We start from the raw sequence: 115,343 nt of genomic DNA on the forward strand, positions 1-115,343 counted from the left end.
AAAGGCTTTATTATGAACTGAATCGGCCTGGGCTTCCAGTTTTTTAATATTGCTGCAAAGCTCAAAGATCTCGGTCGATTTGCTCAGGTTATTCATCGCATTTACCGCTTTTTCAAGCTCGGTGCTGGTTTTAAGGATCAGCGAGGCCAAATCTATCATCGGCTGTGTAATAACAGGCACGTTGTAAAGGTTTATCCTGCGGGCAGCCATGGTAATGCTATCGGCAACATCATCAATTGCCGACGCCAGGTCGCACATATCCTTACGGTTAAACGGCGATATCAGCATCCGGCCCGATTCTGAAAATACCCGATGTGTAATTTCGTAACTTTTAAATTTAAGCTTGTCAATATGGGCAAAATTAAACTTCTGCTCGTATGAGGTAGGGGCATTAACGGCTTCGTCAAGCAGCCTGGCCATTTCGGTAACGTTGGCTACAGCATTATTGAACAAATCGTAAAAAACCTGGTTTGAGTTTGGGAATATCGATTTTGAGTTAGTGCTCTTCATTGATCTGTTTTATCAGTCGTGAATTTACAGTAGTTATATTAAGCGGATTTTAAAATATGTCACTATAAATTATTCAGCGGATAAAAGTAACCATTAATACAATGCCAAATGTTAAGTTAATGTTAAGAATAGTTAAGCCAATGTAATAAAACGAAATTGAAGTTGTTGTAACTTGTTGATTTAAAGTATGAAGAAACCCGCTGATTGAATAAAGAAAATTGTGTAACATTTAAGTTTAATTAAAACAATCCTGCCATCTGTTGTATTGTATTTATAATTAGTTAATCCAGTTATGAAAGCCGGGGAAAAGCATTATAAATGCGTAAACAGCAAAACAGGTTACGTCATTTATTACCATTCGCTGAGCAGCGGGCTCAGCAAGGACGAAGTGAAGGCCGAATTAGAAAAAATACGTACACGTGTAGCTATTCAAAACGGCATTTACCTTGAAACACTTTATTGGGATGAAATGAGGCAGGATGCGGAACTGACGCAATAGGCTGCAAGGTTATAGGCTGGAAATATAACTGTTTTTAAATAAGCGTTTTATTTAGAAATAATACTTACATTTATTTACCTTTATATAAACCAGTTTAAACCTATCATTATCCTTGTTATGAAAAAAATAATACTACCGCTATTAACGGCATTGTGTTGTTCTGCGCCTGTTTTTTCGCAAAATAATCAGGCTGTTATTCCATTAGATACCGTTGTGTCGCGCCTGCAAACTTTATCGGCCGGCAAAGCAATTGAAAAAGCTTACCTGCATTTTGATAAGCCTTATTATAACGCCGGCGATACACTTTATTTTAAAGCGTACGTTACCCTTGGTGAACAGCATGAGTTATCGAAATTAAGCGGTGTACTACATGTTGACCTCATCAGCCCCGCCGGTTCTCTCCTGAAATCCATCTCGCTACAATTGGTTAACGGTTTAGCGGCCGGCGATTTTAGTCTCCCCAATACATCATCCGGAGGGACCTATCGCGTAAGGGCATACACTAAATGGATGCTGAATAACGGACAGCTTAATTTCTTTGATAAGGGGATAAAAGTTAATGACAGAACATCGCCCGTCAATAAAGCTTTAGCTACAAAAGCCGGAGTCCAATTTTTTCCGGAAGGTGGAAGTTTTGTAAACGGTATACCCGCCAAACTGGCCTTTAAGGCGGTGAGCACAAATGGGCTTGGTCTTAATGTTAAAGGTGTTGTGGTTGATAATACCAATGCGGAAGTAACCAAATTTGAATCGACCCACCTGGGCATGGGGCTTATATTTATTACTCCCGAAGCCGGCAAAACCTATAAAGCTAACTTAACCTATGCCGATGGTACCAAAGCTACTGTTGAGTTGCCGAAAGCAGATAACGAGGGGATTACCTTAATGGTTAACAACGATAGCGCTGATAAGCTCGGTATTGAAATAAATGCCAATAAAGCTTATTACCTTAAAAATAAGAACAAAGAGATAGGGGTGATCATATATTCGGGCGGTGTTGTCAGATCGGTAAAGGCGGTGCTTGATAACCAGGTGCTTGATTTAAATCTCAATAAAAAAGATTTTAAAACAGGAGTGGTGCAGGTAACGCTTTTTTCGGCACAGGGTGAACCGATTAATGAGCGCCTGGCATTTATTCAAAATGCCGACTTATTAACGATTACATCCGCCAGCGATAAACCTTTATACCCGGTAAAAGGAAAAGTGCATATTACCCTTAATACTAAAAACAAAAATGGGGAGGCGGTAAAAAGCTTTTTATCCGCGACGGTTGTTGATGCAGGCAAAGTGCCCATTGTTGAGGATGATGAAAATACATTATTATCCACCCTGTTACTTACCTCCAATTTGAAAGGTACAATTGAGCAACCCAATTACTACTTTGTTAATATTAACAACGATACACGGGCTAATTTAGATATCCTGATGCTTACCCGCGACTTTGGCAGGTTTGAATGGAAGCAATTGCTGAGCAATGAGAAATCGGCCATAGCATACAATGCCGAAAATGGTTTTGATATCTCGGGGGCGGTGAAATCAATGGACAGGAAACCGGTTGATGGCGCTACGGTTACATTAATGCCCCGGGCCGGCGGAGCTTTACTGTCGCAAATTACCGATCATGAAGGTAATTTTGTTTTCAAAAACCTGGTGTATAACGATGAAACCTCGTTCGTGATTCAGGCTAAAACAGCTACAGGGGGTGATAATATCCATATAGCCGTTTATCCGGCGCCGGCGATACCAAATATTAATACAGAAGATTTTATTAGCCCGGTAAAAGGTTCAATTACTGCAGGAAATGATCAAACAATGCAGCAACCGGTTTATTTAGCTGATGCAAATAAGAGAGGATTTAATGCTGTTGTAGTTAGTAATAAAAAAGTTAACCTCCGGAAACCTGCTACGGAAACATTGGGCAACGAAAACCTGAAAGATCAGAGTTTGTTGACTACCGGTTTGGAAGGGCGTTTAACCGGAGTTATACTAAGAGATGGGGTGCCTTTTTTGGCAGATAAGGCAAATGCTGCTATGCAAAACGGACCAATGCTTATTATTGCTGACGATACCGCATTGCCGGCAGGAACGAGTGTTAATAATTACAACGCAGTTGATGTTGAAAGTGTAACAGTGTTAAAAAATGCTGATGCAGCCATATATGGCATAAGGGGCGCTAACGGTGTATTGATATTAAAAATGAGAAAGGCAGCATCTTCAGGAAAAGTTAAGAACATTGCTTTGCCGGGCTTGTTGTATTATACAGCGGAGGGTTTTTACAAGGCAAATACTTTTCATTCGCCTGTTTATGAAGGTTCGGAGCAAATAGCTAATAAGCCCGATACCCGGAGCACTATATACTGGAACCCCAATATAGTAACAGATAAAGATGGCAATGCATCGTTTGATTTTTTTAATGCAGACGGCAAAGGTACTTATCGTTTGGTAATTGAAGGTATTGATGAAGCCGGTAATATAGGGCGCAGTGTGGTCACGTACAAGGTGCAGTAATATGGGCGCATAAAAAACCCTGCCTTACGGCAGGGTAAAAAAACCACAACAATTGTTTAACCTTCGGGCTATGAATCCCTCCGGTCTATTCCTAACTGCAATATGATCTTTCAATTAATTAAACAATATAAAATGCAAATGGTTTAATCATCAGGTGTTTATTTTCAGTGTTTTATGTGTTAAAATCACCTGTCGCAGGTATTTAAACGAATAGTTGTTTTTAAACCAAATTTCAATCTATATTTACTTAAATAAATTATGAGAAATCTTATGAAAAAATCATTTCAGCTTAAGGCAGCATTCCTGTTTGCTTTTGCCTTATTGGTATCAGTAGTAACTTTTGCCCAGGACAAACCAGCAAGTCCGCGCGATAGCGTTAGCGGTAAAGTTGCCGGTTCAACCATTACCATTAACTATGGCAGCCCTGCGGTTAAAGGCCGTAAAATTTGGGGCGGACTTGAAGCTTATGGTAAAGTATGGCGTGCAGGTGCTAACGAAGCCACCACATTTACAACAACAAAAGATATTAAAGTTGAAGGTAAAACATTGGCAGCAGGTACTTATGGATTTTTCCTGATCCCTAATGAAAACGGTACCTGGACAGCTATTTTTAATAAAGTAGCTAAACAATGGGGCGCGTTTAAATACGATGAGTCAAAAGACGCCCTGCGTGTAGATGTTAAAACCAAAGCAGCGCCACTGCACGAAAGATTAGTTTATACAGTTGATGCAAAAAGCTTTTGCCTGTTCTGGGACAAGATCGTGGTGCCGGTTTCTGTAAAATAAACGATATTATACAGCCTTATTTTTCACAATTTTAAAGGCCCCCTGCCCGGGGGCCTTTTGCATAAACAGGTTTTTAGCGTGCTAAAGCATTCTTTTTTTAACCTGCCTCTAAAGCGCTATATTTACCCTACATAATGCGCTACCCAACCAATAAAAAACCTCTACTGAAAAGGATCATCGCAATCATATTATTGGCATTGGCTATTTTTTTGCTGATGCTGTTTGCTGATCGTCCCGCCGCCGTTGAACGTTACTATTCCAATGGTTTTTATATCATTATTTGCCGGGTTTTTCATTCTATTTTAAACATATTCCCATTTAGTGTTGGTGATATTGTATATATAGCCGTTGTTATTTATTTAATCTATGCGGTGGTCAGGTTAATTGTCCTGTTGTTTAAAAAATATTTTCAAATAGCTGGCAGACTCTTTTTAGGGCTGATTATAGGCATACAGGCAGGGATACTTGCTTTTTATCTTTTTTGGGGGATGAATTATTTCAGGCTGCCGGCTTCTGTGCGGCTTGGGCTTAGGGACACATCTTTTACCACTGCCGATCTTAAGGCCGTAACCCGGATTCTGATTGACAGCGCCAACATTACCCGTGCAAGACTTACACCCGTAGACTGGGCCCAAAGCAATACCCATATTTATAATACAGCCCGCCATGCTATTTATACGCTCAGTAAAGATTCTGCTAACTTCAAAGCTTACAGCCCCGATATAAAGCCCTCAATACTTACGCCGCTGTTAAATTATATCGGCACATCGGGCTATTACAACCCCTTTACTTCCGAAGCCCAGATAAATTACCAGATGCCTGTTTTTAACCGTCCTTTTGTGGTTTGTCATGAAATGTCGCACCAGATGGGTTACGGTGCCGAAGATGAAGCCGATTTTGCGGGCTTTGTCATCGCCGTAAAATCGCATGACAGGCTTTTGCGTTATTCGGCCTATCACCTCGCTGTGCAGGAGTTCATGCATTCGCTTGGAGCCCGTGATACTGTTGCGCACAAAGAACTTAAAGCGCTCATCAGTAAAGATGTTCGCAGTGATTACATCACCGAACGCAACTACTGGCTGGCCTATGAAAACAAGCTGGGTGCCATCAGCAGTATTTTTTACGATAATTTCCTGAAAGCGAACAATCAACCCCAGGGCCTCGAAACCTACAACCGCATGGTATTATTAGCTATGGCATGGTACAGGGATAAGTGGGTTCATTAGTTCATTTGTTCACTGGTTCATTAATGAATAGTTTGTGAGTTACGGTAACTGCCAATAAAATGGATAGCCTCTGTGCTAAGACTAATGAACAACTGAACTAATGAACCAGTGAACTATCAAAAAAAAATGCGTTCCGTATCTCACCCCGGAACGCACACAATATCACGTCTCAAATGATATTGAATCAACTAAATCTCAGATATCATATTAAATGTATACCCAAGCTCTTTATATTCGGATACCGGGTGGGAACCGGTACGGAAAAGTCATCAACAACTCGCTATACTTTTTTAGCGGTATAGTAATAATTACCTTCAAAAAAGCCGATTGTAAATATGTGAATAGGAACGGCGGTACGATGTAATTATTATGAATTAATCTTCAAATTTACCTCAAAATCTTTAAAAAGCTTCGTTTTTCTTACTTTTAAATAGATAATTTGTTGGGTAAAATTACTGTTACTATGAAAATTAATTTAGTTATCACTTTAGTGTTTCTTCCTGTTTTTGTTTTTGCTCAAAAAATTAATCAAAAGGAAATAAAACGGTCACAAATATTGGCAAAGGCAGTAACTATTATTCGTGATAATTGGGGAGTTCCGCACATTTATGGTAAAACTGATGCTGCAGTTGTTTTTGGGCTGATGTATACTCAGTGCGAGGATAATTTTAAGGGTATCGAACGCAATTATCTTTACCAGTTAGGTAAGCAAGCCGCGGTTGATGGCGAAACTAATTTATATACCGATGTACAGCTGCAGCTCATTGCCGACAGTACCGATGCTATTAAGGATTATAAGGAAAGCGCCCCCTGGTTCCGGAAACTGATGGATGCCTTTGCCGATGGCATTAATTACTACCTGTATAAACATCCCGAAGTAAAGCCAAAAGTATTTAAACATTTTGAACCCTGGTATGCATTAATGTTTACCGATGGCAGCGTTGCCGCTACTGAAACCGGCGGACTTAAACTAAGTGAAACAAAGGATTTTTATAGCATCGGCCCTGAAAAGCTGGGCGCTGTAACCGGCCAACCAACAAAAAACATTTATGATATGGTGAATGAGCGCGAAACCGGCTCAAATGGTTTCGCTATAGCACCTTCAAAATCAGCATCAGGGCATGCCTTGTTGTACATCAATCCGCATGTACCATTTTACTTCCGTAGTGAGGTTGAGCTGGTAAGCAACGAGGGGCTTAATGCTTATGGCGCGGTTACCTGGGGACAGTTTTTTATTTACCAGGGTTTTAACCAGCATTGCGGATGGATGCATACCAGCGCCTATGCCGATGTTGCCGATCTGTATGCCGAAAAGGTGAGTAAAAAAGATGGCAAATGGTATTATGAATATGACGGTAAATTAAAGCCGGTCATTACACGCGATCTATCCTTCAAAGTAAAAAAAGGCGATCAGGTTGAACAGCATTCCATTACCGGCTATTATACCCATCATGGCCCGGTATTGGGCGCAAGGGATGGCAGGTGGCTCAGTCTTAAAGCCAACAACCGTTCATACAATGCCCTGGTTGAGTCCTGGCTGATAACCAAGGCCAATAATCTGGCGGAATATAAAAAGGCTATGAACATGGTGTCAAACGCTACAAACAGCACTGTTTATGCCGATGATAAAGGGAATACCATTTTTTGGTACGGAAACTATATCCCTAAACGCAACCCCAAATACGACTGGAGCTTGCCTGTTGATGGCAGTACATCGGCCACCGAATGGCAGGGGGTACATAAGCTCGGTGAGATCATCACCAACACAAACCCGGCTACCGGCTGGATCCAGAACTGTAACTCAACGCCCTATACCGCCTCGGGGATATCAAGTCCGGATAAGCATAAATATCCTGTTTATATGGCTCCCGATGGTGAAAACTACCGGGCCATAACTGCAATTAAAATATTAAAAGACGCGAAGAACATCACGCTTGATGACCTGATAGCTAAAGGATATGATCATTACCTCGCAGCTTTTGATGACCTGTTGCCTTCGCTTTTTAAAGCTTATGATGCCGCCCCCGATTCGGTTAAACAATCATTGACCGAACCAATAAAGCTCTTGCAGCAATGGGACAGGAATACGGCTATCCACTCCGTAGCCAGTTCGCTTGCTATTGAATGGGGAACGCTCATGACCAAAGCCCTGCCGCCACCTCAAACCGACCAGGAAAGCACCTTTATTACCCGGCGCTTTCAAACACTGGTTAAAACCGTAAGCCCGGCGCAGCAATTGGCCTGGTTAAATGATGTGATCAGGAATTTGCAAAGTCGCTTCGGTACCTGGAAAATAGAGTGGGGAGATCTGAACCGCTACCAGCGTCCCGATGATGGCATTACCTTTGATGATAACAAACCCAGTATTCCCGTTGGTTTAACCGGATCGGGCTTCGGACAGCTGCCATCGTTCCAAAGCCGTACTATGAACACCAATAAGCGCTATGGATATTCGGGCAATAGTTTTATCGCTGCTGTGGAATTTGGTACACGGTTAAAGGCAAAGAGCATCATTAACGGAGGCAGCTCCTTTGATCCGGCATCAAAAAATTTCACCGATCAGGAGCAGGGGATTATTGATGGTAAATTTAAAGATGTGCTGTTTTATAAAAAGGATGTTTTAAAGCATGCACAACGCACTTATCATCCCGGCGATTATTTTAAATAGTAAAAAGTATATTTGGTAACTTAAAAAATGAAGAGAACCCTGTTAATTGCCTTATTGTTGTTTTGCTGTGCAGCTGTGTTTGCCCAAAGCGTGACCATTAACGATCTGGCAAATATCTCCAACCTTTCAAACGCCGAAGCTCATAACTATCTTACCCTTGGCAAAAAATTCAAGCGCCAGTATATCCAGGATGTCGACGGAAACAGCATTGAGCACCTTAACCGGGTAGGCCAGGATAATAAGGAGGAAACCGTTGTAATAGGCGTAGGCAGTAAGTTGAGCAGCGGGGCTGTATTACGTACCGTTACTTATGCCACCTCCACATCGCAGCACATCATTAACTTAATAGGCCAGGCAAAACACATGGGCCTGATTATGAAACTCCACGGCTCTGATGCTAAGAATGATATCTATCTCTTTGATAATGACTTTTTCCATATCGTTATATTCCTTAACCATGATAATATTTCCGGCTCTGTGGAAGTGCATCAAAAGGAATATTTAGGGTTTGATTGAGATGCCATAGACTTCTTAATACTCTTGTCATGCTGAGGGACGAAGCATCTTCTTCGCCCTGTATAGCCGCTTTGCGAGTCGAAGAAGATCCTTCACTATCGTTCAGGATGACAAGTTAAACCCTTTGTCATGCTGAGTGTATAAATCCGATAGAATCTGAAGGAGAAATGACATTTGCCCCTTTGTCATGCTGAGGCACGAAGCATCTTCTTCGTTCTGTATAGCGGTCATGCTTGTCGAAGAAGATCCTTCGTACCTCAGATGACAAGCGCTTTTTAAATTATGTCATGGGTAGGGACGAAGCATCTTCTTCGCCCTGTATAGTGGTTATGCTTATTGAAGAAGATCCTTCACTATCGTTCCGGATGATACGTTAACCCTTTTGTCATGCTGAGGAACGGAGCATCTTCTCCGCCCAGTATAGCGGCTTTGCATGTCGAAGAAGATCCTTCACTATCGTTCAGGATGACAAGGCTTTTTTGTTTACCCTGTAAATTCTGGCGGCCATTCCATTATATCTTTATTTAGAAAGCGCCAATCAGGGTTCTCCTGTTCTATCAATGCTATTTTCTTTGCTCTAATCCACCCTTTTATTTCTTTTTCGCGTTCAATTGCATGATTAACGTATTGATGCCTTTCAAACCAAACTAAATAATAGCATTTATACTTAGCTGTAAAACTATTTTCCTGATCAATTCCATAATAGTGCTCATAAAGGCGACGGTCAAGGTCGTTAGTAACACCTGTATACAATACTTTTTTAGTATAGTTGGTTACGATATAAGTATAAAAATTGTACTGTCGCATCCTACTCCTTCCCCCTCAACATCTTCAGCGAATAAAAACTTTCCCTCCAGTAAATGCCTCCCCGTACAACCGTTGTTACAGAAGCCTTTAAATAATGCCAGGCCAAAAAGAAAGCCGAAAAAGGGATCATAAATGCATACCACCATTTATTTGGGGGTACTATCTCCATATAAATTATATGAAATATCAGCATAACAGCGGCCATGATCCGAATAGTCGGCGTGCCGAAAATGAACATCAAAGGCATAGGTAAAGCCACGGTTAAAAGCATATTGAGCACGTTGAAAATGGCTTTCGCAAGACTAAAGTTAGCCACCGCAAATGAGTTTTTTTGCACTCCGCGACCCAGTTGGCCCAGGTTTTTGTACCACTCCAGGCAAACGTAACCCTTCCCGGCCAAAACATCCTGCCTTAAGCCTTCTTTTTTCATTATTTGGCCAAGTTGCAGGTCGTCATCAGGGCGGAGTTTAATGCGCACGTGTGTACCCATCTTTTCGTAGGCCGTACGCCTGACCAAATTGAACGCCCCGATGCCCGACGATGCTTTTGAATTGGGGTTTTTAGCCTCCCATGGTTTCATGGCAGTCATGAGCATAATACTCAAGGTTGCAAATACACTGTTTAAAATAGCCGACCGGGATATCAGCTCGGGCAGCATGGTTAAATGATCAAGCTGTTGCTTAACCGCGTAGCCAACAGCCTTATTGATAGCATCCGGATGAAAAACGATATCGGCATCGGCAAAAAGCATCCATTCTTCTGTGCTGCTGAGGTAGCCCTGGTACAGGGCATTGTTTTTACCCAGCCACCCATCGGGTAAAGTATCGATGGTGGTTACCCGGAGCTGCGGATACTGTAAGCTGAAACCCTGTAATATTTCGGCGGTGCGGTCGGTTGAGCGGTCGTTCACTACAATAACCCGGTGATTAGTGTAGTTGATATGACAAACGCTTTGCAATGCTTTTTCAAGATCTTCTTCCTCGTTGCGTACCGCTATAATAATGGCAAGGGGTGGGGGATTATCCATTATAGGTTGCCGGCTTACCTGCTTAATTTGTTTGAAACCGATAAGCAGGTAAAAGTTGAGTGCCAGGGTTGCTACAAATAGTATAACGCTGTACCAGAATAGTATCATGATAAATAGGTTTGGATAAAGGTGAGTAAAAATCAGGAAATAATAACAGCGAAAAATGGCATATTGCATTACCAATTTTAATGCCTTATGGAAAATATCAGCCGCAAAAAATTTATTGCCTCGGCCGCATTGGCTGCCGCCGGTTTGCCTTTAGGTTTGGGCGCTTTGGCCAAGCAGCAGATGCCTTATTCTGATGTTATTAATAACAACCCGCTTGCCGATGGTAAAATAAAAGTGAGCATATTTTCAAAACATATGCACTGGCTTAATTATGCCGATATGGCCAGTTTAACCGCACAGCTTGGTTTCGATGGTATTGATCTCACTGTGCGCCCTGATGGCCACGTACTGCCCGAACGTGTTGCCGACGACCTGCCCAAAGCTGTTGAAGCTATTGAAAAAGCCGGGCTCAAGGTTTATACCATAGTAACTAACATCAAAACCGCCGATGAAAAGGATGCTGAACCCATTCTGAAAACAGCATCGGCACTCGGCATAAAATATTACCGCACGGCCTGGTTTAATTATGACAAGGCTCTCAGTGTACAGGCCAATATCAGGGCTATCAATAAACAGTTGGGCAGTCTTGCTGCTCTCAATAAAAAATATGGGATGCATGGCGGCTATCAAAACCATTCCGGCGATCTGTTCGGCGCATCGCAATGGGACCTGTGGCTTGGTCTTGAAGGGCTTGATCCCAATTATATCGGCTGCCAGTACGATGTGAGGCATGCTACTACCGAAGGTGCCGATACCTGGCCTGTTACGCTCGATCTGTTAAAAATTTATTCTAAAACGATCAACGTAAAAGATTTTTACTGGGAAAAGAAGGGCGACAAGTGGCAGGTGAAAAGTGTTCCGTTAGGCGAGGGGATGGTTGATTTTAAAAAATACTTCGGCCTGCTAAAGCAATACCATATCAACGGCCCTATGAGCCTGCATTGCGAATACCCTTTAGGCGGAGCGGAAGACGGAGCACGGAAGCTGACTATCAGTAAAGATGAATTTTCGACTGCCTTAAAAAAGGATCTGACCAGGCTGCGGGGATGGCTGGCGGAGTATGATTTGTAAGGCCTAACTTCCCACTCTTCACCCGTCATTGCTTCGTACCTTGCAATGACGGGAGTGATTTTTTCTCTTCCCCTAAAACTTGTTTTATAACAAACTTGTTACTAAATTTAATAATAGCATCCCGGCAGTTCAATCTCTCAGATTTTACCCCGGGTAACTGATAACCAATTATTAAACTAAAAGGAGGGCTTTATGAATCTGGTTCATAAGATTGAACACTGGGGCGACACTCATCACCCTAAAGTTTTAGATATTGTGCGTATTGTTCTTGGGGTGTTTTTATTGGTAAAAGGCATAACCTTTATGGAAAACACATCATACCTGCGCGGTATCATTACCGATCAGGATGTTGTTGATGTATCGCCCGATATGCTGATGATCCTGGTTTATTATGTGGCTTTTGCCCACATGGTTGGGGGTATATTGATAGCTATGGGCATCTTAACCCGCCTGGGCTGTATAATCCAGATCCCAATTCTGGTAGGGGCAGTATTCCTGATTGGTATTTTTCAGGAACCCATCAACGCTATATTATGGCCAACTATTACAGCTTTGGCATTGCTGATACTATTTACCATTTTGGGCTCCGGCCCATGGTCGTTAGATAAAGTCTTGTCCTTTAAGGGGTAGGTAGTTGGAGAGATTAGAAAAAGCCGGAAGCCTCACGTTTGGGTCTTGTAACTTCAAACTTAAGACTTCCGGCTTCTAATCAATATCCTTTAACAGCTTCATCCACGTAGCACCATAGCCAACGTTCGCCGGGCTCGGCAGATATAACCACTGGGTGACCTGTGGCATGAAAATGTTTGGTCATATGTGTATTAGGCGAGCTATCACAGCAAAGCGTAACGCCGCATGTTTGGCAGGTACGCAGGTGCATCCATGAGCTATGAGTTTTTATGCATTCTTCACAAACATAATCCTTCGGTTCGGTTATGTTTTCAATAGCTTCGATGTGGGCGCAGGTTTCTTCCATAGGTATAGGTATTTACTGATTTAAACTTCGGCCAGGTATTTATGTACAAAACTGATCGCCATTGAGCCCTCGCCTACGGCAGATGCCACACGGTTCATAGCTCCGGCGCGTACATCACCTGCGGCAAATATGCCTGGACAGCTGGTTTCTAACAGAAATGGATCACGTTTAAGCTTCCATACTTTGCCGAAATTTTCATAACTGCGCAGCTCGCGGCCTGTTTCAATAAAGTCTTTATTGTTTTTAATGATATCCAACTTTATCCAATCGGTATAAGGTTTGGCCCCGATGAATATATACAAGGCATTAGCTGTTTTAACCTCACTTTCTTTGGTTTTACAGTTTTGTATGGTAAGCTTTTCGAGGCAGTTGGTGCCTTCGGCTTCAATTACCTCGGTATTTGGCATTACCTTGATGTTAGGTGTATCGCCTATTTGAGTAATAAGATAAGCCGACATGGTAGCCGTCAGGTCATCCCTGCGGATAATGATATGAACGTTTTTTGCGAATTTAGAAAGGTACATTGCCGCCTGTCCGGCCGAGTTGCCCCCGCCAATCACAAACACTTCTTTTCCGGTACACGCCGAAGCTTCGGTAGTGGCAGCACCATAGTAAATGCCGGCACCTGTAAAGTTATCAACGCCTTTAACTTCCAGCTTACGATAATCAACACCGGTAGTAATTACCACGGTGCGGCTGATAATCTCAGGGCCATCATCCAAAATAATGGTTTTGTACCCATCTTTTTGTTTGATATCACTAACCGACTGCGGCGATAAAAACTCGGCGCCTAAACGCATAGCCTGGCTTATGGCACGGCGGGTAAGGTCGGCGCCGCTTAAGCCTGCCGGGAAGCCCAGGTAATTTTCAATACGCGAGCTGGTACCAGCCTGTCCGCCCGGTGCCTTGCGCTCGATCAGTAAAGTTTTTAATCCTTCGGATGAACCATACACAGCCGCCGCTAATCCCGCGGGACCTGCGCCTATGATCACCACATCGTAAACGTCGGTTAGTTCAGTTGGGTTTCTGCCCATTTTATCGGCAATATCCCTTATGGTTGGTTTTGTTAAACAACTGCCATCCTCAAATATCACCATTGGCAAATCTTCGGTTGTACGGTTGTTGATGGTAAGCAAATTAGCCGAATCGATATTTTTTTCGATGTCAAACCAGCGGTAAGGGATCAGGTTACCTGCTAAAAAATCTTTTATTACGTGCGATTGCGGCGAAAACTGGTAACCCACCAGCTTCATACCTACAAACTCGGGGATGTAGTGGCTGTGCCAGTCGCCAAGCAAATCATTTATTACCGGGTAAAGCTTTTCCTCGGGTGGGTTCCATGGCTTCATCAGGTAATAATCAAGCTGCACATCGTTAATGGCTTTAATGGCGGCATCAGTATCAGAGTAAGCAGTAAGCAACACCCGTTTGGCTTCGGGGAATACTTTTTTCGCTTTCTCCAAAAATTTAACACCTTCCATTTCGGGCATACGCTGATCGCACAAAAATAAGGCAACCACTTCCGAACTGTTTTTGAGTTCAACAAGCGTATCATATGCCTCATTTGCCGATGTTGTGCTTAGTATTTTATATTCTTTGCCATACTGCGACTTTAAATCGCGGCTTATTGACCGCAAAACCTGCGGATCATCATCTATGGAAAATATTATCGGACGGCTCATAGGGGTAAATATGCAGGCAAATTAACTAATATTTTTGGTAAAATCAGTTTTTGCTAACCATTTATCGGAAAGCAAATAATGAATTCGGTATGCCCGGGCTTTGATTTTACTTTTATGGAACCACGATGCTGTTTCACTATACGCTGCACCACTTCAAGGCCCATACCGGTACCTTTGCCCATTTCTTTAGTGGTAAAGAATGGGTCGTAGATCTGGCTGATGTTATCTTCTGGTATACCTGGCCCATCATCAATAATGGTTACTTCAACAAAGTCGTTATCTTTTTTGGTTCGGATGATCAATGTTCCTTTTTCATTTATTTCCATGGCATCAAGCGCATTATCAACCAAATTTGTCCATACCTGGTTAAGTTCGCCGATCAGCGCTTTAACCTCAGGCAGGGTATCATCAAATTCTTCAATTACAGTAATATTTTCCTTCCTGATCTTGTAGCCCAGCATAGTAATAGTATTGCGGATGCCTATGTGGATATCGGCATATTGCTTATCCTGTGCACGGTCCATATGGGTAAAAGTTTTAACAGAGCTTACCAGCTCGGCAATGCGGCGTGCGGATTCCTGGATATCCTCGATCATCTTTTCGCCCATAAGCTTGGCACTAAGCCAGCCCATAATGATGGGTACAGCGTGTTCGGGAATGTGCGATTTAAGCGCATCAAGATTTTCGGTAGTAAAGCTAAAATCAACAAAACTTTCCGCTATATCATAGGCATCCTCTACGTCATTCTCTTCCAGCCATTCAGATATTTCATCTTCAAGCTGGGTGCGCTGCTTAAGCGTAAGGCGGGTATAACACTCTTTTTTATTCAGAATCCTGAAAAGTTCGTCTGTTAGTCCGTCAACTTGTTCGTCGCTCGCCCTTATTGCAAACATATTTTTCAGATGGGCGGGCACCATGCGCAGGTGTTTCCTTAACGACAACGAATCGCGCACAATGGCCGAGGCCGGGTTATTAAGCTCATGCGCCAAACCGGCAGATAACTTACCTAAAGCCATCATTTTATCGTTTTGCTGCTGCATAGCCGTAAAATCCCGTACACGGGTGGTCATGATATGAACCAATGCCTGAGTAAGCTCAAAATGGTTTTGGATCATCTCCATGATCTCATTTGTAGGGTAGCTTAGTATGGTTAACTCGCCCACAGCCTGGGCATAACCTTTGGCTATAAGGCCGCGCGAATAGGGCATATAACCGGTAATGCTGCCTTTTTCAACCAGCGTGTAATCACGACGCGAGCCTTGTTGCATCATGAAGAAGCGCATATTGCCTTCCAATATAAAATGAGGGCCTGATAAATCCTGGCCAGGCTCCATCAGGTATTCACCATCTTCAAATGTTAAAATTTCGCTTTTATCAATCAGCCATTGTAGCTGATCGTCGGGTATATTGGCCAAAGCTTCAAAAGCTTTTAAGTCTGATACGCTTACCTGTAGTTCACTTACCTTTTGCATAATTTAAAAGTAGCGAATATTATTTAATGATGTAAAAATGAGGTGAAAAATTGCAATGCGGTGAACCTGAGCGCTGATTTTTTTGATTGCGCTGATTTTGTTTTTTGGGATTATACCGATTGATTTTTGATTCCAGCGATTTTTGTCTGAACCGGGATTTAGATAGATTTTTGGATAAGCAGGATTCTGTTTATCACATTAATTACAATTCTCCTTGATAATTTCTTCTGCACGCTTGTTGCCCATATCTAAAGCCTTTTTAAAATCGATACAGGCACCATTATGATCATTCATATCCAGCTTTAAAGCGCCTAAGCTTAAATAGGTTTCGCTGTTATTTGGGTTTAATTTCAAAGATGTATTTAAATCTTCGGTCGCGCCTTCGTAATCTTTCAAAAAAGTTTTTGATACTCCGCGATACAAGTAAGCTTTATCAAAATTGGGCTTCTGCTTTATTGCTTCTGTATAAGCAGCTATGGCACCGGTAAAATCTTCCAGCACCGCTTTGGTTACACCGATATTAAAATATATATCAGGATTATCCGGATTCAATTCAAGCGCTGTGTTAAAATCCCTTAAAGCATCATCATAACGCTGTAAACGGTTTTCGGCTCCGCCTCTGTTAAGATATGCTTTAACTACTTTGGGGTTCAATGCTATCGATTTATTATAGTCGGCCAGAGCACCTTCATTATCACCCAATATGAATTTTGAATATCCCCTGTTGTCATAAGCATTTGCCGCATTGGGGTAACCTTCAAGGTATGTGCTGTAATCGTTAATTGAGCCTTTTATATCATTGAGGTAATAACTGGTGAGGCCACGGAAAAAGTATGGCCTGTAGTATTTGGGATTAACTATAATAGCCGAGTCGTAAGCAAGGCGAGCACCGGCATAATCATGGGCGATCTGTTTTTTGAACCCTTTTTGATAGTAGCTGTATGCTTTAAGGGTATCGGTTTGACCAAACGCTACAGAAGATATCAGCGTTGCAAATATGACTAAGGTATGAGGTTTAAACATGGCATAAATATAAACCTAAAGCAACATAACACAAGAAAAAGTCAGACAAGCGGCAGAGAAGTTTTATCATCGAAAAAACAAAAAACTCCCCTCGATTTTTAAATCCAAAAACTTTGGGTTCCAAAAAAAGGTGGATAGTTAAAAACTATCAGTGTAATCTCGTCAAGACAAAATCAACGAAATCAAAAAGAATCAACGGTCAGTTCCACTTGCTCAAAAACACTCCGAAAGCTTCCTTATACTGATCGCCAACGGTAATGTTTACTTTGCCTATCTGCAAAGCATTGCGGGTTATAGAATTGATTTTATTGAGCGACACGATAAATGAGCGATGTACGCGCATAAACCGTTTGGATGGTAGTTTTTCTTCCAGCGCCTTTAAGCTGGTGAGGGACAGCAGCGGCTTTTCTTTATCCTGGAGATAGATCTTCACATAATCTTTCAAACCTTCAATGTACAGGATGTCATTCAGGGCTATCCGTACCAGCTGGTACTCGATCTTCAAAAACAGGTATTCCTCTTCTTCGGCAGGTTCAGCGGCGGTTGTGGTAGCAGCGTTGTTTGAGCGGTTTACCAGTTCAAAATAACCTAAGGCTTTGTTTGAGGCATGCAGAAATTCTTCGTAATTAAATGGCTTGAGCAGGTAATCAAGGGCGTCCACCCGGTATCCTTCAATAGCAAACTGGTTGTAGGCGGTGGTGAAAATAATACGGGGTTTGTTTGCCCCACGACTGTCAAGCACCCGGGCCAGTTCCATTCCATTAAGGTTAGGCATCTGGATATCGAGGAAAATAAGGTCAACCTTTTGATCCTGTAAACCAACCAATGCTTCAACCGCACTGCTGTAACGGCCTGTCAAATTAAGAAAGGGGGTTTGCTCAATAAAAGCACAAACCAGCCCCAGCGCCAGCGGCTCATCATCAACGGCTATGCAGTTAATTATCATGACAGGTTAAGGGTTAAATGAACAATATAGGTATTGGCGGCAGTATCTTCATTAATATCCAGCGTATACTTGCCGGCATAAAGCAGGTCAAGCCGGCGAATGGTATTGGTTAGGCCGATCCCTTTATTTTCACCAATGTTTGGATTATGGTCTTTATAAATGCCGTTTTCAACTCTTAGTTCCAGCACATCTTCATGCTGATCGATAATGATCTTGATAGAACTTGGTTCTGTTGCGCTGATACCATGTTTAAAAGCGTTTTCAACAAAGGGTAAAAAGAGCATCGGAGCAACGGTTACATCATTTGCCTGTGCTGGCGGAGTAAACGTTACCGTTACTTTTTCGGTAAGGCGCAGTTCCATAAGGCTGATATAATCTTTGATAAAAGCTATCTCCTGGCTTAATAATGCAGTGCCATGCTGCGTATCATACAACACATACCGCATCATACGCGAGAGCTGGTGCAGTGCTTTGCGCGATGTTTCGGCATTAACATGGGTAAGCGCGTAAATATTATTAAGCGTATTGAAAAAGAAATGCGGGTTAATCTGGGCTTTCAGGAATGATAGTTCGGAGCTGATCTTGTCCTGTTCCAGGGCCTGGCGCAGGCGGATATCCATCTGCCATTTCTGAATAGCGGTAATACTGGTGCTGATCCCTAAAACCAGCGCTACTATAACGGTACCGAAAATATCCCAGCCGCCGCGGTCTTTTGGTTTAGGCGGACGGTGCTGCCGGTGAAAAATGGCTTCCATATGCTCATGCATGTGCAGCGCTTTATCAGCCCAGCTGTTGAGCAGTAAAAAAACTATTACAACACCTACAACCGCTATAAAGTACATGCCGGTGCGGTCATGTAACAGGAAGCGTGATACAAGTAACTTGCTGTTAAAATAATAGGCTGCTACAAGCATAAAAAAGGTAACCGCCTGTTTAACCCAAAACTGGTACGGAAATTCAACATTCCAGGTAAGGGGCTGATAGAAGAACAACAGCAGGCCAAAAACTACCCATATTAAAATATGGATGAGGATGGTGATGGTGTTGCTTTTTGATTTAAGGCTCATTGAAAGAGTTTACTGTACACTAAAAATAAATTTACATATATAATTCAGCAATATTACAAATCAATAAGCCTTTAGGACAATCATAATCGCCCGGGAGGCAAAAAATACCGATGAGCGCTTTGATCTGATCTTTAAAGGCTTTCGTTAGTCTTTCATGGGGTAACTAACCGTTTTTATAGGTGAAAAGCGGTGTCCCGTCTATACATAAGAAGTGCCCGTCTATTGTGTTTTTTACAGTAAAAATAATGCTATTGTTTTGTTGCTGTTAATCAGCATAAAATGAAAATCCTATACTCCTTAGCCGCAATAATTGTCTTAGCGTTTTCAATATCATTTAACGCTAAGGCCGAGCCCGGTCGTACGGTTAAAGGTATCGTAAAAGATTCTACCGGTTACCTGGTTGCCGGTACCAGCGTAAAAATGCTTACCGGTACCGATAGTACTACCGTTATTACCGCTGCCGACGGCACTTTTACCTTTAACAATGTAACAGTAAGCCAGTTTAGTTTAGTTTTTAGCTCGATTGGTTATCAGCCGCTCAGGCGCAGGTTTGTACTGGCTAATGATAACAAACCGGCCAATTTGCCTGTGGTTATCCTGAAAATAGAAACTACGATGCTTAACACCGTTGTTATTTCGGATGTGAACCCGGTAAAACTTAAAGAGGATACTATTGAATTTAACGCCGATGCCTACAAGGTGCGCGATAATGCCCCTGTTGAAGATGTGATCAAAAAACTGCCCGGTATGGATGTTGATAAAGACGGCAACATCACCGCCCAGGGGAAAAGTGTTACTAAGGTGCGTGTTAATGGGAAAGATTTTTTTGGAGGCGATGTTAAAACAGCCACTAAAAACCTGCCGGCAGATATTGTGCAAAACATTCAGATCATTGACGACTATGGTGATCAGGCCAATATTACCGGTATAAAAACGGGAGAACCAGATAAGGTATTGAATATCACCATTAAGCAAAATAAAAACAATGGATACTTTGGGCAGGCCAGCTTAGGTGGCGGGCGTGATGCTATTCCGGGCGTGTCAAGTGATAAGGAGAGTAACAGGTATGTAGCTTCGGCCAACGTGTTTAGCTTTAGCGGCGACAGGCAGCTGGCATTTTTGGGTAACCTGAATAACACCAATACAAACCTGTTTACCTTTGGCGGCGGTGGCCCAAGAGGTGGCGGTCCGGGCGGCCCTCCGGGATCAAACAGCAGCTCATCAAACGGGATCACTACAGCACGGTCGTTCGGTTTCAATTATCGCGATAGCTGGGGCAAAAAAATTACCGCTTATGGTAGTTATAGCTTTGCCGACAATTCGGTGAACACCATCAGCAGTACCATTCAGAATAACCTTTCATCAACCAACCCAAGCACCAATAACCAGACTAACAACCAGCAGGACGAAAAGCTGAATCACCGGGTTAACTTTAATATTGAGTATAAACCCGATACCATGAATTATGTAAAGATCACCCCAACATATGCTTACGCCAGCACCAACACCACATCTGATGCTACGAGCTTACTGCTCCGGAATTCAGAAACGGTATCAAACTATAGCCTCGCAAACCTCATTAAATCAACCGAACCCAACTATGGTGTTAATGTGTTGCTTAACCACAAGTTTAACAGTCACGGGCGCAACTTCAGCGTGAATGTTGATGCGGGCAGTTACACTATTAATAAATATCAAAACCCGGTTTACACTTATATTGACGGGGCCCGCAACGCACCTTTAAACCAATTCATCAATACCGATAGCCGTACCGACAGTGTAGGGACTACCTTATCATACATGGAACCCATCAGCAAAAAAGGTTACCTGGAGCTTAACTATGCTTACCACTACGCCTACACCACTGCCGACAGGGCAACTGATACGCTAGCCGATAATGGCGCTATAAACAGGTACGACCTGCTGAGCAATAACTATAACTCAACTTTTGTTACCAACAGGTTCGGGCTTAACTATCGCTTTATCGACAAAAAATACAACTATACCCTGGGCGTGGTAGCCCAGCCAACGTTGTTAAAAGGATCGTCGATAGTTGATGGTACTCCGTTTACAACCAATAACAACACATTTAACTGGGCACCTACTGCCAGGTTTATATATAACTTTTCGCGCAGCCAATCGCTTAGCTTAAATTATAATGGCAGCAGCAACCAGCCTACTTATACCGAGTTGCAACCGGTTACCGATTTCAGTAATGCATCATACCCGGTTCAAGGTAACCCTGATCTGAAGCCCGAGTTTAATAACACGCTATCGTTAAAATACAATAAGTTCAATTTTGAAAGCGGTAATGTGTTCTTCAGTAACCTGTCGTTCATTAAAACGGATAATAAAATAGTAGCCAATACCATTACCTATCCTAAAACTTATGCGCCTAACAGCAAACTGGCCGGGAGTATTTTAACCCAGTATTTAAATGCCGATGGGTACTACTCGGCACAGGGATTTTATGTGTTTGCCAAGCCATGGGAAAAAAGAAAATATAATTTGTTCATGATTGGTAACATTTCGTACAATAACAACGTCTCATATATAAGTAATGTCGACTCCGCTACCTATAACATGACAACCGAGAAAAATATTGCCAAAAATTTGGTGTTATCTCAAGGCGCGCGCTTTAGGGTGAGCATTACCGATGTTATTGATGCCGAAGCAAGCACTACCTATAGTGTTAATACATCAAGCAATTCCATCAAACAGGCAAACGTTAACAGTAACTTCCAAACCCTTAACCTGGGTGTTAACGGCAAAAGTTATTTTAAAGACTGGACTTTGAGCTACGATTATTCAAAAATGATCTATTATGGCTATACCGGTGCTACCAATCCTAATATATTGAATACTTATGTGGAGCGCCGCTTTTTAAAAGGCAATGCCGGTACCCTGCGTTTTTCGGTAATGGATGTTTTTAACGAAAATACCGGGTATACCACAACTCAAAACGGTAGCTATATAACCCAAACCAACAGTAATCGTTTGGGCCGTTACTACCTGTTAACCTTTACGCTTAAGCTACAGAAATTTGCCGGCAAGCGGCCAACCCAGGAGCGCGGCGGACCGGGTGGTCCACCTCCGGGCGGCGGCCCCGGCGGACCGCCACCGTTTTAAAGAACGGGCAAGGTTCATAAAATATTAAAAACCTTCCCATCCCTGAGAAAGATGGTGAGTCAGATCAAAACATGATGATCTGAGATTTAGTTGATGTTATCATCTGATAACTGCAGGGCGTTCCGGGGTGAGATACGGAGCGCCCCTTTTTTTATTAATTATACGTTAATACGACTGCGTAGGTTTTATGATTTTAAGCTTTTTTATATAAATCGACTTAGTTGATTTATTTATTTGTTTATCAGTTTATTATGATTGGATATTATTGTTTTATCTTGTTATTATAAATCAGATAACTTAAACTTAAGGTTGAATTTTATATAAGTTGCATTTGATTTGTTACTCGTGACATCATCATTACCTTAAATGTTGGTTAAATTACATCCTGTCTGAAAAAATTAAGCAATATTTACACTTTTTAACTACATTTAGCCCGTTGTTTGTAAATAAAACTGAATGAAGCCGCTTTTACTCAAAGTTTCTGCCGATCCGGCGCACTCCTTTAGCGTAAGGCATGACGTATTACCGGATATCAATAATCGCTGGCATTGCCATCCCGAACTGGAGCTCATTTATTTTATAAAAGGGGGCGGGACGCAGTTTATAGGCGATAGCATTAAACAGTTTGAAGATGGCGATATGGTATTGGTTGGATCAAACCTACCGCACTACTGGCGCTTTGATGATATGTACTTTAATAATGGCAGCGAGCAGGTGCCGGTTGATACCATCGTGGTGCACTTTTGTGAAAACTTTTGGGGCGACCAATTTCTTCAGCTCCCGGAAAATAAGCTGATAAAGGTGCTGCTTGAGCGTTCAAAACGCGGTTTGCAGATAAACGGTGAAACAAAAAAGCAGGTGGCCGGCATTTTAGCTGCTATGCTCAATACCGATGGTGCCGACAGGATCATCATGTTGCTAAAAGCGCTGAATACCATAGCAGGCAGCTCGCCGCTTAATTATTTAACTTCCATAGGTTTTAAGTACGATCATAATGAATCAGAAAGCGACAGGCTCAATAATATTTACGAATACTCGGTACGTAACTTCCGCAAAAAGATCTACCTGGAAGAGATAGCCGATATAGCCGGAGTAAGCGCAAATTCCTTTTGCCGTTACTTTAAATCAAAAACCCGCAAAACCTACTCACAGTTTGTGATCGAAATAAAAGTAGGCTACGCCTGCAAATTGCTCATCGAAAACAAGCTCAACATCAAACAGCTTTGTTACGACAGCGGGTTCAATAATTTCTCCACTTTTCATAAACATTTTAAGCAGGTAACCGGCAAAAGTCCGCTGATGTATCAAAAGGAGTTTACGAAGAAGGGGTAGCTTCATTATATGGATGAAGCAATCCGCTAAATACAGAGCGGCTATGCAAGTTTCCCTGTATAGTTCGCGATTGCTTCGTACCTCGCAATGACGATAGTTTTAAAGTTATCGTGAGATATTCTGAAAATTCTTTAATTCTGAAAATTCTGATCCCTATATTGTAAACCTCAACTCCTTACAATATGATCCGCAACATCCTGCTTGTTACCTGGCGAAACCTTGTCAAAAACAAAACCTACACGTTTATTAATATTATCGGGCTTGCTTTAGGGATGGCAGCGTTCATATTAATATTCGCTTATGTGAATTTTGAGAAGAGTTTTGACCGGATGCATCCCGATGCTACCAATATTTACCGGGTTGAGAGCCAGTTTTACCGTGGCGATAACCTCAGCGACAGCTGGCCAACCAGCACCAACGGTTATGCTACCGCCATGAAAGCCAACTTTCCCGAAATTGAATCATACGCCCGTATCGACTGGCACAATGCCGAAAGGGTAGTAAAGTACAATAACATCAAATTTCGTGAGGAGCACGTTTGCTTTGCCGATAGCAACTTCTTTAACTTTTTTGCTTACCCCATGCTTAAGGGTGATAAGCTCACTGCCCTTAACGAGGTTAATTCGATAGTGATTTCTCAATCGGCTGCTAAAAAATATTTTGGTAACGATGAGCCGTTGGGCAAGTTTTTAGATATTACTACATTGAGTGATAGTTACCATTGTATGGTTACCGGGGTGTTTAAAGATCTGCCGGCTAATTCAACTATGCAGTTTAATTTCCTGGTATCGTGGGCTACCATACCTAAATTTGAAAAGGATTTCTGGTACCTGCATGAAAGCTACACGTTTGTAAAATTGAAGCCTCATGCAAGTCCGGCCGCGGTTGAAGCCAAATTTCCGACACTGGCCGAGCGCTATAAAACAGGCCTTTCTTTAAAAGACCTTAAATGGACGATAAAGCTGGTTCCGCTTGCAGACATCCATCTTAACCCTGCTAAACCCAACGAAATTGAGGTAAAAGGCAATCGTTTTGCGGTAGAATTTCTGAGTATCATAGCCTATATTATCCTGTTGATTGCTTGCATCAATTACATCAACCTGGCTACTACAAAATCGGTTGACAGGGCAAGAGAGGTTGGCATCCGCAAGGTGAGCGGCGCACATGCACCGCAATTGATCATGCAGTTCCTTGCCGAATCGGTTATTATTAACCTGGCTGCACTTGCGGTAGCCTTTGTACTGGTATTGGCCGGTCGCTATGGCGTCATGAACTATTTATATGGCGAAGGTTCGTATGGCTTATTGTTCGACAGTGCTTTATATTTAAAACTGGCTGCTGTTTTTGTTGGAAGTATCCTGCTATCCGGTATTTACCCGGCTACCGTGCTGGCACGTATGAAACCTATAGCAGTGCTGAAAGGACGGTTCGCTTTTTCAAAAAGTGGTGTGCTTTTGCGCCGCGGAATGGTGGCTTTCCAATTCATGGCTTCGGTATTGCTCATTGCAGGTACGTTTGCGGTTTACAGGCAGATAGTTTACATGAACAGCCAAAACACCGGGGTGAATATCGATCAAACCATTGTGGTGAAAATGCCGGTTAATACGCCAAATTACAATCAAAAAACAGCCAGTTTTAAAACTACATTGCAAGCCTTTGCAGGTGTTAAAGCTGTTACGCTTTCGGGCGCAGTGCCTGGTAAGGAGGTAGGCAAATTTTTGGCCGACAGGCGTTTCGGCGCTCCTAAATCGGAAGAACGCACTTATGAAATGCTCCGTGCCGATCATGATTTTATTAAGACTTATGGCTTGCAGATAATAGCCGGCAGGGCCTTTGATAAAAGTCGCCCGGCGGATTCTGTTGGTTTGGTGATGAATGAAGCAGCTGTAAAACAGTTCGGTTTTGAATCGCCGCAGGATGCCGTGGGCAAAAAGGTTTGGATTGAAACGCTTGATAAAGAACCCAATGAGATCATCGGTGTGGTAAAAGACTATCACCAGCAATCGCTTCAAAAAAATTATACCCCGGTTGTCATGTTTATGGACCCTAAACTGCCATGGATCCCGGCCGATTATATTTCAGTAAAAGTAAATGGAGGCAATATGCGCCAGATGGTCGATAATATCAAGGCTACCTGGAATAATACCTTCCCCGAATCATCCTTTGATTTCTTTTTCCTTGACGATTTCTACAACCGTCAGTACGCGCAGGATACCCAGTTTGGTCACGTATTTACGCTGTTTGCTTCACTGGCTATTTTTATTGCCTGCATTGGTCTGTTCGGATTAACTGCTTATTCGGCTGCCCGCCGTACCAAAGAGATCGGCGTACGTAAAGTGCTTGGCGCATCGGTGCAAAATATCATCTCCCTGCTTACCTGGGATGTGGTAAAACTCATTTTTATATCAAGCCTTGTGGCTATCCCGCTGGCATATATTTTCATTAACCAATGGCTTAACCGCTATGCCTTCAGGGTGCAGTTAACATGGTGGCAATTTGTTGTGCCGGTTTTCGCGCTGGTGGCAATTGCGGTGGCAACTACGTTTTATTTAACCTTCAGGGCGGCATTGGCTAACCCGACGAATTCGTTGAGGAATGATGGATAGTTAACCATGATTTTTAGGATTTTGGGATTGTTAGGATGATGTCTGAACTCGAATTTATTGAATTAAGGAATTAACAGAATGCTAAGCAAATTCAATAAATTCTTTAATTCAATAAATTCGAGTTCAGACAAAGCTCCGGTAAAATCCGGTTCATCCGATCAATCCTCCAAATCCCGGTTCAGACAATATCACGGTAATCCTTTAATCCCAAAAATCATGGTTCAGATCTATGCCAAAATAGTTGAACGTTTTGTTTAATTTCCGATAATTATTTAGCCTCAAACCTTATTTCTTTGTATTACCGATATAAACTTTTTTGAGAGCTATTCTATGAGCCAACGATACTGTTTAACCCTCGATCTGAAAGACGACGCGGCACTCATTGCCGAGTATGAAAAACACCACGAAGCCATCTGGCCCGAAATTCATGACAGCATTATTGCCAAGGGAATCACCAATATGGAGATCTACCGTTTTGATACGCGAATGTTCATGATCATGGAAGTGGATGATACTTTCAGCTTTGAGAAATCGGCAGCTATTGACGCTGCAAACCCCAAAGTACAGGAGTGGGAAGATTTGATGTGGGGCTACCAGTCGCCGGTAAAAAATGCACCTGTGGGTGCCAAATGGGTTTTAATGGATAAAGTTTTCTCCTTATAAATAGAATAGCGATGCTAAAAAAACTACAATTACTGCTGATGTTTACGTTGCTGATGGCCCCATCGGTATTTGCGCAAAAAATGATAGGCACCGAAACCGATGCCCAAAAAGATAAACGCATGGAATGGTGGAAGGACGACCGCTTTGGTATGTTCATTCACTGGGGACTGTACTCGCAGGCTGCCCGCCACGAATGGGTGAAGCACAACGAAAAAATTGACAATGCCGGTTATCAGAAATATTTCGATCAGTTTAACCCCGATCTGTTCGATCCGCAAAAATGGGCTAAGCAAGCCAAAGCAGCCGGTATGAAATATGCCGTACTTACCACCAAGCATCACGAAGGTTTTTGCCTGTTCGATTCAAAATTTACCGATTACAAAGCGCCAAATACCAAGGCTAAACGCGACCTGGTGCGCGAGTATGTGAACGCTTTCCGCGCACAGGGTTTAAAAGTGGGCTTTTATTATTCGCTGTTAGACTGGCACCACCCGCAATATACTATTGATGAGATCCACCCTCAGTCTCCTGCTGATAAAAGTGATGCGTCATACGCTAAGCTGAACAAAGGACGTGATATGGCCAAATACCGCCAATACATGCGCGATCAGATCACCGAGTTGTTAACCAAATATGGCAAGATTGATATCCTTTGGCTTGATTTCTCGTTCCCTCGTAAAGATGGACATGGTAAAGGCAAAGACGAGTGGGGTTCAGTTGAATTGCTTAAACTGATCAGGAAATTACAACCGGGCATTATTGTAGATAACCGCCTGAACCTGGAAGAATATAAAGATGGTGCCGATTTTGAAACCCCTGAACAGGTAAGTACTGCCGAGTTGGCCAAATACCGCGGCAAAACCTGGGAAACCTGCCAAACATTTTCAGGCTCATGGGGGTACTACCGTGATGAAAATACCTGGAAAACCCACCGTCAATTGCTTGATTTGTTAATTACTTCGGTAAGCAATGGCGGCAACCTGATCCTGAACGTTGGGCCAACCGCGCGTGGCGAGTTTGATTACCGCGCTAACAATGCGCTGGATAGTTTGGCTTACTGGATGCATGCCAACAGCAAATCTATTTACAATTGTACGTATGCTCTCGATACCTATAAAATACCTGAAGGAACCAAACTTACTTATAACAAAGCCGCCGGTAAATTGTATGTACAATTGTTCAGCTATCCGCAGGGAAAATTGATACTGCCCGGATATAAAGGAAAGATCAAATACGCGCAGTTTTTGAATGATAGCTCGGAGCTTTTATATAAAGAAACTAATGGCGATGATCTGGAAGTAACTTTACCGGCAAAGAAACCGAACTATGAAATACCGGTAATTGAACTTACGCTTCAGCAATAAGCAAAAAAATATTGTCCTTGCTAAAAAAGGACCGATCATATACAATAATGTCAACACAAAGAGAAACATATTTAAGGATCCATCCGCATGATAACGTACTGGTAGCCCTTCAGGACCTGCCGCAGGGTACCGTTATCGCGTTTGACGGACAAACTTTTACACTGGTAGATAAAGTGGCAGCCAAGCATAAATTTGCGATCAATGAACTGCCCGAGGGGAAGGAAATTTACATGTACGGCGTACTGGTTGGCAAAGCATCGTCAACTATACCGCAGGGGGGCTTGTTAACCACCGAAAACGTACACCATGCCGCCGAGGGGTTTCATTTGGGCGAGCGCAAGCTACAATGGCATCAGCCGGACACAGAGAATTTTGAAGGTAAAAGCTTTATGGGCTATCATCGTGCCGATGGTTCAGTAGGTACCGGAAATTACTGGATAGTAGTACCACTTGTTTTTTGCGAAAACAGGAATATCAACGTGCTTAAAGAAGCTTTGGTTGATAAACTGGGTTATAAAAAGGCTAAAAGCTATGAGGGCGATGTAGAACAACTGATGGAACTTTACCAGGCCGGTAAATCGGTTGAGGAAATTCTGAATGCTGATATCCAGGCTACCGAAGATAAGCCAAACGCCAAACGTTTATTTAAAAATATCGACGGGATCAAATTCCTGAGCCATAGCCTGGGCTGCGGCGGTACACGTGAAGACTCTGATGCGCTTTGCGGATTAATAGCTGGTTACATCACGCATCCTAACGTGGCAGGTGCAACCATATTAAGCTTAGGTTGCCAACATGCCCAGGTAAGCATTTTACAAAATGAAATTGCCAAACGCGACGCAAACTTCAATAAACCGCTGGTTGTGCTGGAGCAGCAAAAAGTAGGCACAGAAAGCGAACTGTTGAAACAGGCTTTAAAACAAACTTTTGCCGGTTTGGTGAAAGCCAATGAAACTACACGTCAACCTGCGCCGTTGTCAAAACTATGCGTTGGTTTGGAGTGTGGCGGTTCAGATGGCTTTTCGGGCATTTCGGCAAACCCGGCATTGGGCTATTTGTCCGATCTGCTGGTTACTATGGGCGGCTCGGTGATCCTTGCAGAGTTTCCTGAGCTTTGTGGGGTAGAGCAGGAGCTGAGCGATCGTTGTATCGATGTGGAAACGGCCAATCGCTTCATGCACCTCATGACCACTTACAACGCCCGTGCCGAAGCCGATGGTTCTGGTTTCTACGCCAACCCATCACCGGGCAATATCCGTGATGGATTGATCACCGATGCTATTAAATCGGCAGGGGCAGCAAAAAAAGGTGGTACATCACCTGTGACCGCCGTTTTGGATTATCCTGAAAAAGTAACCAAACCTGGTCTGAATTTATTATGTACTCCGGGCAGCGACGTGGAAAGCACCACTGCCGAAGTAGGTGCAGGTGCCAATATTGTATTGTTTACCACGGGCTTGGGTACACCAACAGGTAATCCCGTTACTCCGGTAATCAAGTTATCAACCAATACGGCCATGTATCAGCGCATGCCCGATATTATTGATATCAACTGCGGTACCATCATTGAGGGCTCCGAAACCATCCAGCAGGCCGGCGAGCGGATCCTGGATTACGTAATAAAAGTAGCCAGCGGCGAAGCAGAACCAAAATCGGTAAAACTTGGCCAGGATGATTTTATTCCGTGGAAGAGAGGGGTGTCGTTATAGGCTCGGCGAGTTGTTGGTGACAACACCAACAACGGCGCGAGTTAATCATGAAAAACATGTCATTGCGAGGAACGAAGCAATCGCACGGGAGCAAATCCGCCGTGTATAGCATGCGATTGCTTCGTGCCTCGCAATGACATAGTTTTTGTTTGTTAATAAACAGCTTTCATCCTTCGGGCACTTATGGTAACAACTGTGCTCAGAATGACGAAACAAAAGTTAAAAGATACTTATGTTCAAACTAACCAATAAATCAGTAATTGTAACAGGCGGCGGTAGCGGCATAGGCAAGGCTATGGCTGTATTATTTGCACAGCAAGGTGCCGAAGTTCATATCATCGAATTAAATGACCAGGCTGCGGCCGATACGGTAACCGAAATAACTGCCGCAGGTGGCAAAGCAACCGGATATGCCTGCGACGTAAGCAATCAGCAGCAGGTGGTAGATACTTTTACCAAAATAGGTAAGATTGATATCCTGATCAATAACGCAGGCATAGCGCATATTGGTCGCGCAGATAATACCAGCACTGAGGATTTTGAGCGGGTATTTAATGTGAATGTTAAAGGTGCTTATAACTGTCTTTACGCTGCTCTTCCTGTATTGAAAAATAACGGCGGTGGTGTGATCCTGAACACTGCTTCAATAGCGGCAAGCGTTGGTATTACCGATAGGTTTGCTTATTCTATGAGCAAGGGGGCTATCCATGCCATGACTTTATCTGTAGCACGCGATTTTTTACATGATAACATCCGTTGTAACTGCATTTCGCCGGCAAGGGTACACACACCTTTTGTGGATGGCTTTATTGCTAAAAACTACGCGGGCCGCGAGGAAGAGATTTTTGAAAAGCTATCCAAAAGCCAGCCGATAGGCAGGATGGGTAAACCGGAGGAAGTAGCAGCTTTGGCGCTTTACCTGTGCTCGGACGAGGCTGGTTTCATCACTGGTACCGATTATCCTATCGACGGCGGGTTTATCACCCTGAACAATTAAAACCTAATTTGAATATGATCAAAAAGCTATTATTAATGGGGATGCTGCTCGGCGCTGTACGCGCTGGCGCTCAAACCTACACGCCAACTGCCGATAACCTTGCTGCAAGGCAAAACTTCCAGGATATGAAGTTCGGCTTGTTCATTCACTGGGGTATTTACAGTGAGCTTGGCGCGGGCGAGTGGGTAATGAACGAAAAACATATCCCTTATGATAGCTATAAACGTTTGGCCGATTTTTTTAATCCGCAGGCTTTTAACGCCCACGAATGGGTAATGTTTGCCAAAAAAGCGGGCATGAAGTATATCACCATTACTTCACGTCACCATGATGGGTTCAGCATGTTCGGTACCAAGGCATCGCCATATAATATTGTTGATGCTACTCCTTACCATAAAGACCCCTTGATGGAACTGGCACAGGAATGCGTTAAAGAAGGCATCGAACTGCATTTTTATTATTCGCTGCTGGATTGGGGTCGCAAGGATTATGCCTTCGGTAGCCCGATAGTTGACGGTAAACCTATAAATGGCGACTGGGACAGCTACATCAATTTCATGAAAGCCCAGCTTACCGAATTGATCACCAAATATCCCGGTGTAAAAGGCATTTGGTTTGATGGCCATTGGGAACGCGATGTTAACTGGCACTATGATGAGATCTACGGGTTGATCCATAAATTGAACCCTGCAATATTGGTCGGCAACAACCATCACCTAGAACCAAAAGAGGGCGAAGATTTCCAGATGTTTGAAAAAGACTTGCCCGGGGCAAATACCACCGGTTTCAGCGCAAAATCAAAAATAGGTGCCCTGCCTCTGGAAACCTGCGAAACCATCAACAACAGCTGGGGTTTTAACATTACCGACAGAAGCTTTAAATCATCCAAACGTATTATTCATTACCTGGTAAATGCGGCGGGTTTAAACGCCAACTTTTTATTAAATATTGGCCCAATGCCTAACGGCAAAATTCAGTCTGAATTTACCGATACGCTGGCTATTGTTGGCGCATGGGTACAAAAAAACGGCGAGGCCATTTATGGTACCCGCGGCAGCGGTATTCCGGCACAGCCATGGGGCGTTATCACTCAGAAAGATAAAAACCTGTATGTACATGTGATGACACCACCGCAGCAACCGTACGTTTTTATTCCGCAATTAAAAGGTAAAGTGACAAAAGCAGCATTACTGGCCGATGGCAGCGCGGTGAAATTTAAACAACAAACCGAGGGTGTGTTTGTATATCTTAACGGCATAACAACCGACCCTAACGATACTATTATTAAACTGACAACTAATTAAAAACATACAATGAAGCTTATACGATTTGGCGAAAGCGGTAAAGAGAAACCAGGAGTTATCCTGAATGATAAAAAATACGATGTATCGGCCTTTGGCGAGGATTATACCGAACAGTTTTTTGAAACCGATGGACTTAGCCGTCTTGCTGACTTTATAAAAGATAACTTACTGCCCGAAGTTGCGGATGATGCACGCTTAGGCAGCCCGATCGCACGCCCTTCAAAGCTGGTTTGCATTGGTCTTAACTATGCCGATCACGCTAAAGAAACCAATGCACCGCTGCCACCCGAGCCGGTTATCTTCATGAAATCAACTACCGCTATTGTTGGTCCGTTTGATGATATCATGATCCCTAAAAACTCGGTTAAAACCGATTGGGAAGTTGAACTGGCCGTAGTTATTGGCAAAAAAGCATCATATGTGGAAGAAGCTGAGGCAATTGACTACGTTGCCGGTTATGTACTGCACAATGACGTAAGCGAGCGCGAGTTTCAGCTGGAGCGTAATGGTACCTGGGATAAAGGTAAAGGCTGCGATACCTTTGCACCGCTTGGGCCGTTTTTGGCTACGCCTGATGAAATTTCCGATCCGCATAACCTGCGCCTTTGGTTAAAAGTAAATGGCGAAACCATGCAGGATGGCACCACCTCAAACTTTATATTTAACCTGCCGCACCTAATCTCATACACCAGCCAGTTTATGACTTTGCTGCCAGGAGATATTATCTCGACAGGTACGCCAGCCGGTGTAGGCTTGGGCATGAAGCCGCCAATTTATTTAAAAGCCGGCGACGTGGTTGAATTAGGTATTGAAGGTTTGGGCGAATCGAAACAAAACCTGGTAGCATATGCTAAAAATTGATGCACATCAGCATTTCTGGCAATATAACCCGGTAAGGGACAGCTGGATCACTGAAGATATGCAGGTAATAGGCCGGGATTTTTATCCCGAAGACCTGTTACCTGTATTGCAAAAACATGGCGTAGATGGCTGTGTTGCTGTTCAGGCCGATCAGTCGGAAAAAGAAACTGAGTTTCTGTTAGACCTGGCTTCTGTTCATCCTTTTATCAAAGGTGTGGTAGGCTGGGTTGACCTGAAAGCTGGTGACCTGGAAGACAGGCTGCATCATTTAAAAAAATATGAAAAGCTCAAAGGCTTCCGGCACATCTTACAGTCGGAGCCCGATGAGCAATATATGCTCGATCCCCAGTTTAAAAAAGGTATAGCTGCTTTAGGTCAGTACGGATATACATACGATATCCTGATCTTCCCCAACCATCTGCCTTATGCCGCGCAACTGGTAGCCGAGTTTCCGGATCAAAAGTTTGTGCTCGACCACATGGCCAAGCCCTACATTAAAGCCGGCAAAATTGATGGCTGGAAACAGGATATCGAAAAGCTGGCAAGCTATCAAAATGTGTATTGCAAAGTATCCGCCCTGCTCACCGAAGCTGACTGGCATAACACTCCTGCTGCTGATTTTATCCCTTACATTGATGTTGTATTTAATGCTTTTGGTATTAATCGCGTAATGTTCGGTTCAGATTGGCCGGTATGCCTGCTGGCCGGTGGCTATGAAAAAACAATGGAGGTGATGAACCTCTATGCCGAAGGGCTTTCCGGTACGGAGCGGCAGCTGTTTTTCGGCGGGAATGCCATAGCGTTTTACGGCTTATAAATTGACGATGCGATCCGTGGGGACACGGATCGGAGGAATAGAAATTAGTTAATCCAACCAGCGTCCGTGTCCTCACGGACGCTTCCCATTCCCATCAAATTCCGCCTTTTAACGATACTTCGCCACTGTACTAAAATCACTAAACTGTACTGTATATTATTTATTTCAAAACGATAGGCACTATTATCAATATGATAGTGTAGTGTTTGGTTCATTTCATTATAAATCAATTAAATATCAACTTAAGTGTAATATTAAGGTAACATACAACGTCAGATATAAGTATGGCACACATTTAGCTGTATGACACATGATTGGTATAAAATATCGCTAAAAAGGTGAACCATTTCGCTCCGGATAACGTTATATGGGTACCAATCAGACTTAAATTTTATGTTAGACGTTATGTACACAACCCTGTTACAAGTTGTAGTCCTGCTTGCGGTTTTCATTTTGCCGATGTTCATATTTGGTAAAAGGATCAGGAACAAAAAAGTAAAGACCGTTCATTACAAAATAGATACCGATACCTCTGAGGCCCGATATGCTATTAACGAAAATGGCTTCCTTGAAGAAATTAACACAGGCAAGCTATCAAAGCACCGTAGTTGAGTGCAAAAGAAATTACAAAAGTAAAGCGCGCCTTTGCCCGCTTTGCTTTTGTATTGTAAACTGATCTTATTACTCCCGATTTTTAGAAGCCCTGCTCATCTGCACTCGGACCATAACTGCCCGGGATTGGAATATCAAGCAAACGTAAATAAACACCTAACTGTGCCCTGTGGTGCACTATCTGGCAATAGGTCATCCTGATTACTTCTGCCTTTGTGCGTTGGTTAAGAATTTGTTCGCCGTTACGCAATGTCCAGGTTTTATCAAACGTGTTGATATCAGCTTTTTGCAGGCTTGAATAGCCATTGGCCAATGAATCTTCAAATAGCTTCAGCAAATCAGCCGTGCCGCTTACCTTTTTAGGTTCATAAGGTACGGTGGCAAAGTCCAGTTCGTCGCTGTTCAGGGTGATAGTAACCCAGGTAGGCAGTTCGGCAATATGGGTAGAGAGTTGTTCAATGGTCATGCTTTTTGCATGCGGTTTCCATTGGTATTTATCGTCGGGGATGCGGCTCAGCATTTTTTCGGTGGTTTGAGCTTCCTGCTCCATCTCTTCCAATAACGATTTCAAAGTGTCCATAAGTGTTGTGTTTTTGTTTTCTGATGTAAAGTAACGGCGGGGTAATGACAGCCCTATGTCAACAGGGACCGCTGATTTTTTTGATTTCGTTGATTTTTTTCTGAACCGTGATTTTTAGGATTTAAGGATTGGCAGGATGGTTATTGAGATAATGTTTATTAAAAGCTTTTTTCCGTCAGCAGAAAAGTTTCGGGCGAAGACAGGCAGAACAATGGTGGGTTTGTGCGGCTGCAAAGGCATTAGCGAATTTTGCAGGGGAGGAACCGGGTAAGGCCAGGCAAAATTTAGCAGCCGTGGTTCTGCCTGTTTTGCAGGGCAAAGGCATGGCGAGGGTATAGAGGGCAGACTGCGGGCAAAGAAACCTCTCTGCTGACTTGATTTTTTGGTTACTTTTGTATCAAGACAAAAGTAACAGCCACCGCGGCAATTGAGCGGCGAATGTATGTTGTTTAAAACCTAAGCTCAATTAATTGGGCGTTCCCGTTAGCTAACGGGCAGGCTTTCCGCTCATACGCCTGCAGGCATTACGCTCAGGGCCGGTATCCGCTGCAATCCCTAACGCTGGCTTTTGTTTAATTAAAACTATGAACTATACACCACCACAGCTCCGCACTGTTAACGTGATCCGTTACGTAACTCCGTTGCGTGAGGGCGGGTCATTACCGGCTATTGCCGAGGCTGACGACGAGTTTTTATATGTACTGAAATTCCGCGGGGCGGGGCAGGGTGTAAAAGCCCTCATTGCCGAACTTATTGGCGGCGAGATCGCCCGTTTACTTGGATTTAAAGTGCCTGAGTTGGTTTTCGCCAATCTTGACGAAGCATTTGGTCGCTCGGAAGCCGATGAGGAGATCCAGGACCTGCTGAAATTCAGTGTGGGTCTTAACCTGGCGCTGCATTATTTGTCGGGCGCTATCACTTTTGATCCGGCGGTTACAATTGTTGATGTCAAACTGGCTTCGCAAATAGTTTGGTTCGATTGTCTGCTTACCAATGTCGACCGTACCGCCCGCAATACCAATATGCTGATATGGCATAAGGAGTTGTGGATGATTGATAACGGCGCTGCGCTGTATTTCCATCACTCATGGCATAACTGGGAGGAAATGTCTACGCGTCCGTTTCTGCAGGTGAAAGATCACGTGCTGTTACCCTGGGCTAATCAGCTGGATCTTGTTGATGCCGAATTTAAAACGATACTAACACCCGAAAAGATCCGTGATATTGTGGCGTTGATACCCGACGAATGGATCACCTACAGAGATTTTGAAGAAACGCCTGATGAAGTACGGAATATATACGCCGAGTTTTTAATAACCCGGTTAGCCGCGTCAGCTATATTTGTTACAGCCGCAAAACAAGCCCTATATGCAGGTATTTGAGTACGCCGTTATCCGCGTTGTACCAAGGGTGGAGCGCGAAGAGTTTATCAACATCGGGGTGATATTGTTTTGCCCTAAACAAAAGTTTTTAAAAGTGCTGTTCAAGCCAGACGATGAACGGTTGGCTGCTTTCTGCTGTGATTTGGATCTGGACTGCCTGAAGGAAAATATCAATTCGCTCGAACGCATTTGTAATGGCGAAAAAGATGCCGGGCCTATAGCACAGCTTGATCAGCCCTCACGCTTCCGCTGGCTCACGGCTACCCGTAGTACAGTGGTGCAGGCATCAAAAGTACATCCGGGTTTGTGTGTTGATGCTGAGGCTACATTGAACAGGTTGTTTGAACAGATGGTGTTGTGATGATAAGTGTGCGTGAGGACGCGGGCAAGGGGAAACGCAAAAAAATCGCACTCGTTTTGTAACCTACAGTACCTATAAGTTTTAAATAAAAATGTTATTTCGAAAGAGCAGATGGGGGCTGGGTGCCGGGGCGAAAGAGAAATCTTATACGCCCTGTAAAGTCGCTTTGCATAGTTTAGAGTTGGATGTATAAGATTTCTCCTCACCACATCCACACATTCCCCCAACAGGTTCGTCGAAATGACATCTTCTTTTAGTCCATCATAATAATTAAAAGATGTGGGTACACGGTAGGTTACAAACGAGCGTAAGAAGGGAAATGCCTATTAAAAAAATAAAAAATGCCTAATACAGCATACATTACATTTAAATCCAAAGGATTTTGGATTCCCGAATGTTTCATTGAAGTTTTAAGCGATTATATATGTGAAACCTTTGAAAGTATTGGCATTAATACTTTTTCGAAAAATGTAGAAAATGTTTATATGTCATGTAAATTCAATCGGGAAGGTTCATTGATTGGAATGGTGAACATTTCATTAGATAGAAATATAACTAATGATGAAGATAAAGCGACTTTGATAAATGTGTTAAACCAAACAAAAACGCTGATTGCTTCAAAGGGACCTAAATTGGATATAGAAACACTTGACGCTTTTGAAAGTAGAAAAGTAGATGACTACTTTAAAAGCTCATGGGCTTTCCCAATTAAAACACAAAGTTTAACCGCGACAATCGATATTATTATCCAGATGTTGAAAGGAATGTGGGATTTGGATAATTACTCAGTTTATTATACCGGGTTCCCCAATCCGGGGAACATGCTGGAAATATAACGGAAGCCTGGCCTAATATCTAACCACCCCTACATCACCTCTCATTACACCGTTTTCTTAACATCATAAAACCAAATCCCTTAGTTTTATGATCACAATTATAAACACACGATTATTATGATCAACCGAACTATGATTAACAGGGTGGTACTGTTTGTGGCTCTCATCGTTATGGCTGTTTTTACGGCGGTAAATGTTAACGCACAAAGCAAAAAGAATTTCAAAGTAATAGCCTTTTACACCGGCCGGAATGACCTGGCTCATATCAGCTTTATGCACGAGGCAAACCGCTGGTTTCCGGCTATGGCTAAGAAGTACAACTTTACTTACGATAGCACCAATAACTGGGCAAACATGAACCCAGAGTTTTTAGCCAAATACCAGGTGGTTATATTTTTAGATACCCGAGCCGATAACCCGAAACAACGTGCGGCTTTTGAGCAATATATGAAAAAGGGCGGCGCCTGGATGGGGTTCCACTTTTCGGCCTTTGCGCTTACCCCATCTGATTTTCCGCAAAATTGGGATTGGTACCATAACGAGTTTTTAGGTTCGGGGCAATATGTAAGCAATACCTGGCATCCAACGCCCGCTATTTTACATGTGGAGGATCCCAATCATCCCGTAACCAAAGGATTGCCGGTAACTTTTAAAACAAACCCCAACGAGTGGTATCGCTGGGAGCATGACCTTCGCAAAAATCCCAATATTGATATCCTGTTGGCAGTCGACTCAACAAGTTTTCCCTTAGGCACCGGCCCAAAACAATACGAGATCTGGCATAGTGGTTACTATCCCGTAGCCTGGACTAATAAAAACTACCGTATGGTTTATTTCAACATTGGTCATAATGCCATGGACTATGATGGCGGTACCAACAAAGAACTTTCCCAAACTTTTGAAAATGCCGATGTGGATAAACTGATCATCAATTCATTGTTGTGGCTGGGGAGAGGAAAGTAGTGTCACCAGTCCCCTGAAGAGAAAGTTTTATTTTTGCGCAGGTTTAGGCGTCCACGCCTGAACCGTTAACTTAAGGAAGAAAAGCGCGGGCTTGTGCGATTCCCCTCTTGAGAGGGGGGGAGGGGTGTGTTTCTGCTTTGATAAACCAATAGCAGAAACACACCCCTGCTACCACACATTCCTACGCGCCCCCTCTCGAGAGGGGATTTTAAAATCCTTTGTTGATTAATTGCTTAAGTTAACGACTATGGCGTCCACGCCTGAACCTTGTCAGGGAAGGAGCCTCCGCGCTCCCGGCCAAATTGAGTTCGTGAGCGAAGATGTTCATTTTTTGCTGAATAAAGCGTGGAAGTTTGGTCAACATAGGCAAAACCTCGCGTATTCGGGCGCAAAAAAATATCCGAAAAACAAACCATTAAAATGGTGTCGCTACTTTGTCAGCACACGAGGCAGATAAAGCCGCCAATTTGTTTTTCTCAAAAAACGCTAAAAAATCAGCAAAAATTACGTTTTTAAATGCTGCTGTTTTTGATCTTTAAAAAAAACGAATTTTAAACTCTTTTTAGTTTTAGGTGTTGATTATCAGTGCTTTAATAATGTTTCAAGTAAATGGTTAAAATATTGAATATCAACGTGTTTCATTAAAAAGGTGTTCCGCGTTTCTACACTCAGAATTTGGAACACTCCTGTTTTTCCAAAAAAGAACGCCGGGAGAATTTTAATTTTTTATGGAGAATCAAAAAATTGGGACACACGTTTTGTTACAACCAGAACACCGGGCTTCGTCGGGATAATGTAAACAAAATACCTTTCGGTATATTTTGAAGATGCTATTGTTTATTTTGCCGTTGAAATTCTGCTTCGCCTATGAAAAAGTTAAAAACGGTATTTAACCAGGTAAAATCTCTTAATGGTGCCGAAGCGCCTGATATGGTCAACTTGTTGTGGCAATTGATCTGTTACTCTCCTAAAATGCCGGTTCGTTTGCAACAACAGCAATTGCTTGACGAAGCCAAGTCTTTTACCCTTGAGGTCGGCGATCCGCATTTTGCCAAGTCGGCTTTAAAATTCAATGGCTTTATCTGGGGAGATGGGAAGCGCAAAATACTCATCACCCACGGCTGGGGCTCAAAAGCCGCCGACTTTGCCGAACTCATTACCGCCTTGAAGAATATTGATGATACACAGGTAATAGCCTTCGACGCGCCGGGTAACGGCAGTTCGGAAGGGGAGCTGTCAAACCTCCTGCTCTTCGCTAAAGCAGCCGAAGCAGTGATCAAAATGTTTGGTGCGCCTGATGTAGTTATCGGTCATTCATTAGGGGGCATGGCCAATGCCATCGCCATAAAGGAAACCGGGATTAAACCTGCGTTGCTCATCAGCATTGCCCCGTTGATCAATCTGAAAGAAAATTTCATAGCCAGCCTGAACGCCGCAGATGTAGCCCAAGGTTTGCAGGATAAATTCTTTGTTGATTTTGAAAACTTGTTTGAAATGGATGCTTTGGATTTTACCCTCGATAATTTATACCCGGCTGATGCCATTACCCGGCATTGGCTGGCCTATGATCCGGAGGATAAAATTGCACCTTTTGCGTTCCTGGAGAGTTTTCTTACCGCTCATCCCGAAATTGAAACCAAAGTATATGAAAGCCCGGGACATGAACGGATTATTAAAGATGATAGTGTTATAGCAGATATCGTTAACCTCATAGGTTAATTATTTAGCGGCCATTACCTCATCCATAGCTTTCATAAAAGTTGTTACCTCAATTTCGTTCCGGTGCTGGCTTAAATATTTAAGCAGTTGTCTGTGGGCGTCGGCAGGGGTGATCAGATAATCGCCGCCTACACCGTGAAACATAAAGATGCCCAGTCCGCCGCTTTGCTGTACTTTCTTTACAAAATCTATCAGAGCTTCGCCTGTTACCGGGTTGCCTGTTACACCCCATGAAGGTACCTTTAGCGGGTCGAGATTTTTAAAATCGGTGATCACAGCGTCTGGTCCGCCGCCTATGCGGGCATATTTTGCGAGGCCAGCTTTACGCAGGGTATCGACATAGTTGATACCGCCAGCCTCAACCTCGGTACATGGGTAGGCATAGGTACGGCTACCTGTTTTACCATCTACAGCAAAAAGCAGCGTGTTCATTTCATTGATCTCGCGCAGCATCATATATGGTGTATAAATAGCCGAATTGTTAGCTGGGTTGGCTTTCACGTTCGTGAGCAGGCAGGGGTGATATAAAGTGTGATTGGCCAGCTCATAACCTTTTTTGCCCACCTCGCGCCAGCGGGGCAAAGTAGCTTCGGTCATGTTGCCCATTAAAAAGAAGGTCGCGGTAAGGTGGGCCGAATCAAGCTGGGGGATGGCGATGTTTAATTGCGAGTTGATACCATCATCATAAGTAAGCACAATGATGGCTTTCTTGCGTTTAGTTTGTTGTGCGTTGGCAATGACTACCAAACTTAACGATATAAGAAACAAAGCTAATTTTTTCATCACGAGGGCTTTTGATTGGTTGCCCTAAAATAAAAAAATCCGGCTGATAACCGGATTTCTTTATAAGTTTAATATACCTCGCTTTGCACTCCCGAATAATACTTCAATTCGATGAGATCATGCGGAAGTGTTTTGGTATTCCAAGCATGGTGAATAGCCAGCGCGGTACCTACAGCAGTGGCTTGCGCCATTGATGCGGCATATACTTCCAGGTGCGGAAACGCAAGCGCAAGCAAATGCATGAAAACACTGTTCTTACTAAAACCGCCGTCCACAAAAATGCGCTTTACCTTGCAGCCGTTTAAAACATAATTGGTTGATATGGTTTGTTGGGCAACAATATCGATCATGAGTTGATGGTAAGCTTCAACATCGTCGGCAAAACTGTTCAGGTCGCGCTGCTCAAATACCGATTTCTGTAGCTCGCCCTCATTTTCGTTTGCCTGTAATGATGGCTGATTATTTAACCGGGCGGCTATAGCAGGATCGTAGGTTATGGTACGATACCTGATCTCGTCCTGGTTAAAATGGGCGGCTATCCGTTTTACTTGCTGCTCGTATTCATATCCTGTAAACAGGCGCGATGCTTTTACCGGGCTGCCTTTATATTGCAGGTAGTTAAGGCAATCGTGCTTTAGCTCTCCGGCAGTAAGCGGCGTTTGATTAAAAGGGTTCAGGCTGATTGACCATGTACCTGTAGAGATCAGCACAAAGGGCATATTAAAGCTCACGAGGTAGGGGATCAGCGCTGCCGAACTATCATGCAGCCCGATACCAACCTTGTAAGTACTGCCCGGAAACTCGGCAGGAAGTACATTATCTGCAGGATGCAGCGGGGCCATTTTGGGCAGGATCTCTTCGTCGCTGAGCCAGTTATGATAGCTGTTTTTACCAAAATCCCAAAGGGCAGTATGGCAGCCTATGCTGGTTAGGTCACTCACCATTTGCCCGCTGATGAGGTAGCTCATGTATTGGGGCAGGTGCAATGCATATTTTACCCGCTTAAATACCTCGGGCTGCTCATATTTCAACCTGTACAACTGCAAGCCCGAATTAAGGTTGCCCAAAACGGGCGAGGCGGTTTCTAAAGCAAACCTGGCTTCATCGCCATAGTTTTCATAAAACTGCCTGCCCAGTTCCGGCGGATATAGTTTAAGGTAATTATACAGTGGGGTAAGCGGCTTGCCATATTCGTCAACATAAACAAAGCTGGCTCCGTACGTTGAAAAGTTGACCGCTTTAAGGTCGAACTCCTTATGCTTGAAAATTTCGCGCAATGAGTCAAACACTGATAGCCTCAGGCTGTCGAGGTTTTCACATGCGTCGCCATCTTCGTCGTGGGTTTCCAAAAAGCGGGCTGTCCGCTCAAAAACTATCTTGTAGTTCTCATCAAACAGGAACAGCTTCTTGTTGGTTTTACCCACATCAAAAACGGCTATAACGGGTATCGGCTCCATGGCTTACAATCCGGTTGATACTGCTTTTGCTCCCCGTTCGCCAATCAGCTGCTCCCTGATGCTTTGTTGCCTGTAAACAGCTAAAGGGTTCAATGCACCGCCTGCTCTTAAACGTGCTTCGGCCAATAACGGACGGACATCGGTACGGTAGGCCTGCTGCAAAATTTCTTGTGCAAGCACTACATCATTATCTTGTTGTGCCTGTACTAAAGCTGGAGTATCTACCAAAAGAGCTTGTGCGTAGGCTATCTTAATGGCTTCTACAGATTGAATTAAATCCTCAATCGGATCTTTTATATTATGCGATGCATCGATCATCCAGCCGATAGAAGTTGCATGTGTCATGCCACGGGCATCCATACCTTCAACCAGTTCGTTAAAGATCAGGAACAGTTGATATGGATTGATACTGCCTACAGTAAGGTCATCATCGCCATATTTTGAATCGTTAAAGTGGAAACCGGCAAGTTTGCCTTCCATCAGCAATAATGAAACAATCTGCTCAATATTGGCACCCTGTAAATGGTGGCCAAGATCAACCAATGTTTGTGCTTTTTGACCTAATTTAGATGAGAGCAGGTATGATTGGCCCCAATCGCCGATGGTGGTTGAATAGAAGTTTGGCTCATAAGGTTTGTACTCTACCCAAACTTTCCAGTCATCAGGCAGTGCTTCATAAATCTCCTGTAAACTCTCTAAAGTACGCTCAAAAGCACCACGCATATTCAGTTGACCGGGGAAATTTGATCCGTCCGACAACCAAACTGATAAAGCCTTTGAATCAAGCTCAACACCATATTTGATCACCTCAATATTATGGGCAACAGCCTGCTTGCGCACAGCTTTATCCACATGATGTAAAGAGCCAAATTTATAGCTGTATTCCTGCGATGCCTGGTCCTGGAAGGTATTAGAATTAACGGCATCAAAATGCAAACCTAATTGTGCCGCATGGGCTTTAACCGCCGATGCATTAGATGGGATATCCCATGGGATGTGCAGTGATATGGAATTACTGCTGCGGTTAAGCGCATGGATCAGCCCCACATCTTCAATTTTTTCTTCGAGGCTGCGAGGCTCGCCGCCACCCGAAAACCTGCCGAAACGTGTGCCGCCCGTACCTAATGCCCAGCTTGGGATGGCAATATTAAAATCAATCAGTTTTTGCAGAATGGTGTCCAACTCTTTTACATCGCCGGCAACAAAATCAAATTTGCGCTGATGATCTTTCTGCTGTTGATGATTGGCTTCATCAATTTTATATTTTTCTAACTGCATAATTGGTATTGGTTATGATTAGCAAGTCAAGCAAGTTCAAGCGTCCACGCTTGAACTTGCTAAATTTATAAATTATGTCATTGCGAGGGACGAAGCAATCGCATGCTATACAGAGTGGCTACGTATGGCGGCCATGCTTCCGAGCGATTGCCACGTTATCGCTCGCAATGACATGGGTTATTGAAATTACCTTACAAAGGCCATCGCCACACCACCATCAACATTCAACACGTTACCGGTTGATTTGTTGAGCAGGCCGCCGGTAAAGGCGAAACAGGCATTAGCGATATCGGCAGGTAAAATCACCTCGTTCAATAATGTACGTTTTGCATAGTAAGCCGGCAGTTCATCTACGGTAACACCATAGGCTTTAGCACGGCCTTCGGCCCATCCGCCGGCCCAAATGTTGCTGTCGCTGATCACAGCATCGGGGTTAACCACGTTTACACGGATCTTATCGGTACCCAACTCGGCAGCATTCAACCTGCTCAGGTGCAACTGTGCCGATTTAGCTGAGCCGTAGCCTGCGTTGTTTGGTCCGCTCACTAGGGCGTTTTTACTTACAATATTAATGATATCGCCACCGATGTCTTGTTTTTTCATAACAGCAACTGCTGCCTGGGTAATGAAGAACTGGCCTTTAACCAAAACATCATATAACAAATCCCAGTCTTTTTCGGTATGGTCGGCAATTGATTTAGAGATCGATAAACCGGCGTTATTCACCACAATATCAACACCACCGAAAGCTAAAGCAGCAATTTCAAGTGCTTCGTTTATTTGGTCGGCTTTGGTAACATCAAGTACAGCGGTTGTGTACGAATCCTTGCCGTATTGTTTTTTGAACTCTTCGCCTGCACTATCCAAACGCTCGGCGTTCATGTCATTGAGGATAACTACCGCACCTTCGTCAACAAACTTTTTAGCGATGGCTTTACCAATGCCGCCTGCACTGCCGGTGATCAGGGCAATTTTGCCTGATAGTGCTTTTGGCTTAGGCATTCGCTGTAATTTAGCTTCTTCCAGCAACCAGTATTCTATATCAAAAGCTTCCTGACGTGGCAGAGAAGTATATTCAGAGATAGCTTCGGCACCCTTCATTACATTGATAGCGTTGGTATAAAACTCGGCAGCAACGCGGGCTGTTTGCTTATCTTTTGAAAAAGAGAACAAGCCTACTCCCGGGTAAAGGATGATCACCGGGTTGGTGTCCCTTATTGCCGGACTGTTATCATGTTTGCAAGTGTTGTAATAGTCGGTATACATTTGGCGGTAAGCCTCAAACGCAGGAGCTAAACGCGCTTTCAATGCAGCAACATCGGTCAGGTCTTCGCCCGGTGCAAGATCAAGCACCAGCGGACTGATCTTGGTGCGCAGGAAGTGATCGGGACAACTGGTACCCAACGGAGCTAAACGGTCAAGATCATCGGAGTTAATGAACTCCAGTACGCGGGCATCGTCAGTAAAATGACCAACCATGTGCCTGTAGCTTGAGCAAAAACCACGTAATACCGGTGCAAGGGCAGCAGCCTGTTTTTTGCGACCTGCCTCGTCAAGACTTTCAATTTTTTGACCACCGAAAACAGGTGCTTTTTTACCGTAGTTTTCTTCCAGGTATTCGGCGCAACGCTCAATAACCTCAAGGGTATTGATGTAGCTTTCGTAAGCGGTATCGCCCCAGGTAAATAAACCGTGCGAGCCCAGCATAATGCCGCGGATGCCCGGGTTTTCATCCAAACATTGTTTTAACTGCAGGCCAAGCTCAAAACCTGGTTTTTTCCATTCAACCCAGCCTATGGTACCGTTAAAAAGTTCCTGGGTTATTTTTTTACCGTCTTTTGCAGCGGCGATAGCAATGGCAGCATCGGGGTGCAGGTGGTCAATATGTTTGAAGGGCAGGAAGCCGTGCAGCGGCGTATCAATTGATGGTGCTTTTGAGTTAAGATCGTAGATGCAATGGTTAAACAGCTCAACCATCTCATCCTCAAATTCAACACCGCGATAGATGTTTTTAAGGCTGCGTAAACGATCAACATAAAGGGCCGCCAGTCCGCCTTTTTTCAGCGTGCCGATATCACCGCCCGAGCCTTTGATCCACATTACCTCAACATCATTGCCGGTTAAAGGATCTTTACTGTTAAGCTTGCACGATGTATTACCGCCACCATAGTTGGTAAGGCGCAGATCGGCACCTAAAAGGTTGGAGCGGTATATCAGCAGGGCTACTTCATCGCCAGCCAGTTCGGCGGCTTTTGCTTCATCCCACAAATAGCTTACATGTTTAAATTCAGTTGTTTTCGACGACATATATTTTAATTGTTGAATTATTGAGTTAATGAATTATATGATCTGTTTTAATTGTTTACTTAATTGAATTGCCATAACCCACAACCAGTACCGATAGTACAATGACTGCTATACCGGCTAATACCGTTGCAAATGCTTTTTTGCTTACACCTTTCCACTCTTTAAGTACCAGGCCCCATGTGTTGGCTATCAGGATAATAAAGGCCATGTGCAGGATCCATGAGCTTGCACCGTTGCCCAGTTTGCTTTCGCCCATGCCGTAAAAAAAGAACTGTAAAAACCAGGTTGTACCGGCCAGTGCGGCAAACAAATAGTTTTTAAGGAGGGGTGTTTTCTTGTCGGTATAATTATCAAACGTTTTATTACGGGCGTTTAGCACCATACACCATATAAAGTTAGTGGTTAAGCCGCCCCATAGTATAATAATATAAGTTACATTGTTTGAATACAGGAAATTACCCTGTCCTGGATGCGCCGCTTGCCAGACATGGTTAGCGGTATCAGCCATGGTTTTCCCTGCCTCGATACCGAAGTTGAAACAGGCACTTAAAATACCCGATACTATAGCTACCACTATACCCAAACCAAAGCGGTAATCCTTGTTTTCCTGTGCTATGGTTTTATCTGCCGAGAGTTCTTTTTCCTTGATCATACCGGCTTTACCGCATATGATAATGCCCACAACGCAAAGTAAAATGCCTAATAAAACCATCTGTCCCCATTGGGTGTGCAGCATCAGTGTAAAAGTGTCTTTCCCTTCTTTTGGAAAAAAATCATAATACACTGATGGGATTATCGATCCAAAAACTGAGCAAAGGCCAAGTATAATGGTACTACCCAATGATACCCCTAAGTAACGTACGCCCAAACCGTATGTCAAGCCGCCAATGCCCCACAATAAACCCATAACATATGTCCACCCAAGGGTGGCAGTATCCGTATGACTTATAATGTCGGCGAAGCCTGGAATGGTTAGCCATGCTGCCAGCGGTGGCACAATGAACCAGGAAAAAATGCCGCCTACTATCCAGTAGCTTTCCCAGGCCCAGCCTTTTATTTTTTTGTACGGGATGTAAAAGCTCCCCGAAGCAAAGCCACCGATAAAATGGAAGATGACCCCTAAAATTATTTGCATACTCTTAATTGGTTTATATTGGTAAGGCTAATGTAGATATTATATAATATGGAACTGTCCTTTGCTGTCATGGATATGGCTGTAGACTGTCTGAACTCGAATTTGAAGAATTTATAGAATGGGTAGAATATGAAATTCAATAAATTCTTCCTATTCGTTTAATTCCGGTTCAGACAATCCCGGTTCTGTTTACTATTTTGGCATCAAATACATCACCATGCAGGCATATATTTTAGGCATTGATATAGGCACCGGCAGCACCAAGGCCGTGGCTGTAAGTTTAACGGGCGAAGTGCTGGGTACAGTATCCAATCATTATCCTATTAACAGCCCCGAACCAGGTTACAGCGAACAGGACCCTTTGCTGATCTGGGATGCTTTTTTAAAATGCCTTGCCGACATTACGCTCAAATTGGGTTTGCCTCCGCAAGCTGTGAGTCTGAGTAGTGCCATGCACAGCATTATTCCGGTTGATAAAAATGGAGAGGCCTTGCTACCCATGATGACCTGGGCCGATGCCCGGAGCGAGAACATTGCGCAGGCTTTACGGAAAACAGAGCAGGGTGCATCGCTGTATCATAATTGCGGTACTGCTATCCACGCCATGTCGCCATTAAATAAGTTGTTGTGGCTGCGTGCTAATCGAAGCGATGTTTTTGAAGCTGCATATAAATTTATTTCGATAAAGGAGTTTATCTGGTTCAGGCTTTTTGGTGTTTTTGAGGTTGATTATTCCATTGCCTCGGCAACCGGGTTATTTGATATTGTAAAAAAACAATGGAATGAAGAGGCGCTTGCATTAATAGGTATTACACGTTCAAAACTATCAGCACCGGTTAATACTACTTATTATCGGAGCAATATCAAACCGGAGGTAGCTGCATTAACCGGAATAGATGCCGATACGCCTGTTGTTGCAGGAGCAAGTGATGGAGCCTGCGCCAATTTAGGCAGTCATACTACAGGACCTGATGTGGCGGCGCTTACCATTGGTACCAGTGGTGCCGTACGGATCACGAGTCCGAAGCCGGTATATAACTATGAAGCTATGATCTTCAATTACCTGCTTGATGAACAAACTTATGTTTGCGGCGGGGCAGTGAATAATGGGGGCATAGCGGTTAATTGGCTGCTCAAAAACTTTTTGCAAAAGGACAACCTTACTGCTGCAGACTATGATGCTTTATTTAACGAGATATCAACTGTGCCTGCCGGAAGCAACGGGCTGATATTTTTACCTTACATGTACGGCGAACGAGCCCCGCTTTGGGATACCAAAACCAGCGGCTCGTTTTTCAATATCAAGCCTGCACATACCCGTTCGCACTTTTTACGCGCGGGGCTTGAGGGCATCTGCTTTGCGCTGAATGATGTGCTCAAAACGCTGGAAGATGCATCAGGCGGGATCAATCAGGTAAATATCAGCGGTGGTTTTACCAGTGCGGCGGTATGGACACAGATACTGGCGGATATCACCGGGAAAAGGCTGGCCGTGCTTCAGTCTGAAGATTCATCGGCGCTGGGCGCTATTTATCTTGCTGTACGGGTATTATATCCCGAAAGCTACGATACGCTTACACGAGTTGAGCAACAGGGATTTATCGAACCGGATACCCAGAATCATGAGGTTTATAGCAGAATGTTTCCGGTGTTTAAAAAGCTTTATAGCGATTTAAAGGATAGCATGCATTTGGTGGATGGATGGGAATAGATCTATTCCAACCCCAACCATTTCGCCAATCTCCAGCATCCATATACGATGATGGGGGCAGCCAATACATCAATAGTGTAGTGGATGTGCTGTATCAGCAGCATTATTACCAACAACAATGCAGCAATTAAAGCTATTATTTTGTCTGTCCGTTTCTGGAGGTGCAGGTATACTAATACCATAGTGGCTGTATGTCCTGAAAAAAACAGGTCTTTGGTAATAAAGGTGTGCCCGTAAAAAAAGCTGGTGCTCGGGTCAATAAGCGGAACAAGGCCAACGGGCGGGTTAAGCTTAACCATGCTAATGGTAACAAACCGGGCAATACATACAAAGTTCAGCGTCCAGATATAGGTGATACAGACCCTTGGATTATATAACCCCCGCCACATCATGAGCAGGCCCATGCTCCAGATGAGTATAAAAATCGGTACTGAAAGATCATAAGAGGGTAAATGTGCCAAAATCCAGTCGTGAAGCACAACGCCATCCGTTCTTTTTTCAATATGAATGAAAAAGGAAGGTAACAGGTTGATGATGATAACTATGACAATTGTAGCACTCAATAGCTTAAGCCTGCTGGCTTTTGTACTGTAGGCGCTTTGCCAAAGCTGTTTTATATGATATATGGGAGTTAAATTCAAATCTATTTTCGATATAAGGCCGCAAAAATACGGTTTGCTGCTTAATATTAAGCCATTGTCAGCTGTTTGTTAATTTAATAAGTTTAAATATACATAATAAAAACAAATGCAATTATGTTGCATTAACTTATTTATATTTGCACTATGGATTTTCAAAAGCTTAGTCCCCGGCTGGATAATATTGGTATAACCGCGTCAACCCTTTGTGCTATCCATTGTGCTGTAGTGCCGTTGCTGTTTACCAGTTTGCCGTTGGTTGGTCTCGGTTTTTTAGCCAATGCCTGGGTGGAGTGGGGGATGATCATTTTTGCTTTGGCTATAGGAGTTTATTCTATCGGCATATCCTATCGGCGTACGCATCACCGTTTGGTGCCCTTAATAATGCTGGTATTGGGTTTTGCTATAATTATGGGAGGGCACGCGTTCTCGACAACAGGAAAAGCCGAGGCTATGATAGTCCCTCTTGGCGGGCTGCTAATAGCTGCCGCGCATTATGTAAATTACAAGTATACGGATGCCTGCAATCATGATCATAAGACATATAAACTTAAAAAGGTTGAATAATGGATAAGCGCCACAGGAAATTCTTTTACGCATTTTTGCTGTTTAATTGCTTTTTAAGTCCTGCTTGTAATCATGAAAAGCATACAGCCTTGGTTGTACCAGAACATCATACTAAGCCCATAAAAAATACCGTTATAAAAGCCGGCAACTAATAGCGCATATTATGCGTACCATTATTAAATTAGCGGCCTTACAAATATTTCCTGATTAATACATGACACAAACCCGCGATATTCATCATTTTGAGCACCTGCTTGATAAGCATCACCTGAAAAAAACTGCGCCGAGGCTGCGGGTTTTATCTATGATGTCGGCAAGGCATACAGCCACCTCGCAGCCCGATCTGGAGAGCCTGATGCATGATATTGACAGGGTTACCCTTTACCGGATCCTTAACGCTTTTGAAGAGAAAGGGATCATTCACAAAGTGTTCGATCTTAACGGCACTGCAAACTACGCACTATGCTCGTCAAACTGTGATGAACATGATCATCATGACGAGCACCTGCATTTTAATTGTACCCAGTGCAAAAATGTATATTGTCTTAACGATATGAATTTACCCGCTATCAATCTTCCCGCGGGTTTTGAGCCGCATGGCTTTACCTTGTATGCCCAGGGCCTATGCCCGAAATGCAGTAAAAAGGCGGTGAAAAAATGAAAGTTATCAGTACTTTTTTCAGGGCGGTTATCCTGTTTTTGACATTTCTTCCTTTAAGTTCATTCGCCCAGCAAAAAGATACCATACAGGCTGCTACAACCTTTAAGTTTAAAACGGTTATTATTGATGCAGGGCACGGAGGTAAGGATGCGGGGGCACGCGGCTCGCATTCGTTCGAGAAAAATGTAACGCTGTCTATAGCCCTGAAGCTTAAGGCTGCGCTTGATACCGCCATTACCGATGTTAGATCCATCCTTACCCGTACAGACGATACTTTTATTCCGCTGAACCAGCGTTCGGCTATTGCCAATCAAAACCATGGTAACCTGTTCATTTCCATTCACTGTAATTCATCGCCCGAGGGTACCGCTGCACGTGCACATAAACAAAAAGGTGTGCTGCTATTGGTATACGGTTTTCACCGCCTTAAGGAGCAGGAAGAGGCCGTACGTGAAAATGCCTCAATTTTCCAGGAAAAAGATTACAAACAAAATTACGAGAGTTATGACGAGAGCGATCCTTCAAACCTGATCGTATTGAATGCTTATATTCAAAAATACCGTAAGCAAAGTATCCGCTTTGGCGACCTGCTCGACGATGAGTTTACCGGTGTTGATGGCCGCGAAAGTAATGGTGTGAAAGAACAGGGAGTATTGGTACTGGCTCATAGCGCTATGCCGGCCGTGCTGATCGAAACAGGTTTTATCAACAACCCGGAAGAGGAAGAGTATCTTAACTCAGACGAAGGGCAGCACGAAATTGTAATGTCGATCATCAGGGCACTTCGAAATTACAGGAAAGCGATAGGCTCATAAACAGGATGAATAATATTTAACCTCCCATCAGGGTCTCTTACAGATTTAAGTTAACCCACAAAATTGTTTTGTCGTTTAATCAGCAAGGTGTTTTGTTTTGATCCTTTGGGGCAAAGGGTATTGCTATACTTTTTTATGCTACAAACCTTTTGCACCTCTGGTGCACCTGGCCTTAAGCACCCTTATATTAATACCTGATTATGTTATAAAACCTCGCCGGCCCCAGCGAGGCCGCGTGTTTATAGCCTTAAAAGAGCGCATTTTTTGGCTTCGGTGCCTCCTCATGAAATATTTTTTAGGGATGGTGTGCGGAGGCCGCGTTAGTGATAGGAGCGGATACCGGCCAGTGGCTAAAGCCTTGTGCAGTATGAGCGGATAGCACGGCCGCAGGCAACGCCCATATTTATAAATTGATTAATGAAGATAATTGACAATCAGTATCTTAAATTCACGTCATTGTAATAAAACACGAAGCAATCCCTATAAGCAGGTCCGCCCTGTCGATTTGAGATTGCTTCGTGCTTCGCAATGACGCTTTATTTTCAATTTTAGCCCGCCTCTCAGGCAATCATTACTTTAAATCACACGCTCCAATTACTTTACAGTAACCGTTTTTGTAAAACAGATATTATCCGAAGCGCTTCCTACCTGAATTTCAAATTCGCCGGGCTCAACCACGTACTGCATTTTATCGTTATATAAACCAAGTTCTGAAACAGGTATCTCAAGGGTTACTGTTGCGCGTTTGCCTGCTTTGATCAATACTTTACTGAACGCTTTGAGCTGTTTTACCGGAGTGGCAACCGAGCTGAATTTATCATGAATATAAAGCTGCACTACTTCTTTACCATCCCTGGTGCCGGTGTTTTCTACCTCAACAGATACTTTGATAGTTCCGCCTATTGTCGAAAAAACAGAATCGGCTAAAGTGCAATTGGTGTATTTAAAACTGGTATAGCTTAAGCCATAGCCAAAATTCCAAACCGGTTCTGGTTTATCAAAAATGTAGTGCATCTTAGGATCCTCAGGTGTGCCGGGCTGATCAAATGGTTCTTCCCTGTCAGTTACAAAATGATTATAGTAGCAAGGCGTATTACCGGTACTGCGCGGGAAAGATACATTTAACTTGCCTGAAGGATTTACGGCTCCCGTGAGGATGTCCGCGAGTGTACGTCCCTGTTTTTCGCCGCCATACCATTGCACAAGTACCGCATCGGCATTGTCTTTAACCCATGGCATGGCCAGCGGTTTTCCTGCAATGAATACCACTATCATGGGTTTGCCGGTTGCTTTTATGGCCTTCAATAAATCCAGCTGCGCGCCGGGGAGTTCAAGTGATGACAGGTCAAAGCCCTCACCCGAGGTGGAGTATTTGGGGCTACGACCTAAAAATGTACTGCGCGTACCAATGGCAACTATCGCAATATCGCTTGCCTCTACGGCTTTAACAGCTTCCTGGATGTGAGTTTTATCCTGGCTCCACCAGTCGCAGCCCTCTGCATTGTTTATGGTGACTTTGTTGCCGATAACGTCTTTAAGTCCTTGTAATAAAGTTACACCTTCTTTCGGATCACGCTGTGTCCAGGAGTAATCACCAAAAATGGTTTGGTTACTGTTGGGGCCAACCACAGCTATTGATTTGTATTTAGATAGGTTCAATGGTAAAATATTGTTGCTGTTTTTAACAAGCACAGCGCTTTCATCAGCAACCTCTTTTGATATGGCTACGTTTGCGGCACTGTGTACCACTTTATCAACCTTTGCCGGGTTGCCGTAAGGGGCATCAAACAAACCTAAGGTGAACTTAACCGTCAAAACACGGCGCACTGCCAGGTCAATATATTTCAGGTCCAGCTTGCCGCTTTCCACCAATTTTTGCAGGTGTTGATAAGCATCATCAATATCAAGGTCGATACCGGCGATGAGGGCCATTTTCGCAGCATCTTCCTGCGTTGCAACCGCATGGTGGAACGTTAACAGTCGATCAACAGATCCCCAGTCGGAGTATACATAACCCTTAAAGCCAAGCTCGTTACGCAGTATATCGGTCATGTAATAATGCGAGCCGCTCATAGCTATGCCATCGTATGAACTATAACATGACATTACTGCCAGCGGGTTAGTTTCGGCAATAACCCTTTTAAACGGGTACATATACAAGCTGAGCAGTTCGCGCTCGCCACCGCTTACATTGGCACAATTTAAACCTCCCGAAGGTGAGCCATGGGCCATGAAATGTTTAGGGGTACAGGTGATATTATATTTTTGATAGCCATTTACAAAGGCAATACCCATTTGTGCTATGAGGTACGGATCTTCGCCGTAAGTTTCTTCTACACGGCCCCACCTTAGTTCGCGGGCAATATCCAATACCGGCGAAAGGATCTGGTGAATGCCGATCACATCCGCTTCGGCTCCGGCTGCCTCCGTCATTTTGCGGATTAGGACGGGGTTAAAGGTACTTCCCTGCGCAAGCTCCTGGGGGAATAGCGTACAGCCATTTTGCAGGATGCCTTCAATCCCTTCGGCCGCGGTAAGTATCGGGATCCCCAGCCTTGTTTTGGTTAGCATGTAGGTTTGCAGCTTTTGGTACATATCGGCGCAATCTGACGCTTTCATGTTCATTTCATGCGTGCAACCGTAGCTTTCGCCTTTAAAAATGCCTTCAATTTCATCTGCCCGGCCCGATGCCCTGTTCTGCAACTGCTGGATCTTTTCTTTCAGCGTCATTCGCGTCAGCAAGTCTTCAACCCGGGCGTTTACTGCTGCTTTTTTGTTCTTGTATAGTGGCGTATCGGTTACTGTGCGTAAAGCGCCAAAGCTTTTGATGCCAGGTAAAAGCAGGAATAAGATTAAAATAGATATTTTTTTCATTAAGTGCTAATTAGGTAGTAGGTGTATGTTGGTTTGGGGTTTTAAAATATAGTGCATATCCGCAATCGATTGCGGATGTAGCTGCGAAGATAAAACGTTTAACCAATTGAACAAAATGACTTGACATTAATTTACGGTTATGGATATAGCGGCTGTACTCAGCATTATTTTATGATTACAAGAGGAGCAAAATAGATTTTTAGTCCGGTTTTAGAAATGGACAAACCTGTATAAATGATGGATTAAAATGTTAGCTTGATCCTGGCAAAAGGCTAATGAATAGGAAAGACGAAGAATTATTTCAGACAGCTTTTTTGCTGAATGTTTGGCTTAAAATGAATAAAAGAGTTTATGGACACCCTTTTTTACGTTGAGTTTTAGCTGAGATTAGAGTTTTATATAACAATATTAAATAAGATGCTCGTGTAAATATTTGATTAAAAGCATGTTAAAATTAATGTTCGGAAATTGAAAAAATATTTTGACTGCATATGTCTGAAGTCATATATTTGCGGCCACCAACGCGAAAGTAGCTCAGTTGGTAGAGCACGACCTTGCCAAGGTCGGGGTCGCGAGTTCGAATCTCGTCTTTCGCTCAAAAGCCTTTCTCGGAATAGAGAAAGGCTTTTTCTTTTACAAATCCTGAACTGCTATTAATTCCCATCGTTTTGTTATCCATATAGACTTTTGAATATTTACGTAAATAAACGCTTTTGTAAAGTGATATGGAAGTCAGCTCATTTGAAGAATGGAGAGTGAAGAAAGTTGGCTTATATATTCTATATTAGTAATATATGGGAGATTTATATCAGGTTTGGTGGCGTGGAGTTCAAGTTGGAGAATTTGAGGTTATTGCTATAGACATGTGGTATCAGGATGGTAATTGGCTCTCGAACGCATCTGCCGAAGCCAGACAATTTGAGACGTTGATATTGACATTTAACGCTTCGGACACAATGAAAAATCCTTCAAAGGGCACCAGAATTATTTTACGTCCCCTTGATTCCCCATCGGAAATAAATGCACTGGTTATAGCCTTTGATAGAAATATACTAATGATAAGGCTGATACTTGATGAAAAGGCTGTTCAGTGGCTGATTAACAATGTATATTGATTGCAATAACTACTTTCCATACAGGGGAATGTCAATATACTAAAGCATCAAATTCGTTAGTTTCTTCGATTGATTCGTTAAAGTATAACGCTTGTCGGCGAGTAACTAAAATGCTTCTTAAAAGCGTAGGTGAAATGCGACAAGTTCTCAAACCCAACTTCAGCATACACATCCGAAGGTTTCCTGTTTTGTTCCCGGATGCGGTAATGCGCCAGCTCCAGTCGTTTTTGCGTAAGCCACTTTTGCGGGGTGGTATCAAAGTTTTTCTTAAAATCCCTTTTAAAAGTGGTGAGGCTGCGCCCGGTGAGGTAACCAAACTTTTCCATCGACATATTGAACATGAAATTACGCTCCATGAAACTGGTCAGGTCAATTTTGCCGGGCTCCTGGAAATTAGCAAGGATGCCGTCTATATCATTATCAATCGTCCTGAGGATATTTATCGCCTCTTCAATTTTTAGTGAAGCGAGGTTCCCGGGCAACCCATCTTTCAGATCAAAGTATGGGATCAAAGAGGCCAGACAGCTTTCCAGCAACGGGTGTTTGCCGAAGTTACGGATCCCCGGCGTATGCGATAACCTTGCTTTTGGAGTGTTCTTACTGTAAAACTCCTTTAGCATGGGCATGGTGAGGTGCATAGCCACCGTTTTATGAGGTAAGCCATCCTTGGGATAATTAATCACCGTAGTCAGTTGATTTCGGGGGATTAGGAAAATATCTCCTGCACCAAAAATATGCATAGAGTCGGCCTGAACTATCTTTGTTTCGCCCGAAATAAACCAGATCAGCATGTGATGCTCAAACAGCACTTCTGTCCGGAACGGCTTATCTTCAAAGTGCGACAATTTTATATCTGGACTTAAATAATGCGTTTTAAATTCCATTGTTAATTAATGATGCCGATATGCAGGAGACACAATTATGCGCCTCCTGCATATAAAAATAGCTATTTTAAACAGTTCCTTAGTTTGCCGCAAATTTTACTCCAGTCATTTCTTCGCTCAATGTCCATAGTTTCTGAGCGTTCTCCGCGTCAAGTGAATAGGGTTTTACTCCGCGTAAGGTAATGGGCTCATCATATTTATGCTCAATATTTCCGGTATCCAAATCAGCTACCTCGGCATTTTCGCAATATACGCCACCGATGTTATTAAGCTGCGGACTGGTTGCGCACCAAACCGAAGTTGCAGCGCCCTGCTCTACAGTTTTAAGTCTTGCGGCTACTTCCGGGAAGATCTTGCCATCGGCATCAAACATACCCATTTGCTGAAACAATTCTACGGGAGCGCCCCGGCCAAGATCGGTACCATTCACAGAACCCGGATGCAATGAGTAAGAGCGGATTCCGAAATCTTTACCGCGATGATCTAATTCAACCGTAAATAGGTTGTTTGCTGTTTTCGACTGGCCGTAGGCTGATAAGGTTTCATAATCGCGGTTACGAAAATTAGGATCGTCAAAATTAAATGGAGAGATCTGGTGACCGTAGGAAGATACATTGATGACCCTTGCGCCATGGGCCTTTTTCAGCGCAGGCCAAAGTAAGGCGGTAAGCTGGAAATGCCCGAGATGGTTGGTTACCAGTTGTGATTCGTAGCCCCTTGCGTCGCGTTGAAGCGGAACCCACATGATCCCCGCGTTATTGATCAGGAGATGCAGTGGTTCGGCAGTTTTCAGGAAGTCGACTGCAAAGGCATCGATAGAGGCGGGATCCATCAGATCCATTATCTTAATGACCACATTCGGAATACCTTCCAGGTTGCTGGCTGCTTTGTTGTAGTCCCGCGCAGGTACAATAACTTTTGCCCCTGCTGATACTAATGTTTTTACAGTTTCCAAACCTATACCTGCGTACCCGCCGGTTACTATGGCTGTTTTGCCCGCAAGGTCAATACCTTTAATAACATCGGCAGTGGTTGATTTGGAGTCGAATCCCGAACCCAGCGGCTTTTGCAGCGCCCCATTATAATTATCTTTTAATTGTTCCATTTTTAAATGTTTTAATGAAACAAAAGTATAGGCAATGGGCTGTAGCGCTTTTGTTTTAAAGGCCGATGTTTTTTGTTTTAAAGACCATTTTTATAAAAATAGATCTGTAACAGTTTCGATACAATGATGATCGGTGATAGGGAGTGGGCGCACGAGCGCTGTAGGAGGGTAATTCTTCCCCGGTTCGGGAAAGTTTGTATACGCTGATTTTACCTGCAAGCAGGTGGAAAAGGTCTGTTTACGGATAGATTCCTGTTGTATTTCAGGAAAACGTTTTGCGGTAACTGTACCAGCGAATAACTTTCAGCAGTTCTTCTTCTGAAATCATATTGTTGCCGGTTGGCTGAAAAGCCAGTTCTTTATCCAGTATCGTAGCGAGCATTGGCTGTGCTAAGCCCGGATTGGTTTGTGTTTCCGGTTCGAAAACGCAGACGTAACTCCCTGAACCAGGGATTAAGATTACGTCGACCCCATCAATGGAGTTTAGTAAATAATTTTGATCCATGCTATACCAGTTGCAAAAAGCATACCTGTTAATAGTATAGATGTGCCCGGTAATCGGGCAGGTGATAACATATTGCTTATAGCCAACCATATTCTTCCCACTGCTTCACATCTATTTTGGAAGCACCGCATTGAAGCAATATCTTTTTTATGGTATGGCCTTCTAATTCCCAATCCATCGGGAATGCGATGAAATCTTCAGTAACTGGTACAGCTCCCTTTAAAAGAGATGTTGTTAATAATTTTGCTGTTTCTATAAGCATTTTCCGACCTGCATTCCAGTTATTTTTAGTTTCTATACGGTTGTAAAACTCAACGTACAGTTTCTCCAGGTTGGCAGGTATGTTAGTAGTGTAAATAAATTCGCCGTTTATGAATATATTTTGCCCGCCGGCGGCAATCACTTCATTTTTTTGCCGCCCTGTGAGAACAACAAGATGCGGGATGTAATTATCACACTGCCTGTAAGATAATTCAACACTAAAAAGGGGACTGTCGAAATGTTGCTCTTTTAATGTGTCGGTCAAAACGTCGCAAAATGATTCCGAAAGTTCCTTTGTGATCACTTGAAGGCTCTGGGCCGATGGGGCGACGTACAAAAATACACAGCGGCCATCCTCATAGCTGGTTTTTATGTTTGCCAGTTTTTTACCCTCGTAATTGTATTGGTTTTCATAAAAATATTGGTCTATCCCGGGCATGATATTTAAACCATATGCTTTGCTGATAACTTTGTTAACGGATTCATAGCGCTCAATTGTACATACGGCCGTATACCCGCTATCAAAGGCTGCGGACACTTTTTCTTTAAGAGTAATACCACTTTCAAAATAAAGACCGCTCCTGCCGTTGGAGAAAGCAGATTGCAACATAGTGTTTTCTCCATTTTTAAGAAAAACCCGCTGGATGCATGAAGGGACGTTTTTGGGGAGATAAAACTCAACATATTCAATAAGGTGTGCTGTTCTTTTAAAAAAACCTACGTGGCTTAACTCATGCTTGTTGTAGATTTCGGCAGTGGTTAAAAAGCCATCCCGGTTAAATCCGTATTTCCCATAATGGGAATCATCCGTTGGCGGATCATCAAATAACTTGCTTCCCGGTTTTATCATCCCGTTTTTATATGCACTTAAGTTATAGCTAAATGCCTGGGCATATTTGGTAGTAACTGTTTGTGTCGAGTATGCCTCAAATTCGCTTTGTTCATCAAAAGCGGCTACCCATTTTTCAACAAGCTCTTCTTTGGCAATTAATAAGTTTTCTCTCATTCGGTTGGGGGATAGGCTTAGATTTCTAAGGTAGAAAATAAATTGAATTTACCATGCCGTATTAACGGGGGCGGCCAAAAACAAGAGATATCCGTCGGCATCTTCCAGATCAAAGCCGCGCAAGCCATCATGAGTATCCTGAAGGGGGGAAGTGAAAGTAGTGCCTCTTGAGATAAATTCAGCGGCTAACTTATCCGGATCAGGGGTACCGACATAGGCGTCCCACCGGGCATCCGGGGCGCGTTTACGGTTGGGAAGCGGGTCGGCGTTCACAGCCTTGAGGAAAATCATCGCCCCATCGCGCTGTACAATAGCAAAAAAAGGATCATGGGCAGGCTCTTTAAAAACTGCTTCAAAACCAAGTTTTTCGCTATAAAAGGCGAGCGCTACCGTAACGTCGCTAACGATGAAGAATGGTGCAATTCCGGCGATGGATGGCTGATTCATGCGTTAAATATTGAGGTTGCTTATATAAAGGTATGAAGCCAGTGGCGGATTAGCAATTTGGAAGATTTCAGTTTTACGGATGCTTGTCTATCAAGAATGGCTTATAGTCGGTTATCTCCGGCGACGGTCGATTTATCCACTAAAAATCAAGTAGTTCAGTATATTTGTTTATAGGGAAAATCATTTCTTATGATCGAAACTAATGATAACCTGTTTCTCCAATCTGCTAATCCTATGAAGAAAATCGCGCGCCATCAAATTTTAAAAGCTATGAAATTCAGCTTGTTCAAATTGCTTACCGTAAGCTCATTGTGTGTACCGGTAGCTTTTACAGCGATTAAATGTCAGGCGCAGGCTACGCCATCACGGTCGCTGCTTGCACTTTCAAAAAGTGATCATATCCTGGCGATCATCGATCCGGTTACCCTGAAAGTTCTCGCACGTATTCCTGTTGGATCCGATCCTCATGAGGTTATTGCATCGGCTGATGGGAAGACCGCGTATGTTTCCATTTATGGCGGCGGAAGCCTGCACGAGCTTAGTGTGATTGACCTGGTGGCTCAAAAACCTTTGCCTGCTCTTGATACCAGGCCGTTGATGGGGCCTCATGGGCTAACATTTGCCGTTGGTAAGGTGTGGTTTTCGGCAGAGGGTGCTAAAGCTGTTGGTCGGTATGACCCCGCAAGGGGTAAGTTTGACTGGGCCATGGGAACAGGCCAGGACAGAACGCATATGATCTATGTAACCAATGACGGGAAAAAGGTTTATACTACAAATGTTTCGTCGGCAACGGTAAGCATTTTGGTGGACAGCCTGGTTAAACCTGCAGGTCCTCCGGGAGGATTTGTGCCTCCTGCACGGCGGGATTGGGTACAAACGGTTATCCCTGTAGGAAAAGGTTCTGAAGGCTTTGATGTGTCGCCCGATGGCCGCGAATTGTGGACCGCGGGTGCCGATGATGGAATTATATCGATCATTGATATCGCCGCCAAAAAAGTAAGCGGCACAATTGACGCAAAAGCCGTCGGGGCCAACCGTCTTCAATTTACGCCAGATGGTAAACGGGTGCTGGTCACCAGCCTGAGAACCGGCGATCTGTTTATTTATGATGCGGTATCACATAAAGAATTGAAGCGCCTGAATACGGGGCATGGTGCTGCGGGCATCCTGGTAGATGATGACGGATCGCGCGCATTCATAGGTTGTACGGGCGATAACTATGTGGCTGTAATAGACCTCAATAAGTTAGAAGTGACCGGGCATATTGAAATACGCGGGGCCGATGGTTTGGCCTGGGCGGTTAGGCGTTGACGATAGAGCTTTTAACTCAAAAGGAGTCAAATAATGACTATCTTATCAAAACTGACAGCTACTCCGCCCTGAATATAAATGAATTTGACTGTCGAAGATATTCGCTACCTGGTCGTAAGTTTTGCAAATCCTTCAAACAATATTTTGATATAGGCTAAAAGTGTTAACTCTTTTTATGGTAGAAGATACTCCAAATCAAAAGGGGTAAGTAAAGGACAGTTGCTTATCATTTAATATGCATATTGCAGTTAACCGATTATTTTCACTGTAAACCCAATTATGACAAAAAACTGCGCCTTTGCAACCAAACCTGCTGCCCTTGCTTTGTTGCTGATGCTTTTATTAACACAAATTAACCTGTATAGTGCCGTAAAAGGACTTAAGATAGTTAACCTGCAGGTGGAATATACGGATACCCCCATTGGCATTGATGTTAAAGTGCCCCGCTTCAGCTGGCAGATGCTGGCACTTGGGGGGACAAGAGGGTATAGCCAAACGGCCTATCAGATCACGGTAAAAGATCCGCAGGGGAAAGTAGTATGGAACAGCTCCAGAATAAAAAGCGGAACAGCTCTGGCTGTAATTTATGCAGGTTCTCCGCTTAAAGCCACAACCCGGTATAATTGGATAGTAAATGTCTGGGATCAGGCAGGCGGCGTCTCTTCCGCAGGTTCATGGTTCGAAACCGGGTTGATGGACACCGGCATGTCGGCCTGGGATGGTGCGCAGTGGATAGGCGGAGGGGATAATGACCTGGTACTTTATGCGCATTATCTGCCGCTGTATAATCTCAAATATAAAGTGGCTATTGCTCCCGGCAGTTCAAGGGCGAGTATGATCCTTGCTGCTAATGATCCGCGTTTGATGGACGCCAACAAGAACGTTTTTCAGCTCGCCAATAAAAAGAACCAATCCTATTTTAAAGTTGAACTGGATATTTCGGGTTTGGAGCAGGGCGGGAATGCGAAGATCAATGTATACAGGGCAGGGTATTCGGAAAAAGATACATTGGGCAAAGTATTTAAAAGCTTCCCGGTAAAAGCCGAGCTGATCGGTAATAGCAACAAGAATAAAGCGCACTCCATCCTCATCCATAACGAGTTTGGTACGCTTACTTTTACTGTTGATAATGATAAAACATTCCTTGCCGATGAGAAAAATGGAACAGCGGTAGCCAGTCCTGCACCGGCCAACCGCGGAGCTGTAGTAACGCTTAACCCGCTTGGGGCGGGTCATGATTTGATCACATACGGGATGCTGGGGGAGATAGGTTTTTCTGCAGATCAGGGTCAAAAGGCCGAATTTTCGGATCTTACTGTGTCAAATATCAGGTCGCCGCGTAATACTTTATTCCATGAAAAACCTGATGGAAATACATACGGCGGCATTTTCAAAGAAGCTGCTGCCGCGTCATCGTCAGGACTAACTATAAAAGATGGCAAGTGCGAAGTAAACGGTGGAAATGCAGGCGCGTTCATCCTTGCCGATCCAAGTCATAATGCGATGCCTATGTTACGGTCGGTGTTTAATGCCGATAAAGCTATTTCAAAAGCAAGGCTTTACGTAACCGCGAGGGGGATCTATGAAGTTTATCTTAACGGTAAGCGGGTAGGGAACGATTATTATAACCCCGGCCTTACACAGTATAACAAAACTCACCTTTACCAAACATATGATGTAACCACGATGATAGGTAAAGGAAAAAATGCCATCGGTGCCATGCTTGGTGAAGGCTGGTGGAGCGGCTTACTGAGCTACGGCTCTGTTTGGAACCATTTTGGCGACAGGCAATCGTTATTAGCCAAATTGGTAATTACCTATGCCGATGGTACACAGGATGAGATCAAAACCAACGATAAAAGCTGGAAATATTATAACCATGGCCCTGTTGTTTACAGTAGCCTGGATATGGGCGAGGTTGATGATGCCACCCGGGATGCCGCAGTAAAAAACTGGAACACTGTAGTCTATGATGATAGCCACTGGCAAAAAGCGGAAGAAGTATCTTTAAAAGGAACAACATATACAGGGGATGAGGTAGACTACTTCGGAAAAAAGATCCCTCTTGATTTTGATCATATTTTGATGACCGGGCAAATCGGGACATCGACAGGCATCTATAAAACCCTGACCGCAAAAGCAGTGAAGGAAGTTAGAAAAGGTGTGTATGTATATGATATGGGGCAAAACTTTGTAGGTGTACCTAAGATCAGCATCAAACACGGCATCGCCGGAAAAAAACTAACCTTGCGTTATGCCGAGATCCTGTACCCCGACCTGAAAGAATCCGGCAAAAATGTAGGCATGATCATGACCGAAAATTACCGTGCCGCTTTGAGCCAGGACCTTTATACCATGAAGGATGGCGACCAGGTGATCCAGCCGCATTTTACATCGCATGGATATCAGTATATCGAAATCACCGGTATTGATAGTCCGTTGCCTCTTGGTGATGTGCAGGGACTGGCAATCAGTTCGGTAAAAAAGCTTACGGCCGATTATGCAACTTCCAACCCAAAGGTGAACAAACTATGGTCAAACCTTACCTGGTCAAACATTGATAACTTCCTGACTATACCGACAGACTGCCCGCAGAGAAATGAGCGGATGGGCTGGTCGGGCGATATCAGTATTTTTTCGCGTACTGCCACCTACGTGTCCAATGCCGATCAGTTTTTACGCAGGCACATGCTGGCCATGCGCGACCTACAAACGGAGCAGGGCCGTTTTACTGATATAGCGCCTGTTGGCGGTGGATTTGGCGGGGTAATTTGGGGAAGCGCTGGCATCACCGTAGCCTGGGAAACCTATCAGCAATATAATGACGTATCCCTGCTTGCTGAACATTACGACGCTATGAGCAGGTATATGGATTATATAGACTCAACTATCGACCCGAAGACCGGTTTCAGTACGGATGGGGTACTGGGCGACTGGCTTGGCCCGCAGTATATGCAATTGGGCACTGCCTTCCCGGTTACGGCTTATCATGTTTACGATTTGGGCGTTATGGCAAAGGTTGCCGGGATTTTGGGCAAAAAGGATGATGCTGAGAAATTTAGGAAAAAATATGAAGAGCGTAAAGCCTTCTTCAATAAAACGTTTGTTAATGCTGATAAAAAGGCCGTAGGACTTATTGGGGGCGGGATGTTTGGTGAGCCCGGAAAGAAGGAGTTTAGAGTTTCGGATACGCAAACTGCTTATGCAACAGGCTTGGCACTTGGCGTGTTCAGCAACGAAAACATCAGTTATATGGAAAAAAACCTTGAGGCTGCCGTTGAACGGGAAAACAAGGACGACCAGGGAATTGTTCGCCCGGCTTATTCCCTCATGACCGGGTTTGTAGGTACGGCAGGGATCAGTAAGGCACTTTCAGATCATGGGCATTCAGATCTGGCTTATAAACTGCTGCAAAATGAGCATTACCCATCATGGCTGTATGCAATTGACCAGGGTGCCACAACTATCTGGGAAAGGCTCAACGGTTATACCGTAGAGAATGGTTTCGGTGGAAATAACAGCATGAACTCTTTTAATCACTATTCGTTTGGCGCTATTGGTCAGTGGATGCTTGCTTATTCTATCGGGATCCAGCGCGATGAACCCGGGTTTAAGAAGTTTATTTTACAGCCGGAGCCCGACCCTACCGGGAAGATGACCTGGGCGAAAGGATCTTATGATTCGCCCTATGGCAGGATAAACAGCAACTGGTCTGTAAGCGGTAAAACATTAACCTATAAAGCAACCGTTCCGGCAAATACTACGGCTACTTTGTTCCTTCCGGCAACCACTGTGAAACAGGTTACTGAAGGCGGCAAGCCGGTCGCCGGGGCAAAGGGTATTAGTTTTATCCGGTTTGAAGGAAATAAAGCAGTTTATCGTTTGGCGTCCGGGGATTATCGGTTTCAGTCAACTCTGTGAAAAAACTTTTTAAAGCGACTTGACATAGATCGTAAAATATAAAGCGTCATTGCTGCACAAAGTAATCCCCGATTGACAGGTCCGCCCTGTATAGTTTGGGATTGCTTCGTGCCTCGCAATGACGTCTTTTTTAACAGATTATAAATATGGTCGAATATTTTTACTTATTTGACCAACGTAACAAGAGGCTTGTTTTTTTCAACGATATAAGTAGCAAGCTCACTCGCTTTAGTATCCCCGATATTTTTTACCGAATGTGCAACACCGTAGGGAATAAATAAAACATCGCCGGCTTTAAGTATTGCCGGTTGTTTACCGTCTACGTGGTATTCCAGCTCGCCGGCAAGTACATAGATGATTTCTTCGCCAAAGTGTGTGTGCTGCGGATAAGCTTGTCCTTTTTCAACATCAACGCGTATCTGTACCATTTCGCGGCCGGGAGTGCTCAGGTCATGGCGCTGCAGTTCGGTGCGGCCTCCCGCTGGCGCCTGCTGTGCAAAGGCTGATGACGAAAGTGTAAAGGCTGCAAGAACGGCAATAATGATGGCGGTAGCCAGTTTGTTTTTATTAGTTTTCATGGTGTTAGTTTTAATTTTTAGTAAAACTACGGTCTTGAACAGCCTGTTATGAAACACCAAATCAATGAAGCGGACCAAATCAACCTTCAGGCAGACATTCGCGGTACTGGAATAGCCAATTTTACTGAATACGAATTTGCATGGCCAGCCGACTTCACCTGACGCTCATCTGAATTATCAGCTACATTTAATCAGCTTAAATATATAGCGTATTTTTTGTGCAATCGATTGCACATTTGATTTTTTGTTACCTATATTTGTTTTTAACCAATTACCGCGTATTAATTAGTAAAGCTTTGTTAATGCGATGGCCGTTCTTTTCAACACAATACAAAGCTGGTGAACCATACTGATATTTAATTTCATGATGTCGAAGACACCTACAACATGCAAAGCGTTAATTTTATTGTTATTCTTATGCTGTAGGTGGTGCCTGGCACTGGCGCAGCGTGATCTTAATTTCACAGCTTCAACAACTAAAGAAGGGTTATCTTCAAATACGGTGAGTGTGATCTGGAAGGACCGCACCGGTTTAATGTGGATAGGAACCAACGATGGATTGAATAAATTTGACGGCACAAATTTTACCATATACCGTCACGATGCACAGGATTCAACCAGTATTCCGGCCAATGAGATCTTATCAATTTGTGAAGACCATTTAGGGCGCATGTGGGTTGGCACGGGAGGTGGAGGCCTTGCCTATTACGATCACGTCCATAATGCATTCATATCCCGCAATGCCAGTGCCGACTGGCCAAATCTTCGTGGTATCAGTGCCCGTGCCATATGCGAAGATCACATGAACAATTTATGGGTAGGAAGCTATGGGACCCTCCGGAAAATTGATTTCCGCACAAATAAGATTTTGAAGATCCAGTTGGGAAAAGTATCGGATTCCTTTGTTGTTTTAAGTTTGTTTGAGGATAGTAAGCAACGGATGTGGGCAGGAACAAATATCGGCGTTTATATGTTCGATTTAAAGACGGGTAAAAGCTCATTATTGACACATGCCGACACGGATCCTTCAAGTATTAGCGATAATGTGGTAAAGAGCGTAACCGAAGATCCTAATGGCAATATCTGGTTTGGCACCACCCGGGGATTAAACCTCCTTATGCCGGATGGTAAAAGTTTTCGTAGTTTCCGTCATGCCGATAACAATCCTAAAGGTTTGAGCAGTGATGATATCTATGTGATTGCACCAGCCGGCGATAATAAACTGTGGCTGGGTACCGAAGAGGGTTTAAATATATTTGATATATCCAGTTTTACTTCCGTTAAAATCAGGCCAGATATCAGAAAGATCTTTAGTCTGACCAATAAATCTGTAAAGAGTATTTTTATTGATAAAGGCGGAATTTTTTGGTTGGGTACTTACCAGGGAGGTATAAACAAGTATGACCGGAACCTTCCCCTTTTCAATCTCAAACGAAGCAATGCACTCGACCCCCAGGGCCTTGCTTCGCCATTGGTGACTTCATTTGCCGAATATAAAACAGACCAGGTTTTTGTTGGTACGGATGGCGGTGGTGTGCATCTATTTGATCAGAAAACAGGTCTGTTCACCCGTTATGGACAGGGAAGTTCAATGGGACATTTATCTGTGCTTGCTTTGAAATTAGACAGGCGCGGTAATTTATGGGTGGGGACCTTTCACCAGGGCCTTTTTCAGCTTGATCCAATTAGCGGCCGGTTCAGGAAAATTTCAACCGGAGGTAAGTATAGCGGAATTAATGATAAAGACATTCGTTGCATCGAGGAAGATTCGCGGGGGCGTATTTGGGTAGGTACTTTAGGCGGCGGGGTGAACCTTTATAACCCAACAACCGGCACGTTTATCAAATACACTAAAAATGCCAAGCAAGATGACGAAAGGCTGTTACCATTGAACGGTTATATCAGCACCATCTCCGAAAGCAAAGATGGTGAAATATGGATAGGCTCATTAGGTACCGGGATTGCAGTATTTAATCAGGAGAAAGGGAAATTCAGGGTATATAACAGGAGTAACAGTAACCTCGCAAATGATGGGGTGCTTTGCACTTTTCATGACCATGCCGGAAATACCTGGGTGGGCACAAATGGCGGGGGACTCAGCTTGTTTAACAGCAAGAATAGCAAGTTCATCACTTATGCCGAAAGGGAAGGGTTATCCAGTGGCATTGTTCACAAGATACTTGAAGGTGAAAATGGCGTGTTATGGCTTAGTACAGATCAGGGTATTTGCAGCTTTGATCCGGTCAGCAAAAAATTCAAGAACTTTACTACGCATAACGGTGTTCAAAACAGCCCCTTCAATTCAGGTTCAGGCATGCAGTCAACACGGGGAGAATTATTTTTTGGAGGCCAGGACGGCTTCAATTATTTTGATCCGAAGATTTTACCTAATAGCCATACTATCCCTAAAGTTCTGTTGACCGAACTCAAAGTTTCTAATAATACCGTTTACCCGGGTGAAAACTCAGCCCTCAAAGAGAATATTTTAATCGCGAAAACTATAGGGCTGGATTACGGGCAGAATTTTTCTATCAATTACGTTGCCTTAAATTATACCACTCCGCAGCAAAATAAATATTCATATAAGCTGATTGGTTTTGACAAGGAATGGAACTTTGTCGGTACCTCAAAAACTGCCTATTACACCAATATCGACCCGGGTACCTACACTTTCCAGGTAAGGGCCAGCAACAATGACGGTACCTGGAATGATCAGGTGACCACCATCCGTATTGAGGTACGACCACCAATATGGCGCACCGTTTACGCATATGTAGCCTACGTACTGATTGTATTATGCCTGTTGCTTTATACCAGGCACCGGGGGATCCGAAAGATCAGGATGCAGCTTGCTCTTGAACAGGAAAAGGAGAAGGCAAAACAACTGATAGAGCAGGAACGCCGGGAATCAGAAAAGCTGCATGAACTTGATTTGCTGAAGATCAAATTCCTAACCAACCTTAGTCATGAGTTCCGGACGCCAATTTCATTGATCCTGGCGCCTGCTGATAAATTATTGTCGGCACCAATAGATCCTGCCATTTCCGGCCAGGTGAATGTAATGAAAAGGAATGCCAGGCGGTTATTAAACCTCGTGAACCAACTACTCGATTTCCGGAAGATGGAAGAGCAGGAACTCAAACTAAACCTTGTTCCGGGAGATATGATCGCGTTTATCAAAGAAGCAGCGGATTCATTCAGGGACTTATCGGAACGTAAAAAGATTGATTTCCGCTTGAATGCAGAACCCGAACACTTGTTAGTAGCGTTTGATCATGATAAAGTTGAACGGATAATTTTTAACCTGCTGTCTAATGCTTTCAAATTTACGAAGGAGGGTGGCGTTGTATCCCTCAATGTAGCCTGCGATGAAAGCAGCGCTACCGGCGAAAAATGCGCACTTCGCCTGGAAGTTATCGATAACGGCGCAGGGATTCCCGTAGAAATTCAGCAGAAGATCTTTGAGCGGTTTTATCAATACGAAAATGCAGTTTCCATCCTTAACCAGGGCAGTGGCATCGGGCTCTCGATAACCCGCGAATTTGTTGAATTACATGGCGGGACGATCTCCGTAGCAAGCACACCGGGGAAGGGAAGTATATTCACGGTTAATTTGCCGGTAACTACATTGTCGGTTATGGATGAATCGGAAGCGCTTAAGAGCAGTGAACACCCGGAAGAGGATACCGTATCAGAGATAACTGCATCGGAAGAGGTAGCGGCTGAGGTTTCTACCCGGCTTCCAACCGTTTTGCTGGTGGAGGATAATGAAGAGATGAGGTATTATCTAAAAGATAACCTGAAAGCACTTTACAATGTAATGGAGGCAGCAAATGGTAAGGAAGGCTGGCAAAAAGCACTCTCTTGCCATCCACAGTTGATCGTAAGCGATATTAGTATGCCGGAGATGAACGGCATCGAACTAAGCAAAAAAATTAAGTCCGATAAACGTACTACCCATATCCCGGTTATCCTGCTTACCGCAATAACCGGCGAAGAAGAGCAACTTAAGGGGCTGGAAACAGGCGCTAACGATTACCTGACCAAGCCGTTTAATTTCGAGATCCTGAATGCCAAAATAAAAAACCTGTTAATGCTTAACCGCACGCTGAAAGATACCTATTCCAAACAGATCCATGTGTGTGGTAACGATATTGAGATCGAATCGGGCGATGCCAAATTGCTGAACAATATTGTCAGGTATATCGAAGATAAATTAAACGACCCTGAGTTATCGGTTGAAGAACTGAGCCGGCATGTAGGTATGAGCCGCGGGTCGCTTTATACAAAACTTTTGGAGCTTACCGGGTTAACACCGCTTGAATATATCCGGTCGGTAAAATTGGATAAGGCTGTGATCTTGCTGGAAAAAAGTGATTATAATGTGGCCCAGATTGCATATATGACCGGCTTTGGAACCCCCAGCTGGTTTTCGAACAAGTTCAAGGCTAAATATAATATGCTGCCATCAGAATATCAAAATTCCAAACGAAAAGATCGCCAGGTAACACAGGAAGCTTTATAGGCCCGATTCAGTGCTTTTAAAGGCACAATGGTATGTATTATTTTCAAAAAAACAGCACTATTAAACATTTGGTGCATAACCTTCAACAATCAACAACACCTCCCATTATTCATCCCTGTACTTTAGGACCAAGGTTTTCCTGTGTTTAAAACGCAGGTGAGAAGATTAACACCAATTTCCTGAATATGTACAGTAAAATAGTTTTACCGGGCATCGCAATGCTGGCAGTGGGCCCTGGGGGCCCGTTGAATTATCTGTTTCTTATCTCCATAAATTCCTCTTATCAGCCGGTAAATAACTGCCAGCCGGGTATTGGGTCAATTGACCCGATAAGGCTTGTATTGTCATAAAAAAAGCGCATATCTCAATTATTTATATCTCAATGAAAAAACTACTTCTTTTGCTGTACAGCTTGCTGCCCTGTACGCTTTTAGCGCAAACTATTGTTGCAGATCACCGGGTTGCCGGGGCATTTCCGGTAGTTGCCGGCGGGCATACAGCTACCATCATCTATGATAGGGAAGATGACCCTTTGATACAGATTACCGCTAATTTATTTGCAGGGGATGTTCAGATGGTGAGCGGCCACAAACCTGTTTTATCATCGTCTGTCGGCCCGGCAAAAAGCCTCATCATTATCGGGACGATTGGACAGTCAAAATTCTTGAAGCAATTGATCACTGCAAAAAAGATAAATGTCGATAAGTTTAAAGACAAATGGGAAGGCTACCAGGTACAGGTAGTTAAATCTCCATTTAAAGGAGTTGATGAGGCATTAGTTATTGCCGGTAACGATAAAAGAGGTGCCGCCTATGGTGTTTTTGAATTGTCGAAGCAAATGGGCGTTTCGCCCTGGTATTGGTGGGCCGATGTCCCGGTGAAGCAGAAAGCTGCAATTTATGTACAGGCACAAACACCATTTGCCGATGCCCCTAAAGTAAAATACCGGGGCATTTTCATTAACGATGAAGCGCCGGCTTTTTCCAGGTGGACGAAGGAAAAGTTTGGAGGGGTTAATCATTTGGTGTACGAAAAGGTATTTGAACTGTTGATCAGGCTAAAAGCAAATTACCTTTGGCCGGCCATGTGGAACAATGCGTTCAACGATGATGATAAAATGAACCCTGTGCTTGCCGATAAATGGGGTATTGTAATGGGCACATCGCACCATGAACCGATGTTGCGTGCACAGCAGGAATGGAAAAGGTACGGCAAGGGAGCCTGGGATTATGAGAAGAATGATTCTCTTTTACGAAGTTTTTGGCGGCAAGGCATCGTAAATATGGGTAAGCACGAAAGCCTGGTTACCATTGGTATGCGTGGAGATGGGGATAAGCCCATGACGGAAGGCACGGCGATCACCTTACTGGAGCGAATTGTGAACGATCAGCGCCAGATCATCCAGGATGTTACCGGAAAGCCTGCATCTCAAACACCGCAGATCTGGGCACTGTACAAAGAAGTGCAGGATTATTATGATAAAGGCATGAGGGTTCCTGATGATGTAACTCTGTTGCTGTCGGACGATAATTGGGGTAATCTGCGAAAGCTCCCTAAATTAAGTGATAAGCCAAGAAGTGGTGGCTACGGCATCTATTATCACTTTGATTATGTAGGCGACCCGCGCAATTACAAATGGATCAATACCAATAATATTGCCCGTGTATGGGAGCAGATGCACCTGGCCTGGGAATATGAAGTTAAGCAGGTTTGGGTTGTTAATGTTGGCGATCTCAAACCAATGGAGTTTCCCATCTCTTTCTTTCTTGATTATGCATGGAACCCCACCATGTGGAACGAGGATAATTTAAATGCCTATTATACCCAATGGGCCGAAAGCCAGTTTGGTACTGGACATGCCAAAGAGATAGGTGACATTATGCGGCTTTATGCCCGTTACACAGCAAGAAGAAAGCCGGAGCTGGTAGACGCCAACACATATAGCGTTGAAAATTATGGTGAGGCGCAAACTGTAGTTAATGAGTTCAATGATTTGCTGGTAAGAGCAGAGAAGGTTAATACGGAATTACCTCGCGCTTATCATGATGCTTTTTTTGAACTGGTGCTGCATCCTTTAAAAGCCAATGCCAACCTTCATGAAATGTACCAATCCGTTGCTTTGAACCGCTGGTATGCCGGCAGGAATAATATCCTCGCCAATACTTATGCAGATAAGGCTAAGCAGCTATATAAAAATGACTCATTACTTTCGGTACAATATAGTAAAGAGCTTGCCGGTGGTAAATGGAATCACATGATGGACCAGGTACATATCGGTTACAGGATCTGGAATGATCCGCCTGCTAATAAAATGCCTGAGGTGAAATATGTTACAGCGGATGCTTCTACCGAAAATATAACAACCGCAACAGGTGCTGTTAAAACTGCAGAGCCACTCATCCCTTTGAACGCAAAAGGACATGTGTTTTTTGAAAAGGACGGCTATGTTGCTATAGAGGCGGAACATTTCAGCAAGGCTGTCAATTCCAGTGATATTACATGGAAAGTTATACCAGATATAGGCAGGACAGACTCGGGGATCAGTCCTTTTCCGGTTACCGCTGCTACACAGCGACCGGGGCTTAGTAATCCACATACTGAATATGACTTTTACAGCTATGACAGTGGCGATATTGGTGTGGCGGCATATTTTTCACCCACACTCAATTTTCACAATGAAGAGGAGGGACTACAATACGCAGTTTCTGTTGATGACGAGAAACCACAGATCATTACCATTAATACTTATAAAGATGTGAATGTTTGGCGAGGCTGGGTGGCAGACAATATCATCATCAAAAAATCTGCCCATCATATTTTAGCGTCCGGAAAACATACGCTGAAATACTGGATGGTACAGCCAGGTATTGTGCTTCAAAAATTGGTTATTGACCTGGGTGGTGAAAAGCCAAGTTATCTGGGCCCACTCGAAACGTTGAAGAAATAACCATTGCCAAACAGCCCGCTGACTAACACTACAGCGGGCTGTTTATGATTTTAAGGGAACAGTTAAAGTGCAAGATTTAAAGTATGTTGAAGATTCTATGTGGTATTGTGTTATGTGATTGAAAATTAATTTGTTAGCTTTTGGCTTTATGCGTTCCGCTTTCGGCTTTTAATAGCTGAATATCTTGTTTTTGAACATTTGTCGTATGTTTTTTGGTAATATCAACTATCGCGATAAGCATCAAATACAGAACTTTACGGTGTTTGTAGATGTCATGTCGATAAACACACCAATTAAATTTTAAACCAATTTAATAGTTGCTCCGGGAATTTTAATGTAGTGGTCATTTGATCATAGGAATTACTATGTCAAAAAATGCAATCGATTGCATTAATATTCCCGGCTCATTGCTCATAATAAAATGCCTGATTCCCTGAGAGGAATTTTTAAAAAGAAACCAATATTAAACCAATATAATATGATCAAAAAGCAAACATAAGCCGGGTATACAGATGCAGTTAACCCCGCTGCAATTAGTAAGTACTAACCAATAATTATTAAATCATTATTTCTTGTTGATATGCAAAAACTTCAACTCATTAAATTTTGGAAAATTATCCTGGTCATCGTATCGGTTAATTTATATTCCTTCTCTCTTTTTGCACAAAACATCGCCTTACATGGTAAGGTTGTTGACGAAAAAGGAGAGGCCCTGGCAGGTGCCACCGTAAAAGTTACGGGCACTACAACTGCTACTACCACAAATGCAAGCGGCGATTTTACGCTGAATGCTCCCGTTACCACGCGTAAGATCACCATCTCTTTTGTCGGTTACACTGATTATGAAAAAGCGATCACAGCCGGATCAACAAATTTAGGGACTATCACAATGGTGAAAAATTCCAGTAACCTGAATGAAGTGGTCGTAGTAGGTTATGGAACTTTGAAAAAGCAGGATGTAACCGGAACAATTGCTACTGTAAGTGCCAAAGCATTACAGGAAATCCCTTCAGCTAACGTTTTTGAACAAATGAAAGGCCGCGTAGCTGGTTTGGATGTGGTTAATGGCAGCAGTGGGCCTGCAATTACTATTCGTGGTAGCCGTACTATAGGTAGCACCACGGCAGATCAGCCCCTGGTTGTTTTAGACGGGCAGCCATATTATAACTTCATCGAAAACATCAACCCCAATGATATTAAAAGCGTTGATGTGTTGAAAGGAGCGTCGGCAACGGCTATTTACGGTTCACGTGCCTCAGGCGGTGTGCTTTTGATCACCACCAACAGGGGCCGTGTAGGCCAAACAGTTACTGCCTATGACTCTTACGTAGGTACAAGCAGGCTTGAAGGAAAGCTGCAATTACTAAACGGTAAACAGTTTGCACAACTTCAGGATGATGCACTTGCCGGTGCTATTGCACAGGGCAGCGGTACTACCAATCCCAACTCGTTGACTTCGACAGAGTTGCAGGCCTTGAATGAAGGGGTAAGCACCGATTGGGCCAAGTTACTCATCAAGCCTGCTATGGTTTGGGATCAGAGTTTAAGAGTTTCTGGCGGGAGTGAAAGGACCCAGTTTACAGTGGGCGCCGGTTACCGCGTAAATACCGCCCTGGAGCCTAATAACGATACCAAACGTATTTCGTTAAATGCATCTATCGATCACAAGATAAACAAGGTTATCAAATTCGGATTAACTACGTTAACCACCTTGCGCCTAATTAATGCCGGCGGCGGAAATCAACTTGGCAATGCGCAGTATATGAGCCCGCTGACCTACCCTTATAATGCTGATGGATCTTTGAATATTTTGCCACAGGTTGGCCAGATCGATGCCACGGCGATAAACCCTTTAATCCCCGGTCGTTCTCCTGATCAGTATTACAATTATACCCGCGGGTTTATTAACAACGACATTGCCTATGCGGAGATTTCTCCGGTTGATCACTTAAAGTATCGTTATACCGCAAATTATAACTTTTCGCAATCACTACAGGGAACTTATAATGGCATAAACGGTGCCGATATTGTGAACATCGCTAAAACCAATGCAAGCACAACCAACAATTATCAGTACCGCTTAGCTCAGGAACATTTGCTGACTTATGATAATACGTTTGGCGGAAAGCATTCCATTAACTTTGTAGCGGGTTTTACCTCAGAATTTCAGCACAACGAAAATTCAAATATCAACGCAACTGGTATCCCATCTGATGCCAACCGAAATACCAATCTTGGTTTGGCAAGTACCATCACCTCTGTAGGCGGTTCATATACCGAGCAGGGCCTGGTATCGTGGGTTGGCCGCCTTAATTATGCATTTGATCAGCGTTATAACGTTACCGCAACTATCCGTTCTGATGCTAACTCGGCATTGTCTCCCGGGCATCAGCGCACAACCTATCCGTCTATAGGTTTAGGCTGGGTTATCAGCAATGAAAAATTCATGAAACGGTATGATTTTATTGATAACCTGAAATTGCGTGCAGGTTATGGTCAAACTTCTACCACAAACAGTATCGGCCCGTATAACACTTTAGGCCAGTTAAGCTCATCAAAATATCAGTATGGTGGTTTAACTGCGGGTGACGCGCAAGGTGTACGGGTAACTACACTGGTTAACCAAAATCTTACCTGGCAAAGAACCAGCGATTATAACATCGCTTTGGATTTTGCCCTGTTAAAAAACCGCCTTACCGGTTCAATTGAAGTTTATAAACAGAGAACTACAGGTATTATTTTGCCAAACCAGTTACCGGTAACCAATGGTGCCTCTTCACAAATTTCAAACCTGGGGATCTCTGCCAATAAGGGCCTTGAAATTACACTGAGCAGCCTCAACATCCGCAACCTTGGCGGTTTTAGCTGGTCAACTGATTATAACATGGCTTTCAGCCGTGAGCATATCGTTTCACTGCCGAACGGCGCATTGCAGAATATTGATGCAGGCGAATTTGTAGGGCAGCCGCTAAGCGTAATTTATGATGTGAAGAAAATAGGTATCTGGCAAGCCAGCGAAGCTGCACAAGCTGCTGTTTATGGTGCTAAACCCGGTCAGATCAAAGTTCAGGACCTTAACGGCGACGGAAAAATTAACTTCCAGGATAACCAGATTATTGGAAATTTTCAGCCTCAATATACATTTGGCTTAACCAACAGGTTTAGTTACAAGGGCTTTGATCTGAGCATTGTTATCCAGGGCAGGATGAAGTTTACAACCGTTGTGCCTTATATTTCGTCATCTGATTCCGGCACAAATGGCTGGCAGTTCCTGAACTCGGGCCGCCATAACCAACCGGTTATTGATTACTGGACACCAGGCAACGCTACCGATGCATTTCCTCAACCAAACGCTCAGAAACAGGGCAGCTACTATTCAACACTGCAATACTATGACGGTTCGTTTATCAGGGCTAAAAGCATCAACTTGGGCTACAACATCCCGGGTGGAATAGTGAAAAAGCTGGGTATGAGCTCGCTAAGGGTTTATGCAAACGTTACCAATCCTTTTGTTATTTATGCGCCTATCATGAAACACAGTTTTTCTGTGACCGATCCTGAATCTGTTTATAACCTTGCCCCGGCTTCGGTATCGGCGAGCGGTAATATCGGAGGTTATAATCCTAACAATGCAAGCAATTTCCCGTATCGCGGCGTAGGCATCAGTGCGGGAGAACAAACACGTGATTTCATTTTGGGTATTAATGCAAGATTTTAATTCAGAAAGCAGCTATGAAAATATTTAATAAAACCAGCTTTATTATTGCTGCAGCAGCAGTATTAACAGCAGCCAGCAGCTGTAAAAAAACACTGATAGAAACCCCAAGGGCACAACTGTACCCAAGTTATTTTGGTACAGCAGCCGGCGTTCAGGCAGCGGTTACTGGTGTGTACAACGATTTGCGAGGCTCTTTTTCGGGCGAAGGTATCGTGTTCTTTTATAATGGAACGGATGAAAATATACCAGGTGGTAGCGCCGGAACCAATCCGCCAATACTAAATTCATACAACGGTATCAATTCATCAAATACACCCGATTTAACCGGTTTGTATGTGGATATTAACACCTTAAACGGCGTTTTACAATACGCATCGTCCATTACCGACGCTACTGCCAGGACACAATACGTTGGGCAGGCTAAGTTTCTTCGGGGCTTCCTGTATTTTTACCTGGTGCAAACCTACGGCGGACTTACAGCTACGCAGAAAAGCGGGATCCCGTTGCATACCACTTTTATCACCCAGGCAACAACGGCAGATGCGCCGGCTCAGCTGGCTGACATCTACAACCTGATCATTCAGGATTTTACCGATGCGGCAGCAACATTGCCTAATACCATTACCAGTTCAAATCCTTTTTCGGCAGGAGGTGTTGGCAAAACAGCAACAGCCGCCGTTGCCAATGCTTTCCTGGCAAAAGCTTACTTAACCAGGGGATACACAGAAGCCAAGCAAAGCAGCGACTTCCAAAAGGCTGCCGACCTGACTGCGGCATTGATCAACAATAAAGGTACTTATGGCCTGGATTTGTGGCAGGATTATAATGACGCCCATAAACCAGCCAATGATTATGGCAAGGAAAATATGTTTGCCATTGATTATGGTATTACAGACCCTACTTATTCCGGCTATACGCAACAGGGCTCAGGTGGCTACGGCATCAATCAGCTTTATGTACTGGCACGCTTTAACTACGTTTCAACAGGGATAGATAATATCGTGGGAATCGATGCTGTTCCGCAAAAGATGAGTGCGAAAACAGGGATGCTCCGTGATGTTTATGGCGGTCGCCCTTATGTACGCCTTGCACCTAACGTACCTTACACTATGCAGGTGGCCTTTGCCGACCAGGTTCATGATACCCGTTTTGATGCTACCTTCCAAACCTTCTGGATCTGCAATACAAAAGCGGCAGCAGGTACAACCAGTACAGGTGGTTCAAAAGGTGTATTGACCCCGGCATCCAATGTTTCTTTAACTGCTTACCAGCCGCCTTTAGATGGTGATACTGCTATCCTGATGACGACGGAGGATGTAACCATGGCCCGCCGGGATGCTTTCAAAGGTTTGATCGTTACCCAAAAACAATACAACAACACGGTTTTTCCAACAGTGAAAAAGTATGATGACCCGCTGCGTACCGGGATCCTCGATTTTTCGAGCAGGCCAATTGTTTTAATGCGTTTTTCTGAAGTGTACCTGATGAATGCTGAAGCTAATTATATGCTGGGTAATACCACTAATGCAGCTGCATCTTTAAATACGATCAGGCAACGGGCAGCTTACCGTACTCCAGCCGACGGACTTTACATCCCTAAAAACAAATTTAGCGTAACTGCCGCTTCTATGGGTGCTGACAACGCTACTAATGCTGCTGCAATGGCCTTGACGCCTGCGCAGCTGGCCCAGCTTTCTGTTCCTAATACCACTTCGGGTTCAACGCTATGTGGCATGGACTTAATTTTAGAGGAGTACAGCCGTGAGCTTTATGGCGATCCCCGCCGCTGGTATGACCTGGTGAGGACCCAGCAATTGGTAAGGCGTGTAAAAATGTATAATACATTTGGCGCACCAAATATTCAGGCCTATCATACGCGGAGGCCAATTCCGCAAAGCTTAATTAATAACGTATTATCGGGAACTCCATATCCGCAAAACAACGGTTACTAAATACCTTCTGAATCAAATTTCAATATAATGGAGAGGGGGCTGTCAAATCATGACAGCCCCGTTATTTTTTAAATGTATTTAAGTAATAGCTCTAATTCATCAAACAACAGGTTCGGCTTCCAATTGCACTTGTTGTTCCTTTAAAAAGTAATGCTTCATAATCGGTCCTGATATGATCATGGTGACTACGGTCATTACTACTAATCCTTCAAATACCGGCTCGCTGATGATCTTGGCCTGTAAGGCCAACAGTCCTAAAACAATTTCCTGCGATCCCCTTGCATTCATGCCGAAGGCTACCGCTATCGATTCGTTTTTGCTCATGCCGCTCATAGCGCTGCCTATTCCGGCACCTACAAGCTTGGCAAGGCAGGCAATGACCAGGATGATTACCACAACCTCGAGATTAAAATTGGCTATAAAATTCAGCCTTAACCCAACCGAGGCGAAAAACAACGGAGCCAATACATTAATGGTAAATTGATGCAGTACATGTTTATGCTTCTCTGTAAAATATTTAGAATCATTGATGCCGACACCAACCAGGAAAGCGCCGAATATACCGCGTACGCCAAGCCCTTCGGTAATGCATGCGCTGATAAGGCAAAGGCAAACGGCCATAGTAAGTACCCTGCCAGGTTTTTCACCTTTGCCGGCAAAGGCCAGCAGTTTATGAATGAGCCAGCGTCCGCCTGTTAACATGAAAACAGCATAAAGGATAACTATACTTACCGCCCAAAAAGAGGCCTCGCCTTTGCCAACGTTCATGAGCTGTATAATTACGGAGAATAAGATCCAGCCAAGGAAATCGTCAACCATGGCGGCCGTAAGTACGATGTTGCCTATGCGCGTGTTCAGGATATCCAGATCAAGCAGGATCTTAGTGATCACCGAAAGGGCCGTGATAGAAAGTGCTGTTCCAAAAAACAAGGAGGTAACCAGTTGGTTGTTAAAACCGTTGGCAAAATGGCTTTGGTACAGAAACCATACCGCTCCGAACCCGATAGCAAAAGGAAATATAATTCCCGTTAAACTGATACTGATGGCCTGTTTCCCATTCTGCCTGATCTGTTTCAGGTCTACCTCAAAACCGGCAATAAACATGAGTAAAATGATGCCGATATTAGCGATACCATCAAACGCTTCAAAGGCATGTGGAGTGGATAGAAATACATTTTTAAAAAGATCAGGAGATAGGGCCCCAAGCAGGGTAGGGCCAACAATGATGCCTGCAAAGATCTCTCCGATAATGGCCGGCAGTTTATACCTGCGGCACAGTTCACCCAATAATCTTGCCGGTATCAGGATAATTAAAAGTATCAGCAGGAAATGTATTATCTCCGATGAATTAAGTTTGGAAACCATATTTGAAAAATTATTGCAAGCCTTCTTTTACCTCTATTCTTAACTGATGTGTGTTAAACACATGCGAGTAAGGTTGAACGCTTTTTGTTAAAAACACGCTGCCGCCAATTACGCTATGATGGCCAAGTACCGTTCGGCCGCCTAAAATGGTGCTGCGCGCATAAATTACTACGTTATCCTCAACCGTAGGATGGCGTTTGGTTTCGGATAGATCTTTACTTACCTGGGCTGCACCCAGTGTTACCCCCTGGTATATAGTTACATTTTTGCCGATAATGCTGGTTGCACCTATAACTATGCCGGTGCCATGATCAATACAAAAAGGTACGGCGATCTCTGCTTTGGGATGGATATCCACCCCGGTTTTACCATGGGCATGCTCAGATAAGATCCTTGGTAAAATAGGTATAGATAGCCGGGTGAGCTGATGGGCTATACGGTAAACTGCGATGGCAAAAAAGCCCGGGTAAGATACAATTACCTCATGCACGCTGGTTGCCGCCGGGTCCTTTTCATAGATCATGGACGCATCATGCCGCAGGTGCTGGTAAATTTCATTCAATGCATCATAGAATGCGATCACCGCAGCTTCAATATCAATATCTTTTGGATCGAGGTAACTTAGCAAGATGTTTTCCAGGTCAATCTGGTTCTTTTTTAAATGACCGCCATATATGGATAACTTGTTGGCGTGGTTGTTCGGAAACAGAAATTCAAAAAGATCAGACAGCCAGCCAACGCACTGTCTGATCTTTGGTGTTGCCTCCCATTCGGCTTTATGGGTTTGATAAAGCAGTTGTATAAAACTATCAAGCTTATCGTCTTTCATTGTGGTGGTTTATCGTTTAAGACTGTGAAGCGTGTTTACCAGTAAATCAATTTCGGCACAGGTATTATAAAATGCCAGTGAAGGCCGCACCGTGGCTTCAACACCAAAGCGCCTGAGAATAGGCTGGGCACAATGGTGTCCCGAACGTACCGCGATACCCTGTTGATTAAGGGCCGCGCCAACTTCTTCGGTTTTGTAACCATCCAGCACAAATGATAAAACGCTGGCCTTTTCAGGTGCAGTGCCAATCAGTCGGATCCCTTTTACTTCTTTTAGCAACTGGGTTGCATAAACAAGCAGGTAATGCTCATATTGGGCGATAAGAGGCATACCCAGGCGGGTTACATAGTCAATAGCTGCGCCAAGACCAACAGCATCGGCAATATTACCTGTTCCGGCTTCGAACCTGCCCGGTGCATCATGGTATTGGGTGTACTCGAAAGTAACATCCTTGATCATGTTGCCGCCGCCCTGCCATGGCTGGGTTTGGTTTAGCAGGTCTTCTTTACCATAAAGCACGCCAATGCCAGTAGGCCCGAATACCTTATGACCGGAAAACACAAACCAATCGGTATTTAAAGCCTGTACATCAACAGGCATGTGCGATACGGATTGAGCCCCGTCAATCAACACTTTTGCCCCTGCCAAATGTGCCAGGTGAACAATCTGTGCTGCCGGTGTAACCGTGCCTAAGGCATTCGAAACCTGGGTAAATGAAACCAGTTTCGTTTTAGGCCCAAGTAGTTTTACATACTCATCAAGTATGATCTGCCCGTCATCATCAACAGGGATCACCTTGATTTTTAAACCTTTTTTGGCGGCCAGTTGCTGCCATGGAACGATGTTGGCATGATGTTCCAGCTGACTTACAACGATTTCGTCGCCTGCAACCAGGTTTTGTTCGCCCCAGCTTTTGGCTACAAGATTGATAGCTTCGGTAGCTCCGCGTACAAAAATGATCTCATTTATAGAGCCCGCGTTCAGGAAGGTTTGCACTTTTTTGCGAGCGCCTTCATATGCATCTGTAGCCCTTGCCGCCAGTTCATGGGCAGCGCGGTGGATGTTTGAATTTTCGTGCTCGTAAAAATAAGTAATGCGGTCAATTACCTGTTTCGGCTTTTGGGTAGTAGCTGCATTGTCGAGCCATACAAGCTGTTTACCATTCACCTGCTCCTGTAATATCGGGAAATCCCGCCTTACAAGGTTTACATCAAACGGCGGACTAACAATACCGCTGATACCAACCTGCTTAACCTTTTCCCTGTCGGATTTTACCGTTGGCAAACCATGGGTATCTGATAAAAAATAAAAAGGAATCTCGGTAGCTACGGGTGCGCCGGTAAATGGTAAAGCATTTGAAGGGCCTGAAGTATTAATGTTACTTAATATCTTCTTCAAATCAGCTTCAAAGCCCTGATCCTGCTGATAAGGCAGATGAAGCAGGTGTTCGGGCGCAGGTGAAAGCTGCTCAACCGGAAAATTTTGCTTTAAAGATACTTCGGGTATGAGATCAGTTTTTACCAGGTATGAATCATAACCAAAGCCGGGCTTTGGGGGCAATTGTGCGCCAAAAACATTAACCGGGCTATGCTGAACAGGCTCCGAAGCGTTAGCATGTGCGCTTAAATTAGGATCCGCGAAACTGGTTTGCGGATCCTTCAGGTTGATAGCATTATGCTGGTGAATGGCCGATGGCGAAACTCCGCCACCGCCAATAGTACTTGAAGGAATAGAAGTAGCAGGCGCCTCTGCATGCTGATGCGGATTAAATGAACCTGCATCAGCTATACTGCCCGGCAACGGAAAAGCCTCAGGAGCCTGCTGAACAGGTAATTGATTTACAATGCCGCCCGGCCCGGCTTTGAAAAACTGGTTGGCCAGTTGTTCCAGTTCCTGAAGGTTGGGCAGGTTATCCGGATTAATATTTGTACTCATAATAATTACCTAAATCAACATCCTCTAAAACAGCTATAGCATCATCAACCAATACAGCTAATGAGCAATAAAGCGATACCAGGTATGAGGCAATAGCTTTATTATTGATGCCCATAAACCGCACAGATAGTCCGGGAGATTGTTCGCCCGGTAAGCCTGGCTGGAATAAGCCTACTACGCCCTGCCTGCTTTCGCCTGTGCGCAAAAGGATAATTTTAGATTTGTTATTGACGATAGGTAATTTATCAGATGGGATAAGCGGGATGCCTCTCCAGGTGATAAACTGCGAACCAAATAAAGAAACAGTTGGCGGCGGTACGCCCCGGCGGGTACATTCACGACCAAAAGCGGCTATGGCTAAAGGGTGCAGCAAGAAAAATCCTGGCTCTTTCCACACTTTGGTGATCAGTTCATCCAGGTCATCCGGGGTAGGGGGCCCGAGCCTTGTCTTAATTTTTTGTGATGGGGCAACGCTGCTTAACAAACCGTACTCGGTGTTATTGATCAGCTCACTTTCCTGGCGTTCCTTAACAATCTCAATGGTAAGGCGTAACTGCTCGCTGATCTGGTTGTAAGGTTTACTGTAAAGGTCGGATACACGGGTGTGCACGTCCAGTACGGTGTTTACAGCGCTCAGGTTGTACTCTCTCGGGTTTTCCTCATAATCAACATAAGTTGACGGTAATTCACGTTCATCACGGTTGGAGCAATCCACTTCCACATTATTGGCATCAACAACTTTGTTTAAGCGGTAAACGCCTGATTCAACAGGGATCCAGTTTAATAAATGTGTTAACCAACGCGGGGTAATGGTTGATAATTGGGGAACGGTACGGGTGGCTACGGCCAACTGCCTGGCGGCTACATCGCCAAGGGCTGTTTGTTTTGGTTTTTGATCGGGCATTTAGATAATTAATAAGTGTTTTAAAGATTGATTGGTGGTGCTTTTCAATGGTTAACACCTGTGTTGCAATGATAAGAAAATAAATTATATTAAATCTATAGGAATTATAGATTTAATTGTATGTTTGCATCATCAGTTCTTTAATACTTATCCAGAAAAGACGGAGGGAAAGGCCCCATGAAGTCTTGGCAACCTGTACAATACCATATGTAAAAGGTGCTAATTCCTGCTCCTGCAAAGGAGAAAGATAAGAGATGCTACAGGTTTATATACATATCTCCACGGCTCTTTTTCTGGTAAGTTTTATTGGATATGAAAACAAAAAAAAGAGATGAAAACCTGTTTACTCATGAAAATATATAAAACCATCTGCTATACAGATCTGTGTTGTTGCCGTTAATTATTTACAAGTAAGGCGATCAAACAAAACAACATCATCAGTATATCACACTAAATGAAAAAACTAATACTTGCAGCTTTAACCTTTGTCATTAGCACTGCCTCATATGCGCAGATCCTGGCACCAGTAAAATGGTCGTATGGGGCAAAGAAGATTGATAAAGAGCAGGCCGTTGTGTTTATAAAAGCAACTATTGATAAGGGCTGGCATATTTACTCGCAAAACGTTGCCGATGGAGGCCCGATAAAAACCTCGTTCAGGTTTGATAAAAGTGACGACTATACGCTAAACGGCAATACAACAGAGCCTAAAGCTGTTAGCAAGTATGAAAAGGCATTTAGTATGAATGTGCAGTACTTTGAGCAATCGGTTATATTTCAGCAAAAAGTAAAACTTAAAAACGGGCAGGCATTAGTTAATGGTACCCTGAACTATATGGTATGCAGTAACAAGCAATGTTTGCCGCCTGAGGATGTTGAGTTCAGCATTCCTGTGAAATAGTACTAAGCCGAAAGTCGCAAGTCAAGTCTGGTTTTCTATTTTTAACTTAGAACTTACGACTTTAGAAAAAGCGGAATTTATCGATCACAAAATAGTAATATAGTTTAACAGCTCATTAGCCACCAAATTGAACTGTTAGACGGAGCAAAGTGTCGGGGACAACTCCACTTGCTTAAACCTGGTTTACACAAATAAATACCATGAAACCGAAATTGAATTTTATCACTAAAGCCCGCTTACAGAATGGTGGCATCCTTTTCTGTAATTACCATTGTTGTTAATTTGCGCTTTTATCCCGGAAATTGATCCAGAAATAAGATCAACATCCTGGCTGTACTAAGTGCGTTGCTTTGCTATGGTGGTAAAACAGGCGTGTGCTGTACAGACCAGGATGTTGATCGTTTACAAGATAAGAAGAAGTTTGAATTGGATTAAAAACATTTTATGTAGAGACGTGTCACATGTGTCTTCATAAGCAAATCAATATTGACATTCAGGGAAATCGTTTTGAAGTACGAGACTCCGCTGGAGTCCAATATCTCTTTAAATTTTGTCTATAAACACGTGGCCTCTCTGAGGCCGATTGGCACGTCAGCCATATTGCTTTATACTCCGTAGGAGTAACGTGTTTATAGCCTAATGGATATACTTCTCAAGGCTCCGTAGGTGCCTCGTGCTTTAAGATGTAAGAGGCTATTTTTCAATATGGTTTCTACCTGGTGATTCGCTCGTCCTAAAGGAAACGCATGTGATGCGTCTCTACGATAAAAAATAAAATTTAAATGCCTTTAAGGCTTTAATGAGATAAATAGGGTGTAATTAAAAAATATTCTACTAAATCTATAGATTTTATTGTATTTATCATATTTGTTACTATCTTTACAGCATTCTAATTAACCCCACCATTAATTAGTTGATTTATAAAGAATAAGGGAGAGGAAGTCTCGATGATCTTATAGCGACTTTTCATTGTTTGAAATAAGTGCTAAACTTTTTCCGATAGCAATTATGCCGGCGGAATATAAATTAACTAAAAACCATGAACACATTAAAGTATCCGTATTTCTACGTGCAACCGGTAGCCATTAAACGATGTTGTTGTTTGGTTCAGTACACCTTCTGGTTTTAAAAAGCCGGTTTCCTGAAATTTTATTGCCTTTAATTATTGGCCTTAACTGGGCCAGGAAGGATTCTTTGTGCCAAATTTTTAGCACGCTATGTATCAATTAACAACAATTTAAACTTATACAAATGAAAATTACAAACTACTTATCCAAAGCTAAACTGCTCTCAGTTAGTTTTTTACTTGGTGGCGTTGCTGTAGCCTCTGCCAATGATGGCCCTAAGCCCAGATTTATAAAAGAGGGAAAATGGCGCGGCGAATTTACAGTGAGCGAATCAAAAGTTCCGTTCAATTTCGAATTGAAAGGTAAGGATGCCGAGCATGCTACATTTACCCTCATCAATGGCTCCCGTCGAGACGATTTTCATGTAAAATCCATCGGCCAGGATTCGGTATACATTAAAATGAATACCTATGATGCGGCCCTGGTTGCAAAAGTGGAGGATGATGGTTCTTTAACCGGCGAGTACCGCAGTTTGGTACCTGGTTTCAGAGGTAACTCATTGCCTTTTAAAGCCGAATACGGAAAAACCTACCGCTTTGTTGAGCCAGGTAAAGATGTGGCCCCAACCGCCGATCTGAGCGGTAAATGGGAGATCAAAACCTACAGTAAAGAAGCCGTCCCTGCATCTATCGCCTTATTAAAACAAAAAGGGAATAAGCTTACCGGCGTGGTAATGACCGTTGTTGGTGATACCCGCGAACTGGAAGGTACCGTGCAGGGCGATGAATTCGCGCTGAGCGGTTTTACCGGTCCGAGCCCGTTCATCATTAAAGGAAAGATCAATGCTGATGGAACTATCAGCGGTGAAGAAGGCTTTGGTATCTATAAAAACCTGAAGTTTGATGCTGCTAAAAAAGCTGAGGTAGAATTACCCGATCCTTATAAGCTGACATTTTTAAAGGAAGGTTACAAAAAGCTTGATTTTTCGTTCCCCGGGATCGATGGCAAACAGGTATCGCTGAGTGATGATAAATACAAAGGCAAAGTTGTGATCGTTGAGATCATTGGTACCTGGTGCCCTAACTGTACCGATCAAACGGTGTTCCTTTCTCCATGGTTCAATAAAAACCATCAGCGCGGTGTAGAAGCCATTGCTTTAGGCTTTGAGCAAAAAGACAGCCTGGAATACGCCAAATACACTTTGGGTAAGTTAAAGGATAAATATGCTATCAATTACGATATCGCGTTTGGCGGCCTGGCCGATAAAAAACTGGTATCACAAAAATTGCCCGCGCTTAACAAGTTCATCGCGTTCCCTACAACTATTATCATCGACAGAAAAGGTGATGTAAGGGAAATTTACACAGGCTATACCGGTACCGTAACAGGTAAATACCATGAGGATTACGAAAAGAAATTCAACAAGCTGTTAGACGAGCTTATTGCCGAGCCTGCACCGGAAACAGCCGCCGTTGTTGATCAGCCAGCTCACCAGGGTAAGTAACTATTAACTATCTTATAATTTATCGAATGAAAACACTCAATTTAATTACTTCATTCAAATGCCTGACAGCAGGGTTGTTGCTGGCCGGTACCGTGCACGCGGCGGACAAAAATCCACCGGTAAAATTTATCAAGGAAGGTGTGTGGCGGGGTGTGTTCACCGTAGCCGAAACTAAAGTGCCCTTTAATTTCGAGCTGAAAGGCAAAGATGCTGAACATGCTGTATTCACACTGCTGAACGGTACACGCCGCGACAATTTCCATGTAAAGCAGGTGGGCAAAGATTCGGTATTTATTAAAATGAATACCTATGATGCCGCCCTGGTTGCCAAAGTGGAAGAGGACGGAACCTTAAGCGGTGAATACCGCAGCCTGGTACCGGGTTTCAGGGGGAATTCATTACCGTTCACCGCAGAGTACGGCAAAAGCTACCGCTTTATTGAACCCGGCAAGGATGTTGCCCCGACAGCTAATTTAACAGGTAAATGGGAGTTGAAAGTTTATTCAAAAGACCAGGTACCTAACAAAATAGCGGTACTGAAGCAAACCGGCAATAAGCTTACCGGTGTAATTATGCAGGTAACCGGCGACAGCCGCGAACTGGAAGGTACCGTGCAAGGCGATGAATTTGAACTGAGCGGCTTTACCGGCCCAAGTCCAAAGATTTACAAAGGTAAGATCAACCCGGATGGTACGTTGAGCGGAGAAATAGGCCAGGGTATTTATGACAATACCAAGTTTGATGCTGTAAAGGATGATAAGGCCGAACTGCCTGACCCGTACAAGCTAACCTACCTGAAAGAAGGCTATAAAAAGCTTGATTTCACGTTTCCTGATCTTACTGGCAAACCTGTTTCGTTAAGCGATGCCAAGTACAAAGGCAAAGTTACCATCATAGAAATTGTTGGTACCTGGTGCCCCAACTGTACCGATCAAACCGTGTTCCTGTCACCGTGGTTCAACAAAAATCATAACCGCGGGGTTGAGGCGATAGCTATCGGCTTTGAGCAAAAAGACAGCCTGAAATATGCACAGTACACGCTGGGCAAGCTGAAAGATAAATATGATATCAAATATGATATTTTATTTGGAGGCCTTGCCGATAAAAAGCTGGTATCGCAAAAGCTCCCTGCATTAAACAAGTTTGTGGCTTTTCCAACTACCATCATTATCGACAGAAAAGGTTACGTAAGGGAGATCTACACCGGTTACACAGGTACAGTTACCGGTAAATATTACCAGGATTACGAAAAGAAGTTTAACAAACTGCTCGACGAACTGATTGCCGAACCAGCCCCGGCAACTGAAGCCAACGCTGTTGAAAGCAATAACGAAACTTTAAAAGGAAAATAAACAATCAACTGAATCACGTAACCCGGCGAATGGTAACAGCTTTGCCGGGTTTATTAAAAACACAAATAAAGACAATAACCACCATGACAAAATTTTCAGGCGCTGTATTATTTACAGCTTTTATATCACTAACCGCATTCACTTCATCAACCATAAAAACCGTTAAGCTTACTAAAGGTAAAACCGGCATAATTAAAACCGCTGAAACCAAAAAACGGTTTAAGGTTGCATCTTTTAAAGTAGATAACGAAGGTAGTAAACTTACCTGGGCCGCAAAAAAAGCAACAGGCGACCACAATGGCGAAGTAAAGATCAGTAACGGTAATTTCGCAGTTGAAAACAATGCCCTTAAAGGCGGAAGCTTTGATATTGACCTGAATACCATTACCGATGCAGATTTAACAGATCAGGCGCAAAACGAGAAATTGGTAAGCACACTTAAAAGCGAAACCTTTTTTAATACCGAAAAATTCCCTAAAGCAAATTTGGTAATCAGTTCTGCTACTAAAACCAGCGGTAACCAGTACGATGTTAACGGCAAGCTTACCATAAAAGGAATCACCAATGATGTTAGCTTCCCGGCAACGGTAGCTGTTAATGGTAAAAAGCTGACTGCCAACGCCAAAATAACTGTCGATCGTACTAAGTATGATATTAAATTCCGTTCAAAAAACTTTTTTGAAAACCTGGGCGATAAGGTGATCTATGATGATTTTGATCTGAATGTTAACCTTACTGCTAACGCGCAGTAGTCTTTAGAAGCTGTTTAAAAACATGTATAAAAGTCGTCATTGCGAGGCACGAAGCAATCCCCAAGAGGCAGAGGGGCTATGCAAATCCGCCCTGTATAGTCGGGGATTGCTTCGTGCCTCGCAATGACGTGGGAGAGATATAGCAGTTTTATTTAATTGTTTTTAAGCAGCTTCTTAGCAAAACAGGATACCACTTTAGAATTTATTATGCTTAATCACCCTGTACAGGGTGAAGGGCTATCTCTTTGACTACTAAAAGCATTTAAAAACTCATTTAACCTTGGAAGAGGTCCGGAGCCGGGGGGATTGGATGCCCCGGCAAAGGCCTGAACTTTTAACCCGCAGCTTAAATGCATACTGATATGAAAAAAGGAAAAATACTTCTGGGTTTGGCAGCAATTGTCATATTGATCAGCACTATGAGTTTTGTAGGTACCAAAGATGATGTGCAAACCAAAGAGCAACTGGGCGAAAAACTGTTTTTTGATCCGATACTATCGGGTGATAATACCATCAGCTGCTCATCATGCCATAAACCGGAATTTGCTTTTGCCGATAGTGCTGTTTTTAGCAAAGGCATAAAAGGCAACCTAACTGCCCGTAACTCGCCGGGATTGACCAACCTCTCCGGCAGACCGCACCTTTTTTGGGATGGCCGCGCTGCGTCGCTCGAAGAGCAGGCTTTGGGCCCTATAACATCGGCTACAGAAATGGGGCTGCCAATTGAAGATGCCGTAAAAAAATTAACCGACAATAAATACTATGCCGATGCATTTCAAAAAATATTTAAATCAGCACCCACCAAAGATAATCTGTTGAAAGCCATTGCCTCATTTGAGCGCACGCTTGAAACATCAAACAGCCCTTACGACAGGTATGTGAATGGCGATGACCATGCCATATCTGAAGCCGCAGCCCGCGGCAGATTGTTGTTCATCGGTAAAGCCGCTTGTAACAATTGCCATTCGGGCGAGGATTTTACTGCCGACAGGTTTAAAAGTATTGGCCTGTATAACGGGAAGGATCTGAACGATCCGGGCCGCTCGGTCATCACTAAAAATAAAACCGAGGAGGGCGAATTTAAAATTCCGGGCTTACGCAATGTGGCGGTTACTGCTCCTTATATGCACAACGGTAAATTCAAAACATTGAAAAGCGTGGTTGAGTATTACAACAACCCATCGCTGGTGGTTAAAGATGGGATCAACCGCGATCTGGCGCTTGAAAAGCCACTTAACCTCACCAATGCCGAAATTGATGATATAGTTGAGTTTTTAAAGACCCTTACCGACGACCGTTTCAAGCAAAAACTGGCCTCAAATTAAAATATTCCCCAACAAGTAATTAATTAACCCCAACCTGGCACGCATTTGCCGGCAGGGCACGAAGTGCCCTGCCGTAGCCACTGCTTTGCCCTTGAACTATTGTAAAAATGAAGAAAATTGTACTCTTGCTTGTGTTCTTCGCCCTCATTTTCGGGCAAAACATATATGCACAAAAACGAACGGTAACCGGGGTGGTAACCTCCGCCGATGACAAAGCCCCCCTGCCGGGCGTATCCGTAACAGTAAAAGGATTGAACGAAGGCGCTGTCACCAAAGCTGATGGTAGCTTTAGTATTGTGATCCGTAATGGTAAATACTTGGTATTTTCATTTGTCGGCTTTGAAACACAGGAAGTTGAGATTGACGGAATCAAACAATTCCAGATCAGCCTCAAGCCATCGAAAAATAACGCCCTTAACGAGGTGCAGATAGTTGGCTCGCGTAATGCCAACCGCACCAAGCTTAACTCGCCGGTGGCGGTGGATGTAATTGATATAAAACCGCTGCTGGAATCTGCTCCGCAGGTAAGCGTAACGCAGATACTGCAATATATTTCGCCTTCTTTCCACTCGGTTAACGGAAGTAACGCGGGTGATGCCGGTTCAGCACTGAGCCTTGCCCAGCTTCGCGGTTTAGGTCCCGACCAGGTATTGGTGTTGGTGAACGGTAAACGCAGGCATAAAAGCGCTAACGTTAATTATGGCGGCTTAGGTAACGGTTCAACCGGTTACGACCTCAACGCCATCCCGACCGGATCTATTGACAGGATCGAGATATTGAGGGACGGTGCTGCCGCCCAATACGGCTCTGACGCTATTGCCGGGGTTATCAATATCGTATTAAAAAAGAAAACCGATGACTTCGCGGTTAATACTTCGGGAAGTGTGCGCAGGCGTGGCGATGGCGCAGTTACCCGTACAAGCGCCAACTACGGTGTTGGTTTGGGCGACAATGGCGGCTACATTAATGTCACTACTGAATATGCCACACAGGCCATTTCGTTACCGGCCGGCCGGAAGGATGCGGGCCTGTATAACGGTCCTATTTACGGCGGTGGAGCAAACACGCGCGCATATGATGCAATATATACCAAAGCAATTGATGATGCTATTTTGGCAAGCCGGGGTATTGATCGTCACTTTTTTGACCAGCGTGCCGGCGGATCAAATGCCGGGCAGGATGCGTTGTTATTTTTCAACGCGGGTTTACCTTTAAAAAACTCGGCAGAGCTGTATGCCTTTGGTGGTATCAGCAGCCGTAATTCACAGTTTACGGCCACTTATCGTTTACCTGGCTGGACATCGAGAAACAACAACTTTATTTATCCCGATGGTTTTTTGCCTGCCATGGAAAATAATATAGTTGATGAATCGATAGCTGTTGGCATAAAAGGTAAGGTTGGCGACTGGAACGTGGATTTCTCAAACGTATATGGTAAAAATATATTCGGTAATCGGGTTGATAACTCGCTTAACGCAAGTTTGGGTTTAAAAAGCCCTACCAGTTTTGACGCAGGCAGTTATAATGCCAGCCAAAACACAACGGCGCTTGATTTTACCCGGTACTTTAATAAAATATTAAAAGGCTTAAACGTTGCATTCGGTGCCCAGCATAGGGTTGAAGGTTTCCAGATCATTGCCGGTGAAGAAGCTTCATATTCAAAGGCCGATCAGCGCAATATTGTTGATATCGATACTACATCCGGCGGAATCCCTTACCTTTCAAATGCCGGTGTAACTTCGCTGAACGGTCTTTCTGCAGGTTCGCAGATCCATTTGGGTTTCAGACCCGAAAATGCGGTTAATGTAAGCCGCTCCGTTACCGCAGGCTATGCTGATCTGGAGCTGAATGTTACTAAAGAGTGGCTCGTTTCGGGTGCCGGTCGTGCCGAGTACTTCTCAGATTTCGGGAATGTATTTACATGGAAAGCGGCTACACGTTACAGCTTTGCAAGGTGGCTTAGCATTCGCGGATCAGCCAATACCGGTTTCAGGGCACCTGATCTGGCACAATCTTATTATACTTCCATATCTACCTCATTTCAACAGGGCAGGGGAGTTGATATCCTGACGGCATCAAACCAAAGTGCTGCGGCGCGTGCGCTGGGCATCCCCAAACTATCACCCGAAAAATCAAAGGGATACGCACTGGGCTTAACCTCGGCACCGGGCAGTAACGTGGAGTTAACGGTTGATGCCTACCTGATCAATATTGATAACAGGGTAGGTAATACAGGTAATTTTACCTCGACAGATACTAATCTGCCGCAGGATGTTAAAACTCTGTTTCAGCAAACAGGTGCCGCGCAGGCCAACTTTTTTTACAATGAGTTTAGTACCCGTACCAAGGGTATTGAGTTTACCGGAAGCTACAAATTGCTATTGGACAAGGGAAATATAAACTTCCTGTTTGGTGGCAACTTTGAAAAGAACGAGGTAACTAAAGTAAACACACCTAAAGGTCTCGAAAAATACAAGAACGTTATCCTGAGCCCTGGTGAAAGGGCAAGGGTAACCACCAATATTCCGGCTCAGAAGGTAAACCTGCAGGGTATTTATAGCGTGGATAAATTTACCTTCCTGGCGCGTATGGTTTACTTTGGTAAAGTAACCACAGCATCGCAGTTGAGTGCAGCCGACCCGCTTAACCCGGTTTATTTTTATCAAAACCTTAAACCTATTTGGGTAACTGATCTTTCGGTGGGTTACAAGTTTACCTACAGGGTACAAGGTACTGTAGGCGTTAACAACGTATTTAATGTTTTAGGCGATTACTCCGATCCATCTATAGCAGGTTTGCGCAATCCTACGGTTGTTGGCATTCAGAACGGCAGTGCGGGCATCCAGCCATTTATCAAATTATCAGCTCATTTATAATAGCTTAATCATGAAAAGTATATATCAAGTAAAATATAAGCCAACAATAAAAAGGGCATCTATATTAAAAATGAACAAAGTATGGCTGCTGCTAAGTGTAGTCGGGATCGTTACATCATCCTGCAAAAAAACAGATTATTTGAACATTAACGCTGCCGACAGGCCTGCACTTGCAGCCCACATCAGCTTTGTGAACGCGCGGCCTGTAAATGTGGGGATCCAGTTTTGGGCTTACACTACCCAGGTAACCAAAACAGCAGTAGCCATTAACACCAAAAGCGATTATCTGGATACCCAGTTTGGCGATGTGCAGATCAATTTTACCGAAGGTACAAATACATCATACAAAGCCTCGAGGCAGTTTGGTAACAGCGCAACCTTTACTTCAACCGGCGGCCCTAACGGACCTATCGCAAATTATTATCATACCGTTTTCGCCGTTAAAAACACCAAAGCCACCGCCGATTCGCTAATCCTTTTTTATGACGATTTGAGTGCGCCGGTAAGCGGGAAAGCTAAAGTTAGGTTTGTAAACCTTGCACCGGGCAGCGCCAGTGTCGATTTTGGGGTAGCAGGACAAACCGCTCTTTTTACCAATACAGCTTATGGCAGGGCTGGCGGTTCGGTATTGTCGGGCTCGGGCTTGAATACCTGGTCGTTAGGGCCTTTTGTTGCAGTTGATGCAGGCACCGTTAATTTCTCGGTTACGCAAACAGCAGATCATTCAGCAGTTAATATTACAGGTGATAAACTACAGAATGTAACGCTTACCGCCGGGAAAATCTATACTATTTACATCAACGGTACGCCGGGTTCATCAGCCATAGGGGCAACCATAATTACTCATAACTAAATTTTAATGATAAAGCGCAGCATGGTGGAATGAGTTGTGCAAAAAGAGGCTGTCCCGATTTAATAAACCGGGCAGCTTCATTTTAGGTAATTAACAATAACACATTATGAAAACAAACAGCAGAAGACAATTTATTGAAAATACCCTTAAAGCAACCGTGGCAGTTGCAGTAACCGGTCCGCTCTTCCTGAGCGCCGATAAGGCATTGGCCGCTTACAACCAAAACGAAAGCCATTTGCCAACGGGCGATGTTTTAAAATTTAGCCAGGTGCCGCTTGGTTTTGACTATAAAGCTTTGGAACCATATATCGATGGACTTACCAACGAGATCCATTATACCAAACACCATACTGCCTACATCAAAAATGTAAATGATGCTATTGTGGCCGAAAAACTGACTTTTAGCACTGAGAAGGAGTTTTTTGATCATGCCTCACAGCTTTCGCCAAAAGCACGGAACAATGGTGGCGGTGCCTGGAACCACAACTTTTTTTGGGAAAGTTTAACGCCAAATTCGGCCGGGCCTGATGGAAAGGTCAAAGATGCAATTACCGCGGCTTTTGGTTCATTTGAACAGTTTAAGGAACAGTTTTCACAGGCAGCGCTTGGCCGATTCGGATCGGGCTGGGTGTGGCTGGTTAATGTGAATGGAAAACTTACTATTACCTCCACCGCTAACCAGGACAACCCCTTATTTGATAATGCTGCTGTAAAAGGTACGCCGCTATTGGCTTTGGATGTATGGGAACATGCCTACTACTTGAAATATCAAAACAGGCGGAACGAATATGTTGCCGGCTGGTGGAATGTAGTGAACTGGAATGCTGTGAATAAAAGATTAGCCTGATCTATGACAAGTATTATACAACGGCCAAATTAGGGCTGCTGCAAAAAATTCTGTTAACGACATTTATTATATATGCGGTTATAACAGTGATACCGCTTGCCCCTGCTTTTTATCAGCAGGATTTTGATGCGGGCTTTTCAGTAATGATTGCTACATCCCCCCCAAATCTGGTTTGTGAATAATGGCTATGGCGATATAGCAAGTATCTCATCCATAAAAAACAATTCAATAATTAACGATTTATACCAGCCTCTGTTAACTTTGGGCATTATACATCGCTAATAATATGAAACGATATTTTACCGGGGCAATCACATTGTTCATCTGTTTTCAAATAGTTGCTTTGAATGCCAGCTGCCAAACAACGCAACTGGCCACCGGGATACAAAAGTTAAGCTCAGGAACAATAGATAAGTTTACCCCGTATAGTTTTTGCGACGAGCTGCCGATGACAGCTGCTTTGAAAGGCTTGCCTGAGGGCAAGTTGCCTTTTAATATTAATGATATTAAGATAAGCATCAATGGTAGAGGAGTAGTAGTTGAAGTACCATTGGATGAAAGCGAGCAGTTGTACGGATTTGGGATGCAGATAGGCTCATTTAATCAGCGGGGCTTAAAAAAACGCCCGATAGTAAATGATAACCCGCTTAATGACCTCGGCTATACTCACGGACCCACAACCCTTTATGTATCAAACAAAGGCTATGGTATTTTGATAAACACCTCCCGGTATACAACCTTTTACTGCGGTAATACAGCGAAATTAAATGTAAGCAAAGGTGAAGTAACAGCAGGTAAAGGCGGCAACTCGGTTGAGGAGCTATACAAAAGTGATAACAAGGCTTCGGGCTATGTAACGGTTGATATTCCCGGAGCCAAAGGGATAGAGGTATTTGTTTTTGCGGGCCCCGATCTTAAAACCGCTATGCAGCGTTATAATTTGTTTTCGGGAGGGGGAGCCTTACCTGCTATCTGGGGACTTGGTGTTAAATACCGGGTTAAAGCCGATTTCAACCAGTACCAGGTTGATAAGATGGCAGCTTACTTTCGTGATAACCATATTCCCTGCGATGTATTGGGTTTAGAACCGAGATGGCAAACAGCTTCCTATTCATGCTCTTATGTATGGAACAAAAGCTTTTTTCCTACGCCAAACGAGTTTATCGATTCAATGAAGCATAAAGGTTTCCATATCAACCTGTGGGAACATGCCTTTACATCGCCCCAATCGCCGTTGTATGCGCCTTTAAAAAACAAAGCCGGTAATTACCTGGTTTGGAATGGCCTTGTGCCTGATTTTGCCGACACTGCTGCGAGCAGCATCTTTGCCAATTATCATCAGCAAACATTCGTGAAACAGGGAATTTCGGGCTTTAAAATGGACGAATGCGATAATTCAAATATCGCTTTTGGCAGCGACACATGGAGCTTCCCGGAGCTTAGTCAGTTTCCGTCGGGTATTGATGGTGAGCAGATGCATCAGCTTTTCGGCCTGCTTTATCAAAAAACTATCTACGGCATTTATAAAAAGTTAAACCAGCGTACCTATCTTGATGTACGTGCATCAAACGCATTCGCTTCATCGTATCCTGCAGCATTATATAGCGATACCTACCTTCATGATGAGTATATCCGGATGATCCTCAACTCGGGCTTTGCGGGTATGATCTGGTCGCCGGAAGTGCGCGAATCCAATTCTATTAAAGATTTTATGCGTCGCAGTCAAACCGCGGTGCTTTCGGCTCAAACACTGTACAATTCTTGGTACCTGCAAAACCCGCCCTGGCTGCAGATTAATAAGGAAAAGAATAATAAAGGGGAATTGATGGATAATGCTAAAGAAGTTGAAGGTGACATCCGCAAATTGCTGAACTTTCGGATGAGCCTCATCCCATACCTGTACAATGCTTTTGCCGATTATCATTTTAAAGGCATCCCGCCATTCAGGGCTTTGGTAATGGATTATCCGCAGGATAAAAACACTTTTAACCTTTCGGATGAATATATGATAGGAAATGATATCCTCGCTGCTCCCTTAACCGAAAAAATAGACGAGCGGAAGGTATATTTACCCGAAGGCCTATGGTACGATTATAATACTAATCAAAAATATGAAGGCGGTAAATATTATACAATTAAGCCGGATATAAACCAATTACCCATATTTATCAAAGCCGGGACTATTTTGCCATTGGCCAAACCGGTAGAGTTTGTTGCCCCCGATACTAAATTTGAGATTACCTGCTATGTATACGGTGATGCTAATAAGGCTACTTTGTTTGAGGATGACGGCATCACTTTTAATTATGAGAATGGGGTATATAATACCGTGAATTTGTTATGGAACAAAAATAAAGGAGATTTTAAACGGGTCGGGAAATTTAAAGGGAATAGGTATGTTATTAAAAAATGGGAAGTTGTTAATTGAAGCTTTTGAGAGATACTCTAAAACGATAGTATAAAAAACGTATGGCTCAAAAAAACATCATTGCGAGGTATGAAGCAATCGCAAACTTTACAGAGCTGCTCTGCTAACCGGGGATTGCTTCGTACCTTGCAATGACGCTTTTATATAATATTGTATCTCAATTCTTAACAATCTTATAAATGCTCCCATTAGCATTTTCCGGCCCGGTATCTGAATTAGTCAGCACATAAACCTCGCCAGCCGGGTCCTCTCCAAAACCAATGATCTTTAAATTTGATGGGGCATTTTGAAAAGTAATTTTGCCGCGCTGCCATTGGCTGCCGGCCTTTTGCAGGTAAAATACTTTACCTACCCAGTCGGCAAATACATATTTGCTTTTCAAAACGGGTACTTGTTTGCCGTTATAAACGTAGCCGCCTATTACCGAAACGCCTTCGGTATGGCTGTATTCGGCAATGGGCATGGTAATCCCTTTAATATCGCAGCCGGTAGCAGGATTATAGCAATGCGTTCCTTCGGTTAAACGCCAGCCATAGTTGGCACCTTTGGTTACAATATCCACTTCTTCCCAAAGATCCTGGCCAACATCGCCTGCAAACAACTGCCCCGATGCTTTATCGAATGAAAACCGGTATGGGTTACGGAAACCATAAGCCCAAATTTCGGGAGCTGCGTCTTTTTTACCTGCAAAAGGGTTGTTTTTGGGGATGCTGTAAGGCGCACTGCCGTTAACATCAACACGCAGGATTTTACCAAGCAGGTTACTTAAATTTTGCCCGTTCCCAATTTCGCCGTGCTTATCGCCCTGTCCGCCGCCATCGCCAAACGAGATATACAAATAACCATCCCGGCCAAACTGGATGCAACCGCCATCGTGATTACCATCGGGTTTATCCTGCGCGAGAATTACCCGACCGCTATTAGGGTCGATAGCATCTGAATTTGCCGATAGTTTATATTCGGCTATTACATCCTTGTGGTTAAATTTGCCGGTAGTATTGGCGCTATAAAAAACATAAAATTTTTTGTTCGATTTAAATTGCGGGTGCAGGCAAATCCCTAATAAACCACGTTCTTCATAACCTTTATTTACTTTGAGCATTTTGCTTCGCAGATCAAGCAGCGGCTCATCGAGCAGTTTGCCATCTTTAACCACGCGGATTTTCCCGGGCTGCTCGGTTACCCAGATCTCGCCATTACCCGGAAAGGTTAGAGCAGTTGGCGATTGCAAATTGGCGCTGATTTGCTGCACTTTTACTGTGATCAAAGGCGGTTCGGCAGCGCTATTAGGTTTAGGCGTATGAAAAACATACGATGAACATACAAGCATAACAGCTCCCATACCCATCAGCATAAAAAGGGCATGTGGCTTTGTATTGTATTTACCGCGGAATAGTGGTTTCATAAAGGTTTTATTTTATTGTTGGTTTAGTGTTTGATGATCAATGCGTAAAATCAAACCACAGCGTACCGTTTACCGGCTCGCCGCTGGCGTGATTAGTCTGGCTTTGTGGCCCCATCACTTTAGCAGCCTGGAATTTGGTGCCGATTGGGCTTATCGCGTTTAAAAAACCGATGCAGCCTTCGGGAAATGCCGGTTCAACATTATTGTTTTCGAGCGCTGCCTGCTCCCTTGCCGGGTGCAGCATTTGCAGGTAGATGTTTTTATCGGCAGTATAAACCGTAAAAGGTGATTCCTTATTTTCAATCACCGCCCAGTTAAGCTCAGCATGGTAACCTTTAAATTCGGGGTAACCCCAGGTTTGGCCGGTAATGGTATTGTTATAGGCCTTGTGCCAAACACCAAATTGCTGACCTTTGAGCCTGTTTTTCCAAACGCGGTAAGGGCCGCGGCCAAGCCACTTCATCCCGGTGATCTTTTCCTCAGGATAGTTAAAAGTGACGCCCATAAAATCTGCATCGCCTTTTTGAGTATATTGATATTCCAGTTTTGCTGGCTGGCCCGGGGCGAAAGTCCATTTTACATGCAGGGATGCCGCGCCATCATAATTGGCTTCAACAATATAACCGCCCTTAATAGCTTTATTGCTGAACTGTTTTAATGTGGTATTTACACCTGCCAACACTGGGCCGCCCGATAAAGAAACAGTGCCCGATGGTTTAACCACTTTTTGAATATAGCCGGTAGTTTTATCGAAATAATAAGTGATACCATCACATACAACCTGAAGCTGCTGACCGGCTTCATCAATTTTTATTGCTGATTTAGCAGGGGAGGTGACAATTTTGTTAATAGCAGCGGGTGTTTTTAAAGCCCAACTCCAGGTAAAAATCTCCTTTTTATCAGCACCATAAGCGGTAAGATACAGTGCATCATTTTTTGCCCATGATACAGGCAGGCCAAGATTGAGCACTCCTTTTTCGCCCGGTTTAAGATCAAACTTTGCAACTGAACCGGTCGCACTTACAATTGCAGCAGTTGTTTTGGCACTGGCTGATGGAAATTTAACCAGCTGCCATTTAAAGGTACATTGATTAAGGTTGGTGAAGCTATACCGGTTTTCAACCGGGATTTTTCCGTTAAAGGTTTTATCAATAGGTTGCGGATCAATATACACCGGCGACCAGATCTCTTTAATGGCATAAAAACTGCCTTCTTTTTCGCGGTGGGGGCCAACAATGCCGTCAGGGGCATGATTGCCATCAGCATCATAGGTGTTGTTTTTATCGGTACGAATAACTGCTTCATCCAAAAACGCCCAGATAAAACCACCCGCTCCATGAGGATGTTTCACCATTTGTGCCCAAAAATCATCAAGTGCGGCACCTGCACCGCCGTCATATAAACCATGCATAAACTCGGTAGGGAAGAATACCTCCTGTCCGTTAGCTGCCGCGTTAACCATATAATTATAATCAGGATAATGTTTGGTATCGGTGCCGTTAAATTTTTCCCAGGGATGGATCACCGTACGTTTTTGCGGATCATATAAGGCGTAATCATTATCCAGACCACGATTAAAGCCGCCCTCGTTTCCGTTATCCCAAAACAGGATAGCGGGGTGATTTACATCCCGCACCACCAGTTCTTTAACCAGCTTACGGCCTACAATGGTATCATATTTGGCTTGCCAGCCGGTGAGCTCATCAAGCACATAAATACCAAGGGAGTCGCATACATCTAAAAAATCAGCATCGGGCGGGTAGTGCGACATGCGTACCGCGTTCATGTTCATTTGCTTCATCAGCTTAACATCCATTAATTGGATCTCATGACTTAGCGTACGACCGGTTTCCGGCCAGAAGCTGTGGCGGTCGCTCCCTTTCATCATAATCCTGGCACCGTTTACATATAACCCATCATTAACCCTCAACTCAACCGTGCGGAAACCGAATTTTTGCGTAATGCTATGTATAACGCCCTGTTTATTTTTGATCGACACGGTAACCTGGTACAGATTAGGGAACTCGGCGCTCCACTGTAAAGGTTTATTAAAATTCGATTTTAGTTCAAGATGCTCAGCAGCGGTATTTGCTTTTATGCTGAATGGCTGACCTACTTTTTCGCCGTTTAGTTTTTGTACCTGTGCTTCAATAGTTTCATCGCCTTTTAAATTCTGAGGGTATATGTCAGCCTGAAAGGAGCCATCGGCTTTGGCATTTATAGCGAGTCTTTCAATAAAAGTTTCGGGTACAATTTCCAGGTAAACCGGGCGGTAAATCCCCCCGAAAACCCAGAAATCGCTGTTGCGGCGTTCTGCATCATTTACTGATGAGTTTGCCGATGTTTTATCAACAGTAACTTCGAGCAGATTTTTGCTGTTAGGTTTTACTAAACCGGTTATATCATACTTGAACCGGTAAAAGCTGCCCTGGTGTACCGGGCCGGCCTGTTTGCCGTTCACCATCACTTTGGTATCGGTCATTGAGCCTTCAAAAGCGATGAACACCTTTTTGTTTTGCCAATTGCCGGCAGTAAATTCATGCTTGTATAAACCCTGTTCGTTGGCTTTAACTTTATCGTGCCCGTAGTTGTATGTGCCGAAACCCTGTAATTCCCAGTTGGATGGTACTGCAATCTTTGTCCATTGGCCGCTCTTTCGCCCATCGGTACAAAAGAAATCCCATTGCACGGTGTGGTCTTTATCCGTGCCCGATAGGTATTTAACTATGGTTTGCTGTCCAAATGCATTGAAGCAGGTTGCGATGAACAATAATTGCAAAAAAGCTTTTTTCATTACTGGTTATTTGTGCCTGTTGCTAAGGCTTGTGGTAAAATGTTAATTGGTTGTACTACAGGATATCTTTAAGCCTGTTAACAAGATTACTCAACCTTAAACTGCAAAAAAAGGATATGCCCAATTAAAACTATGCAATCGTTCCCGGAACACTCTTGAGTTTAACCAAGACATGTTTAAAAGTTGTCATCCTGAGCGATAGCGAAGGATCTTCTTAAAGATGCAGAGGCGCTATACATGGCGAAGAAGATCCTTCGTACCTACCCATGACATAATTAAAATAGGGTCATGCTGAGCTTGTCGAAGCATGGTGGGCAGGGCCTCTGCGCGCGAGTCTTCGACAGGCTCAGACTGACCGGCTCTCGTTTGTCATTTCACCTTCAGAGTTCGCTGGATTTAAACACTCAGGATGACAATTAAAAAGAGGGGTAGCCTTTTTCTCTATTTCTTACCCAACAACTGAATCTGGTAGCTAAAAGATGTAGGTTTGGCGTACACCCTGTATTGCTCCAACGGCCTCGGGCCGCAACCGTATGAACCTACACCTAAAGTTTTATGACTAACACACAATACAGTGCCTTTGCTTTTAGGTAAGTCTATTTTGTATTCCACATCGGTCATTTCCTCGTCGCTGTATGGTAGTGCGGTTACCTGGAAAAGCTCATCTGCTTGCCTGATAGCAATGCCGGTACCTTTGGCAGTGCTTACATTAGCCCACCTTACGTCTTCGTGGTTACCGCAATCCATCGGTTTTTCATAAGGCGTCATTTGTTGGGCTATGCTGCTTGTATAATGGCCAACATCAAAGCCGCTTTTCCTGTCGGCATAATTTTCCATAGGGCCGCGGCCAAAGTATTCAAACTGGTTCAGGTCCTGTTTCAGGAACAGGCGCACGCCCAGTCTGCCAAACACTATTTTATCATTGCCATTAAAGCTTACATTGTTATCAACTTTAATATTGCCATTGCTGTTGATGGTGTAAACAGCCTGGTGATGAACAACAAAATCGCTTTTGCCGGTACCTGTAAGGCTTACTTTTATTTCTACCTGGCCGGCAGCCAGCTGAGTGGCTTTAACCTCGTCGGTTTTCCATGCTAAATCTTTCAGGCCGTATTTAACCCAATAATCGTCATAAGCCCACATATCATCTTTGCGGTGCGGGGCACGCCATAGGTGCAGCGTAGGGCCACCGTTATCCTGCAAAAGGTTTTGGCCATCTTTTTCCATTTTCGAAAAAGTGCCTTTCGCTTTATCAAACTCCAGGCTAAAGCCCGGGCCTTTTACTTTGATCTCATTAGCCCCATCAGATAAGGTTAATTTGTCTGTTGCAGGCTGTTCTTTAGCGGCCGGGATAGCTATCGGCAATTCCAATTGCTGGGCAGCAACTTCGTATCCTTTTTTAGCCCATAAATTATCAGCACCTTGATCAAACGAAACCCTTAGGAAATATTCGGCTCTCGGTTTAGGGCTAATGTTGTAAGGTACCTTTATGTCCTGCTCTTCACCCGGTTTAATTTCTTTCAATGCCAGGTTGCCTGATGATATGGTGGTGCCATTTTCGCTAACTTCCCATTTGGCAGTAAAGCTGTTAAGGGTGATAAACTGGTAGCGGTTTTTAATGGTAACGATGCCATTTTTCAGATCTTTTGGATGAATGCTGATCCACTGGTAGGCATGTTTCAACTCAGGATAGTGTGGTTTCAATGAACGATCAGAGAACACAACACCTTTATGGATAAAGTACTGATCATTTGGATACTCGCCAAAGCCGCCGCCAAAAGCGGTTATTGGATGTTTAGGGTCGCGGTTGTTATAGATCCCCTGATCCTGCCACTCCCAGATAGCACCACCTAATAACTGCGGATATTTATCAAACAGATCATTATAAATATCCACTGAACCCATGGAATTGAACATGGCGTGAGCGTATTCGCACAGATAAAATGGCTTGGTTAAAGTATTGTCGTTGGCATGTTTTTCAAGATTTTCAACATCGGTATACATTTCGCTGTCCATATCGGCAGGGTTGTTTTTACCGATACCGAAGCCTTGGTAGTGTGTAGGGCGGGTAGAGTCGATATCTTTGATCACTTTCAGGATAGCCCTGAAGTTTGAGCCGCCGCTGCCGCACTCATTGCCTAAGCTCCAGATAATAACCGAAGGGTGGTTTTTAAAGTTCTCCACATTGGCAACATTCCTGTCAATCAGTGCAGCTTTGATCCTTGGCTCTTCGTTAAACTCATCCCATGCGCCGTGGCTTTCTAAGTTGGCTTCGGCAACAAGGTAAATACCATACTGGTCACATAGCTCATACCAGCGCGGGTCATCTGAATAATGGCAGGTACGTACGTGGTTACAGTTGGCTTGTTTAATCAGTATAAGATCCCTGATCATTTGCTCTTCGGTAACCGCGTGGCCATCGTTAGGCCAGTTTTCGTGACGGTTTACGCCTTTCAGCTTAATAGGCACACCATTAACCAGGAACAGGCGGCCTTTGATCTCAATACTCCTGAAACCTGTGCGTGAAGACAGGGTCTCAATAGCATTGGCACCATCATTAATTTTTACGACCGTAGTGTAAAGTTTTGGTGTTTCTGCTGTCCATTTTTGAGGGTTATTTACATGGAAGCTGGTTTCAACCGTTACTTCCTCACCAGGCTTCAGGGCTGGGATAGCTTTTTTTACAGTTGCTCCCGGTACAGGTACGCTACCATTGTATAGAGCTACATCCAGTACGCGTGCTTTAACCGCAGCGGTGCCGTAATTTTTTATTTTGGTCGATACCTGAACATCGGCATTTTTATATTGTTTATCGAGATTGGTTTTTACAAAATAATCCCTGATATGTTCCTGCGGACTGCTCCAAAGCGTTACATTTCTGAAAATGCCGCTCAGTCGCCACATATCCTGGTCTTCAAGATAGCTGCCTGTGGTAAAGCGGTAAACTTCAACAGCTAAAGTATTTTTGCCCGGTTTAAGGTATTTGGTAAGATCAAACTCGGCGGCGTTGCGGCTGTTTACGCTGTAACCCACTTTTTTACCATTTATCCAGATAAAGAAACCGGCATCCACACCATCAAAAGTGATGAAAATACGGCGGCCCTTCCATTCGGCAGGTACGGTAAAATCGCGGCGATAGCTGCCTACCGGGTTTCTTTCGGTGAAGGCTGTGTACTTTTCGGGCGGGGTGCTCATTACCCTCGGGAAGTCTTTTTGAAAGATATAAGTGAAATTGCTGTAATAGGGGGTACCGTAGCCTTCAACCTGCCAGTTGGATGGTACTTTGATGTCCTTCCATTTAGATACATCATAATCGGGTTTGTAAAAGTTAACAGGGCGCTTTTGCGGCCAGTCTACCCAGTTAAATTTCCAAAGGCCGTTAAGGCTGCGGCTAAATGATGATGCATGGCGATTTGCCGCCAGTGCTTCTTTCAATGAGCCGTAAGGCATGAGGGTGGCATGGCTGGCTTCTTTATTGATGCCAATGTTTTCCGGGTCTTCAATTTCTTTGGGAACAGAGGCTGTATCGGTTGCAGATAACCTGCTTCCGGCAGGTGCCTGGAAACCGAAACTTATCTTATAACTGGAAATAAAAATAACGATCAATAAAACAATTGCAGTCTTTTTCTTGAACAGGGTGTTACTCATAAGTATTTATAATTTTTGAAAAATTGGGGCAGGTTTAAATGTATGTTTCAAATACAAAGAACTATAAAATTTGCAGCTGCAAATTGTCATATTGTACATATTTATTGTCATCCTGTACTTCAAGAATAAACCAAATAGGCTGTACGTGCGATTTTAACCATTTAACAGAATTACTTTTTTTAATGAAGAAAAACGATCAACTACAATAAATGAGTGTTGAAATTTGATGTCAATATAAAAATTATTAGGTTTTTGGGCTTGAGAATAGCGCTGTTTTTAAAACACTCTTTGTATCAATTCAATTAACGTAGCCTTCAAAAAAAGCACGGCCCCAAACCAACGGGGCCGTGAAACCAATTAAAAAGACCAGGTTATGAAATTAATTATACCCCGGGTTTTGTGTGAGCTTAGGGTTTTGATTGATTATCCTTAAAGGTAATGGCAACCAGTTCATATGCTCGGAGAACGTATTTTTAAATATCGGTACAGGTGCATAGGTTAACTTACCGGTACCGTCGGCTGTTATCTTCATTCCATATTCCTGTTCCTGTAAAACTGCAGGGCCTTTGGCCGTGATGTCCCAACGCCTGATATCATACCAGCGCTTGTCTTCAAACACAAATTCGATACGTCGTTCACGCCGGATAGCACCGCGCATCTGATCTTTGGTTAAGCCCGCCGGCAGCACGGGTAAGGCCGAACCCGTACGTTGCCGCACCTGGTTCACCGCGGCATATACTGAGGCGTCGGGGCCGGCAACCTCATTTTGTGCTTCGGCATAGCTTAGCAGTACTTCCGCATATCTGAAAAAGATATAGTTTGAGGTACCCTGGGTGGTATTTAAACTTGTTTGCCCGCGAATGGACTCATCAAGCGTTTTTTTGCCATTATAGCCGGTGTTTGAAATATCGCTTGATGAACTTAAATCAATCTCGTTGTTACCGCCGATACGTGATTTAAAGATATCGCCCTGCCAGGTTGAACCGTCATATACTATTGACTGGTAAAACCTTGGCTCGCGATGTATATATGGATTTTGAGGGTCATAGCCAGATGTAGGGTCGGTGATTGGTTTGCCGTTGTCCATTTCATATTCGTCGATAAGGTTTTGAGTGGGAGCGAGGTTCCCCCAGGCCTGCTGGCCTCCATTTACAATAACAGGCCCCAGTATCCCTTCGCGTTTGTGGCCCCTGTTTGGCGCGGCATACCCCCTTGCAAAAATGGTTTCCTTGTTCCAGTTATTAGGCGACAGGAATTGCCCGGCGTAATCAGGAAATAAGGTGTACTGCCCCAGGTTAATTACCTGTTGATTTGTAGTTGCGGCTTTAGTCCATTTGGCGGCATCATTTGTAGTGTTACTAAGCGGACTTGCGGCAAACAACTCAACCCAGCCTTTTAAGGTTAAAGCAGCGCCTTTTGTAGCGCGGCCGTTCTCTGAGGTAGCCGGTAACGCAGTGGCTGCAGCATCGCAATCAGCTTCGATAAAGGCAAGGGTTTGATCGGCGGTTCCGCGGGCAATAAATATATCGTCGCCGGTGCGGTTATCAAGCGGTTGAGAAATAAGTGGCACGCCGCCGTAATTGGTATACAACAATGAATAATAAAACGCGCGTAAATAGGTGGCTTCCCCAACGCGTTTGGTATACCAGGTATCGGAGAATTTAGCTTTGTTGATAGCCACGTTTTGAAGGAATATATTACATTTCCTGATGTTGGCATAAACGGTTTCCCACTTCCACGAGCCAGCCGGCCCATCGATAGCGTTAGATGGATTAAGCGAGTTAGCACGAATTATCGACTGGCCGGTTTCCCATGATGCTCCGCAGGCGCTGTTATCGGTATATTGGTCAGAGTTTTGGGTTTCATTGTTCAGATCGGGGAGATTGCTGTAAATATCGTTCAGCACCAGATCTGCGTTGGCTTCAGACGAAAAGGCAGCTGCATCGGTTAAGAAGCCTTTGGGCGGTACATCTAATGGATTTTTTTTACATGCGCTTACACTTACAATCAGCAAAGCGAGAAAAAAGACCTGGCCCTTTTTTAAATATGTTGATTTCATCTCGTTATATTTTAAAATGTTGCATTAACTCCTATTGAAAGCACACGTTGCTGGAAGTAATTTTCATTGCTTCCGCTGTTTTCCGGGTCAATAGTTTCTTTTACTGATGGTGTCCAGGTAAATACGTTTTGACCGGCAGCATAAACCCTTAATGAGCGCATTGCCTTGCCAAGCAACCTGCTTGAAAAAGTATATCCTAATTCAAAGCTCCTGAGGCGCAGGTATGAGTTGTTCCTTACCCACCAGCTTGAAGCCTGTGTGTTGTTTGATTTTGGAGTGCCATACAGGCGTGGGTACAGCGCGTTGGTGTTTGATGGTGTCCAGTGGTCTTTATAAGTAAGCTCGGTTGCCGATCCGGATGCCTGGAAAGGCCACACGAAATAATTATTAAGCTGGATATTGCTATTGCCCGATCCCTGGATCAACAGGTCGATGTCAAAGTTTTTATAAGTAAGGCGTGGCTCAAGCCCGTAAATAATTTCGGGAGTATTAGGATGGCCAATAACGGTTTGGTCGTTGCCGTTTACTTTGCCGTCGCCGTTCAAATCAGCGTATTTTAAATCGCCGGGGCGTACAGCGCCAAACTGCGGCACAGGTATTCCGGGTTTTAAGGTTTTTCCATCAGCTTCAAAATCAGCCGGTGTGAAGTAACCTAAAGCTTGTAAGCCAAATTGGGTTCCGTTTGGCCTACCGGTGCGACGGGTGTTAGGGTTAGCATAAGTGCCGGCATCTTCATAAACCTTAACCAGCTTGTTGCGGGCAAAGGTAAAGGTACCCTTGATATCCAGCCGCAGGTCTTTAGTGAAGCTTTTTGAGCTGGTAATGGTTACGTCGATACCATGGTTTTGCATGTTGGCGCCGTTCACTAATCCTAAGCCGATACCATATTCGGGAGGGAGAGATGCTGCGATCTGTGCCAGTAGGTTCGATCTTTTTTCTGAAAAGTAATCAACTTCAAAACCCAGAGCACCGTTCCATAAGGTAGCTTCTAAGCCAACGTCAATTTTGGTTGCTTTTTCCCAGGTGATATCGGGGTTGCCCTGCAAACCTTCGTAAACGCCCTGTGTGGTGGTATTATTCAATACTCCCGAGCTTGATGCAATACGGTATGGGCTTAAATACTGGTAGGTAAGAATGTTACCGCCGCTTGCCGGGTATGCACCCGACTGGCCCCATGAACCCCTGAGTTTTAAGTTATCTACCCAATCGATGTTACCTTTCATGAACTTTTCTTCAGAAATGCGCCATCCTGCCGAAAACGCGGGGAAGAAACCCCAGCGGTGATCTGGAGCAAAAAGGTAGCTGCCATCATACCTGCCGGTTGCTTCAAACAGGTACTTTTTATCATAGGCATATCCCAGGCGGTAAACGTAGCCTATCTGCTTTTGCCCATCGGAATGCCCCGAGTTGGTTGCATCAGAAGGAGCAGGGCCGCCGAAATCGAGCTCGTCGATATCGAGGTTGTAATTGATCTTTTTGGCCGAAAACGTTTTGTATTTTACCGTTCGGTTTTCAACTACCAGTAAGCCTGTAATATCGCTTTTGCCAAATGAGCTGGCATAATTCAATAAGCCCTGGGCTGTTATGGAATGCGTTTGGTTATAGGTTTCGGAGTAGCTTGGATACTGGCTACCCTGAATGCTTTGCACAAATGTGTACGGCTTTTTGGTTTTATCGGCTACGCTATAAAACGGAATAGGCGTACGGTATGAGCGTTGAAACGATGTTTGCGTATTAAACAATGGCTCGGGCCCGTTATCATAACTTATAACGCCTTTAATGCTTAAGCCTTTGATGGGGAGTTTTTGATCAATGGATAATTGTGATAACAAGGCCGAATTTTCGTTGATATCATAACCGCTATGATAGATCTCACCTACAAGCGACTGACCGATGTAGCCGCCCCATAAACCATTGGTAAAATAAACGGGGGTATAGGGTGCAGTTCGTTCGGCCTGATCTAAAATACTGCCTGCTCCGGTACCGGGATAGTGCCCGTCTTCCACGTAGCTGTTTACCGAGAAGTTTACGGTAGTGCTTTTGGTTGCATTGGCAGTTAAGTTTAACGATCCGTTGTATTTGTTTAAGTAGGTTGTGCTCCACATACCGTCCTGGTGCGTATAACCTACCGATGCAAAGTACCTAATATCTTCGCTACCGCCCGATAAGGTGATATTATGACCGGTAATTAACCGGTTTTTCAGAATGATATCATGCAGCGGGTCGCTATCACCATGCACATCAAGGTCTGAATGATCTTTATATTTCTGCAGGTCATCATCTGTAGCAAACGGGGTGTATTGAGTGCCTGCATCCGCAGCATCATTGGCGTTGGCCTCGTTACGCATCAGCGCATATTGGTACGAGTTAGTGTATTGCGGTATAAAGGTTGGATTTTGGAAACCGACGTAGCCGTTATAGGTTAATGTTGCTTTGCCTGAGCGGCCTTGTTTGGTGGTAACCAAAATTACACCATTTGCGCCCGCTACACCGTAAGGAGCAACCGCAGCCGCATCTTTCAAAACGGTAAAGCTGGCAATGGTATTAGGGTCAAGACGGCTGAAATCACGCGGAACACCGTCAACAATAAGCAAGGCCGCCGAACGGTTAAATGAACCCTGCCCCCGTACCTGGATGTTTGAACCGTCGAAACCAGGCTCGCCGCTTCCCTGCGTAACGATCAGGCCCGAAGCACGGCCCACCAGGCTGTTTGTTAAGTTAACAACAGGTTTTTGAGCTATTTCGGTTGTATTGATGGTTGAAACCGCGGCGGTAGATGACGTTTTCTTTTGTGCACCGTAGCCTACAACTACAACTTCGTTCAGGTTTTTGGCTGCCGGCTGTAACCTTACATTTAAGATAGTTTGGCCGTCAACAGGTACTTCAAGCGGGTCATAACCAATGTAGGTGAATACCAATACAGCGTTGTTAGCCGCCTGTATCGAAAAGCTACCGTTAATATCAGTAACTGCACCGCTGGTACCCCCTTTTATCCTTACAGAAACTCCGGGTATGGTTTGACCGGTTACACGGTCAATAACCCGTCCTTTTATGGTTTCGGCATTTTCTTTAGGGCCTTTAACAGCAGCGTTTGCCGTTTTTTGAGGAACGCTTTTTAAAGGGGCGGCAGAACTAAAACCCGAAACAAATAAAAGGACTATACCGCCCAGGTAAAACCGGGACTTTTTAATGTTAACATACTTTTTAAGTAAAGTCTTTTTCATAATTAAACTTTTAATTGCACATAATGAGAGGTTGATTTGAATTGGTTGGGTGTTGGTGTTTGGTTTTTACTTTCATTGATTTTTGAGGGTTATTGAATGGTTTAATGGTTGGTTTTTTTATTACCGGATGCTTGCTTTTGCTTTTTACCATCCGGCTTGATAGCGGTGATAAAAGAGACTGCAATGGCATAGCAGTACAGGTAATGGTTTTGTTACATTAATTGGTGGAACAAATAACCTGTTTAATTGAAGCGGGAGATTGCCAAATCATACATATTTATTGACACAAAGTGCATTTGTTGGCTGCGGGCTAAATTGGGCCTAATAGAAATGATTGCCCATTTAAAACTGCTCAAAAACAGGGTTTTGCAGGTTATAGCGTTGCTGATGACCTTAACAGGGCTCAGTAGAAGCACCACTTGTCAAATCATACATATTTATTGACACGTTGTACATTTTAAGCCTTCAATATTAAATTATGCGGTATATAAAATTCATTTTTGTCAATGGTATCGTTCAAAGCGAAAAAGCGCTTTAAGAGGTTATATTTTAACCTGGTACTATACGCCAATTATTAAAACCGGCATTGCCCGTTTTGCAGCAACAGCAATTAATTTCAACAGGTAATGTGCCTTTAGTATTTTTATAAGTTAAAACCGGACATTAGCATCAATGACTATCAAAAGCCTCTATTGGTTACCCAGGCACGTTTTCATAAAGGTGTTGTATGTTTTTATATTCCTGACCTGTTTTGTTACCGCTGCTTATTCCCAGCCTTACCCCTATAAATTCAGTTATCTTACGGTAGATGAAGGCTTGTCACATACCGATGCCAACTATATTGCGCAGGATAAGCAGGGCTATATATGGGTTGCCACTTTTTTCGGTCTCGACAGGTATGATGGTTACTCGGTAAAAAAGTTTTACAATAGTAATGTACCGCTCAATAATGCACTTAAAAATAGGTTGGGCTATGTTTATCCGGATGATGACGGCAATATTTGGCTTGGTACCGAAGGCGGGCTGCAATGTTTTAATGCCCGGTTGGAAAAATATATCGATTTTAAGGAAACCTCCGCTTCAAAAACTACTTTTCAAAAAATAATTAAACCGGCAGGTAATTTCATTTACGTTTTTACAGGCAGTGAGCTGAAATTGTTCCTGATTAAAGGGAATAGGATTGAAGCCCAAAAGCTGAGCTTACCCGCCGGCCTTCGTATTACTGATATGACAGCCGGAAGTAACGGAATGCTTTATTTATCAAGTAACAAGGGAGTCTGGATGCTTGATAAAAACAGTACACTGAAAAAGTTGATCATTAATGGCTTGTTAACTGAGGACCTTTCGCACGTATTTATTGATAACAGGAATAACCTCGCTGCTTCGGCAGGGAATACTTTATTGCTGATAGATAAAAAAGGAAGTACCCTTACAGCAGGAAGGCAATTTGTTTGTTCCGGTTATTCGGGTGTAAGGGGCATTGCACGAAGCAGCAGCGAGGACTATTGGGTAAATGTGGGTTCGGGGGTATTGCGGCTGGATAGCGCCCTGAATTTTATCCAAACAGTGAACGACAAAAGTTCGCCCCATGGCTTAAATTCAAACTCGCTGAGCAAGATCTTTATAGATCGTACAGATTGCCTTTGGATCTGCACTTTTGGTGGCGGGGTTAACTATTGCGACCTGAATGAAAAAATGTTTTATACGCTTCAGCATAATCCCGAAGCAGCAAATTCAATGGCAGGGAATCATATCCGGTCGGTACTGGCCAATGGCGATGATATATGGATAGGCACCACGGCCAGCGGGTTAAACCGGTATAATTTAAAAACGCAAAAGTTTAGTTATTACAATTCATATAATTCGTCCGTACGAATAAAAAATGATGGTGTAACTGCCCTCACATTTGACAATGATCATAATTTATGGATAGGCACTTCATCAGGTATTGATGTTTTAAAGGCCGATGGAACCATGTGGAAGCCAGCGGGCGCTGAGTTATTCCCCAGTCATGTTATTGACTGCTTTTCAAAAGATTATTATGGCAATATCTGGTTTGGCAATCACCAGGATAAATTGGGCGTGATATGGAAGGATAAGCAAAATCATTATCACGTAAAGTATTATGGCGAAGGTTATTTTATTTTTGCCGATGAAAACAGGCCGCAATTGCTTGTATCCAGCATACATGGTTTAAAACGGTTTATAATTGATAAAGAAGGTAATATTGTCAGGAGCTTCTCTTATAATGCTTCATCAAAACCAAACTCGTTAAGCTCAGATTATACCTATCCCATAGGGAAACAAAATGACAGTACTTATTGGATAGGTACCATTGGCGGTGGCCTCAACAGGCTTATATTAAGGGAAAAAGCAGATTCGTACGCCATCTCCCGGTACGCCGGCGATTATGGCATATTTAATGATGTTGAAAGTTTGGAGGTTGATAATGCCGGTAATATATGGATGGGGGGTAACGGACTGGAATGTTTTAACCCTGCCACCGGTAAACTGATCCGCTATGATAAAAATGATGGCTTACAGGGCAATAGCTTTAAAGTAGGCGCTTCGTATGAAGGGAATGACGGGCGCTTGTACTTCGGGGGGATAAAAGGACTTAATTATTTTTATCCCAACCAGATCAGGGCTAACAGCATTGCCGCCCGGCCTGTTTTTACCGATATCCTGATCAATAACCAGAAGCCGGTTTATGGAGATGCTGATTCGGCAAAAAATGCTATTCCGCAGGCTATTGGTTATTGTAATAATTTAACACTTAATTACCTGCAAAATAATTTCGTGATCTCTTTTTCGTCCATGCATTTTGCCAATCCTTTAAAATGCAGGTACCGTTATAAACTCGACGGTTTTGATAGGGGCTGGAAATATACTGATGGTAAAAGCCCGACAGCGGCCTACAGTAACCTCGATTACAGCAGCTACAAATTTGTGGTTGAGGCTACCAATAATGATGGCATCTGGAGTAAAAACAAAGCCGAAATGACCATTATGCTAACCCCGCCATGGTGGAAATCGGGTCTTGCTAAAATTATTTATGCGATGCTGTTCCTATTGGTATTGGCCAGTATTTACATTTACCAGGCGAGATGGTACCGTCTTAAACGCGAAATGGAAGTGCGCGCGATAAACGAAAATAAACGTGAAGAAATGCACCAGCAGCGCGAAGAGCTTTACCAGCAGCAGCTGATGTTTTTTACCAACGTTTCGCACGAGTTTCGTACGCCGTTAACACTGATCCTCGGCCCTCTTGAAAGTCTCATCGGTCAAAATAAAAACCCCGCGCTTGATTATTCATACCAGCTCATGCACCGTAATGCTAAACGGTTAATGAACCTCATCAGCGAGCTCATGAACTTTAAAAAAGTGGCCGATAGCATTATCAGGCTGCAGGTTCAGCCATTGATGATCAGCCAGTTTTGCAAGGACCTTACCTGGGAGTTCCAGAACCTGGCTATCAGTAAAAGCATTACTTTTGAGGTTAACGTTCATACACAAGATCAAACAGCGGCTGCGCAGGTAGCCCCGTTCGATGTTCAGGTGCTTGAAAAAATTCTTTTTAACCTGTTAAATAATTCATTTAAATATACCAATGCAGGGGGCCAGGTATCTTTCGATGTTTTTTTTGATATGGAACAATTTAAGCCATCTTTTAACAGTGGGTTCGAATTGCTAAATAAAGATCACCGCGCAAAGAAATATATTTATTTCAGGGTTGCCGATACCGGGATAGGGATCTCCAGCGATTCTATTACCCGCATTTTTGACAGGTATTACCGCATCAGTAAAAACCATTTGGGTTCGGGTGTTGGCCTGGCATTGGTTAAAAGCCTTACCCAACTGCATAAGGGCGATATCTACGTTTATAGTGAAAGATACAAAGGGACAGAAATTATTATAGGCATCCCTTGGGGAGAGGAAAATTATGACCAGAGTGAGAAGGCTGCCGGAAATAACGTGGGAGCTCAACTGGAAGTTATTGATAATGCTATCTTGACCCCGTTACCTGATCACGAACCCAGCAACCATCAAGTTCCGCTAAAAAGCCGCAAGCACATATTACTTGTTGAGGATAACCATGAGCTGCGCACGTTTTTAAAACAAGCCTTTGAAAAATATTATGTTGTTTATGAAGCTGAAGATGGCCGGCAGGGTATTGAGATGGCCACCGAAAAAGTACCGGACCTTATTATAAGTGATGTAATGATGCCCGGCATGAATGGCATTGAGCTTTGTAAACTGGTTAAGGAACAGTTTGAAACCAGCCATATTCCGTTTGTTATTCTATCGGCCAAAGATGCATTGGATACTAAAATTGAGGGCATGGAGTCGGGGGCCGATTTTTATTTTGCCAAGCCTTTAAGTATTGACCTGCTGGTGTTAACGGTGAGTAATATATTTGAACAGGCTGAAAAGCTTAAGCAGCGTTATGCCAAAGATTACCTGTCGGAAGCTACAGAACTGGTACATTCTGAAAAGGACAAAGAGTTTTTTCAAAAGCTGATCAATGTGATTGAAGATAACATACAGGACCTTGATCTTGATGTTGACTTTTTGTGTAAGCATTTATACATCAGCCGAACCAAACTGTATCAAAAAATAAAAGGGATCTCCGATCAATCGGTTGGC

At 43.7% G+C, this 115,343-nt stretch carries 77 protein-coding genes, 1 tRNA gene and 2 riboswitches (2 of these 80 cut by a window edge); of the genes, 46 read left to right on the forward strand and 32 right to left on the reverse strand.

The window, feature by feature from the left end:
• Positions 1-510, reverse strand: the 5' portion of a protein-coding gene (locus AC1DUD_RS16775) for a DUF47 domain-containing protein (RefSeq protein ID WP_477376346.1). Its footprint begins 138 nt before the window's first position; the window shows 510 of its 648 coding nt (coding positions 1-510); it begins with the start codon at positions 508-510; its stop codon lies off the left edge, out of view.
• Between the two features lie 292 nt (positions 511-802).
• Between AC1DUD_RS16775 and AC1DUD_RS16780 the strand changes: the two genes are divergently transcribed.
• The 6 genes from AC1DUD_RS16780 to AC1DUD_RS16805 all read left to right on the forward strand — a co-directional run bounded on the left by AC1DUD_RS16780 (position 803) and on the right by AC1DUD_RS16805 (position 8,713).
• Positions 803-1,009, forward strand: a complete 207-nt coding sequence (locus AC1DUD_RS16780; RefSeq protein ID WP_477376348.1) for a hypothetical protein — start codon at positions 803-805, stop codon at positions 1,007-1,009.
• A 117-nt stretch (positions 1,010-1,126) separates the two neighbouring features.
• Positions 1,127-3,517 carry an MG2 domain-containing protein gene (locus tag AC1DUD_RS16785; RefSeq protein ID WP_477376350.1) on the forward strand — a complete coding sequence of 797 codons (2,391 nt, stop codon included), beginning with the start codon at positions 1,127-1,129 and terminating at the stop codon, positions 3,515-3,517.
• A 270-nt stretch (positions 3,518-3,787) separates the two neighbouring features.
• Positions 3,788-4,303 carry a DUF2911 domain-containing protein gene (locus AC1DUD_RS16790; protein ID WP_477376352.1) on the forward strand — a complete coding sequence of 172 codons (516 nt, stop codon included), beginning with the start codon at positions 3,788-3,790 and terminating at the stop codon, positions 4,301-4,303.
• A gap of 134 nt (positions 4,304-4,437) precedes the next feature.
• The gene (locus AC1DUD_RS16795; RefSeq protein ID WP_477376353.1) at positions 4,438-5,529 is read left to right on the forward strand and encodes a DUF3810 domain-containing protein; all 1,092 of its coding nucleotides are present in this window, start codon (positions 4,438-4,440) and stop codon (positions 5,527-5,529) included.
• A gap of 463 nt (positions 5,530-5,992) precedes the next feature.
• The gene (locus tag AC1DUD_RS16800; RefSeq protein ID WP_477376355.1) at positions 5,993-8,197 is read left to right on the forward strand and encodes a penicillin acylase family protein; all 2,205 of its coding nucleotides are present in this window, start codon (positions 5,993-5,995) and stop codon (positions 8,195-8,197) included.
• Between the two features lie 27 nt (positions 8,198-8,224).
• Positions 8,225-8,713 carry a hypothetical protein gene (locus AC1DUD_RS16805; RefSeq protein ID WP_477376357.1) on the forward strand — a complete coding sequence of 163 codons (489 nt, stop codon included), beginning with the start codon at positions 8,225-8,227 and terminating at the stop codon, positions 8,711-8,713.
• A gap of 483 nt (positions 8,714-9,196) precedes the next feature.
• Here the strand turns inward: AC1DUD_RS16805 and AC1DUD_RS16810 are convergent, their stop codons facing one another.
• Together AC1DUD_RS16810 and AC1DUD_RS16815 are read right to left on the reverse strand one after the other, a co-directional pair.
• On the reverse strand, positions 9,197-9,520 hold the full coding sequence (locus tag AC1DUD_RS16810; protein ID WP_477376359.1) for a GIY-YIG nuclease family protein: 324 nt from the start codon (positions 9,518-9,520) through the stop codon (positions 9,197-9,199).
• Position 9,521: 1 nt separating this feature from the next.
• Entirely contained in the window at positions 9,522-10,655 is a 1,134-nt protein-coding gene (locus AC1DUD_RS16815; protein ID WP_477376361.1) for a glycosyltransferase family 2 protein, read from the reverse strand.
• An 87-nt stretch (positions 10,656-10,742) separates the two neighbouring features.
• Here AC1DUD_RS16815 and AC1DUD_RS16820 point away from each other — a divergent pair, with 87 nt between their 5' ends.
• Together AC1DUD_RS16820 and AC1DUD_RS16825 are read left to right on the forward strand one after the other, a co-directional pair.
• The gene (locus AC1DUD_RS16820) at positions 10,743-11,726 is read left to right on the forward strand and encodes a sugar phosphate isomerase/epimerase family protein (protein WP_477376363.1); all 984 of its coding nucleotides are present in this window, start codon (positions 10,743-10,745) and stop codon (positions 11,724-11,726) included.
• A 192-nt stretch (positions 11,727-11,918) separates the two neighbouring features.
• Entirely contained in the window at positions 11,919-12,356 is a 438-nt protein-coding gene (locus AC1DUD_RS16825) for a DoxX family protein (RefSeq protein WP_477376365.1), read from the forward strand.
• Positions 12,357-12,435: 79 nt separating this feature from the next.
• Here AC1DUD_RS16825 and AC1DUD_RS16830 read toward each other — a convergent pair whose 3' ends face one another.
• The 6 genes from AC1DUD_RS16830 to AC1DUD_RS16855 form a co-directional block, all read right to left on the reverse strand.
• Positions 12,436-12,702, reverse strand: coding sequence for a UBP-type zinc finger domain-containing protein (locus AC1DUD_RS16830; RefSeq protein WP_477376367.1), 267 nt, complete (start codon positions 12,700-12,702; stop codon positions 12,436-12,438).
• Positions 12,703-12,722: 20 nt separating this feature from the next.
• Complete coding sequence (locus AC1DUD_RS16835) at positions 12,723-14,384, reverse strand: FAD-dependent oxidoreductase (RefSeq protein ID WP_477376369.1); 1,662 nt, start codon at positions 14,382-14,384, stop codon at positions 12,723-12,725.
• Between the two features lie 53 nt (positions 14,385-14,437).
• Positions 14,438-15,856, reverse strand: a complete 1,419-nt coding sequence (locus AC1DUD_RS16840; protein ID WP_477376371.1) for an ATP-binding protein — start codon at positions 15,854-15,856, stop codon at positions 14,438-14,440.
• 198 nt (positions 15,857-16,054) lie between these two features.
• Positions 16,055-16,879: a tetratricopeptide repeat protein gene (locus AC1DUD_RS16845; RefSeq protein WP_477376373.1), complete on the reverse strand. Its 825-nt coding sequence runs from the start codon at positions 16,877-16,879 to the stop codon at positions 16,055-16,057.
• Between the two features lie 199 nt (positions 16,880-17,078).
• Positions 17,079-17,825 (reverse strand): LytR/AlgR family response regulator transcription factor, encoded by a 747-nt coding sequence (locus tag AC1DUD_RS16850; RefSeq protein ID WP_477376375.1) that lies wholly within the window; start codon positions 17,823-17,825, stop codon positions 17,079-17,081.
• Positions 17,822-18,892 carry a sensor histidine kinase gene (locus AC1DUD_RS16855; RefSeq protein ID WP_330860671.1) on the reverse strand — a complete coding sequence of 357 codons (1,071 nt, stop codon included), beginning with the start codon at positions 18,890-18,892 and terminating at the stop codon, positions 17,822-17,824. Before AC1DUD_RS16855 ends, AC1DUD_RS16850 begins: the two co-directional genes overlap by 4 nt.
• A 279-nt stretch (positions 18,893-19,171) precedes the next feature.
• Here AC1DUD_RS16855 and AC1DUD_RS16860 point away from each other — a divergent pair, with 279 nt between their 5' ends.
• The 11 genes from AC1DUD_RS16860 (at position 19,172) to AC1DUD_RS16910 (ending at position 34,286) form a co-directional block, all read left to right on the forward strand.
• Positions 19,172-22,021, forward strand: a complete 2,850-nt coding sequence (locus tag AC1DUD_RS16860; RefSeq protein WP_477376378.1) for a TonB-dependent receptor — start codon at positions 19,172-19,174, stop codon at positions 22,019-22,021.
• 456 nt (positions 22,022-22,477) lie between these two features.
• Positions 22,478-23,353: an AraC family transcriptional regulator gene (locus AC1DUD_RS16865; RefSeq protein ID WP_477376380.1), complete on the forward strand. Its 876-nt coding sequence runs from the start codon at positions 22,478-22,480 to the stop codon at positions 23,351-23,353.
• A gap of 182 nt (positions 23,354-23,535) precedes the next feature.
• The gene (locus tag AC1DUD_RS16870) at positions 23,536-25,959 is read left to right on the forward strand and encodes an ABC transporter permease (protein ID WP_477376382.1); all 2,424 of its coding nucleotides are present in this window, start codon (positions 23,536-23,538) and stop codon (positions 25,957-25,959) included.
• A gap of 330 nt (positions 25,960-26,289) precedes the next feature.
• The gene (locus AC1DUD_RS16875) at positions 26,290-26,622 is read left to right on the forward strand and encodes an L-rhamnose mutarotase (RefSeq protein ID WP_477376384.1); all 333 of its coding nucleotides are present in this window, start codon (positions 26,290-26,292) and stop codon (positions 26,620-26,622) included.
• 11 nt (positions 26,623-26,633) lie between these two features.
• The gene (locus AC1DUD_RS16880; protein WP_477376386.1) at positions 26,634-27,986 is read left to right on the forward strand and encodes an alpha-L-fucosidase; all 1,353 of its coding nucleotides are present in this window, start codon (positions 26,634-26,636) and stop codon (positions 27,984-27,986) included.
• Positions 27,987-28,033: 47 nt separating this feature from the next.
• A complete protein-coding gene (locus AC1DUD_RS16885) occupies positions 28,034-29,695 on the forward strand; it encodes a UxaA family hydrolase (RefSeq protein ID WP_477376388.1) in 1,662 nt (553 codons plus the stop codon).
• A gap of 232 nt (positions 29,696-29,927) precedes the next feature.
• Complete coding sequence (locus AC1DUD_RS16890) at positions 29,928-30,692, forward strand: SDR family NAD(P)-dependent oxidoreductase (RefSeq protein WP_477376390.1); 765 nt, start codon at positions 29,928-29,930, stop codon at positions 30,690-30,692.
• 14 nt (positions 30,693-30,706) lie between these two features.
• Entirely contained in the window at positions 30,707-31,996 is a 1,290-nt protein-coding gene (locus tag AC1DUD_RS16895) for an alpha-L-fucosidase (RefSeq protein ID WP_477376392.1), read from the forward strand.
• 9 nt (positions 31,997-32,005) lie between these two features.
• Positions 32,006-32,857 (forward strand): fumarylacetoacetate hydrolase family protein, encoded by an 852-nt coding sequence (locus AC1DUD_RS16900; RefSeq protein ID WP_477376394.1) that lies wholly within the window; start codon positions 32,006-32,008, stop codon positions 32,855-32,857.
• Entirely contained in the window at positions 32,844-33,674 is an 831-nt protein-coding gene (locus AC1DUD_RS16905; RefSeq protein ID WP_477376396.1) for an amidohydrolase family protein, read from the forward strand. Before AC1DUD_RS16900 ends, AC1DUD_RS16905 begins: the two co-directional genes overlap by 14 nt.
• Positions 33,675-34,079: 405 nt before the next feature.
• Positions 34,080-34,286 carry a hypothetical protein gene (locus tag AC1DUD_RS16910; protein ID WP_477376398.1) on the forward strand — a complete coding sequence of 69 codons (207 nt, stop codon included), beginning with the start codon at positions 34,080-34,082 and terminating at the stop codon, positions 34,284-34,286.
• Between the two features lie 82 nt (positions 34,287-34,368).
• On the opposite strand, the gene AC1DUD_RS16915 is transcribed toward AC1DUD_RS16910, so the two are convergent.
• Positions 34,369-34,866 (reverse strand): DinB family protein, encoded by a 498-nt coding sequence (locus AC1DUD_RS16915; RefSeq protein WP_477376400.1) that lies wholly within the window; start codon positions 34,864-34,866, stop codon positions 34,369-34,371.
• A gap of 584 nt (positions 34,867-35,450) precedes the next feature.
• Here AC1DUD_RS16915 and AC1DUD_RS16920 point away from each other — a divergent pair.
• From AC1DUD_RS16920 to AC1DUD_RS16940, 5 genes are all read left to right on the forward strand, one after another.
• On the forward strand, positions 35,451-36,248 hold the full coding sequence (locus AC1DUD_RS16920) for a HipA family kinase (RefSeq protein WP_477376402.1): 798 nt from the start codon (positions 35,451-35,453) through the stop codon (positions 36,246-36,248).
• The gene (locus AC1DUD_RS16925) at positions 36,235-36,609 is read left to right on the forward strand and encodes a DUF3037 domain-containing protein (protein WP_121224413.1); all 375 of its coding nucleotides are present in this window, start codon (positions 36,235-36,237) and stop codon (positions 36,607-36,609) included. The genes AC1DUD_RS16920 and AC1DUD_RS16925 overlap by 14 nt, the downstream gene beginning before the upstream one ends.
• Before the next feature lie 341 nt (positions 36,610-36,950).
• Positions 36,951-37,445, forward strand: a complete 495-nt coding sequence (locus AC1DUD_RS16930; RefSeq protein ID WP_477376405.1) for a hypothetical protein — start codon at positions 36,951-36,953, stop codon at positions 37,443-37,445.
• Between the two features lie 117 nt (positions 37,446-37,562).
• Positions 37,563-38,408 carry a ThuA domain-containing protein gene (locus tag AC1DUD_RS16935; RefSeq protein ID WP_477376407.1) on the forward strand — a complete coding sequence of 282 codons (846 nt, stop codon included), beginning with the start codon at positions 37,563-37,565 and terminating at the stop codon, positions 38,406-38,408.
• 867 nt (positions 38,409-39,275) lie between these two features.
• Positions 39,276-40,127 carry an alpha/beta fold hydrolase gene (locus AC1DUD_RS16940; protein WP_477376409.1) on the forward strand — a complete coding sequence of 284 codons (852 nt, stop codon included), beginning with the start codon at positions 39,276-39,278 and terminating at the stop codon, positions 40,125-40,127.
• On the opposite strand, the gene AC1DUD_RS16945 is transcribed toward AC1DUD_RS16940, so the two are convergent.
• From AC1DUD_RS16945 to rhaT, 5 genes are all read right to left on the reverse strand, one after another.
• Positions 40,128-40,910, reverse strand: coding sequence for a polysaccharide deacetylase family protein (locus AC1DUD_RS16945; RefSeq protein ID WP_477376411.1), 783 nt, complete (start codon positions 40,908-40,910; stop codon positions 40,128-40,130).
• A 68-nt stretch (positions 40,911-40,978) separates the two neighbouring features.
• Positions 40,979-42,367, reverse strand: coding sequence for an FGGY-family carbohydrate kinase (locus AC1DUD_RS16950; protein ID WP_477376413.1), 1,389 nt, complete (start codon positions 42,365-42,367; stop codon positions 40,979-40,981).
• A gap of 3 nt (positions 42,368-42,370) precedes the next feature.
• Positions 42,371-43,645, reverse strand: coding sequence for a sugar isomerase (locus AC1DUD_RS16955; protein ID WP_477376415.1), 1,275 nt, complete (start codon positions 43,643-43,645; stop codon positions 42,371-42,373).
• 186 nt (positions 43,646-43,831) lie between these two features.
• The gene (locus AC1DUD_RS16960; RefSeq protein ID WP_477376417.1) at positions 43,832-45,952 is read right to left on the reverse strand and encodes a bifunctional aldolase/short-chain dehydrogenase; all 2,121 of its coding nucleotides are present in this window, start codon (positions 45,950-45,952) and stop codon (positions 43,832-43,834) included.
• A gap of 55 nt (positions 45,953-46,007) precedes the next feature.
• Positions 46,008-47,087 carry an L-rhamnose/proton symporter RhaT gene (rhaT, locus tag AC1DUD_RS16965; protein WP_477376419.1) on the reverse strand — a complete coding sequence of 360 codons (1,080 nt, stop codon included), beginning with the start codon at positions 47,085-47,087 and terminating at the stop codon, positions 46,008-46,010.
• Positions 47,088-47,304: 217 nt separating this feature from the next.
• Between rhaT and AC1DUD_RS16970 the strand changes: the two genes are divergently transcribed.
• A complete protein-coding gene (locus tag AC1DUD_RS16970) occupies positions 47,305-48,798 on the forward strand; it encodes a gluconokinase (RefSeq protein WP_477376421.1) in 1,494 nt (497 codons plus the stop codon).
• 2 nt (positions 48,799-48,800) lie between these two features.
• Here AC1DUD_RS16970 and AC1DUD_RS16975 read toward each other — a convergent pair whose 3' ends face one another.
• Positions 48,801-49,439: a phosphatase PAP2-related protein gene (locus AC1DUD_RS16975; RefSeq protein WP_477376424.1), complete on the reverse strand. Its 639-nt coding sequence runs from the start codon at positions 49,437-49,439 to the stop codon at positions 48,801-48,803.
• A gap of 144 nt (positions 49,440-49,583) precedes the next feature.
• Here AC1DUD_RS16975 and AC1DUD_RS16980 point away from each other — a divergent pair, with 144 nt between their 5' ends.
• From AC1DUD_RS16980 to AC1DUD_RS16990, 3 genes are all read left to right on the forward strand, one after another.
• Positions 49,584-50,003, forward strand: a complete 420-nt coding sequence (locus tag AC1DUD_RS16980) for a MerC domain-containing protein (RefSeq protein ID WP_477376426.1) — start codon at positions 49,584-49,586, stop codon at positions 50,001-50,003.
• A 214-nt stretch (positions 50,004-50,217) separates the two neighbouring features.
• Positions 50,218-50,664, forward strand: a complete 447-nt coding sequence (locus tag AC1DUD_RS16985; RefSeq protein ID WP_477376428.1) for a Fur family transcriptional regulator — start codon at positions 50,218-50,220, stop codon at positions 50,662-50,664.
• Entirely contained in the window at positions 50,661-51,479 is an 819-nt protein-coding gene (locus AC1DUD_RS16990; RefSeq protein WP_477376430.1) for an N-acetylmuramoyl-L-alanine amidase family protein, read from the forward strand. The genes AC1DUD_RS16985 and AC1DUD_RS16990 overlap by 4 nt, the downstream gene beginning before the upstream one ends.
• A gap of 594 nt (positions 51,480-52,073) precedes the next feature.
• On the opposite strand, the gene AC1DUD_RS16995 is transcribed toward AC1DUD_RS16990, so the two are convergent.
• Entirely contained in the window at positions 52,074-54,353 is a 2,280-nt protein-coding gene (locus tag AC1DUD_RS16995; protein ID WP_477376432.1) for a glycoside hydrolase family 3 N-terminal domain-containing protein, read from the reverse strand.
• Between the two features lie 523 nt (positions 54,354-54,876).
• Between AC1DUD_RS16995 and AC1DUD_RS17000 the strand changes: the two genes are divergently transcribed.
• Positions 54,877-54,949 (forward strand) — tRNA-Gly (locus AC1DUD_RS17000).
• Positions 54,950-55,147: 198 nt separating this feature from the next.
• Complete coding sequence (locus tag AC1DUD_RS17005; RefSeq protein WP_477376434.1) at positions 55,148-55,468, forward strand: hypothetical protein; 321 nt, start codon at positions 55,148-55,150, stop codon at positions 55,466-55,468.
• Positions 55,469-55,545: 77 nt separating this feature from the next.
• Here AC1DUD_RS17005 and AC1DUD_RS17010 read toward each other — a convergent pair whose 3' ends face one another.
• From AC1DUD_RS17010 to AC1DUD_RS17030, 5 genes are all read right to left on the reverse strand, one after another.
• Entirely contained in the window at positions 55,546-56,352 is an 807-nt protein-coding gene (locus AC1DUD_RS17010) for a helix-turn-helix domain-containing protein (protein WP_477376436.1), read from the reverse strand.
• 79 nt (positions 56,353-56,431) lie between these two features.
• A complete protein-coding gene (locus AC1DUD_RS17015; RefSeq protein ID WP_477376438.1) occupies positions 56,432-57,457 on the reverse strand; it encodes an SDR family NAD(P)-dependent oxidoreductase in 1,026 nt (341 codons plus the stop codon).
• Positions 57,458-57,719: 262 nt separating this feature from the next.
• A complete protein-coding gene (locus AC1DUD_RS17020; RefSeq protein WP_477376440.1) occupies positions 57,720-58,052 on the reverse strand; it encodes a hypothetical protein in 333 nt (110 codons plus the stop codon).
• The gene (locus AC1DUD_RS17025; RefSeq protein WP_477376442.1) at positions 58,039-59,229 is read right to left on the reverse strand and encodes a hypothetical protein; all 1,191 of its coding nucleotides are present in this window, start codon (positions 59,227-59,229) and stop codon (positions 58,039-58,041) included. The genes AC1DUD_RS17020 and AC1DUD_RS17025 overlap by 14 nt, the downstream gene beginning before the upstream one ends.
• A gap of 48 nt (positions 59,230-59,277) precedes the next feature.
• Positions 59,278-59,676, reverse strand: a complete 399-nt coding sequence (locus AC1DUD_RS17030; RefSeq protein ID WP_477376444.1) for a VOC family protein — start codon at positions 59,674-59,676, stop codon at positions 59,278-59,280.
• Between the two features lie 234 nt (positions 59,677-59,910).
• Between AC1DUD_RS17030 and AC1DUD_RS17035 the strand changes: the two genes are divergently transcribed.
• The gene (locus tag AC1DUD_RS17035; protein ID WP_477376446.1) at positions 59,911-60,987 is read left to right on the forward strand and encodes a YncE family protein; all 1,077 of its coding nucleotides are present in this window, start codon (positions 59,911-59,913) and stop codon (positions 60,985-60,987) included.
• A gap of 279 nt (positions 60,988-61,266) precedes the next feature.
• Complete coding sequence (locus tag AC1DUD_RS17040) at positions 61,267-64,908, forward strand: family 78 glycoside hydrolase catalytic domain (RefSeq protein ID WP_477376449.1); 3,642 nt, start codon at positions 61,267-61,269, stop codon at positions 64,906-64,908.
• Between the two features lie 164 nt (positions 64,909-65,072).
• Here AC1DUD_RS17040 and AC1DUD_RS17045 read toward each other — a convergent pair whose 3' ends face one another.
• Positions 65,073-65,486, reverse strand: coding sequence for a cupin domain-containing protein (locus tag AC1DUD_RS17045; protein ID WP_477376451.1), 414 nt, complete (start codon positions 65,484-65,486; stop codon positions 65,073-65,075).
• A 364-nt stretch (positions 65,487-65,850) separates the two neighbouring features.
• On the opposite strand from AC1DUD_RS17045, the gene AC1DUD_RS17050 reads away from it, so the two are divergent.
• From AC1DUD_RS17050 to AC1DUD_RS17065, 4 genes are all read left to right on the forward strand, one after another.
• The gene (locus AC1DUD_RS17050; protein ID WP_477376453.1) at positions 65,851-70,011 is read left to right on the forward strand and encodes a hybrid sensor histidine kinase/response regulator transcription factor; all 4,161 of its coding nucleotides are present in this window, start codon (positions 65,851-65,853) and stop codon (positions 70,009-70,011) included.
• A gap of 382 nt (positions 70,012-70,393) precedes the next feature.
• On the forward strand, positions 70,394-72,958 hold the full coding sequence (locus AC1DUD_RS17055) for a glycosyl hydrolase 115 family protein (RefSeq protein WP_477376455.1): 2,565 nt from the start codon (positions 70,394-70,396) through the stop codon (positions 72,956-72,958).
• Positions 72,959-73,538: 580 nt separating this feature from the next.
• Entirely contained in the window at positions 73,539-76,676 is a 3,138-nt protein-coding gene (locus tag AC1DUD_RS17060; RefSeq protein ID WP_477376458.1) for a SusC/RagA family TonB-linked outer membrane protein, read from the forward strand.
• A gap of 14 nt (positions 76,677-76,690) precedes the next feature.
• Complete coding sequence (locus AC1DUD_RS17065) at positions 76,691-78,628, forward strand: RagB/SusD family nutrient uptake outer membrane protein (protein WP_477376460.1); 1,938 nt, start codon at positions 76,691-76,693, stop codon at positions 78,626-78,628.
• Positions 78,629-78,727: 99 nt separating this feature from the next.
• Here the strand turns inward: AC1DUD_RS17065 and AC1DUD_RS17070 are convergent, their stop codons facing one another.
• The 4 genes from AC1DUD_RS17070 to AC1DUD_RS17085 are packed head-to-tail and all read right to left on the reverse strand — an operon-like array spanning position 78,728 to position 83,661.
• A complete protein-coding gene (locus AC1DUD_RS17070) occupies positions 78,728-79,993 on the reverse strand; it encodes a cation:proton antiporter (protein ID WP_477376462.1) in 1,266 nt (421 codons plus the stop codon).
• A gap of 10 nt (positions 79,994-80,003) precedes the next feature.
• Complete coding sequence (locus AC1DUD_RS17075) at positions 80,004-80,822, reverse strand: serine acetyltransferase (protein ID WP_477376464.1); 819 nt, start codon at positions 80,820-80,822, stop codon at positions 80,004-80,006.
• 9 nt (positions 80,823-80,831) lie between these two features.
• Positions 80,832-82,757: a family 2A encapsulin nanocompartment cargo protein cysteine desulfurase gene (locus AC1DUD_RS17080; RefSeq protein WP_477376466.1), complete on the reverse strand. Its 1,926-nt coding sequence runs from the start codon at positions 82,755-82,757 to the stop codon at positions 80,832-80,834.
• Positions 82,741-83,661, reverse strand: coding sequence for a family 2A encapsulin nanocompartment shell protein (locus tag AC1DUD_RS17085; protein ID WP_121228816.1), 921 nt, complete (start codon positions 83,659-83,661; stop codon positions 82,741-82,743). Before AC1DUD_RS17085 ends, AC1DUD_RS17080 begins: the two co-directional genes overlap by 17 nt.
• 144 nt (positions 83,662-83,805) lie before the next feature.
• Positions 83,806-83,915: riboswitch (SAM riboswitch) on the forward strand.
• Between the two features lie 200 nt (positions 83,916-84,115).
• On the opposite strand from AC1DUD_RS17085, the gene AC1DUD_RS17090 reads away from it, so the two are divergent.
• The 9 genes from AC1DUD_RS17090 (at position 84,116) to AC1DUD_RS17130 (ending at position 97,566) form a co-directional block, all read left to right on the forward strand.
• Complete coding sequence (locus tag AC1DUD_RS17090; protein WP_477376469.1) at positions 84,116-84,562, forward strand: protein-disulfide reductase DsbD domain-containing protein; 447 nt, start codon at positions 84,116-84,118, stop codon at positions 84,560-84,562.
• Between the two features lie 915 nt (positions 84,563-85,477).
• Positions 85,478-85,590, forward strand: a riboswitch (SAM riboswitch).
• 223 nt (positions 85,591-85,813) lie between these two features.
• Entirely contained in the window at positions 85,814-87,133 is a 1,320-nt protein-coding gene (locus tag AC1DUD_RS17095; RefSeq protein WP_477376471.1) for a peroxiredoxin family protein, read from the forward strand.
• Between the two features lie 26 nt (positions 87,134-87,159).
• Positions 87,160-88,485 carry a peroxiredoxin family protein gene (locus tag AC1DUD_RS17100; protein ID WP_477376473.1) on the forward strand — a complete coding sequence of 442 codons (1,326 nt, stop codon included), beginning with the start codon at positions 87,160-87,162 and terminating at the stop codon, positions 88,483-88,485.
• A gap of 83 nt (positions 88,486-88,568) precedes the next feature.
• Positions 88,569-89,237: a YceI family protein gene (locus tag AC1DUD_RS17105; RefSeq protein ID WP_477376475.1), complete on the forward strand. Its 669-nt coding sequence runs from the start codon at positions 88,569-88,571 to the stop codon at positions 89,235-89,237.
• Between the two features lie 362 nt (positions 89,238-89,599).
• Positions 89,600-90,562 carry a cytochrome-c peroxidase gene (locus AC1DUD_RS17110; RefSeq protein ID WP_477376477.1) on the forward strand — a complete coding sequence of 321 codons (963 nt, stop codon included), beginning with the start codon at positions 89,600-89,602 and terminating at the stop codon, positions 90,560-90,562.
• A 107-nt stretch (positions 90,563-90,669) separates the two neighbouring features.
• A complete protein-coding gene (locus AC1DUD_RS17115; protein WP_477376479.1) occupies positions 90,670-93,438 on the forward strand; it encodes a TonB-dependent receptor in 2,769 nt (922 codons plus the stop codon).
• Positions 93,439-93,448: 10 nt separating this feature from the next.
• On the forward strand, positions 93,449-94,291 hold the full coding sequence (locus tag AC1DUD_RS17120; protein WP_477376481.1) for a DUF4397 domain-containing protein: 843 nt from the start codon (positions 93,449-93,451) through the stop codon (positions 94,289-94,291).
• 106 nt (positions 94,292-94,397) lie between these two features.
• Positions 94,398-95,138 carry a superoxide dismutase gene (locus tag AC1DUD_RS17125; protein ID WP_477376483.1) on the forward strand — a complete coding sequence of 247 codons (741 nt, stop codon included), beginning with the start codon at positions 94,398-94,400 and terminating at the stop codon, positions 95,136-95,138.
• A gap of 286 nt (positions 95,139-95,424) precedes the next feature.
• Positions 95,425-97,566: a glycoside hydrolase family 31 protein gene (locus AC1DUD_RS17130; protein WP_477376485.1), complete on the forward strand. Its 2,142-nt coding sequence runs from the start codon at positions 95,425-95,427 to the stop codon at positions 97,564-97,566.
• Positions 97,567-97,723: 157 nt separating this feature from the next.
• On the opposite strand, the gene AC1DUD_RS17135 is transcribed toward AC1DUD_RS17130, so the two are convergent.
• The 5 genes from AC1DUD_RS17135 to AC1DUD_RS17155 form a co-directional block, all read right to left on the reverse strand.
• Complete coding sequence (locus AC1DUD_RS17135; protein ID WP_477376487.1) at positions 97,724-98,971, reverse strand: PQQ-dependent sugar dehydrogenase; 1,248 nt, start codon at positions 98,969-98,971, stop codon at positions 97,724-97,726.
• 37 nt (positions 98,972-99,008) lie between these two features.
• The gene (locus AC1DUD_RS17140) at positions 99,009-101,765 is read right to left on the reverse strand and encodes a glycoside hydrolase family 2 protein (protein ID WP_477376489.1); all 2,757 of its coding nucleotides are present in this window, start codon (positions 101,763-101,765) and stop codon (positions 99,009-99,011) included.
• Positions 101,766-102,206: 441 nt separating this feature from the next.
• A complete protein-coding gene (locus AC1DUD_RS17145) occupies positions 102,207-105,413 on the reverse strand; it encodes a glycoside hydrolase family 2 TIM barrel-domain containing protein (protein ID WP_477376491.1) in 3,207 nt (1,068 codons plus the stop codon).
• Positions 105,414-105,792: 379 nt separating this feature from the next.
• The gene (locus AC1DUD_RS17150; RefSeq protein ID WP_477376493.1) at positions 105,793-107,472 is read right to left on the reverse strand and encodes a RagB/SusD family nutrient uptake outer membrane protein; all 1,680 of its coding nucleotides are present in this window, start codon (positions 107,470-107,472) and stop codon (positions 105,793-105,795) included.
• Positions 107,473-107,483: 11 nt separating this feature from the next.
• Complete coding sequence (locus tag AC1DUD_RS17155; RefSeq protein ID WP_477376495.1) at positions 107,484-110,696, reverse strand: SusC/RagA family TonB-linked outer membrane protein; 3,213 nt, start codon at positions 110,694-110,696, stop codon at positions 107,484-107,486.
• Positions 110,697-111,368: 672 nt separating this feature from the next.
• Between AC1DUD_RS17155 and AC1DUD_RS17160 the strand changes: the two genes are divergently transcribed.
• Positions 111,369-115,343, forward strand: the 5' portion of a protein-coding gene (locus AC1DUD_RS17160) for a hybrid sensor histidine kinase/response regulator transcription factor (protein WP_477376497.1). 180 nt of this gene lie beyond the right edge of the window; 3,975 of the gene's 4,155 nt are visible here — the first part of the coding sequence; it begins with the start codon at positions 111,369-111,371; its stop codon lies off the right edge, out of view.

This window comes from Mucilaginibacter sp. P4_A11 (assembly GCF_056402535.1).

Bases quoted from the DNA above. Each gene is read 5' to 3' on its own strand.
- AC1DUD_RS16940 (WP_477376409.1), top strand. From the start codon at position 39,276: ATGAAAAAGTTAAAAACGGTATTTAACCAGGTAAAATCTCTTAATGGT.
- AC1DUD_RS16805 (WP_477376357.1), top strand. From the start codon at position 8,225: ATGAAGAGAACCCTGTTAATTGCCTTATTGTTGTTTTGCTGTGCAGCT.
- AC1DUD_RS16850 (WP_477376375.1), bottom strand. From the start codon at position 17,825: ATGATAATTAACTGCATAGCCGTTGATGATGAGCCGCTGGCGCTGGGG.
- AC1DUD_RS16990 (WP_477376430.1), top strand. From the start codon at position 50,661: ATGAAAGTTATCAGTACTTTTTTCAGGGCGGTTATCCTGTTTTTGACA.
- AC1DUD_RS17135 (WP_477376487.1), bottom strand. From the start codon at position 98,971: ATGAAACCACTATTCCGCGGTAAATACAATACAAAGCCACATGCCCTT.
- AC1DUD_RS17055 (WP_477376455.1), top strand. From the start codon at position 70,394: ATGAAAAAACTACTTCTTTTGCTGTACAGCTTGCTGCCCTGTACGCTT.
- rhaT (WP_477376419.1), bottom strand. From the start codon at position 47,087: ATGCAAATAATTTTAGGGGTCATCTTCCATTTTATCGGTGGCTTTGCT.
- AC1DUD_RS16985 (WP_477376428.1), top strand. From the start codon at position 50,218: ATGACACAAACCCGCGATATTCATCATTTTGAGCACCTGCTTGATAAG.
- AC1DUD_RS16995 (WP_477376432.1), bottom strand. From the start codon at position 54,353: ATGAAAAAAATATCTATTTTAATCTTATTCCTGCTTTTACCTGGCATC.
- AC1DUD_RS17150 (WP_477376493.1), bottom strand. From the start codon at position 107,472: ATGAAATCAACATATTTAAAAAAGGGCCAGGTCTTTTTTCTCGCTTTG.
- AC1DUD_RS16935 (WP_477376407.1), top strand. From the start codon at position 37,563: ATGATCAACCGAACTATGATTAACAGGGTGGTACTGTTTGTGGCTCTC.
- AC1DUD_RS16895 (WP_477376392.1), top strand. From the start codon at position 30,707: ATGATCAAAAAGCTATTATTAATGGGGATGCTGCTCGGCGCTGTACGC.
- AC1DUD_RS16910 (WP_477376398.1), top strand. From the start codon at position 34,080: ATGTACACAACCCTGTTACAAGTTGTAGTCCTGCTTGCGGTTTTCATT.
- AC1DUD_RS16845 (WP_477376373.1), bottom strand. From the start codon at position 16,879: ATGTTTAAACCTCATACCTTAGTCATATTTGCAACGCTGATATCTTCT.
- AC1DUD_RS16890 (WP_477376390.1), top strand. From the start codon at position 29,928: ATGTTCAAACTAACCAATAAATCAGTAATTGTAACAGGCGGCGGTAGC.
- AC1DUD_RS17015 (WP_477376438.1), bottom strand. From the start codon at position 57,457: ATGGAACAATTAAAAGATAATTATAATGGGGCGCTGCAAAAGCCGCTG.
- AC1DUD_RS16945 (WP_477376411.1), bottom strand. From the start codon at position 40,910: ATGAAAAAATTAGCTTTGTTTCTTATATCGTTAAGTTTGGTAGTCATT.
- AC1DUD_RS16960 (WP_477376417.1), bottom strand. From the start codon at position 45,952: ATGTCGTCGAAAACAACTGAATTTAAACATGTAAGCTATTTGTGGGAT.
- AC1DUD_RS16865 (WP_477376380.1), top strand. From the start codon at position 22,478: ATGAAGCCGCTTTTACTCAAAGTTTCTGCCGATCCGGCGCACTCCTTT.
- AC1DUD_RS17035 (WP_477376446.1), top strand. From the start codon at position 59,911: ATGAAGAAAATCGCGCGCCATCAAATTTTAAAAGCTATGAAATTCAGC.
- AC1DUD_RS16860 (WP_477376378.1), top strand. From the start codon at position 19,172: ATGAAAATCCTATACTCCTTAGCCGCAATAATTGTCTTAGCGTTTTCA.
- AC1DUD_RS17065 (WP_477376460.1), top strand. From the start codon at position 76,691: ATGAAAATATTTAATAAAACCAGCTTTATTATTGCTGCAGCAGCAGTA.
- AC1DUD_RS17140 (WP_477376489.1), bottom strand. From the start codon at position 101,765: ATGAAAAAAGCTTTTTTGCAATTATTGTTCATCGCAACCTGCTTCAAT.
- AC1DUD_RS16790 (WP_477376352.1), top strand. From the start codon at position 3,788: ATGAAAAAATCATTTCAGCTTAAGGCAGCATTCCTGTTTGCTTTTGCC.
- AC1DUD_RS17155 (WP_477376495.1), bottom strand. From the start codon at position 110,696: ATGAAAAAGACTTTACTTAAAAAGTATGTTAACATTAAAAAGTCCCGG.
- AC1DUD_RS16780 (WP_477376348.1), top strand. From the start codon at position 803: ATGAAAGCCGGGGAAAAGCATTATAAATGCGTAAACAGCAAAACAGGT.
- AC1DUD_RS17125 (WP_477376483.1), top strand. From the start codon at position 94,398: ATGAAAACAAACAGCAGAAGACAATTTATTGAAAATACCCTTAAAGCA.
- AC1DUD_RS16955 (WP_477376415.1), bottom strand. From the start codon at position 43,645: ATGCAGTTAGAAAAATATAAAATTGATGAAGCCAATCATCAACAGCAG.
- AC1DUD_RS17115 (WP_477376479.1), top strand. From the start codon at position 90,670: ATGAAGAAAATTGTACTCTTGCTTGTGTTCTTCGCCCTCATTTTCGGG.
- AC1DUD_RS16820 (WP_477376363.1), top strand. From the start codon at position 10,743: ATGGAAAATATCAGCCGCAAAAAATTTATTGCCTCGGCCGCATTGGCT.
- AC1DUD_RS16830 (WP_477376367.1), bottom strand. From the start codon at position 12,702: ATGGAAGAAACCTGCGCCCACATCGAAGCTATTGAAAACATAACCGAA.
- AC1DUD_RS16915 (WP_477376400.1), bottom strand. From the start codon at position 34,866: ATGGACACTTTGAAATCGTTATTGGAAGAGATGGAGCAGGAAGCTCAA.
- AC1DUD_RS16900 (WP_477376394.1), top strand. From the start codon at position 32,006: ATGAAGCTTATACGATTTGGCGAAAGCGGTAAAGAGAAACCAGGAGTT.
- AC1DUD_RS17045 (WP_477376451.1), bottom strand. From the start codon at position 65,486: ATGAAAACTAATAAAAACAAACTGGCTACCGCCATCATTATTGCCGTT.
- AC1DUD_RS16835 (WP_477376369.1), bottom strand. From the start codon at position 14,384: ATGAGCCGTCCGATAATATTTTCCATAGATGATGATCCGCAGGTTTTG.
- AC1DUD_RS16970 (WP_477376421.1), top strand. From the start codon at position 47,305: ATGCAGGCATATATTTTAGGCATTGATATAGGCACCGGCAGCACCAAG.
- AC1DUD_RS17095 (WP_477376471.1), top strand. From the start codon at position 85,814: ATGAAAATTACAAACTACTTATCCAAAGCTAAACTGCTCTCAGTTAGT.
- AC1DUD_RS16920 (WP_477376402.1), top strand. From the start codon at position 35,451: ATGAACTATACACCACCACAGCTCCGCACTGTTAACGTGATCCGTTAC.
- AC1DUD_RS17080 (WP_477376466.1), bottom strand. From the start codon at position 82,757: ATGAGTACAAATATTAATCCGGATAACCTGCCCAACCTTCAGGAACTG.
- AC1DUD_RS17100 (WP_477376473.1), top strand. From the start codon at position 87,160: ATGAAAACACTCAATTTAATTACTTCATTCAAATGCCTGACAGCAGGG.
- AC1DUD_RS16925 (WP_121224413.1), top strand. From the start codon at position 36,235: ATGCAGGTATTTGAGTACGCCGTTATCCGCGTTGTACCAAGGGTGGAG.
- AC1DUD_RS17070 (WP_477376462.1), bottom strand. From the start codon at position 79,993: ATGGTTTCCAAACTTAATTCATCGGAGATAATACATTTCCTGCTGATA.
- AC1DUD_RS17145 (WP_477376491.1), bottom strand. From the start codon at position 105,413: ATGAGTAACACCCTGTTCAAGAAAAAGACTGCAATTGTTTTATTGATC.
- AC1DUD_RS16880 (WP_477376386.1), top strand. From the start codon at position 26,634: ATGCTAAAAAAACTACAATTACTGCTGATGTTTACGTTGCTGATGGCC.
- AC1DUD_RS17005 (WP_477376434.1), top strand. From the start codon at position 55,148: ATGGGAGATTTATATCAGGTTTGGTGGCGTGGAGTTCAAGTTGGAGAA.
- AC1DUD_RS17050 (WP_477376453.1), top strand. From the start codon at position 65,851: ATGATGTCGAAGACACCTACAACATGCAAAGCGTTAATTTTATTGTTA.
- AC1DUD_RS16825 (WP_477376365.1), top strand. From the start codon at position 11,919: ATGAATCTGGTTCATAAGATTGAACACTGGGGCGACACTCATCACCCT.
- AC1DUD_RS17085 (WP_121228816.1), bottom strand. From the start codon at position 83,661: ATGCCCGATCAAAAACCAAAACAAACAGCCCTTGGCGATGTAGCCGCC.
- AC1DUD_RS17010 (WP_477376436.1), bottom strand. From the start codon at position 56,352: ATGGAATTTAAAACGCATTATTTAAGTCCAGATATAAAATTGTCGCAC.
- AC1DUD_RS16905 (WP_477376396.1), top strand. From the start codon at position 32,844: ATGCTAAAAATTGATGCACATCAGCATTTCTGGCAATATAACCCGGTA.
- AC1DUD_RS16800 (WP_477376355.1), top strand. From the start codon at position 5,993: ATGAAAATTAATTTAGTTATCACTTTAGTGTTTCTTCCTGTTTTTGTT.
- AC1DUD_RS16950 (WP_477376413.1), bottom strand. From the start codon at position 42,367: ATGGAGCCGATACCCGTTATAGCCGTTTTTGATGTGGGTAAAACCAAC.
- AC1DUD_RS16785 (WP_477376350.1), top strand. From the start codon at position 1,127: ATGAAAAAAATAATACTACCGCTATTAACGGCATTGTGTTGTTCTGCG.
- AC1DUD_RS16870 (WP_477376382.1), top strand. From the start codon at position 23,536: ATGATCCGCAACATCCTGCTTGTTACCTGGCGAAACCTTGTCAAAAAC.
- AC1DUD_RS16855 (WP_330860671.1), bottom strand. From the start codon at position 18,892: ATGAGCCTTAAATCAAAAAGCAACACCATCACCATCCTCATCCATATT.
- AC1DUD_RS17025 (WP_477376442.1), bottom strand. From the start codon at position 59,229: ATGAGAGAAAACTTATTAATTGCCAAAGAAGAGCTTGTTGAAAAATGG.
- AC1DUD_RS17090 (WP_477376469.1), top strand. From the start codon at position 84,116: ATGAAAAAACTAATACTTGCAGCTTTAACCTTTGTCATTAGCACTGCC.
- AC1DUD_RS17075 (WP_477376464.1), bottom strand. From the start codon at position 80,822: ATGAAAGACGATAAGCTTGATAGTTTTATACAACTGCTTTATCAAACC.
- AC1DUD_RS16815 (WP_477376361.1), bottom strand. From the start codon at position 10,655: ATGATACTATTCTGGTACAGCGTTATACTATTTGTAGCAACCCTGGCA.
- AC1DUD_RS16885 (WP_477376388.1), top strand. From the start codon at position 28,034: ATGTCAACACAAAGAGAAACATATTTAAGGATCCATCCGCATGATAAC.
- AC1DUD_RS16875 (WP_477376384.1), top strand. From the start codon at position 26,290: ATGAGCCAACGATACTGTTTAACCCTCGATCTGAAAGACGACGCGGCA.
- AC1DUD_RS17060 (WP_477376458.1), top strand. From the start codon at position 73,539: ATGCAAAAACTTCAACTCATTAAATTTTGGAAAATTATCCTGGTCATC.
- AC1DUD_RS16930 (WP_477376405.1), top strand. From the start codon at position 36,951: ATGCCTAATACAGCATACATTACATTTAAATCCAAAGGATTTTGGATT.
- AC1DUD_RS17130 (WP_477376485.1), top strand. From the start codon at position 95,425: ATGAAACGATATTTTACCGGGGCAATCACATTGTTCATCTGTTTTCAA.
- AC1DUD_RS17020 (WP_477376440.1), bottom strand. From the start codon at position 58,052: ATGGTTGGCTATAAGCAATATGTTATCACCTGCCCGATTACCGGGCAC.
- AC1DUD_RS16980 (WP_477376426.1), top strand. From the start codon at position 49,584: ATGGATTTTCAAAAGCTTAGTCCCCGGCTGGATAATATTGGTATAACC.
- AC1DUD_RS16840 (WP_477376371.1), bottom strand. From the start codon at position 15,856: ATGCAAAAGGTAAGTGAACTACAGGTAAGCGTATCAGACTTAAAAGCT.
- AC1DUD_RS16810 (WP_477376359.1), bottom strand. From the start codon at position 9,520: ATGCGACAGTACAATTTTTATACTTATATCGTAACCAACTATACTAAA.
- AC1DUD_RS17110 (WP_477376477.1), top strand. From the start codon at position 89,600: ATGAAAAAAGGAAAAATACTTCTGGGTTTGGCAGCAATTGTCATATTG.
- AC1DUD_RS17105 (WP_477376475.1), top strand. From the start codon at position 88,569: ATGACAAAATTTTCAGGCGCTGTATTATTTACAGCTTTTATATCACTA.
- AC1DUD_RS17120 (WP_477376481.1), top strand. From the start codon at position 93,449: ATGAAAAGTATATATCAAGTAAAATATAAGCCAACAATAAAAAGGGCA.
- AC1DUD_RS17030 (WP_477376444.1), bottom strand. From the start codon at position 59,676: ATGAATCAGCCATCCATCGCCGGAATTGCACCATTCTTCATCGTTAGC.
- AC1DUD_RS17040 (WP_477376449.1), top strand. From the start codon at position 61,267: ATGACAAAAAACTGCGCCTTTGCAACCAAACCTGCTGCCCTTGCTTTG.
- AC1DUD_RS16795 (WP_477376353.1), top strand. From the start codon at position 4,438: ATGCGCTACCCAACCAATAAAAAACCTCTACTGAAAAGGATCATCGCA.